This is a genomic window from Candidatus Chloroploca asiatica, from assembly GCF_002532075.1.
GTDB lineage: Bacteria > Chloroflexota > Chloroflexia > Chloroflexales > Chloroflexaceae > Chloroploca > Chloroploca asiatica.
This window is the reverse complement of record NZ_LYXE01000046.1, coordinates 1-91977: the sequence shown is the minus strand read 5'-3', so window position 1 is coordinate 91977 and position 91977 is coordinate 1. Positions and strand designations below refer to the sequence as shown.

At 59.1% G+C, this 91977-nt stretch carries 65 protein-coding genes; 29 read left to right on the top strand and 36 right to left on the bottom strand.

Features of this window, described 5'->3' with window-relative positions; all coding sequences use genetic code 11:
• Nucleotides 1-86: 86 nt before the first annotated feature.
• The 10 genes from A9Q02_RS04345 (at nucleotide 87) to A9Q02_RS04300 (ending at nucleotide 25015) form a co-directional block, all read left to right on the top strand.
• Nucleotides 87-5432, top strand: coding sequence for a choice-of-anchor C family protein (locus A9Q02_RS04345; protein ID WP_216361440.1), 5346 nt, complete (start codon nucleotides 87-89; stop codon nucleotides 5430-5432).
• A gap of 245 nt (nucleotides 5433-5677) precedes the next feature.
• A complete protein-coding gene (locus A9Q02_RS04340; RefSeq protein ID WP_097651133.1) occupies nucleotides 5678-8473 on the top strand; it encodes a 2-oxoglutarate dehydrogenase E1 component in 2796 nt (931 codons plus the stop codon).
• A 40-nt stretch (nucleotides 8474-8513) separates the two neighbouring features.
• Nucleotides 8514-9851, top strand: a complete 1338-nt coding sequence (gene odhB / locus A9Q02_RS04335; RefSeq protein ID WP_097651132.1) for a 2-oxoglutarate dehydrogenase complex dihydrolipoyllysine-residue succinyltransferase — start codon at nucleotides 8514-8516, stop codon at nucleotides 9849-9851.
• Between the two features lie 94 nt (nucleotides 9852-9945).
• Nucleotides 9946-11247: a diaminopimelate decarboxylase gene (gene lysA / locus A9Q02_RS04330; RefSeq protein ID WP_097651131.1), complete on the top strand. Its 1302-nt coding sequence runs from the start codon at nucleotides 9946-9948 to the stop codon at nucleotides 11245-11247.
• Nucleotides 11248-11258: 11 nt separating this feature from the next.
• A complete protein-coding gene (locus A9Q02_RS04325) occupies nucleotides 11259-12605 on the top strand; it encodes a winged helix-turn-helix domain-containing protein (protein WP_097651130.1) in 1347 nt (448 codons plus the stop codon).
• A gap of 265 nt (nucleotides 12606-12870) precedes the next feature.
• Nucleotides 12871-15054: a hypothetical protein gene (locus A9Q02_RS04320; RefSeq protein ID WP_097651129.1), complete on the top strand. Its 2184-nt coding sequence runs from the start codon at nucleotides 12871-12873 to the stop codon at nucleotides 15052-15054.
• A 124-nt stretch (nucleotides 15055-15178) separates the two neighbouring features.
• Nucleotides 15179-19345 (top strand): pre-peptidase C-terminal domain-containing protein, encoded by a 4167-nt coding sequence (locus A9Q02_RS04315; protein WP_097651128.1) that lies wholly within the window; start codon nucleotides 15179-15181, stop codon nucleotides 19343-19345.
• 29 nt (nucleotides 19346-19374) lie between these two features.
• The gene (locus A9Q02_RS04310) at nucleotides 19375-20904 is read left to right on the top strand and encodes an autotransporter outer membrane beta-barrel domain-containing protein (protein WP_097651127.1); all 1530 of its coding nucleotides are present in this window, start codon (nucleotides 19375-19377) and stop codon (nucleotides 20902-20904) included.
• Between the two features lie 19 nt (nucleotides 20905-20923).
• Nucleotides 20924-23143, top strand: a complete 2220-nt coding sequence (locus A9Q02_RS04305) for an IPT/TIG domain-containing protein (RefSeq protein ID WP_172450619.1) — start codon at nucleotides 20924-20926, stop codon at nucleotides 23141-23143.
• 99 nt (nucleotides 23144-23242) lie between these two features.
• Nucleotides 23243-25015: a putative ABC transporter permease subunit gene (locus A9Q02_RS04300; RefSeq protein ID WP_172450617.1), complete on the top strand. Its 1773-nt coding sequence runs from the start codon at nucleotides 23243-23245 to the stop codon at nucleotides 25013-25015.
• A 77-nt stretch (nucleotides 25016-25092) separates the two neighbouring features.
• Here A9Q02_RS04300 and A9Q02_RS04295 read toward each other — a convergent pair whose 3' ends face one another.
• Both A9Q02_RS04295 and A9Q02_RS04290 read right to left on the bottom strand, forming a co-directional pair.
• Nucleotides 25093-26559, bottom strand: coding sequence for a family 10 glycosylhydrolase (locus tag A9Q02_RS04295; protein ID WP_097651124.1), 1467 nt, complete (start codon nucleotides 26557-26559; stop codon nucleotides 25093-25095).
• 69 nt (nucleotides 26560-26628) lie between these two features.
• Nucleotides 26629-29373 (bottom strand): phosphoenolpyruvate carboxylase, encoded by a 2745-nt coding sequence (locus A9Q02_RS04290; protein WP_097651123.1) that lies wholly within the window; start codon nucleotides 29371-29373, stop codon nucleotides 26629-26631.
• Nucleotides 29374-29685: 312 nt separating this feature from the next.
• On the opposite strand from A9Q02_RS04290, the gene A9Q02_RS04285 reads away from it, so the two are divergent.
• The 4 genes from A9Q02_RS04285 to A9Q02_RS04270 all read left to right on the top strand — a co-directional run bounded on the left by A9Q02_RS04285 (nucleotide 29686) and on the right by A9Q02_RS04270 (nucleotide 34317).
• Nucleotides 29686-30135, top strand: coding sequence for an AAC(3)-I family aminoglycoside N-acetyltransferase (locus A9Q02_RS04285; protein ID WP_097651122.1), 450 nt, complete (start codon nucleotides 29686-29688; stop codon nucleotides 30133-30135).
• A 102-nt stretch (nucleotides 30136-30237) separates the two neighbouring features.
• Entirely contained in the window at nucleotides 30238-31209 is a 972-nt protein-coding gene (locus A9Q02_RS04280) for an Rpn family recombination-promoting nuclease/putative transposase (RefSeq protein ID WP_097651121.1), read from the top strand.
• Between the two features lie 144 nt (nucleotides 31210-31353).
• Nucleotides 31354-33513: a hypothetical protein gene (locus A9Q02_RS04275; RefSeq protein WP_097651120.1), complete on the top strand. Its 2160-nt coding sequence runs from the start codon at nucleotides 31354-31356 to the stop codon at nucleotides 33511-33513.
• Nucleotides 33514-33603: 90 nt separating this feature from the next.
• Entirely contained in the window at nucleotides 33604-34317 is a 714-nt protein-coding gene (locus A9Q02_RS04270; protein ID WP_216361439.1) for a hypothetical protein, read from the top strand.
• Between the two features lie 46 nt (nucleotides 34318-34363).
• On the opposite strand, the gene A9Q02_RS04265 is transcribed toward A9Q02_RS04270, so the two are convergent.
• Nucleotides 34364-34915: a hypothetical protein gene (locus A9Q02_RS04265; RefSeq protein ID WP_097651119.1), complete on the bottom strand. Its 552-nt coding sequence runs from the start codon at nucleotides 34913-34915 to the stop codon at nucleotides 34364-34366.
• Between the two features lie 211 nt (nucleotides 34916-35126).
• On the opposite strand from A9Q02_RS04265, the gene A9Q02_RS04260 reads away from it, so the two are divergent.
• Entirely contained in the window at nucleotides 35127-35864 is a 738-nt protein-coding gene (locus A9Q02_RS04260; protein ID WP_097651118.1) for a M50 family metallopeptidase, read from the top strand.
• A gap of 38 nt (nucleotides 35865-35902) precedes the next feature.
• A complete protein-coding gene (locus A9Q02_RS04255; RefSeq protein ID WP_097651117.1) occupies nucleotides 35903-36655 on the top strand; it encodes an SURF1 family protein in 753 nt (250 codons plus the stop codon).
• A gap of 146 nt (nucleotides 36656-36801) precedes the next feature.
• Here the strand turns inward: A9Q02_RS04255 and A9Q02_RS04250 are convergent, their stop codons facing one another.
• Nucleotides 36802-37569 carry an inositol monophosphatase family protein gene (locus tag A9Q02_RS04250; RefSeq protein WP_097651138.1) on the bottom strand — a complete coding sequence of 256 codons (768 nt, stop codon included), beginning with the start codon at nucleotides 37567-37569 and terminating at the stop codon, nucleotides 36802-36804.
• An 89-nt stretch (nucleotides 37570-37658) separates the two neighbouring features.
• Entirely contained in the window at nucleotides 37659-38486 is an 828-nt protein-coding gene (gene surE / locus A9Q02_RS04245; RefSeq protein WP_097651116.1) for a 5'/3'-nucleotidase SurE, read from the bottom strand.
• 277 nt (nucleotides 38487-38763) lie between these two features.
• On the opposite strand from surE, the gene A9Q02_RS04240 reads away from it, so the two are divergent.
• Nucleotides 38764-39540 (top strand): metal-dependent transcriptional regulator, encoded by a 777-nt coding sequence (locus A9Q02_RS04240; RefSeq protein ID WP_245860332.1) that lies wholly within the window; start codon nucleotides 38764-38766, stop codon nucleotides 39538-39540.
• A gap of 677 nt (nucleotides 39541-40217) precedes the next feature.
• Here A9Q02_RS04240 and A9Q02_RS04235 read toward each other — a convergent pair.
• From A9Q02_RS04235 to A9Q02_RS04215, 5 genes are all read right to left on the bottom strand, one after another.
• On the bottom strand, nucleotides 40218-40421 hold the full coding sequence (locus tag A9Q02_RS04235; protein WP_097651115.1) for a YgaP family membrane protein: 204 nt from the start codon (nucleotides 40419-40421) through the stop codon (nucleotides 40218-40220).
• Between the two features lie 130 nt (nucleotides 40422-40551).
• The gene (locus A9Q02_RS04230) at nucleotides 40552-41232 is read right to left on the bottom strand and encodes a Crp/Fnr family transcriptional regulator (RefSeq protein ID WP_097651114.1); all 681 of its coding nucleotides are present in this window, start codon (nucleotides 41230-41232) and stop codon (nucleotides 40552-40554) included.
• A 90-nt stretch (nucleotides 41233-41322) separates the two neighbouring features.
• Nucleotides 41323-42819 (bottom strand): sensor histidine kinase, encoded by a 1497-nt coding sequence (locus A9Q02_RS04225; protein ID WP_097651113.1) that lies wholly within the window; start codon nucleotides 42817-42819, stop codon nucleotides 41323-41325.
• Nucleotides 42816-43685, bottom strand: coding sequence for an ectoine/hydroxyectoine ABC transporter substrate-binding protein EhuB (ehuB, locus tag A9Q02_RS04220; protein WP_097651112.1), 870 nt, complete (start codon nucleotides 43683-43685; stop codon nucleotides 42816-42818). Before ehuB ends, A9Q02_RS04225 begins: the two co-directional genes overlap by 4 nt.
• Before the next feature lie 137 nt (nucleotides 43686-43822).
• Nucleotides 43823-45067, bottom strand: a complete 1245-nt coding sequence (locus tag A9Q02_RS04215; protein ID WP_097651111.1) for an ABC transporter permease — start codon at nucleotides 45065-45067, stop codon at nucleotides 43823-43825.
• 178 nt (nucleotides 45068-45245) lie between these two features.
• Here A9Q02_RS04215 and A9Q02_RS04210 point away from each other — a divergent pair, with 178 nt between their 5' ends.
• The 3 genes from A9Q02_RS04210 to A9Q02_RS04200 are packed head-to-tail and all read left to right on the top strand — an operon-like array spanning nucleotide 45246 to nucleotide 47555.
• Complete coding sequence (locus A9Q02_RS04210; protein WP_281256868.1) at nucleotides 45246-45764, top strand: acyltransferase; 519 nt, start codon at nucleotides 45246-45248, stop codon at nucleotides 45762-45764.
• Nucleotides 45765-45768: 4 nt separating this feature from the next.
• The gene (locus tag A9Q02_RS04205; protein ID WP_097651109.1) at nucleotides 45769-46386 is read left to right on the top strand and encodes a DUF1405 domain-containing protein; all 618 of its coding nucleotides are present in this window, start codon (nucleotides 45769-45771) and stop codon (nucleotides 46384-46386) included.
• Nucleotides 46383-47555 carry a hypothetical protein gene (locus A9Q02_RS04200; protein WP_097651108.1) on the top strand — a complete coding sequence of 391 codons (1173 nt, stop codon included), beginning with the start codon at nucleotides 46383-46385 and terminating at the stop codon, nucleotides 47553-47555. Before A9Q02_RS04205 ends, A9Q02_RS04200 begins: the two co-directional genes overlap by 4 nt.
• A 214-nt stretch (nucleotides 47556-47769) precedes the next feature.
• Here the strand turns inward: A9Q02_RS04200 and dhaM are convergent, their stop codons facing one another.
• From dhaM to A9Q02_RS04155, 9 genes are all read right to left on the bottom strand, one after another.
• Nucleotides 47770-48504 carry a dihydroxyacetone kinase phosphoryl donor subunit DhaM gene (gene dhaM, locus A9Q02_RS04195; protein ID WP_097651107.1) on the bottom strand — a complete coding sequence of 245 codons (735 nt, stop codon included), beginning with the start codon at nucleotides 48502-48504 and terminating at the stop codon, nucleotides 47770-47772.
• The gene (locus A9Q02_RS04190) at nucleotides 48501-49727 is read right to left on the bottom strand and encodes an anaerobic glycerol-3-phosphate dehydrogenase subunit C (protein ID WP_097651106.1); all 1227 of its coding nucleotides are present in this window, start codon (nucleotides 49725-49727) and stop codon (nucleotides 48501-48503) included. The genes dhaM and A9Q02_RS04190 overlap by 4 nt, the downstream gene beginning before the upstream one ends.
• A 100-nt stretch (nucleotides 49728-49827) precedes the next feature.
• Nucleotides 49828-51069 carry a glycerol-3-phosphate dehydrogenase subunit GlpB gene (glpB, locus tag A9Q02_RS04185; RefSeq protein ID WP_097651105.1) on the bottom strand — a complete coding sequence of 414 codons (1242 nt, stop codon included), beginning with the start codon at nucleotides 51067-51069 and terminating at the stop codon, nucleotides 49828-49830.
• Between the two features lie 4 nt (nucleotides 51070-51073).
• On the bottom strand, nucleotides 51074-52777 hold the full coding sequence (gene glpA / locus A9Q02_RS04180) for an anaerobic glycerol-3-phosphate dehydrogenase subunit GlpA (RefSeq protein WP_097651104.1): 1704 nt from the start codon (nucleotides 52775-52777) through the stop codon (nucleotides 51074-51076).
• 91 nt (nucleotides 52778-52868) lie between these two features.
• A complete protein-coding gene (gene glpK, locus A9Q02_RS04175; protein WP_097651103.1) occupies nucleotides 52869-54365 on the bottom strand; it encodes a glycerol kinase GlpK in 1497 nt (498 codons plus the stop codon).
• 121 nt (nucleotides 54366-54486) lie between these two features.
• On the bottom strand, nucleotides 54487-55125 hold the full coding sequence (dhaL, locus tag A9Q02_RS04170; protein ID WP_097651102.1) for a dihydroxyacetone kinase subunit DhaL: 639 nt from the start codon (nucleotides 55123-55125) through the stop codon (nucleotides 54487-54489).
• A gap of 45 nt (nucleotides 55126-55170) precedes the next feature.
• The gene (gene dhaK, locus A9Q02_RS04165) at nucleotides 55171-56172 is read right to left on the bottom strand and encodes a dihydroxyacetone kinase subunit DhaK (protein WP_097651101.1); all 1002 of its coding nucleotides are present in this window, start codon (nucleotides 56170-56172) and stop codon (nucleotides 55171-55173) included.
• Nucleotides 56173-56197: 25 nt separating this feature from the next.
• Nucleotides 56198-56932: an MIP/aquaporin family protein gene (locus A9Q02_RS04160; protein ID WP_097651100.1), complete on the bottom strand. Its 735-nt coding sequence runs from the start codon at nucleotides 56930-56932 to the stop codon at nucleotides 56198-56200.
• Between the two features lie 488 nt (nucleotides 56933-57420).
• Nucleotides 57421-59313 (bottom strand): sigma-54-dependent Fis family transcriptional regulator, encoded by a 1893-nt coding sequence (locus tag A9Q02_RS04155; RefSeq protein WP_097651099.1) that lies wholly within the window; start codon nucleotides 59311-59313, stop codon nucleotides 57421-57423.
• Nucleotides 59314-59642: 329 nt separating this feature from the next.
• On the opposite strand from A9Q02_RS04155, the gene A9Q02_RS04150 reads away from it, so the two are divergent.
• The 4 genes from A9Q02_RS04150 to A9Q02_RS04135 all read left to right on the top strand — a co-directional run bounded on the left by A9Q02_RS04150 (nucleotide 59643) and on the right by A9Q02_RS04135 (nucleotide 64042).
• On the top strand, nucleotides 59643-60806 hold the full coding sequence (locus tag A9Q02_RS04150; protein WP_097651098.1) for an amino acid ABC transporter substrate-binding protein: 1164 nt from the start codon (nucleotides 59643-59645) through the stop codon (nucleotides 60804-60806).
• 64 nt (nucleotides 60807-60870) lie between these two features.
• Nucleotides 60871-62067: an amino acid ABC transporter permease gene (locus A9Q02_RS04145; RefSeq protein ID WP_097651097.1), complete on the top strand. Its 1197-nt coding sequence runs from the start codon at nucleotides 60871-60873 to the stop codon at nucleotides 62065-62067.
• Nucleotides 62068-62075: 8 nt separating this feature from the next.
• Entirely contained in the window at nucleotides 62076-63302 is a 1227-nt protein-coding gene (locus A9Q02_RS04140) for an amino acid ABC transporter permease (RefSeq protein WP_097651096.1), read from the top strand.
• Complete coding sequence (locus tag A9Q02_RS04135) at nucleotides 63299-64042, top strand: amino acid ABC transporter ATP-binding protein (RefSeq protein ID WP_097651095.1); 744 nt, start codon at nucleotides 63299-63301, stop codon at nucleotides 64040-64042. The genes A9Q02_RS04140 and A9Q02_RS04135 overlap by 4 nt, the downstream gene beginning before the upstream one ends.
• A 60-nt stretch (nucleotides 64043-64102) precedes the next feature.
• On the opposite strand, the gene A9Q02_RS04130 is transcribed toward A9Q02_RS04135, so the two are convergent.
• The 10 genes from A9Q02_RS04130 to gatA all read right to left on the bottom strand — a co-directional run bounded on the left by A9Q02_RS04130 (nucleotide 64103) and on the right by gatA (nucleotide 73504).
• Nucleotides 64103-64513: a DUF3054 domain-containing protein gene (locus tag A9Q02_RS04130; protein ID WP_172450615.1), complete on the bottom strand. Its 411-nt coding sequence runs from the start codon at nucleotides 64511-64513 to the stop codon at nucleotides 64103-64105.
• 32 nt (nucleotides 64514-64545) lie between these two features.
• Nucleotides 64546-65916 carry an alpha/beta fold hydrolase gene (locus tag A9Q02_RS04125; RefSeq protein ID WP_097651093.1) on the bottom strand — a complete coding sequence of 457 codons (1371 nt, stop codon included), beginning with the start codon at nucleotides 65914-65916 and terminating at the stop codon, nucleotides 64546-64548.
• Between the two features lie 190 nt (nucleotides 65917-66106).
• Complete coding sequence (locus A9Q02_RS04120; protein ID WP_097651092.1) at nucleotides 66107-67057, bottom strand: metal ABC transporter solute-binding protein, Zn/Mn family; 951 nt, start codon at nucleotides 67055-67057, stop codon at nucleotides 66107-66109.
• 170 nt (nucleotides 67058-67227) lie between these two features.
• Nucleotides 67228-68094 (bottom strand): hypothetical protein, encoded by an 867-nt coding sequence (locus A9Q02_RS04115; protein WP_141508695.1) that lies wholly within the window; start codon nucleotides 68092-68094, stop codon nucleotides 67228-67230.
• 110 nt (nucleotides 68095-68204) lie between these two features.
• Nucleotides 68205-69122: a ketopantoate reductase family protein gene (locus A9Q02_RS04110; RefSeq protein ID WP_097651090.1), complete on the bottom strand. Its 918-nt coding sequence runs from the start codon at nucleotides 69120-69122 to the stop codon at nucleotides 68205-68207.
• Nucleotides 69123-69175: 53 nt separating this feature from the next.
• Nucleotides 69176-70444 (bottom strand): serine--tRNA ligase, encoded by a 1269-nt coding sequence (gene serS / locus A9Q02_RS04105; protein WP_097651089.1) that lies wholly within the window; start codon nucleotides 70442-70444, stop codon nucleotides 69176-69178.
• Nucleotides 70445-70456: 12 nt separating this feature from the next.
• A complete protein-coding gene (locus A9Q02_RS04100; RefSeq protein ID WP_141508693.1) occupies nucleotides 70457-70960 on the bottom strand; it encodes a hypothetical protein in 504 nt (167 codons plus the stop codon).
• A gap of 73 nt (nucleotides 70961-71033) precedes the next feature.
• Nucleotides 71034-71528 (bottom strand): NUDIX hydrolase, encoded by a 495-nt coding sequence (locus A9Q02_RS04095; RefSeq protein WP_097651087.1) that lies wholly within the window; start codon nucleotides 71526-71528, stop codon nucleotides 71034-71036.
• Nucleotides 71529-71537: 9 nt separating this feature from the next.
• Nucleotides 71538-72038 (bottom strand): NUDIX domain-containing protein, encoded by a 501-nt coding sequence (locus A9Q02_RS04090; RefSeq protein WP_097651086.1) that lies wholly within the window; start codon nucleotides 72036-72038, stop codon nucleotides 71538-71540.
• Nucleotides 72039-72046: 8 nt separating this feature from the next.
• The gene (gene gatA, locus A9Q02_RS04085; RefSeq protein ID WP_097651085.1) at nucleotides 72047-73504 is read right to left on the bottom strand and encodes an Asp-tRNA(Asn)/Glu-tRNA(Gln) amidotransferase subunit GatA; all 1458 of its coding nucleotides are present in this window, start codon (nucleotides 73502-73504) and stop codon (nucleotides 72047-72049) included.
• A gap of 137 nt (nucleotides 73505-73641) precedes the next feature.
• Here gatA and A9Q02_RS04080 point away from each other — a divergent pair, with 137 nt between their 5' ends.
• From A9Q02_RS04080 to A9Q02_RS04060, 5 genes are all read left to right on the top strand, one after another.
• Nucleotides 73642-76368, top strand: coding sequence for a clostripain-related cysteine peptidase (locus A9Q02_RS04080; RefSeq protein ID WP_172450612.1), 2727 nt, complete (start codon nucleotides 73642-73644; stop codon nucleotides 76366-76368).
• A gap of 21 nt (nucleotides 76369-76389) precedes the next feature.
• Nucleotides 76390-80127 carry a hypothetical protein gene (locus tag A9Q02_RS04075; protein WP_141508691.1) on the top strand — a complete coding sequence of 1246 codons (3738 nt, stop codon included), beginning with the start codon at nucleotides 76390-76392 and terminating at the stop codon, nucleotides 80125-80127.
• A gap of 202 nt (nucleotides 80128-80329) precedes the next feature.
• On the top strand, nucleotides 80330-80584 hold the full coding sequence (locus tag A9Q02_RS04070) for a type II toxin-antitoxin system prevent-host-death family antitoxin (RefSeq protein WP_097651082.1): 255 nt from the start codon (nucleotides 80330-80332) through the stop codon (nucleotides 80582-80584).
• Nucleotides 80585-80710: 126 nt separating this feature from the next.
• A complete protein-coding gene (locus tag A9Q02_RS04065) occupies nucleotides 80711-81832 on the top strand; it encodes a site-specific DNA-methyltransferase (RefSeq protein ID WP_097651081.1) in 1122 nt (373 codons plus the stop codon).
• A gap of 159 nt (nucleotides 81833-81991) precedes the next feature.
• The gene (locus A9Q02_RS04060; RefSeq protein ID WP_245860324.1) at nucleotides 81992-82882 is read left to right on the top strand and encodes an alpha/beta fold hydrolase; all 891 of its coding nucleotides are present in this window, start codon (nucleotides 81992-81994) and stop codon (nucleotides 82880-82882) included.
• A 97-nt stretch (nucleotides 82883-82979) separates the two neighbouring features.
• Here A9Q02_RS04060 and A9Q02_RS04055 read toward each other — a convergent pair whose 3' ends face one another.
• The 7 genes from A9Q02_RS04055 to A9Q02_RS04020 all read right to left on the bottom strand — a co-directional run bounded on the left by A9Q02_RS04055 (nucleotide 82980) and on the right by A9Q02_RS04020 (nucleotide 91575).
• Entirely contained in the window at nucleotides 82980-83453 is a 474-nt protein-coding gene (locus tag A9Q02_RS04055) for an NUDIX domain-containing protein (protein WP_097651080.1), read from the bottom strand.
• A gap of 12 nt (nucleotides 83454-83465) precedes the next feature.
• Nucleotides 83466-84242, bottom strand: coding sequence for a formylglycine-generating enzyme family protein (locus A9Q02_RS04050; RefSeq protein WP_097651079.1), 777 nt, complete (start codon nucleotides 84240-84242; stop codon nucleotides 83466-83468).
• The gene (locus A9Q02_RS04045; RefSeq protein WP_097651078.1) at nucleotides 84232-84840 is read right to left on the bottom strand and encodes an FFLEELY motif protein; all 609 of its coding nucleotides are present in this window, start codon (nucleotides 84838-84840) and stop codon (nucleotides 84232-84234) included. Before A9Q02_RS04045 ends, A9Q02_RS04050 begins: the two co-directional genes overlap by 11 nt.
• Entirely contained in the window at nucleotides 84840-88319 is a 3480-nt protein-coding gene (locus A9Q02_RS04040) for a tetratricopeptide repeat protein (protein ID WP_097651077.1), read from the bottom strand. Before A9Q02_RS04040 ends, A9Q02_RS04045 begins: the two co-directional genes overlap by 1 nt.
• A gap of 32 nt (nucleotides 88320-88351) precedes the next feature.
• A complete protein-coding gene (locus A9Q02_RS04035; RefSeq protein WP_097651076.1) occupies nucleotides 88352-89308 on the bottom strand; it encodes an MDR/zinc-dependent alcohol dehydrogenase-like family protein in 957 nt (318 codons plus the stop codon).
• Nucleotides 89309-89350: 42 nt separating this feature from the next.
• Nucleotides 89351-90442 carry a tyrosine-type recombinase/integrase gene (locus A9Q02_RS04030; protein ID WP_172450610.1) on the bottom strand — a complete coding sequence of 364 codons (1092 nt, stop codon included), beginning with the start codon at nucleotides 90440-90442 and terminating at the stop codon, nucleotides 89351-89353.
• A 527-nt stretch (nucleotides 90443-90969) separates the two neighbouring features.
• On the bottom strand, nucleotides 90970-91575 hold the full coding sequence (locus A9Q02_RS04020; protein WP_097651074.1) for a phage integrase N-terminal SAM-like domain-containing protein: 606 nt from the start codon (nucleotides 91573-91575) through the stop codon (nucleotides 90970-90972).
• Nucleotides 91576-91977: the final 402 nt, after the last annotated feature.

Below are 91977 nucleotides of genomic sequence, written 5' to 3'. Positions count from 1 at the left end.
GGGATGGCGACCAGAGCAGTCCGGCGCCGGGGAGTTGGCAACGCATCCGCTTCACCGCGCAAAGCCAGGGGAGCCGCTTGCGCCATGTGGAAGTGCGCTATGGCGGGAGTTCCTACGGACGCAGCCTGGAGGTCTTGACCAGTGACCTGCTGGTGGAGCAGAGCACGATTGGCTGGACGGGGGGCAGCAGCATCTACAACAACGGTGGCACCGTCACCGTGCGCAACAGTGCCCTCATCGATAGCAGCACTGGGGCGCAGGCCACCGGGGGCCAGTTGCTGATCGAAAATAGCTTGATCAGCGGCAACAGCACGGGGGTTGCCGTCAGTGGCTCGCCTGTGGTGACGATTACCAACAGTTCGCTGGCTGACAACAGCAGTTACGGGGTCAACAATAGCAGTACGACCGTGATAGTGCAGGCGGCGAACAACTGGTGGGGCGCGGCTTCGGGGCCGTACCACCCTACGCTCAACGCCGCTGGTCAGGGAAGCCGCGTGAGTGACCGGGTTGTCTTTAGCCCGTGGCTCGGTGCGCCGCCCGCTGGCGTCGAACGACGCTATACCGTTGGTGGGCGGGTGACCTTGGACGGCATTGGTCTGGCGGGCGTAACCATCTCGGACGGCACCCGCAGTACGACCAGCGATGCCTCCGGTTTCTACCTGCTGAATGCGGTGCCGGCGGGCACGTATACGCTGACCCCCGCCCGCGCCGGCTACAACTTTACCCCGGCAACCCGGGCGATCAGCGTAACGGATGACCTGAGTGGTCAGGACTTTAGCGCGACAGGTGGCCCGACGCCTACGCCGATCAGCGTGCCCACGGCGACGCCGACAGGCCAGCCAGCACCGACGGCAACTAACACCCCCACGGCGACCCGCACGCCGACTAATACGCCCACGGCGACCCGCACGCCTACAGCCACCCCTGCTCCAGGCAGTTCAATTGTAGCCAACGGCAGCTTTGAAGAGCCAGATGTAGGGTCTAGCTGGCAGACGCTCTCATCTGGGGCAACGATAGGTGCCTGGATAGTCGAAGCAGGCGATGTTGATCTCGTTGGGACATACTGGCAGGCCGCCGATGGCAATCAATCACTTGATCTGGCAGGCGGAGGGACGGGATCGGTCTACCAGGATCTGGTGACACAAGCGGGCTCGACCTATGTGCTTCGTTTCGCCATGTCGGGCAACCCGGATAGTGCCGGGCTTAAGCAGATGGAGGTCTACTGGGGTGGGACACTGCTTGACACCCTGACCTTTGATACAACCGGTAAATCACACGCTAATATGGGATGGGTTATCTATACGTATACGGTCACGACTAACGCACCGACGACCCGACTCCAATTTACGGGTTTGACCAGTAATCATGGCGCAGTGATTGATCACGTGCGCGTCGAGGGTTCAGCAAGTGAGGCCCCAAGCCCGACGCCAACGAGTGTCCCGCCGACGGCCACCTCCACCTCCACGACAACGCCGACATCTACGAGCGTGCCGCCCACGGCAAACCCGACCAATACGCCAAGCTCAACCGCGACTCCGCCTTCTACGCCTGGCTCTGGTACGTGGCAACTCACTGGCAGTATGCAGGTCAGTAGGGCATGGCACACTGCTACCCGTCTGGCTGACGGCAGGGTACTGGTGGCGGGTGGTACATCAGGGCAGTGGGGTTCTGGCCTCGCCAGTGCCGAACTCTATGATCCGGCGACGGGGATCTGGACGCCTACGGGTAATTTGAACCAGGCACGTCTGGCTCACACGGCAACTTTGTTACCTAACGGTAAGGTGCTGGTCGCCGGTGGTGAAGGTGCGGGTTGGCTTGCCAGCGCCGAGATCTATGATCCGGCGACAGGCACTTGGAGTAGAACCGGTAACTTGCAGCGTGGACGTTCAATGCATACGGCAACGCTGCTGCCCAATGGCAACGTGCTGGTTGCGGGTGGGTATGGTAGTGGTGATCTCACCAGCGCCGAGTTGTACGATCCAGCGACTGGACAGTGGACGACGACGGGAAGTATGAAGACTGCCCGGATGCGGTATCCGGCAGTACTCTTGCCCAATGGCACGGTGCTGGTCGCCGGTGGCTCACAGTTTGGCGGGGGTTCTTATCCAACAACGGCAAGCACGGAGATCTATAATCCGGCGACCGGGCAATGGAGTGATACGGGTAGTCTGAATACCTCTCGTCACCATCATCAGGCTGTATTGCTATCGAATGGCACGGTGCTGGTGGCCGGTGGCTACAATACCCTCGATGTTGTAAGTGCAGAGGTCTACGATCCGGCGACTGGTGTCTGGACTTTTACCGGTTCATTGCAAGAGCCGCATGTGACGATGGGAATCATGATGGTGCTGCTGCCGAATGGTCAGGTACTGGTCAATGGCGGCAGCGATAAGGCCCAACTCACATCACGCCCCATGAGCGAGTTGTACGATCCTGCACGCAACACATGGATCCGTACCGATGATCTGAATGTTGGGCGGAGTGCGCATGCGGTTGTGGTGCTATCAAATGGCACAGTATTGGCAACTGGCGGCTATCAGACCTTGCACACAAGCCTTGCTAGTGCGGAACTCTATCAGATGGAGAGTTCGCCGAATCCGACCGCAACGCCAACACCAACCCCGACTTCAACGACTGTCCTGCCAACGGCAACGGCAACCACCACGACGGTGCCACCGACGCCAACGGCAACCGCCACGACCGTCCCACCAACGCCAACGACCACCACCACCACCACCACCACGACGGTGCCACCAACACCGACGCCGACGAGTGCTCCGTTGACCTATTCAGTGCGGGGGCGAGTGACCAGTGCGGGGGCGGGGCTCGCCGAAGTGATCATTACTGATGGGACGCGGAGTGCGACGACAGGGAGTGATGGCACCTATCTGTTGACGGGGGTGCCACCGGGAACCTATACGCTCACGCCGTCGCGGAGTGGGTATGGCTTTGCCCCAGCCGCACGTGTGGTGACGGTCAATAGCAATCTAGCTGATCAGGACTTTACGGCAGTGGAAGTCAGCGCGAGCAACCTGGTTCTGAATGGCAGCTTTGAAGAGCCAGATGTGGGTGCGCGCTGGCAGCGCTTTAGCGCCGGGGCGACGATGGGCCAATGGCTTATCGGGGCGGGTGATGTTGATCTGGTGGGGCTGTATTGGCAGGCCGCCGATGGCAAGCAGTCACTCGAACTCGCTGGCGATCGGATCGGATCGGTTCATCAGGATCTCGCGACCCAACCCGGGACAACCTACTTGCTCAGTTTTGCCATGTCGGGCAATCCGGATCGGGCCGGGCTCAAGCAGATGGAAGTCTACTGGGGCGGTGCGCTTGTTGATACGCTGACCTTTGATACCCGTGGACAATCGCGCACCGCGATGGGTTGGGTCGTGCATGCCTATGCCGTCACGGCCAGCAGCGCAACGACCCGCCTGCAGTTTACGAGTCTCACCTCGGCGTATGGGCCAGTCATTGATCAGGTGCGTGTCGAAGCAACCGGGCTGCAACTCTTCACTGTTCAAGGACGGGTGAGCACTGGTGGCGTGGGCCTGGCAGGGGTGACCATTGCCAATGGCACGCATGTGACGATAACTGATGATGAAGGGCGTTATACGCTGAATGGGGTGCCTCCGGGTAGCTATACCTTGACCCCGGCGCGGAGTGGGTATACCTTCACGCCAGCTACGCGCATCATAACCCTGACCGGTGATCTGGTTGGCCAGGATTTTGTTGCCCTCCCCGAGGGGCCTGGCGAGGATCTGGTGCAGTCAGTGACGCCACGCGAAGGCCCCGCCGGTCAGACGACTCGCGTGACGGTGCAGGGCACTGGTTTTGCCACCACACCCCCGCCCGCGGCCCGGCTCGTTGGGGTGGCAGGCTCCTTCGGGTTGACTGAGGTTACTGCGCAGGGGGCGACCAGTTTTGCGGCAACGGTTCCGGCGACGGTGCCGCCCGGTACGTACGACCTGGTGGTGGACTCCAACGGGCGTACGGCAACCTTGCCCAACGCCTTTACCGTGCTGGCCGCCGCCCCGGCGGTGACAAGTGTCTTGCCACCGTCGGCGCTGAATGATGTTGAGACCGAGCTGCTGGTGCAGGGGCGCAACTTTGCGGCAGGGGCTGGCGTGCGCCTCGGCAGTACCAATCTTGAGACGACACGCCTTGATGGTACGACGCTGCTCGCGGTGGTGCCGGCGGGTCTTACGCCGGCACCCTACGACGTGGTCGTGACGAATCCCGGTGGCGGCGAGGCGCAACTTGCCAACGCCTTCACCGTGGTTGATGCGACTGATGCAACCTTCGACGATCTCTTTAGCAGCAGCGATCAGTTGTGGATCAACCCGGTCTTGCCACGAGCCAATGAGCCCTTCGAGGTGGGTCTGGTGGTGCAACGCAGTGGGGGCAAGACGACCCTGACTGATGTGCCGGTCACCTTCCGCCGTGACTCGGTGACTGGCCCGGTGCTGGGCAGCGCGACGGTGCCGTTCCTTGATCCACCGGCGAGCAGCGAGAGTACCACGCCGCTGAGCATTACCCTGCCCAGCGCTGGGATCGTGACGCTCTATGCGATCATTGATCCCGAGGGAACGCTCACCGAGAGCACGACGACCAACAATGTGATCAGTCGGACGATGCTGGTGGCTGTGGCCGCCCGTGATCAGACGCCACCCGTGGTAACGGGAATTACGATCAATGGTGGGGTTGCGACGACTGTGGTGACCCGCGGCATTACCGTTGATATCAGTGCGTTTGACCCGTCTCCAAATGCCAGCGGGGTGCGGTCAGTCCATGTGATCGAGTATGTTTATAACGAAGGCGCGCAGCGTTGGGTGCCGATGGCGAGTTCAGGGTGGTTGCCTTACAACCAGACGCCCGAAAGCTACCGCTGGACCCTGGCACCGCTGCCTGGCATGCACTATCTGCAGGTACGGGCACGAGACGGCGCGAATAACATCTCGATCGGCCAGGCACGTCGTCTGATCACCTACGAACCAGCAACTGACCAGATCAGGCGACGCCAGACGCGCATCTACCGCTATGAGGTCGGGGCAGGCCAGGAGTTCCGGGTCAACCTGGAAGTCCTCTCGGGTGATGCAGATCTCTATGTCTGGTCATCTGATCCGCAACAATCGGCCTGGGTGAGCAACCTGCCAGGGAGTGCGAACGAGCAGGTGATCATCCCGGCTAGCCAGGTCGTAGCGGGGATCTACCAGGTCGAGGTCTACGGCTACACGGCGGCAGAATACCGGCTGAGCACCTCGCTTGGCGGTGCTCCGGCGTCGGTGCAGGCGCTGGGTGGTGGGCTGGCGCAAGAGAAAGATCTGCCTGTTGCCCCGCTCGTACCGGTGAATGCTCTGCCGGATGCGCTGGTAGGTGATGTGCCACCGCTCGAAGCCGAGGTCTACCGGGTCTATCTGCCGTTGAGCTTGCGGTAAGGGTGCGTTTCTGTCGCGTCGCAGGCTTTATGCGGATGATGTCTGTGGCCCAGTGCTGAGCCTATAGTGAATGGGTGGACACCAGGGGCAGCGCCCCTCGTCTCCACCCATTCACTATGGGCTCATGGTACAATACGAGCCAGCAAGAATTGTGCAAGAAAGATCCACCGAAACGCGCCAGTGATCAGCATACGGGCAGGCCAGGTGAGCGCAACCGCGGTGGAACGTGAGAAACAGAGAAGCGTATGAGCGAATGGCTGCAGTTTCATGGCCCCAATGCGGGCTACTTGATGGAGTTGTACGAACGCTATCAGGCCGATCCTGACTCGGTTGATGCGGCAACCCGCGATTTTTTTGCGGCGTGGACGCCTCCTGGGGTTGAGGTGCGCGATAGCGAGCATGGGGCCGGACTTGATGTGACGCGCATTGTTGGTGCGGCACGCCTGATCCGGTATTTGCGTGAACTGGGTCACGTGGCGGCCCGGATCGATCCGCTGGGGAGTGACCCGCCCGGTGATCCTGGGTTGGAATTGATCTCGCACGGGGTGACCCAGGCTGACCTCGCGATGCTGCCCGCCCATATTATCCGTGGGCCTGTGGCGACCCATGTTCGCAATGCCGCTGAAGGGGTCGAGCGTTTGCGCCAGATCTATTCGGGGGCGATTGGCTATGAGACCGATCAGATCCAGAACTGGGAAGAGCGGAACTGGATCCGTGAGGCGGCAGAGAGTGGCCGCTTTGCCTTTGATCTCGATACCGATCGCCAGCGTGAGTTGCTCGACCGCCTGACTGAGGTCGAGACCTTCGAGCGCTTTTTGCATAAGACCTTCCCCGGGCAAAAGCGGTTTTCGATCGAGGGCACCGATATGCTGGTGCCCGTGATTGATGCGATTATTCGCAATGCCGCTGCTGGTGGTACCCGTGAGGTCGTGATCGGTATGGCTCACCGTGGGCGGATCAATGTGCTTGCCCATATTCTTGGGAAACCATACTCGTCAATTCTGAGTGAATTTCATACGCCAGATTATACGAAAGATACCTACCTGGGTTGGACGGGTGATGTCAAATATCACCTTGGCGCTCGCAAGGCCTATCGTGAGAGTGGTGTCTCTGAGATGCCGATTACCCTCTCGCCCAATCCGAGCCACCTGGAGTATGTGAATCCGGTGATTGTCGGGCGTGCCCGCGCTGCCCAGGAGAAACGTACGCGCCCTGGCTATCCCGAGGAGGACGAGAAGGAGTCACTCGCCATCTTGATCCACGGCGATGCGGCCTTCCCCGGGCAGGGGATCGTCGCCGAGACCCTCAATATGTCGCGGCTGGAAGGCTATCACGTTGGCGGAACGATCCATATTATTTTAAATAATCAGATCGGTTTTACCACCGATTATCAAGAATCACGCTCAACGCTCTATGCTTCTGATCTTGCCCGCGGCTTCGAGATGCCGGTTGTGCATGTCAATGCCGATAACCCCGAGGCGTGCATTTCGGTCGCTCGCATGGCCTGGGCGTACCGCGACAAGTTCCAGAAGGATATCTTGATTGACCTGGTCGGCTATCGGCGATGGGGCCACAACGAGGGTGATGAGCCGGAATTTACCCAACCCCGGATGTATGAGAAGATCCGCAATCATCCGACGGTACGTGAGATCTGGGCACGCGAGCTAGAGCGCCGTGGTGTGATTACCCACGAAGAAGCCCAGGCTCGGGTGGAGGGCGTCATGCAGCGGCTGCAACAGGCGTTTGATACGGTGCGTGAGCGTCAGCGCCTCGCGGCCAGCCTGCCACCGACCGAGGAGTTGCCGCCTGCCCCTCTCGCCAACCCCTTGCGCGAAACGATCTTTGCCAAGCCGATCTCGGCGCAGAAGTTGCTTGAGTTGAATGAGGCGCTGCTTGATCGCCCCGAAGAGTTTATTGCGCACCCCAAGCTGGAACGGATGTTGCAGCGCCGCCGCCAGACGATCCATGACCACGCTGGGATTGAGTGGGCGCATGCCGAGGCGCTCGCATTTGCGGCGATTCTGGCTGACGGTACGCCGATCCGTATGACTGGACAGGATAGCGAGCGCGGTACTTTTAGCCAGCGCCATCTGGTGCTGCACGATTCGCTGACGGGCGAACGCTTTGTTCCGTTGCACCATATGCCCCAGGCCCGCGCTGCGTTCGCTCTCTACAATAGTCCGCTCTCGGAGGCGGCTGTGCTTGCGTTTGAATATGGCTATAGCACCCACGCTCCCGGCACGATGGTGCTCTGGGAGGCGCAGTTTGGCGATTTTGCCAATGGGGCGCAGGTGATCATTGATCAGTTCATTGTCGCGGGGCGCTCGAAGTGGGCCGTTGATCCCGCCCTGGTGCTCTTGTTGCCGCATGGCTACGAGGGTCAGGGCCCCGAGCATTCGTCGGCGCGCCTCGAACGCTTTTTGCAACTCGCCGCCACCGATAATATCCGGGTGGCGAATCCGACCACGGCGGCTCAGTATTTCCACTTGTTGCGCTACCAAGCGTCGGCGCTGGCGCTGCATCCGCGCCCGCTGATTGTGATGACGCCCAAGAGCCTGTTGCGCAACCCGCGCTCGAATTCGTCGCTTAGCGATCTGACGGCTGGCCCCTTCAAGCCGGTGCTCGATCGCGGGGCCGATGCGCCGCCTCCCGAAGATGTGACCAGGCTCATTCTCTGTAGTGGCAAGGTCGCGATTGATCTGCTAGCCTCGGGTGAACTCGAACGAGCGGGCGGCAGCGTTGATCTCGTGCGTGTCGAGATGCTCTATCCGTTCCCCGAGCACGATCTGCGGGCGACGCTTGAGCGCTACCCCAATCTGCACGAGGTGATCTGGATGCAGGAAGAGCCACAAAATATGGGCGCATGGTCGTATATCGCCCCGCGGTTGCAGGCGATCCTTGATGATGGCCTGACGTTCCGTTATGTCGGGAGGGGTGAGTCGGCTTCAACGGCTGAGGGCATGCATAGTCTGCATGCCCGCGAGCAGCAGCGCATCTTGCGTGAAGCCGTCGCCGGGGTTGTGGTTAGTACCGTACGGTAAGCCTGGGGGTGTTTTGTGAGTGACTTTGCGGAGCAAGCATATGGCATATGAGATCAAAGTTCCAGCGCTCGGTGAGTCGATTGTGGAAGCGATTGTGGCGCGCTGGTTGAAGCAAGCGGGTGAGGCGGTTGCCGCTGGTGAGCCAGTCGTTGAACTTGAAACCGATAAGGTCAATCTTGAGGTTGCAGCTGACCATGCTGGGGTAATCGGTGCGCTGCTGGTGCAAGAGGGGGCGACGGTCGGCATTGGTGATGTGTTGACGACGATTGTTCCCGGTTCGGCGGTGACCGTCGTGGTTCCGCCACCGACTGCCACCGCAGTCCGGAGTGAGAATGGTGCCCATACCACGCAAGAGGAAGCGGTGAGTCTACCCGGTGGCGTCGTCGCTACCCCGACGGCCCAGAAAGTGGCCGCGCAGCATGGCATTGATCTGCGTACCCTCAGCGGAACTGGCCCTGATGGGCGCATTACGAAAGAGGATGTGCTGCGGAGCGTGGAGGCTCCTGCGACCAGTGCCGTTGCGGTACCTGCGGTACCTGCGGCACCTGCGCGTCCCCAACCAGTTGATCCCCCACGAGCGGCACCGGCAGCACCGGTTCGTCCCATTCCTGCCCCGGCCCCAACGCCTATCGAGTATGCACCAACGCCGGCCCCAGTGGTAGCTGCGGGGGGCGATGGTCGCCGTGAGGAACGGCAACGCCTGACGCGTCGCCGCCAGACGATCGCCCGTCGTCTGGTCGAAGCTCAGCAGACCGCCGCTATGCTCACAACCTTTAATGAGGTTGATATGAGCAGCGTGATGGAATTGCGCAAGCGCCATAAGGACGGTTTCAAAGAGCGTCACGGGGTTAACCTCGGTTTTATGTCGTTCTTTACCAAAGCCGCAGTCGGGGCACTCAAGGCCTTCCCGACGGTCAATGCCGAAATTCAGGGCGAAGAAGTGGTGATTAAGCACTACTACGATATCGGGATGGCGGTTGGCGTTGAAGAGGGCCTGGTGGTGCCGGTGGTGCGCGATGCTGACCGCAAGAGCTTTGCGCAGATCGAGCAGGAGATCGGCTTGCTAGCGGGCAAAGCCCGCAACGGTACCCTCAGCCTCGCTGAATTGATGGGGGGCACCTTTACGATTACGAATGGCGGTGTCTATGGCTCGTTGATGTCCACGCCCATCCTCAATGCGCCGCAAGTTGGCATCCTCGGTCTCCACAAGATCGAAGAGCGCCCGATTGTGCGTGATGGTCAGATTGTGATCCGCCCGATGATGTATCTGGCGCTCAGTTATGACCATCGCCTGATTGATGGGAGTACGGCAGTGCGCTTCCTGGTGCGGCTCAAAGAGTTGATGGAAGATCCTGAAGCGTTACTGCTTGAAGGGTGATCCGTTTGTGCGTCGTGCGCGGTGCCAGCATGCTGGCTCCCCGCACCGGCGCACAGGGTCGTCGAAGTGATCGGCTTATTGAGGAGCAGCACTGATGTATGTGTGGCCCGAGACGGTTGCGGTGTGTGATGGGCGGCTCACGCTTGGGGGATGCGATCTGGTTGCACTGACCGAGCAGCATGGGACGCCGCTCTATGTCTTTGATGAGGTGACGCTGCGCAGCGCGATGCGCACCTATCGGGCGGCATTTGCCGAAGTCTACCCGGCGCAGCATCGCGTCCACTATGCAAGCAAGGCGTTGCTTAATACCGCGCTCGCCCAGATCGTTGCCGAGGAAGGCCTCGGGTTGGATGTGGTGTCGGCGACTGAGTTGCGCGTGGCCCAGCGGGCCGGGGTGCCGATGGAGCACGTCCATCTGCATGGCAATGCCAAGAGTGCGTTCGAGCTTGAGCGGGCGCTGGCATGGGACGTTGGCGCGATTGTGGTGGATAATCTTGATGAGCTTGCCCACCTGTGCGCACTGACAGCACACCGCCCACAACCGCAGGGCGTTTTGTTGCGTCTCGCCCCGGATATTGCCGCACAGACGCATGCCCATATTGCCACCGGCAGCAGTGATGCGAAGTTTGGCCTGCCCCTTGCCGCACTTGATGCAGCTGTGGCCCAGATCCTGACGGCACCTGGACTCCACTTGTTGGGCCTGCATGCCCATATTGGCTCGCAACTCTTTCGGCTTGATCAGTTGCAGGCGACGCTGCAGGTACTGGTTGAAGCGGCGGTGCATGTGCGTGACCAGTACGGCCATATTGTGACCGAATTGAGCCCGGGTGGTGGTCTGGGGGTTCCGTATACGACCGAGCAACCACCGACTGATATTTGTGGCTACGCGACGACGCTTGCCGCGACCCTGACTGAGGCGTGTACGCGGGCGAACTTCCCCTTGCCTAGGCTGACGATCGAGCCGGGACGCTCCATTATTGCGCGGGCGGGCGTTGCGCTCTATCGGATCATCGGACGCAAATATGCGCCCGATGGACGGCTGCTCTACCTACACGTTGACGGCGGTATGGCCGACAATCTGCGCCCGGCGCTCTATGGGGCGCGGTATAGTGCGCTGCTAGCCAATCGTGCCGCCGAGCCAGCGGATACGGTCGTGGCGGTCGCAGGCCGGTACTGTGAATCTGGTGATATTCTGCTGCGTGAGATAGCCCTGCCATCCGGTGCACCTGGTGACATCGTAGCGGTCGCCACCGCAGGTGCGTATACGTTGAGCATGGCGAGCACCTACAACCTTGTTCCACGCCCCGCTGTGCTTTTGCTAGCAGGCGGCTCGGCTCGGCTGATCCAGCGCCGCGAGACCGAAGAAGAGTTACTTGCGCGTGACATCGCGCTGTAGCAGGGTGGGTGATGCAAAATCATTTCTTTTACCGTGGCCCGATCCGTGATCGGCGCTACCTCTATGGGCGCCAGCCGCTGCTCGAGCGTGCCCTCGCGTTTCTTGCCTCTGGGCAGAGTGTGGCGCTGATTGGCCCGCGGCGCATTGGCAAGACCTCACTGCTGCTGCAACTTGGCGATCCAGCGTTGCATGCCCAGATCGGGCGTGAGGTCAGCCTGCTCCGTTGCGTCTACCTCGACTGCCAGAGTCTCGTTCAGGCGAACCCTGAGATGATCTATGGGCGGCTACTTGCCGCGATCGGCGAAGTATCGGGGGCTGCTGCGTCGGGGTGTCGTGCGGATGGCATCGAAGGCGCAACATTCGCCCAGTTCGAAGCAGCCATTGAACGCGCCAGCAACAACGGCTACACATTGATTTTTTTGCTCGACGAGTTCGAGAGTTTGCTTGCGAATACGCAGCTTGATCAGATCTTCTACACGAGTCTGCGGGCACTGTCTACGACGCATCGGGTTGCCTATGTGCTTGCTTCGTCGTGCCCCTTGCTTGACCTCAACTATGCGCATCTTGAGGCGTGGAACGTTGCGTTGCTCAATGATTTTGCCGTTATTCGCCTTGGGTTGCTCTCGGTTGAAGCGAGTCGGCTGCTGTTGCAGGATTTGTCGGCACAGAGTGGTTTTGTGCTTGATCAACACTTGCTTGCTGTCTTGCTGGAACTCGCCGGTTGCCATCCTCTCTTTCTCCAGATCGCCGGTTACCATGCGATCGAGTTGCTGAAGATCGGTGAGTTGCAGCGCCCCTATGATGCGGCAACACTTGAGCATGCATTTCTGAGCGAAGCAGCCGCGCATTCGAGCGCCATGTGGCATCGGTTGAACCCTGAGAGCAAGCAGATGCTGGCGCTCTTTGCGCTGCTTGCTCCCGGGCATCCGGCTGCGGTGCGTCGCCTCGAAGAGAATGGTTTTGTGACCCGTGATGCCAATGGGCAGCCAACCCTGTTTTCGCCGGCCTTTCGCCGTTTTGTGGCTGAACAAGCCCTGCCCGGCTTGATCCAGGTGCCGCCGGTGACAATTGTGCCGTCACTCAAAACGGCCCTGTTGCGCGGTGAGCCGTTGCCCTTGCCACCGCAACAGTTTCAACTCTTGAGCTATCTGGTCGAGCATCGCCAGCGCATCGTCTCGCGTGAAGAATTGACCGAAGCGCTTTGGGCGCGCCACGACGCAGCGAGCCTTGAGAGTCTGCGTACCGCGTTGCGGAGTCTGCGCGAGGCGCTGGGCGAAGACCAGGGCTGTATCCAGATTCTCCGCGGCCACGGCTGCCAGTTTGTTGCGCTCGATCTTCCGGTTTTGCTCCCCCAATGATCCGCCAAACTTCCCTGTTTGTTCCCTCCACAAACTCAGCGTTGATGCGCTATGATGGGGTCAATCCCAACAAAACAATGCGTCAATCTCGCTCCTTGTTCGTGTTTTGGACGCTTATATGCTCATCGAGCCTCCCAGGTTGAGGTGCAACTGTAGCGCCTTCTGCCACTTCCCCTTTGCCCAGGTGCCCCCTGCATTGGCTTGCAGTTGCCCCACACGCCAGTTTTGAGGCCCTGATGAGTCCAGCACAAAGGAATTGGTCAACATGGGAAGGGAGCAACCCCGTCGGTTCTCTGGTCGTACGTCGGGTCGTTTGATTGGGTTATGGCTCGTTGTGGTGCTGCTTGGAGGGGCGTTGGCCTTGCCCTCGCTCTTGGCCGCAGCGTCACGTCAGGCGAGTCTTGCCAATTGTGCCCAGGTTCCCGTGGTCGAAGCGGGCACCGAGTTCGCGCAGTCTTTCGCCCAAACGTCCTCAGGGTCAGCCTGGGTTCGTTTGATGGTCAAACAGGATCAGCGTTATCGGCTCGAGGTGAGTGAGGCTGCCGCGCTGCAGTTGAGTCTCTATGACCATTGTAGCCGTGGCGGTGCGACATTTGCGCTGACTGATGGCACGCTTGAGTTTACCGCGCTGCGTGATGGGCCGCTCTTTTTGCTGGCCGAGCGCAATGGGCGTGCCGTCGCGAACGAGGCGAGTTTTGCTGTCAGTCTGGCCCCCGCCGCCCCGCATCGCCCAAATCTCACCCAGAGTCAAGAGGTGCCCGAGGCGGTGCAACGCCGGGCCATTGAGTTCCTCGAAGAGTTGCGCGGCAGCGACCTCGCCCCCGAATGGGCCGAGGCTCGCCTGAGCCGTGATGTGCGTATTATCTATCGCCCGGATCTGCAAACCCCAGCTTATTATGAATTTAGTGTTGAAAAGCCAGGGCCAAACGGCTATGAGCCAGCCGGCTTTATTCAGCTTGCCGCTGGCGAGCATGACTATCCTGTGTCGCACTGGGACGTTTCGGGTATGTCGCCGACCCAGGAACTGGCTGAAATTGCGCCGCTTGGGGCGAAGTTGACCGAGTTTTACAAGCTCGATGCACTCTCGTATGTCTCGGAGTATGAAGCATTCACGCCACTGGGCATCACGGTTGCAGTGGATGATGTCGTGAATCTTGGCGATCTGCCGCAACGCATTCCGGGTCTGAATGATCTGCCGCAGGAAGAAGCCGAACTGGTGACCGAAGGCGTCGACTCAGAGGGCAATGTCGAGCGTGAAGGCCCCGAAGAGTTGCCACTGAGCGAACAGGAAGAATGGCCTTCGTGGGAAGCCTTGAAGAAGGAGTATGAGTCAGCCTACGCACCGTTGCTTGCCGCCCAGACGCAACGGGTCGAAGAGACCTGGACACTGGATCAGAACCTGCGCACCAACGGTGAAACACTGATCCGCGGGGATCTCCGTGAGGTCTTTGGGCTGCCGAATCAGCCGATTACCGCGATCAGTGTGACGGGCGACGGAACCACAGCGCAGTATCTCCAGCAGGAACAATTGACTGCGGAGACACAGTTGCGTGGTGTCCGGTTGGTGGTACTTGATGAACCCGAAGATACCGCAACGCTGTTGCCGATCAATGTTGAAATCACCTATGGAAGCGGGGTCACCGAGACAGTCAAGTATGCGATTGCCAACAGTCAAGCGCTTGGCCTCACTGGTGCCAATGCGGTCTATCTGCCCGTCGTCAATCGGGGTGGCAGTGGCACGGCTGAGGTTGCGGTAAGCCGGGCGGGGGCAACGCTCAACTCGTGGGGGCCGTGGCAATACTGGTGGGCCGACGGCAATACGGGCGGCATTCGCTACGGCCAGTTTACCACGGGCGGTTGTGCCAGCGGCTGTGGCGCAACGGCCTGGTCGATCCTCTTTGCCTGGGTTGACCGACGTGCATCCGAGAATCACCCGCGCTGGCGCAATCACTGGGGGCTCTACCGCGAAAATGGCGGCCTCGGCAGCAATGTCGTTGCGCCAAAGAGCCAGGATACCGGCGTGCGCAATATGACAAGCGAGATCCGTGGGCATATTGGCACCTTCTGCATCGCCGGCAGTGGGGCGACCTGGCCGTGGCGGATGATTGATGCATCCAAGTATGTACAGCCACGGGCAAGCGCCGCGTGGCGGATGAATACCCGCTACGATCCGACCGGTCTTTGCTGGTTTGGGGCATGTGACCGCAACCGCAATCTTGCCCGCGATCAGATCGTCAACCGGCGTGCGCCAGCCGTGGTTGGTACCGGCTGGTTGCAACACTACCCGGTCGCCTATGGCTACGCCCAACGGAGCAAGCGTTCATGCTTCCTCTTTATCTGCAATACGAGCTATCAGCGTAGCTTCTATGTCAACAACGGCTGGTATGGCAACAATAACGGCTGGACGAGTGCCGATGTCTGGTTTGCCGGGGTCTATAATAATCCGTGATGCAAGGGGGCCGCAGGCCCCCAGGGATTTTCGCTTTGCTGGTCGAGAACCCCAGCTACGCTGGGGTTCTCGACCAGCAAAGCACCAAGAAACCCCGCCAGCCTAGCGCAGGAGAAAAAAGATCATGACAAGAGTTGCCTCGTATGCGCTTGGGATGACGATGGTGGGCCTGATTGCTTTGCTGGCAAGTCTGGGTACGTCGCTCGGGGCGGCACCGAGTCGTAGCGGGACTCAACCAACAGACCATGCCTTCGCCATGGCCTCCGGCATACGAGCGCCCCTTTCTCCTGCCACCATCGGAACGCCCATCGCTGCATCGCGTGGGGTGGCGAATACGACGTTGCCGGATCTGGTGATTACGGCGATTAATCTGACGCCGCCTGAACCTGGGGTGGGTGGCACTGCTGATATCGAAGTCGTCGTCAAAAATCAGGGTACCGCCGCAACGTCGGGCCGGTTCAATATCTATCTCTATGTTGAACCGACCGATGAACCGCCAAATGAGCAGACTGAGTATACGACGTTTGCCGGCTATGCGCTGATGTTGCCCCCCGGGGGGACGTTTAGCTTTACCCGGTTTAACCAGCAATTTACCCGCACGCCGCCGACGGTCTATGCCTGGGTTGATCCGCCATGGGAAAATTTCATTGCCGAGTTAGACGAAGAAAATAATCTCTTTCCGCGTGTGCCGAGCGGAGTTGATGCCTTTGAAGATGACGATACGTGTGTTCAGGCCAAGCCTATTCCAACGGATGGAACGCCGCAGAGTCGCAATTTCTTTCCAAATCCGGGGCGCGAACGTGATGTCGATTGGGTGACCTTCAATGCAGTCGGCGGGGTCACCTATGCGGTCGAAGCGAGTCCAACCGGGGTTGATGCTGATCCAATTATTGAACTCTACAGTACCTGCACAGGAGCGCCGAGTTTTAGTAACAAAGTCATTACCGAATTCACTGCCCCTGCCGATGGCCCGATCTTTCTACGGATTTTCAATAACAAGACTGACGCTGGACCTGATCATACCTACACGCTTCAGGTAACCAACGATAGCGCCTGCCCGAGTTATTTCGAGCCAAATAATAGTGCCGCTACCGCTGGCGATTTGCCGCTTGAGACCGTGCAAACCCACAGCTTTTGCAAGCCTGCCGATCATGACTGGGTACGTCTGGCGGTCGAGGCAGGGGCAAATTATCGTGTCGTGGCGACGAATGTCGGGCCACGGGCAAACGCAACCCTTGAGCTCTATCGTACACTCGACGCCCCAACCAGTGCGGCAAGTGGGGCCACCATCGAGTTTATTGCGGCAGAGACCGGCCATGTCTATCTCAAAGCGGCCCAGGTTGAGCCTGAGGTTGCCGGCAGTGGCACCGAATATACTCTACGCGCCGAGCGTCTAAGTGTCTCGGGGTGTACGCCGGATAGCTTTGAAGATGACGATACGCTTGAACAAGCAGGTTCAATTGCGGCTGATGGAACGACCCAGACGCGCAATTTTTGCCCTGAAGGCGACGTTGATTGGGTCAGTTTTACGGCCAATGCCGGAACGACCTATACCATCGAGACGCTGAATCTGGGTGAAGCAGCTGATACCGTGATGTGTCTGCATACCAGCACCGGTGAACAGATCGCCTGTGATGATGATGGCGGTACCGGCAAAGCCTCGCGCCTGAGCTTTGAACCGCCGGTCAATGGCAGCTATCTGTTGCAGATCAAGGATTTCTCGCCAACCGTTGCTGGCGATCTGACGAGCTATGATCTCAAGGTATCCCAACGCATCTGCCAGCCCGATGCCTTTGAGGATGATAATAGCCGTAATAGTGCGCGAGTCGTTGTCGTTGGAAGTGCTGCAACAAACCGCAACTTCTGTCCGGCAGGTGACGAAGACTGGATCGCCTTTGTCGCCGAAGCGGGCAAAAATTATCTGGTGGATGCCATCGCGCTCGGCGCCGAAGCCGATACGGTCGTTGAGTTGTACGATGCCAACCAGGTCTTGCTTGCACTCAATGACGATTTTACCCCTGGTACCAGTTCGCAGGTGAGCCTGACCGAGGCTCGTGCCGGTACCTATTTTGTGCGCGTTCGCCAGTATAATCCGAGCTACCAGGGCATCGGCACCGAATATTCGCTGCGTGTCCGCGAAGGGACAGCGACACCGCCGCCGACGCCTTCCCCTGGCCCAACCCAGGGTACCACCCCGTCTCCAGGACAGACCGAGGTACGGACGTTGATTCTCTTCAATCAGACGCGCTTTGGCCAGATTTATAGTGTCGCCGAGGCCACTGAGGTTTTGACGCGCCTTCAGGCATTGGCGCAGCATCCGCAGGTGAGCGGGGAGATTGTCTTGCTTGACGCTAATGCCCAGGTTCAGGCTGCCTATGCAGCCTGGACTGCCGATCTTGGCAATGTCGAAAAGGCCAATCAGGTGACAGCCGCGATTCGTACAGTTGTGCTCACCTATCAGCAGCAGCGAAGTGGGCTTGAATATCTGGTGCTGGTCGGCGATGATCGGGCGCTTCCGATGCGCCGGATCTTCGATACGACCCCGCGTTCGCCCGAACGAACCTATGCGCATGTCAGTACGAACCATCCTGCTGGGGTTGCGATCAAAGACAACCACTATTTCACTGATGACTATTTCTCGGATCGCGAGCCAGCCGAGGCCAATGGGCGCGAGCTCTTTATCCCCGATCTTGCGACGGGTCGCCTGATCGAAACGCCCACCGAGATCCTTGCGCAGCTTGACGCCTTCCTCGAACGCCAGCGCACCACGGTGAGCAATACCTTGATCACCGGCTACGACTTTGTGCAGGATCTTGCGTCAGCCGATTGTGACGACTGGCGGGCCGATCTGGGCATTCCCCGCATTGATTGCACGCTGATCGGCGATGCCTGGACGGGCGATCAACTACGTGCGTTGCAACCACGCACCACTTCGCCGTTTAATATCCAAATCTTCAATGGTCACGGAACGCACTATGCCCACGGGGTACCAGTAGGCAATGCGTTGCGCGCCATTGATATCGCCGAGGGTACCGCCGATTTACGCGGGGGCCTGATCTATTCGCCGGCCTGCCATGCCGGGCTCAATCTGCCCCCTGTGAATGAAACGAACCCGCTTGATCTCCCGCAGGCGTTTGTTGGCCGCGGGGCCAACTATATCGGCAATACCGGCTATGGTTGGGGGATGCGCAGTGCCATCGGCCTCTCAGAACGCATGATCCGGCTCTATACGCAAGAATTGCTCAAAGGGACGCGGGCGAGCATGGGCAAGGCGCTCGCGACGGCAAAAAGCCTCTATTTTCAGCAGGGCCAATCTTTCTCTAGTTATGACGAGAAGGTAATGCAGCAACTCGTTTTTTATGGCTTGCCGATGTATGAACTCGAGACTGGCGCCGTCCTCTCTGGCCCGGGCAATGAGTTCCCTGGAGTCGGCTTTACCCCCATCTTGCCGGGTGGCGGCGCTGCCCTGGTGAGCAATGGTTCAGTCTTGACCGGCTCGGTGACGATTGACTTTCGCAATGCCGAGAATCTTGCGCTGTCCGAGACCGATGATGGCGGTTACTATGCGTTGAATGGTTCGGTGCAGACGGTGCCGGGATTGCCGGTGCAGCCGTTGCACTTTGGCAATGTGACCGCCCCCAATCTGGAGGCGCGTGGTGTATTGTTGCTCGAGGCAACCTATCAGGAAGCCGAGCCGTTCGATCCGCTCATTGCCGCCCCCTTTAACGAATACCAACCCGATGATGAACCTGGCGAACTTGCCCAGGCCCGCGGGCTTTTGCCGCTTGTCCCAGTCTCAATCCAGCGCCATAATGAGACGTCGAGCCTGGTGACGCAACTTGGTCAGTATGATGCGGATCTGGGGGCCTTGCGCCTGCTCAATGAGGTCAACGCCGAAATCTACTACAGTCTTTCGGACGAACAGTTTTCACGCGAAACGACCGTCATTGATGGTATTACCCGTGTTGGCACTACTCAGGTCGAGATCAAAGTCGGTACCGTTGAGGTTGCCGGGATCGAGCGAGTCGTGCTGTCCTATATTCAAGACATCAACCAGACCGCACGCCAACTGCAATCAATGGATCTCGCCTATGATCCACGCTCACAAAAATGGGTTGGCTCGTTCACTGGTGATACGAACTCACGTTATCTTGTTCAGATTGTTGACAAGGCCGGCAAAATCACCGTTGCCGCCAACAAAGGCCAGTATTACACTCCGGGCCTCGTGACTGCCGCACCGGAGACGCCGTGTACGGGCCATTGTGTGTTTCTCCCGCTGGTAAGTCGTTGACATAAGCTTTGTGACAAAGGGTGACTGTTATGCGTACGTTATTCACGGCCGTGCTTGTCTTTATCGTCGTCGTGCTCGTTGCGACTACGCGCTATCCAGCCGAAGCGCAGGGAACCTTGAGCGCCAGTACGAGCTTCAACTACCAGGGTGTGCTGACGACTGACGGAGCACCGGCCAGCGGAAGCTTCGATCTGCGCTTCATTCTCTACACTGCCGCCACCGGTGGTTCGCAGGTTGGTGCGAGTCTGTTGCGCGAGGATGTCACGGTCAACCGTGGGCTCTTTGTGGTAGCCCTTGATTTCGGAGATATCTTTGATGGCGACGCACGGTTTCTCGAAATTGCGGTGCGTCAGGGTGGTTCTACCGGTGAGTTCACGATTCTTTCGCCTCGCCAGGAGCTTACCAGCGTGCCGATGGCGATCTTTAGCCAGAATAGTGTGAACAGTCAGAATAGTGTGAACAGCCAGAATAGTGTGAACAGCCAGAATAGCGTCAACAGCGAGAATAGTGTTACGAGCGAAAGCACGAATGCCCTGCGCGAGCAACCCATTGCTGAGACTGCCCCAACCAGCGGCCAGGTCTTGAAGTGGAACGGGACAGCCTGGACACCAGCGGCTGACAATGATACGACCTACAGTGCTGGTTCAGGGTTGTCGCGTTCAGGCACAACCTTTAGCGTCAACTTTAGTGCCAACGGCAGCTCGAGCTTGGTAGCGCGCTCAGATCACAACCATCTTGGCACGACGTGGCGCGGGGATGTCGGCTACACGGCGCTATGGGTCGAAAATCAGTCTACTGTGTCTGGTGCTTCGGGGGTGGTCGGCATCAGTGTCGCGGCGAATGGCTTGAGTGGGCGGAGCACATCGGGCAACGGGGTCAATGCGGTCAGCACGTCGGGGAACGGGGTCAATGCGAGCAGTTCCACAGGTACCGGGGTACGGGGTGTCAGTGGGGCTGACAATAGTGTCGGCGTCTGGGGCCGCAATGCTTCAGGGGGATGGGGTGGCTATTTCGAGGGTCGTGTCACCGTCGCGGGCACCTTGAGCAAATCGGGCGGCTCATTCTTGATTGATCATCCGCTTGACCCGGCCAATCGTTATTTGAGCCATTCGTTTGTCGAGTCGCCCGATATGATGAATGTCTACAATGGCAATGTCGTGCTTGATGCTAACGGACGCGCCGAGGTGATCCTGCCCGACTATTTCGAGGCGCTCAATATCGAGTATCGCTATCAGTTGACGCCCATTGGCGGCGCAGGCCCCAATCTGCATATCGCCGAAGAGATCGTAGACAATCGCTTTGCGATTGCCGGGGGCTCAGCGGGGCTCAAGGTCTCGTGGCAAGTGACGGGGATTCGCAATGACCCGTGGGCGCGTGACAACCGGATCATTGTTGAGCAGGAAAAAATTCCTGCCGAGCAGGGTACCTTCCTCTATCCAGGGGCGGATCCTGATGCTCCGCTGCGCCCGCAAACAACGCCTGCCGAGTCAGTGCCAATGGTGCCGGCCTCATCTGGGGCGACGGTAGATGTTCCTGCACCTGCTGATGCGACCCGCTAGCGATGGAAAGGCCAGCCTTATGCAACGCACATCGCTTTTCGGGGTGATTCTTGGTGGGTTGTTCCTCGTACTGACGATCACGATCGTGGCGGCCCAGGCCGGCTTTGGCCTGCCGTGGGCGGCGATCAGTGGTGGTGGTGGCACGAGTAGCAGCGGCTCGTTTGCGGTTCAGGGCTCGCTTGCGCACGACAGCGGTCCACCCTTGAGTGGTGGCATCTATACGCTGAACGGCGGATTCTGGAGCGGCCTCAATGACGAGGCCCCAACGTTGAGTGCCGTCGAACCAGCGTCAGCGCGTAGTGTGGTGCCGGTTGCGCTGGTGCTGACGGGCAACTATTTTCAAGTTGGGGCGACCGTGATGCTCGGCACGACGGCGCTGGAAAATGTGACGACCATCAGCGCCTCGCGCATCGAAGCGGTGATCCCCGCCGGGGTTACCGCCGGGGTCTACGCGATTGTGGTGCGCAACCCCGACGGGCAGAGTATCACCCTTGATGACGCCTTTACCGTCGAATTGCCCAACCTGCGCATTCTGCAAGTCCAACCAGATCAGGGCATCAATCAGCAAGCCGTCGAAATTGTCATTGCCGGTGAGGACTTCTCGCCAGCGGCTGAGGTTCGGCTTGGTGAAACCACGCTGACCGTCATTCACGATAGCACGACCCGCATGCGCGCAACCGTGCCAGCTGGCCTGAGCCCGCAGGCCTATCCGTTGACGGTCATCACGCCCGGTGTGGCTCAGGCAACCCTTGAGAATGCCTACACCGTTGTCGTGCAGGCTGCAGCGGGGTCCGACAATTTTGAGCCCGACAACACCTGTGCGACCGCACGAACGATTAGTGTCGACGGCGTCGCCCAGGCGCGCACGTTTCATCGTGCCGAGGATGTCGACTGGGTCGCCTTCAGTGCCGAAGCAGGACGGCGCTATCTGCTGGTAGCTCGCCCACCCGCAGGTTCCGCCGCCAGTCTCGCGGTCGAACTCTATGATCAGTGCGCGAGTGACCCAACAGGCGGACAGAATAACACCTTTAGCAACGGCGTCAGCATCTCGTTTGATGCTCCCGCCACAGGCACGATCTATCTGAAGGTGATCAACCGTGATCCGAGCATCTTCGGACCAGAGGTCACGTACGATCTCTCAGTGCGCGATCTAACGACAGTCACCACGGCGGAGGCGCGGGGCGCAGTGATCATTGTCGCCGGCAAGTTGCGCGATAATGACGATGTGCAACAGCAGATCCATGGGGTCGCCCGCAATGCGTATCAACTCTTCCGCAGCAGTGGGTATGACGACGATCACATCCAGGTACTGGCGACCGATCCAACCCTGGATGGGTACGATGCCCCAGCCACGCTGACCAACCTACGCAACGCGATCACCATCTGGGCGCGTGAACGGGTCGTCTCGAGTAGTCCCCTAACTATCTACATGGTTGGGCATGGCGACGAAAATCGTTTCTATCTTGACGAAACCGCCGGGCAGCAGCGGCTCGAACCCGAGCAACTCAACGAGTGGCTGAATCAACTCGAAACCGCCCGCCCCGGGCTCAAGGTCAATCTGATCATCGAAGCCTGTTTCGCCGGCAGCTTCATCCTCGATCCGGGTAGCCTCAGCAAAGTCGGACGGGTCGTCATCGCCTCATCGCCTGCCGACAATGTCGCCTATGCCTCCCCCGAGGGCGCCTATTTCTCGGATACATTCCTTGCCTCACTCGCCTCGTACAGTCTCTACGAGAGCTTCCTTGACGGCAAAGCGATTGCCCGGGCGACCTATCCCGACCAGATCGCCTGGCTGGACGATAATGGCAATGGCGTGCCAAACGAAGCCGCCGACGGGCAAGAAGCGCAGCAGCGCAGTTTTGCGCTTGCAACCCTGAGCGACGATCTCAACTTCCGCCCGCTCATTGTCGAGGCGACCTTTGTCCGCACCGAGGGCAGCAGTGGCACCATCAGTGCGGTGGTCCGCGACGATCATGGCGTCGAAGAGGTCTTTGCCCAGATCTTCCCGCCCTCGTACCAACCACCCGATCCGCAATCAGGGTTGGTCACCGTCGCCGTACCCTTTGTCACCCTGACCTCGCTGGGCAATGATCGGTACAGTGTGACCTACGACGGCTTCACCGAAGAAGGTGACTATCGCATTGTCATCCAGGCCCGCGACAATGACGGTTTCAATGCCTTGCCCGCTATTGCCACCACAGGCGGGCATCGGGTCTATTTGCCATTGACGCGCAGGTAGGGGCATGGCACCGCCATGACCCAACGGAAGAATTGGTATAATAGAGCCATGACGGTCGCACCCCTTACGGGGTATGGAAAAGGTGGTAGGCGCGTGCTCGTGGCTCTGCCACGAGCACGCACCTACCACCTTCACAATGATATGCTCTATGCGATTGGCGTGCTTGTTCGGGCACGTTTGCAGATCACACGCAATAATCTCATCCGAAGCTCGCTCGGCAACAAAATTGGCCTAGCCTTCCTCTTGGGGTTGGGCAGCTTGGCGATGCTGGGGCTCTATAGTTTCACCCGTTTTACGGTGAGCCTTTTACGCGATCCTGAGTTCGAGGCGCTTTTGCGTGAGGCCGCCGAGACGACCTCCGGGTTGCCCACGGCGATTGCGCCGTTGCTGACGGCTGTGCCGAGCATGATTATGCTCCTGGCGCTGACCCTGCTGATCTTTTCCAGTTTTACGAGTCTGCTCAATTCCCTCTATCTGGCGGGTGATCTTGATATGCTGCTGGTCGCGCCGGTGCCGATGCGGGCGGTCTTTGTGGTGAAGTTTTTCGGCGGTTTGCTCACGCAGTATCTCATCCTCTTTGTCATGCTCGCTCCTGTCCTCGTTGGCTATGGGCATGGGATGGCCTACGGGTTCTTCTATCTCGTCAGTGTCCTGGTAGCCTTGCTCGTGGTGCCCTTTTTGCCTGCGGGTCTGGGGGCTTTACTAGTGATGGCGGTGGTTCGCATCATCCCCGCCCGTCGCGCCCGTGAGTTGGTGAGCATTCTGGGCGGTCTCATCGGGGTGACGTTCTTTCTCTTGTCCCAGTTCAGTCGCCAATTCATCGCTTCAGTTGCTGGCCCAGACACGCTTGCCCTGCTGTTGCTCCTTGATCTGCCGCTGTTGCCCTCGACCTGGGCAGGCCGTGCGCTCGTGGCGTCCGGCGAAGGTCAGTGGCTGACCCTGCTCGGCTATGGTTCGCTCTTTTTGGGCATGTCACTGGCTATTTTTGCTGCCTGTCTCGTGCTGGCCGAACGACTCTACTATGATGGCTGGAGCAACCTTGCCAATCAGGGGGGCAAGGTACGGGTGCGCAAGGCGAACGAGCGGAACGCCTGGCTGCCAGGCAGCACCCTGGTCTCGTGGCTCCTCCCGCTTGAAGCCCGGGCGCTGCTCGCCAAAGATCTGCGGCTCTTTTTTCGCGATTTGCGCAATCTACAGGCGCTCATCTTTCCGCTTGCACTCGCCGGGATCTGGACGTTTCAGGCGCTGACTACGCCAAATACGATTGAGTCCCCCGCCGTCGCGTGGGCGCTCCCGTTTGTGCAACTGCTCAGCGCTGGCATTGCCTTTTTTATCTGTCTCAGCATTTCGAGTGTGCTGGCTGGCACCGGAATTAGCCGCGAAGGCAAGGCCTTCTGGCTCCTCAAACTTGCCCCAATCAGCGCCAGCAGGCTCTTGCTTGGCAAGATGACCCTGGCCTTCCTGCCCTTTCCCGTGATCGGGACGGCCTTTCTGCTGATTCTTGCGCTGGTCGGTCATCAATCGCCTGGCATTTTCGTCCAGCAGTGGGCCCTCTTAATGCTCGTCGGACTCGGGTGCGCCGCCTTTGGCATCGGCCTCGGCGCAGCGTTCCCCCGGCTCGATTGGGAAAATCCGCAGCAACAGGCGACCTGGCAAAGCGGGTGCCTCAGCACGATCTTCTACCCGCTCTACCTCGGCTTGATGCTGCTGCTCATCGCAGGCAGCGGGTCACTCGGTGTCGTGCTTGGCGGCGGCGTCGCCGGCTTTGGTATCCAACTCGCTGGCTGGTCGGTTGCCGCGATCGTTACGCTGGGCGTGATCTGGAGTGGTATGAAGATCGGGGTCAAAGGGTTAGAACGGATCGAGTTGTAAGGTAGTATTCGTTCGATGAAATTGCAAGGCCCGCACCACTGGCAAGCCAGGCTTGCCAGTGGTGCGGGCCTTGCAATTTAGAGACTCGTCACCAATCCAGGTCGTACGACAACATTATGCCAGGTATGCTGGCGCTCCTGGTGCGTTACGACGACCGTGTAGCTGCCTGGGGGGAGTTCGACGGCCCCAAACCAGCCATCGGCGCTGGCGGTAAGATCGCGCAGCCAGGCGCCCTCGTGGATGAGCGTCACCCGCGCATCGGGCGTGAGCACGCCGTCAATGGCGGCCATGCCTTGCAGGTGGCCGGCAGTCGGGGCGACGATCCAGGGCCAGTCGGGGGCGCGGGCGGGTTGGGCAAAGACGGTTGCCCGTAGTTGATCCATAAAAGCCCGGCGCGACGCGTCATTGCTGCCGGCAAAAGCCCCTGCATACGAAAAGAAGGCAACCCCCGAGAGCACGCGTCCCTGCTCATCAGGCGTCAAGGCACGGGCAACCTGGCTGATATTTTGCTCGGGCGTATTGAGCCACGAGCCGATCCCGGCGACAATCGTGCGCCGTCCGGTATTGGCCCGATCAAAGGCCAGCCAGCCATCGTACCACTCGCGTGAACGTGGCACACCTTCGGCAAAATAGTGCATCGGGATCGCCACATCAATAATGCCCTCGGCCAACCAGGCGGGCCAATCTTGAAAAACGGTGCTATAGGCCGACGAGCGCCCCCAGTTGCCGTCGTTGCCCAGGCTGCCCCAGGTAATCGCTGCCGCACTCACCTCGATCGAAGGCTTGATCGCCTTCGATCGAATGTAGAGCCGCCGCGCCAATTCGGTGACACGATCACGGCGCCACTGACTCCACGCCGGATCACCTGGCGCAGGGCGGCTGTTGAGCGGGCGACCCGTCGCCCGGTTGAAGCGCTCGACGCTCACCTGATTGTAGCCGTAGCTTTGCCCCCCAAAGCGAATATAGTCCCAGTGGATGCCATCGAGCGCTGGATACGCCCGCAACAGATGCTCGACCACCCGCTCGGTATGGATAATCGCCTCGGGATGCCCAAAATCAAAATCGCCAACCTGCTGCCCCGCATACGTCGCCGTCGTCCAGCGGGCCGTGCCCTGCGCCCGTGGACCGTGGGCGGTACAGACATGATCCGGGTGCCCCCAGAGCCGATCCGAGGTACGGCAGACAACCGAAACGACCAACCAAGCATGAACCCGCAACCCCTCCTCGTGGGCGCGGGCCAGCAAATAGCCGAGCGGATCAAACTCGGCGGCAGGAGCAAGGCGCGGATCGGCAGCCCGCGGCTCGATCGCATTGTTATACCAGGCGTCCCCGTGGCGACGCACCTGAACAATGATCGTATTCGCCCCGGCCCGCTTCACATTTGCTACCAACTCATCGACCTGCGGATGATTATGGAAACCGGGATTGAGACTATCAACCCAGAAGGCCCGCATCTGCTGCACCGGCGCTTGTGCCTGCACCGCCGGGGCGGGCAACGCCGTGAGCAGCAGCACGAGCACGAGCAACGAAAGAATGAATCGCATACGATAACCCTTTGCGCCTTTGCGCCTTTGCGTCAAATCATCACCAAATGTAGTTGACAGACCACGTGCCTACCCAGTTGAACCAAGGCCATCCGCGATGGCGTTGACCGTCAGCAACAGCCGGCTGAGCAAGGTGGCAGCGCCTTCAGTGCCTGCGGCCCGCTTGCTGCGCCACTCACCGAGCAAAGCGACTTGCTGTCGGTGCAACAGGCGTAGCCCCGGCGTACGAACCTGGATCATGGCATGGACGTTAGGCCGTCGCTCGTCCAGTGGTGCGCCATAGATCTCTTCCAGGAGCGTGGTGGTGCGCTCGTACTCGGTCAAAATGATCTTCCCCAATCGTTCGCGTAGTGCGTGCTCTTCGACAAGATCGCTGTACCAGCCCATCACTTCGGTATCGGCGGTAGCGACGCTGGTAGCTGCGTTGCTAAGGATGTAGTGCAGGGGTGCCCAGGTGATCAAGTGTTCGCTCAGCGCCGCAAAAGCTGCTTGATCTTCACCCTTCAGCCGTTCGAGGGCGCTTCCAACCCCATACCACCCAGGCAGAAAAAAGCGCGCCTGGCTCCAACTAAAGACCCACGGGATAGCGCGCAAGTCAGCCAAGGTAGCCTGACCGGAACGACGGGCCGGGCGCGAGCCAATCCGGCTCTCTTCCAGCACATCTACGGGCGTAGCCTGACGATAAAAGCGCAGGAACCCGTCACTGCTCAGAAGCGTCGTGTAGGCCTCACGGCTCCAGGCGGCAAGGCGATCCATCGCCGGTTCGAGTGGATGTGCCGTCGCAAGGCCAAGCCGCTCACGCATCGTGGAGCGGACAACACCCGCCTGGAACAATTCAAGGTTATAGCTTGCCGTGACGGGGTTGGCATATTTCTGCGCAATCGTCTCACCCTGTTCGGTAATGCGCACATCGCCGCCAACTGATCCCGCGGGCAGCGCCTTGAGGAAGCGGTGTGTCGGCCCGGCGCCTCGACTGATGGTGCCACCGCGCCCGTGGAAAAAGCGAATCCGGACGCCCCGCGCCTGGCCGACGGCGGCGAGCGCGGCCTGCGCACGATAGAGCGCCCACAAGCTTGCGATAAGGCCCCCATCTTTGTTACTGTCACTATAGCCAATCATCACCTGCTGGATCAGATCCGCCGCGCCTGTCTGGCGTCGTTGCTCTTCCAGACTGCGTCGGGTCATTGGATGATCCAGAAAGGCCGCAAGAATGCTCGGGCTGCGCTCGAGATCCTCAATGGTCTCGAAGAGGGGCACCACCGGCAGGGGGCAGGCCAGGCCATCTGGTGTGACCATGAGCAGGCCGGTCTCACGCGCAAAGAGATAGACCGTAAGCAAGTCAGCGATATTGCGGGTCATGCTAACGATAAGCCCACCCAGACCCGCCGAGCCATAGGTGTGCAACGCAATCCGGATCGCCCGATAACTGCTAAGGATCATATCGGCTTCGGTGCCGACGCCCGCTCGCGCACGGGTAAAGGGCCGTGGCGAGACGAGTTCGTGGGTCAGCAGATCCATCCGGCGTGCGAAATCCCAGGTTGTCACATCATGATCAGCAAAACCGGCGGCAGCGAGCAATTGACTAAGCGCACGGTCGTGAACCGCGCTATTCTGACGCATGTCAAGCCGCGCCAGATGAAAGCCAAAGGTATGGACACTACGGATGAGCGGGGTCACCAGATGCGTCACGAGGCTCCCTGCCCCGATCATCTCCAGGGACTGCGCGAGGATCTGCAGGTCACGCACCAGTTCCTCGGATCGCTGATAGGCGTGCATCGCCGCAGGAGCATCAGGGAGGCGTGCAAGCATCAGATTGATCCACTGGCGCCACGGCTCATTTGGATTACGGGCGAGCGCGTGCGCCCCTCGTTCGCCCAATTGGGAAGCAACGGTCGTCATCTGATCGAGCAAGGGCTGCGGCGCAGCCTGCAACTGATCGGACAGACTCAAGTAGCTCGCCAGTTCGCTCAACTGGTCATAGAGCAGACCAAGCGCCTGGCGGCGAAGTTCCGCAAGCGTTTCGGTTGTCACCTCGGCAGTCACCAGCGGATGCCCATCACGGTCGCCACCGACCCAGGTACCGAACTGGAGCGACGGAAGGGCCTCGGGAGACTGGAGCAGCGTCGGATTGAAACCAGCTGCTTGCCAAGCCTGGCGCACCCGTGCATCGAGCATAGGAAGGACGGAGGGAAAAACCGTCCGCAGATAATGAATAATATTGCGTCGCTCTGAGGCCACATCCGGCTTATCGAGAAAGATCTCACCGGTACGCCAAAGCGCAATCAAACGAGTCACCGCCTCGTCACGGATCGCCTGCTGCTCATAGGGGGTCCAGTGCGGATTAGCGCGCTTAAGCAAGAGCAGATAGAGGGCACGATGATGTTCAAGCACAGAAGCGCGCTTGGCCTCAGTCGGATGCGCCGTCAGCACAATTTCAACGCGCATCATGGGCAGCGCAGCGGCCAGCGCTGCCTCATCGAGGCCGTGGGCCTGTAACTGCGCCAACGCCTCCCCCCAGAGCGCAGGCACCGCTGGCAGACCAGCGCGGGTCTCGGTAGTACGGCGATAGTGCACAGCGGCGCGTTGCTCAACCATACTCAACAACTGAAACGCGATCGAAAGCGCCTGCACCAACCGTTCGGGCGGCAGATCGGCGCGAGGAGGATCAGCCTGTGGAGGTGTAATCCAGGGCAACACCCTAGCCAGATCCGGCTCACCAGAGTCAAGCAACGCCTCGCGCAGACAATCCATCAAAAAAGTAAGCTCGTCCGCAAACGTAGCTGGATCAACGGTCGACAAATTCACCAGGGTCATAGGCACATCCTCTCAATCGGGCAAACCGAGCGCAAAGGTAATCTCTCACGCTATGATGCCACATTCTGGTGGTTCATGCCAGGGGCATTTGCCTGGTGGGAGTGGCACTTCTTTTTTCGTACAACCATGCTATACTACTTCCACGCTTCACCAGTAAGGATGCGCCATGCATCGGATCATTCAACATCCTCACGATACCCTGTTTCGAGCGGTATTTGCCGACCTTGTCGAGGCGCAGCGCTTGCTTGAGCCGCCTCTGCCGCCGCCGACGGTTGACCCGTGTTGACGCAACGAGCGCAAGGATAAGATGCGATGAACATACATCACCTCACTGCGGAGGATCTCCCGCTGATGGATGGTCTGCTCACCATGTTTGGTGAGGCGTTCGATGATCTGGCAACCTATACCGCGAACCGTCCCGATGCAGTCTATCTGCAACGGTTGCTCAGCGACGACACGTTTATCGCCCTGGCTGCGGTGAAGAACGCGGCGGTGATCGGCGGGCTTGTCGCGTACGAATTGCGCAAGTTCGAGCAAGCGCGGAGCGAACTCTACATCTATGATCTCGCGGTTGCCGCTGCACATCGACGCGAAGGCGTTGCAACCGCCTTGATCCGCGCCTTGCAAGCGATCGCCGCAACGCGTGGCATCACCGTCATCTTCGTCCAGGCCAACACCACCCCCGATGACGAAGCGGCGCTTGCGCTCTATAGCAAACTCGGCACGCGGGAGGATGTCGTGCATTTTGATCTGGGGGTTTGACGCAGCGGCTCTGTGAGCTAAGCCCAGCGCCTCGTTCCACTACGCGCAACTACCGCACAACCATGCTATACTACCTCCACGACTCGCGAACGAGGACGCGCCATGCACCGGATCATTCAACATCCCCACGATACCCTGTTTCGCACCGTGTTTCGCGATCTTGGCGAGGCGCAGCGCTTGCTCGAGGCACATCTGCCGCCGACATTGGCTCAGGCGCTGGATTGGGCCACCCTGCGCTTGGAAGAGACGAGCTTTGTCGATCCGGCGTTGCAGGAGAGCGAGTCGGATCTGCTCTATACGGTACAGGTGCAAGCAACGGCAGAGCCATTGCATCTCTATCTCTTATTCGAGCATCAATCGACACCAGATCGCTGGATGCGCTTGCGCTTGCTGAACTACATGGGGCGGATCTGGGACGAATCGTTCAAGGCTGAGCCGAAACAACAGCAGTTACGCCCCATTATCCCGGTGGTCTTCTATCAAGGGCGCAGTGCCTGGACGTATTCGACCGACCTGGCGGATCTCTTTCCAACGGTGCCAGGGTGGGACGAGACGCTGACGCCGCACGTGCGCCACCTTCTGATTGACCAGTCGGGGATGCCGCCGACGGCGGTGGTGGGCGGGCTGAAGGGGCAGATTGCGCAACTCCTGCTCATGGCAGCGATGAGGGCGCAGGCCCAGGCGGTGCTGGCTCAGGCGGTGCCCTTGCTCGCCGAACTGGTGGCCGTAGGAGGCACCGACGCGCACAGTACCTTTTTTCTGTACCTCTTTGCGACCCAAGAGCGGGCGCTGGTGCTGGAGGTGCTGGAGGCGGTGGAAGAGCATCAGATGCAGGTAGGAGGTGATCTTGTGACCTATGCGGAAGAATTGATCGAGGAAGGCTTGCAAAAGGGCTTGCAAGAAGGCCGACAGGAGGGCAAGCTTGAGGTGATCGCGCAATTGTTAGCCGCAGGTACCCCGTGGCAGATCATCACCCAAGCAACGGGTATCACCCCGGAAACCTTTGCGGCCTTGAAGGCGGAAGTGAGCCGTCGCACAACGAATGACCCGACGGCGGGATCGGAGCAGGGGTGAGCTAAACCCGTGGGTGTGCTGGCAAAAACGGCCAGCATACCCACGGTTCTTGCCCTCGCCCCTCATCCCCACCCTCACCCCAAGGCAATGGTATACTCTAGCAGGTGCGTTGCCGAAGCGGGTGGTTGTTGATGAGGGTGGTACATGTTTCGTTTGCAGCCCGGTCAGTTTGAGGTGTCGCCGTCCCGGGATGCGGCGGTGGCCCGGCGGGTGCGCTGGGTGTTGCTCGGTAGCACGCTGGTGCTGGTCTTGTTGACGCTCTTTCTGGCGATCCGTTTTCTGGTGGTGCGGGCACAGTTGAGTGCCACTGCGCTTGAGACGGCACGCGCTGAGGCGCAGGCGGCGACGGCGACGATTGATGCGGCGCTGCTGGATGCGCAGGCGCTTGCGATCGCGCTTGGCGATGATCTTGCGTCGGGGGCGCTTGCCTATGCCGAGGTGCCTGAACGTCTCCAGGCTCTCCTCGCTGCTGAGCCCGAGCTTGATGGGGTTGCAGTGACCTGTGAGCCCTTTGCGTGCGATCCGGCCCTCCGTTTGACCCAGGTCTATGCGTTTCGCGATGCGAATCAGGGCATTGGTCTGCTCGAGGGCGCGACCTATGATTATACGCTGCCACCACAGGATGAGCCCGGTGCGCCGGCGACGGGTTGGTACTATTATCCGATCCGTGAGGGTGCGCAGTGGAGTGAGCCGTTTCTGGCAACGGGCGCGGCCAAGGTGTTGATTGAGTATGGGATGCCTTTTGCCCGGCTTGACCCCGCTGATGCTGCGCCCGCCGGGTTGGTGACGGTTGATTTTTCGACCCGGGGTATGCGCCAGTTGATGGCGCGTCTTGAGCTCGGGGGCCGTGGGTATGGGTTTATTTTGTCGGCTGACGGGATGTTTTTGAGCCATCCTGATGTGCGGTTTGTGGCCCGCCGTTCGATTTTTGACCCGACGAGTGGCTATGATGCAACGGTGCAGGCTGCGGTTCGCCGTGCGCTCGCCGGTGAGGTGGTTGAGCTCCAGCAACCTGATGCGATTACCGGGCACCAGGCCTGGTTTTTTCTGGTGCCACTCGAGGCAAATGGCGGAGTGGTCGGGGTGGTGATCGATGCCGCGGATATGGCCCCCCCCGCCGAGGCGACCCTCCGCAATCTTGTGGCGCTTGGGCTGACCTCGGGTGGTCTCATCGTGCTGCTGACCGCACTGGCGGTGCGGGTGGAACATGGCGGGCGGCGTGAACTCTGGCTTGTGGCGCTGGTCTTTACCGGGGTTTGTGTCGGGTTGATTGGGTTGACATGGTGGCTCAGTGCGCTGACACGTGACCAGGCGAGCCTTGCGCTGACAAGCCGTGCGACGGTTGAGCGGATCGTTGAGCGCTACCGCGAGGAACTGAATGGCGACCAGCAGCCGTTTGTGGTGCCGACGGGGATTGAGTTGACTGCATTGCAGTTTCCGACGCCGACGACGGTGACGCTGAATGCGATCATCTGGCAGTGGTATGCCGATACGATCCCTGAAGAGGTTGTACGCGGGTTTGCGTTGTACCAGACGATTGGTGAGTTGCTGCCAATTGAGGAGGCGGCACGGGTGCGCGATGGCGATGGCGAGTTGATCGTCTGGCGGGTTGGCATTGTGCTGCAGCAGCGCTTTGATCCGGTGCGCTTTCCGTTTGATACCCGCAAGGTTGAGGTCTCGTTGCAACCTGCCGAGCTCGATGAGAATGTTATGCTAACGCCTGATCTCGAAGCCTATCCATTGCTCCGGCCCTCGGCTCTGCCAGGGGTCGATGGGGCGATCTGGCTCAACCAGTGGCAGCTCGAAAACAGTTATTTTACGCTGCGTGAGCGGAAAGAAGGTGCGAGCCTGGGCCTCAGTCGGCGGGCTGACCGGCTTGCTCCGCCCGAACTCTTTTTCACGTTGACGATGCAGCGCCAAGTGGTTGGTCCCTTCATTGCCTATTTGCTCCCCGGGATGGTGACGCTGGTGCTCGTGTTTGCCTTTTTGATGTCGGATCGCCAGATCAGTGACCGCCAGGATCTTGTGGCGGCGCTCAGTTATGCGGCGGCCCTCTTCTTCGTTATTGCGATCGCGCATACTGCGTTGCGTGAAAATGTGGCCGCGATTGGCATCACCTATCTCGAACACCTCTATCTGCTGCTCTATCTGATCGTTGTTGCGGTGATCCTCGATGCTTTTTTGCTGGTGCGTGCGCCAAACCTGCCGCTGATCACCTATGGCGATCACCTGTTGCCCAAGTTGCTCTATTGGCCAGTCTGTGCGTTTGCGATGCTTGTTTCGACGCTGGCTGTCTTTGTTTAGGGCGAAGCCCTACGTACGAGTTCTTGTGGCGCGAGAAGCTAGCTTTGCTGGCTTCTTGCGCCACAAGAACCATCTGTATCGAGGAGGGTGATGAAACCTGAGTTGAGGAATAGTGATTGGCTGCTTTTGCGTTCGTACCTTGAGCGGATACCAGCGTATGAGAGTCCGTTGCTGATTTCGTATCTGACGCTGCGCAAGGCAGTGGGGGCGATCGGTGTGTTGCTGCCGTTTATCCTCGCGCTGGGCAATGTGTTTCTGCAGGGGCCTCAGTTGCAGGGGTCGATCAGTGCGTATTACCATACCCCCATGCGTGACGTGTTTGTGGGGAGCCTCTGTGCGATCGCGGTGTTTCTCTGGGCGTACCAGGGCTACGATTGGCGTGACAACGCTGCGGGCAATGTCGCGGGGTTTGCCGCTCTTGGCGTGGCGTTCTTCCCTACCACGCCCGAGGTTGCACCGACGATGACGGAGCAGGTACTCGGGGCGTTGCATCTAGGCGCGGCGGCGATCTTCTTCTTTACGCTGGCCTACTTTTGCCTGGGGCTCTTTCGCCAGACTGGTGCGGGCACACCTACGCAGGAAAAAGAGCGCCGTAACGAGGTCTATACGATCTGTGGCTATCTCATTATTGGTTGCCTTGTCGCGATCGCAGCGGTCAGCTTGCTCCCCGACGAGAGCCCGATCACGCCACTTGCGCCGGTCTTCTGGCTCGAAGCGTTGGCTATTGTGGCCTTCGGGGTTTCGTGGATGATCAAGGGAGAAGCGTTGCTAAAGGACGATCCCTATGCATCGTTGCCTCGTTGACCCACAACATCAAGCGTAACTGGTGTTGTGGGTCAACGAAACGATACTACGCCTCGATGGCTGCCGAAAGAACCCAGCGCCAGCGTTTGGTGTAGTAGACGAGCGCTTGTTGTCCGTCAAGGTTGCCGCGCTTCAGGCGTGTGTAGGTGGCGTGATCGATCGAAAACTCGTGGGCACCGACGTAGAAATAGTAGCTTGGTGTTTTGTGCTGGCGCATGACGAGACGCAGCGGGCCTCGGGTCTCGACAAGGTCGCCGTCGCGAAGCGTGCGCTCGAGTTGCCGTCGATCAAAGAAGATGACCGTCCAGACAAAGCCGTAGAGACAGAGGAAGCCGAAGCTGATCCATCGCCACATCTCGATCAGCGAAAGCCCCTCGGTGAGTGCGGCCAGACCACTGCCAAGGTAGCCGATGATCATAAAAAAGATAAAGAAACCCCGCGAGATGCGGATCGTATCCTGATGTTGCTCGCGCATGCGTCTTTCTTGTCGCTCGGTGATGCGCCCCTGCTGATTGGCCCGTAGATCAGCAGGGGTGAAGTTAAAACCGGCTTGGAGGGCCGCGTTGGCGGCACCAGGATCAGCTACTTCAGCTTGCATTGTCTGGGGAAGTGGTTGGTCAACAAAGTTTCCCGATGATTTGACGCAAAGGTGCAAAGGCGCAAAGGTTGTTGCGACCGCATCAGATGGGCATAGTCTACCTGATGGGCATACCTTTTGGCAAGGGAGAGAGGCTGCAACATCTGTTTGATGCGCGGCGTCTTTGTTATATCATGAAGGTGTGCCTACAGGTTCGCACGAGGAAGATACAATGCAAGCACCTGGTATTCAGCCATCGTCAGTCGCTCGTCCATCGAGCACGATCCCGCTGCTGGCTGCGGTCGGCGCGTTTGCCCTGAGTTGGCTTGGCCCGCTGGCGTTTCCATTTCGGTTGTTGACGACGATTATTCACGAGTTGGGTCACGGGTTGGCTGCGTTGCTCACCGGGGGGGCTTTTGTGCGCTTTGTGGTCTTTCCTGATGGCTCAGGCCTGGCGTATACCGCCGGCGGGATTCCGTGGTTGATCATTCCGGCGGGCTATCTGGGGACAGCCTTTGTTGGGGCAGTGCTGATCATGGTCGGGCGGAGTCCACGGGCAAGCCGGATCGCCCTCGGGATCATTGGCGCGGTGCTTGTCCTGCTGACCCTGCGCTACGCCTTGCCGTCAGTCTTTAGCGTCCATATACTGAGCGGGCTCCTAACATTGGGCGCAGGGCTGGCGTTGGGGGCGGTGCTGCTCTGGGTCGCCTGGAAAGCGACGCTTCCGTGGGCGCTTGGTCTCTTGAACCTGCTCGCCTTCTGGATCGGCCTGAGCGCCCTGAGTGACCTGCGCGTGCTCTTCCAGCTCAGCACCAGCACGGGTATGGGCAGCATGACGGACGCGCATGCGATGGCGCGCATCACCTTTTTGCCCGCCACCTTCTGGGCGATCCTCTGGGTTGTGATCGCGCTGGCAGCCCTGAGCAGCGCTTTCTGGTACACCTGGATCCGCCCCCGGGACCTTCCCTGACGCTGGAATGGTATTCTACTGCGCGGTATACTGTACCTATGCATATACATCCTTTGCTCCGTGGCGCATGGATCCCGAAACATCTCTTTGCGCTCACGATCTTTATCACCCTCGTAAGCCTCGGTATCTGGCAGTTGCTACGCCTCGAGGAACGCCGTAGTGCCAACGCCGAACGCATTGCCTTGCTCGATCAGGCTCCCCTGACCATCACCGGGACGGAACCCGATCTCGCAGCGCTGGTCGGCCACAAAGTACGGGTCACCGGAACCTATCGCAATGAAGAGAGTGTCGTCCTCAGAGGGCGGCGCTCAGATAGTGGGGTTGATGGAGTCCACTTGCTCACCCCATTCCAACTGAGCGGCAGCGAAGCGGCTATTCTTGTTGACCGGGGCTGGCTGCCGAGTAACCAGCGGAGGCCGAGTGACCTGGCGGGCTATGCGGTCGCTCGTGAAGTCACGCTCGAAGGATTCGCCTGGGCACCGCAGGTACGCCCCGACTCGCCGCTCGCCCCACGCGACTTGCCCTTGCCAGGTGAAACACGGATTGAGGCATGGGTACGCGTGGATGTTCCAGGCCTCCAGCAACAGGTCGGGATTCCACTGCTCCCACTCTACATCGAAGTCCTCCCCAATGCTGACGCAGCCTCCCTTCCGCGCCCCCCCGATCCCCGCCAACTCGACGACGGCCCCCACCTCGGCTACGCCCTCCAATGGTTCACCTTCGCCGGGATGATGATCGTCGTCTATACCATCTTGATCCGCCAGGAATTGCAGCGCTACGCTCCAACATAAACGCCTGCGGTCTCTGACACCGTCAGCGTGTGTGCGGGGCAGGGCCGATGAAGCCCGAGACACCCCTTCACCGTGTGTGAGCGGCTGGGCCGATGGAGCCCGACACCGTCACCGTGTGTGAGCGGCTGGGCCGTAGGCCTAGCCGCTCACACATATGCAATACACTCAAGGAGTTTGTCGATCAACTGAGGCGGGGCCATGACAATTGGCTCAGGCAGGCGCTGTTGCACCAAGAGTGCTGGCACATCGACTGGCGCACCACTGAGGCCTGTTACCACCGCACCTGCGGCACGCAGAATCGCAAAACCCGCCGCCAGATCCCAGAGGTTCGCACGCCCGATCAACGCGCCAACCGAGCTCCCACGGGCAACATAACAACAATCAGCAGCGACACTGCTCAATACTCGAGTCTTCCCAGGAAAACAGAGCCGAAATTGGTGATGCACATACGATGAAACGCTCATCCAGTCGTTCGGGTCAATCGAGGTCACCTGACTGACGGTGATCGGCAACTCGTTGCGAAATGCGGGGCCAGTGGCATCAGCCCAATAGCAATCACCAAGGATCGGCAACAAAATGACCCCGAGGTAGGGTTGACCATGGCGCAGCAGTCCGACCGAGACACACCAGGTCGGTAGGCCCGCCACAAACGCCCCCGTGCCATCAATCGGATCAAGGCACCAGACATACTCGCGATCAGTGTCCCCGCTCCCGTGCTCTTCGCCAATAATGCCATGATCAGGATACCGAGCCGTAATGCGCTCACGCAACATATGCTCAATCTCAAGATCCGCCTGGGTCACCAGGCTCAGGTCAGCTTTCCGCTGGGCCTGGACATTATTAAAGTAACTCATCGCAAGGATACCAGCTTCAGCCACCCACTCACGTACTGCATCGATGGCAATCTCACTCACAGTGCGCTCACTTTCAGGCATGCCTTTATGCGAAGGGAAGGTTCCAGGTTCCTTGATCGTTCAGGGCGCTGCACTGCGCCTTGATACGCTCAATCTGCACTCTGACGCCTGTCCCTTGTCTCAGATGTCAAGTCTTGCAGCGCAGCCGACAGATCGAAACAGGCTGCCGTTGTCGGGGTCAAGGGTGTGACCGAAATGTACCCCTCGCGAACCGCGCCATCGTCGCTCGAAGGGGCAAATGCAGGCATACGCTCACGCACAAATCGTATGCCAAGATGACGCTCTTCAGGAGTATCAATAGGCACGGCGACATCCAATTCAACCACATCGCCATAGAAAAAAGCCGACAACTCCGTCTGGCGAAAACCACGTATGTCAGCCAGATCATGTACGTGGGGCACATTGACATTCAGCACCAGTGGCCCCTGACCACGGACACGCTCAAGCAACGGAAAGGTCTGCACCGCCGCCCACGTCGCGGTTGCCCAGGGCATCGGTGCATCTCCGATAAACATCTGCGAAACCGCCAAAGCGGGCATGCCCCAGAAGGCCGCAAACATCGCCGCGCCAACTGTACCACTCAGCAAGACATTGGTACCTGTATTAAGCCCCCGGTTGATCCCCGAAACAACTATGTCAGGGCCACCACCAGGGAAGGCACGAACCCCAGCGAGCACACAACCGACGGGTGTGCTATTCACGGTATAAGCCTCAATCCCAGCATATTCAGGGGTAAGGGGTTGAGCAGCCTTCATCGTCAACTCGCGCTGCATCGGTAACGCCATACTCGTGCCACTCTGCTCAACCTCAGGGGCCACAATCGTGACGCTACCCAACCCGGCATCACGCAGGGCCGCAGCGAGCATCCACAGACCGACGCTCGCGATGCCATCATCATTCACCACCAGTATCTGCATTGCTCTCCGCTCCTTCTGGTGAAGAAAAAACAAAACGCACGCCAAAGGTAGCACCTCGGCGTGACCCTCTTCCTATAATACCGCGTTCTGCCTACAAGCGCTACTATTGCCTCAAAGAGATCGGCATGCTATACTAAAAGTAGTTTGAAACCGAAACACTACAGCGTGAGCGATCCCTCCGCTCTGGCTACGAACATCGATCCAGGCGGGCCTACGTGCAGGCTGTGGCACTCAGATGAGTCAGGTATTCGGCACGCACCGCTGGAAGGAAGCAATTATGGGAGATCCTGCGATGGCGAAACGTGTGCACCAGCGCACGCGCACGTTAGCCAGTTCTGGCGGGCCGACTGATAAAGAGCGTGACTATCTCGAGATTATTTATGCGCTCACCCAGAGTGATGAGCCAGTCATTGCTGCTTCACTCGGGCGTCGGCTTGGGGTGCAACCGCCCACGGTGAGTCACGCGCTCCAGCAATTGGTTGACAAGGGCTTCATTCTGCGTGACGAACGCAACCAGATCACCCTGACGAGCCAGGGGCAAAAACTGGCCGAAGAGATTGTCCAGCGCCAGCGCGTGCTTGAGCACTTTCTCGCCAGGGTGGTCGGTATACCCTGGCATCTGCTCTATGTTGAAGCCGCCCGCCTTGAGCGCGTGCTCTCGCCCATCCTGGCCGAGCGCGTCTTTAGCCTCGTTGGGCCCGTTACGAGCTGTCCCCACGGGAACCCCATCCCAGGGCGTAGCCAGACATACATTGGCGACGTACGGCTTGATACGGCCACCGTCGGCACGATGTTTACGATCCAGCGCATTGCCGAAGAAGCTGAAGCTCAGGTTGATCTGATGCGTTACCTCGAACTCAACAGCCTCACCCCCGGAACCCAGTGTTTCATCCCCGACACGTCGCCGGTCTATGGCGTCACCTTACGTCGCTGCAACCAGAATATCACCGTCTCCCCCGAGGTAGCTGCGGTCGTCTGGGGTGACAGTGCGTTGATTACGGAAGCTCGCCAGGTGTTCGGTTTTGGCGACGAGGCCGCCACAGGCGTCACCTAACGGCGTGGCACGGTGCAGCACCGTGGCGTGGCGTTTTGGCGGCGCAGCCGCCACAGGCGTCACCTAACGGCGCGGCACCGTATGGCACCGTGGGTGGCGTGGCGTTTTGGCAGCGCAGCCACCACAGGCGTCACCTGACGGCACGGCACCGTATGGCACCGTGGCGTGGCGTTTTGGCGGCGCAGCCGCCACAGGCGTCACCTGACGGCACGGCACCGTATGGCACCGTGGCGTGACGTTTTGGCGGCGCAGCCGCCACAGGCGTCACCTGACGGCACGGCACCGTATGGCACCGTGGTGTGGCGTTTTGGCAGCGCAGCCGCCACAGGCGTCACCTGACGGCGCGGCACGGTGCGGCACCGTGGCGTGGCGTTTTGGCGACGAGGCCGCCACAGGCGTCACCTGACGGCACGGCACCGTATGGCACCGTGGCGTGGCGTTTTGGCGGCGAGGCCGCCACAGGCGTCACCTAACGGCGTGGCACGGTGCTGCACCGTGGCGTGGCGTTTTGGCGACGAGGCCGCCACAGGCGTCACCTGACGGCGCGGCACGGTGCGGCACCGTGGCGTTGGGTTTTGGCGGCGCAGCCGCCACAGGCGTCACCTAACGGCACGGCACCGTATGGCACCGTGGCGTGGCGTTTTGGCGGCTGCGCCGCCAAAACGCAACACCAAAACTTATTTACGTGAGCCGGTGCGAATGCCGAAAGGCAAGTAGAGTGGGCAGAAACTGATTACACTCGTTGCGACAAAGACCACGGCCAGAATGCCGAGGATAATGGCCAGCCAACCGCTGATCTGACCAGTGGCAATTAACAGCCCAACAACAACCGCTAGCGCGACCCGAATCCCACGATCAATCGTTCCCATATTCTGCTGCATCAACGTGCTCCTTCTCTTTGTATGCTTGTGAGGATGAGTATACACGCACGCCTCCTCATCTGTCAGTGACAATGTCACCGAAGGAAGCCCCATGCCACAGATTCGTTGGCGTTGGGCCAAGTCTGTCTTTTCAACTCGCCTCAGCCCGTTCGACCAACGCCTGACGATCAAGGATCGTCACACTCCCTCGGGCCACCCGTACTAGCCGGTCATCAACAAAATCGGCCAGAATGCGACTAACGACCTCACGTGATGTGCCAAGTTCGACGGCAATCTGTTGATGGGTAAGGCTAAGCGTCGCCTGCAGCGGGTCACTTCCTCGCAATAAAAATTGGGCAATGCGCACATCAAGACGCCGAAAGGCAATCTCATCAACGACGGCCATCACGGTCGACAACCGTTGCGCAATCAGTTGAAAGATATAGGCCCGCCACGCGGGATACGTATCGATCCATCCCTGAAAACTCGTCTGCGGAATAACAAAAGCCTCGACCATCTGCTCAACGGTCGCAATGGCTGGAAACTGACGTTCACTGAGCAAGCAACTTGCCGTCAGAATGCAACTCTCACCACGGGCCAACCGATAAAGCGTCAGTTCGCGCCCGGTCTCCCCAATTTTAAAGACTCGCACCTGCCCACTCAGCAGGATCGAAAACGACGTACAGGCATCGCCTTCGCTAAAGATCGTGGCCCCCTCAGGCAAACGCATCAGCATCGCTTCATGACGAAACGCACGGGTGATCGCTGTATCTGGATGGGCCAGAAAGGGCAAAAGAGCAACCGCCTCAGTCCATTGAGCCTCAGTAAGCATGCGTCTAGTTTTCCTTCTTTTGACGAATCATGTGATCGGTTCGCGAGCGTTGGGGTGCAGCGTACTGTGTCCTTACCGGAAGACAGACGACTAACGCATCGAGCGTGTCTCGGCAAGATCCTGACACCAGGGCGCTCGTGCAATAGGGATGCGCACAACGAAGGTCGAGCCCTGTTCAAGCACACTCGTCACCTCGATCGTGCCCCTGTGCAGATCGACAAGTTGGCGCACAATCGCTAACCCGAGCCCGCTCCCATACTCATTCGCTGTGCCACGCCGATGAATCTGACGGAATTTATCAAAGAGATGCGGCAGCGCGTCAGCAGGAATGCCCAGGCCCGTATCACGAACCGAGAGCAAAACATATTGCGCCTCTGTTGCAATCCCTACTTCGATGATGCCCCCAGGTCGCGTAAATTTGATCGCATTTGAAAGCAGATTATTGATTAGTTGATAGAGCCGCATCCCATCACCACACACCATTGTTTCAATACCATCAATGTGGTAACGAAGATCGATCTGTTTGGCGATCGATGTATGTTGCAAAGTGTCAATTGATTGGGTAACGATCTGACTTAGATAAATAGGCTCGCATTCCAGTTCGATCTTGCCGGCTTCGAGACGTGAGAGGTCAAGTAACTTGCCAACCAGGTCGAGCAACTGACGTGCCGACAGTTCAATCTCTTCATTGAGCCGCCGCGCTCGCTCGGGAAGATCCTGCGTTGTACGCACCATGTCGGTCAGGTTAATAATCATCCCGAGGGGCGAACGAAGATCATGGGAAGTGACCGCAAGCAGATTATCTTTAAAGGCATTGAGCGCCTCGAGGCGCCGATTGGCATCGGCAAGTTCAGCGGTACGCAGCGCAACACGTTCTTCCAATTCGGCATTGAGGCGACGTACTTCCTCTTCGGCACGAATGCGCTCTTCAAGTTCAGCTTCAACCTGGGCGATCAAGGCCAGATTATGTTGCGCAAACGCCTCACGCTCACCTTCGGCCTGTTGACGCGCCCTGGTCATAACGATCAGGATCACACAGACACCCGTGAGCATGATCACTGCCACACCAAGCGTCCAGGTAAAAACGGTCTGTTGACTATCCGCCATCGCCCGTAGATTCTGGCGAAGGGCTTGATCAAGCACATCAGCTTCTTGCTCAACCTGATGAAAGGCGACCCGCAGCACCGTTTCAGCTTCGGGCGAGCGTGGATCACTCAACAGCCATACGGCAAGGTGCTGACGGAAAGTCGCGACTTCCTCCGCAATAGCCACGCCACCATTCATCTCGTCATGCGTTGCTTGAATCTGATTCAGTGCTTGCTCAAGCAGGGCCAGGCCACGTTCACGATCAAAAGACGTACGATCAGCTTGAGCGAGCGTAATATGCAAAAATCCATGCGCAAGATCGAGCCGTGCCTGCCGAATCGTATCAAGGGCCAGCAGGGTGCGCTGGGTTGTCTGACGTTGATGGATATACAACATTCCAAAGATGACACAGATCAAGACTGACAGACTAATAGCCGCCCAGATCCAGGCTTGAGGATCAAGCTTAAGAAGTTGGTTAATGTGTTTAGAGCGTTGTCTCATTGGCGTAAGACCTCAGCCGTAGTGATGGAGCCGGGCAACTCTGCAACGCCAAAGCCAAATGGAGCAATCAGGCGAAGATGTTCCGAGGTACCAATCAACTCTTTGAGCACATCATTCCAGGCACGCCGGAGCTGTTCGTCACCACGACGAAAGCCAAAAGCCCCATAGCCCAACCCTCGCGTCAGGGTCGCATCAGGGGGCTCAAAGGGTTCAGCGATCTCGGTGGTCTGAAATTGCCCACTTGCACGTATCCAACGCAACGTTGATGCGCTTAACGCAAGCGCATCGGCAAGCCCGGTCTCCACCGCCACTAGTCCAGTCCGGGCATCAGGCACCGCCAGCGTACGCTGCCGAGGCAAGGCCATCTCTTTGAGCAGGATGGCCTCAACCGAACCCGACAAGACCGCAATGACGGCATCAGGATGGGCAACGGCCTGCTGATACGATAACAAATGCTTGGGGTTGCCCTGGGCAACAAGCAAGGCCTGTTGGACATGAAATGTTGGTTCCGAAAATGCTACCCGTGTCGCCCGCTCGGGCGTAATAAACATGCCCGCGGCAATCACATCAAACCGCCCACGCTCGAGATCCGTGATCAAGGCATTGAAATCAGTCTGTACCCACTGGATCGAGTCAATGCCAAGCCGCGCCACGACATAACGTGCCAGATCGGGCGACTCGCCAGTAACCTGCCCCCCGGCGTGCGCATAGGCAAAAGGGGCTTCGACAGCATACCCGATACGAATCTTGCCATCGCGTTGCAGGCTGGTCAACGATTGATCACGGGGTACACAGGCAACCATAGCTGCTGAAAGCAGGATCAGCAGCAACAAGACAAACTTCCCAGCCTGTAGTTTCTGTCCCATCGCTGGTCACTATTTCTGGCTTGCCTGAGCCTGCGGGCGGCTTGCCCGCATCCCCGACGATAGCACACGAGCCACCTGTGCTCGCAGATGTAGACATATTGTACTGCATCTAGCCTAACGCTCGCATAACAATTTGATCATTGTTTATCGTAGGGTTTGCCGACCGCAGCCGGGCCAACTGCGCGGCCAATCAGACCAGCGAGCACAACCATCGTGACGAGGTACGGCAACAGTTGCAAGAATTGGGTTGGGACTGGGACATCGAATACCTCGACATTCAAAATCTGAAACCTGATCCCCAACGCCTCAGAAAAACCAAAAAGTGACGCCCCTCCAAAGGCCCCGAAGGGTGTCCATTTGCCAAAGATCATCGCGGCAAGCGCAATGAAGCCTTTGCCAGCCGTCATGCCATCATCAAAACTGCCGACCGTTTCAAGCGAAAACCAGGCTCCACCAAGCCCGGCAATGGCTCCACTGAGGGCCAGGTTGAGATAGCGCGTCCGGATCACGTTAATCCCCACCGTATCAGCAGCTTTCGGATTTTCCCCAACGGCACGCATGCGGAGGCCCCAGCGCGTATAAAAGAGGACTACATGCGTGAGGAGTACTAGCATAACCATTGTAAAGAAGATCGGCTTGCCCACAAAGAAGAGGGGGCCAATGATGGGGATCTCGCTGAGCAACGGAACCGAAATTTGCGGCAACGTGACCCGGCCGCCACTTGAATCAACAATGAACTGGCGTCGCAAATACCCGGTGACCCCAATCGCCAGGATATTGATGACGGTGCCACTGATAATCTGATCGGTGCGCAGACTGATCGATAGCACTCCATGGATCAGAGCCATGACCGAGCCGAGCATCACGGCAGTCGCCACGCCAAACCAGATGTTCCCCGTGAAGACAAATGCGGCAAAGCCAAAAGCCGCACCAGTCAACATCATCCCTTCGATCGCAATATTGATAATCCCCGAGCGCTCGGCATAAATCCCGGCCAGCGCACCAAGGGCAATCGGCGTCGCGAGGCGTAATGACTCACCAATCAGGCTTGCCGCATTGGTCTGCTTACCCGCCGCAGCCCAGATCAAAATCGCAGGCAAAATCAGGGCAACGCCGCTCCAGAGCCCCCAGTTGCCCAGGCGATCAAGGCGCGGCACAAGGGCGACAACCCCGGCAATAAGCCAGACCAACCCGATCAGGATCAGCGACAAGGCTGTCGGCAATTCGAGCACGAGATTGGGAATCCCAAAGGTGAGCCTCGTCGTAACTGTTGGCTCAACGCCGAGCTCAGCGAAGTTTCCAAGAATGATGAGCAGACCCAGAAGGGTAAACCCGACGGCGATAACTTGACGCCGTGTCACGCCCCGACGACGCTCTGGCATGACCTGTGATCCTTTCGGTGCAGAAGCGGTGCTGCTGTTATGATACCATGAGATCTGCAGCAAGCATGCGTGGGGGGTGAGACCTCACAGGTCTTGAAGACCTGTGAGGTCTCAGGCGGGGTTTTGTTGCTCACAAGTCCGTCCGCGCTCCCAGGAAAGCAAGAATGAGGAGTTGTGTGTGAGTGACCATAATGCAAACGATAAGCAATCAGGACGCAAGGCCCGCCTCAAAATTTCACCCTCGCCAGGTTTACATAATGCGCTCTGGTATTATCGGCAGGTAACAGGGGGCTATGCACGCGTCACGCGCAATGCGGTCTTGATCCAACTGGCCCGGTATCTCCCCTGGATGCCCGTAAAAAATATGCTCTACCGTCAAATCGGGATGCGTGTCGCCCCGCATGCTTCGGTAGGGTTGATGGTGATGTTCGATATCTTTTTTCCCGAGGATGTGACCCTCGGCGAGGATTGCATCATCGGCTATAATTCAACCATTCTCTGTCACGAGTTTACCCGCCATACCTGGCGCCGTGGGCCCGTGGTGATCGGTCGTGATGTCACGATCGGGGCCAACTGTACCATTTTGCCGGGGGTCGTCATCGGCGATGGAGCCACCGTGTCGGCGATGAGCCTGGTCAATCGCGATGTTCCGCCCGGTGCGTTTGTTGGTGGGATTCCCATTCGTCCTTTACATTAGCACTATGCAACACTTTTTACGCTTACTCCACTGGATTTTAGATCTTATTTTACGTCAGCCACTGCTCTTCTGGTCAGCGATGGGGGCCAACCTCATCGGGGTTGTCTGGGGGGGCTGGATCTGGTACGGTCCGCAACTGGCGGCGGCTCCCTGGTGGGCCTGGCTCTTTATTCCCGATTGTCCAGCGGCGGCACTCTGGGCTACCATTGCCTTTCTTGGGCTACGCTACGGGCGCGACTGGGGCTGGTTCAACGCCTTTGCTGCCTTTGCATGCATCAAATATGGCCTCTGGACGCTCGCCTTCTGGCTCCGCCACTGGTCAGTTGTCGGTACGTTTGAACCGCTTGAAATCATGCTCTTCGTCTCGCACATGGGGCTCACCGCCGAGGGCGTGCTGTTGGCCCTTCACATTGGTTCGCTGAGTCTGCCTGTCCGCCTGAGCATCATCGGTTGGTTTGCGCTCTCGATCTGGGTTGACTATGGCCTGGGGCACCACCCCCCGCTCACGTACGCTGTGCCAGTTGCGTTTGTCTTCTGGGTCGCAACCGGCCTGACCGCACTGCTCGGCCTGGCCCTGCTGCTCCTCCCTGCTCGTCTAGAGGTATTAGAGAAGAAGCTATGAGCGAATATCAGTACTATGAGTTCCAAGCCGTTGACCGCCCTCTCACCGCCGAACAGAAGGCTGCGATGCGCAAACTCTCCAGTCGCGTGGAACTGAGTGCAACGCAGGCGGTTTTCAACTACGCGTATAGCAACTTTCGTGGTGAGCCGTTGAAGGTGCTTGAGCAACACTTTGATGCGTTGCTCTATATTGCCAATTGGGGTTCCAAGCAATTGGCGTTTCGTTTTCCCAAAAACGCCCTTGATCCTGAACAACTTCAGCCCTATCTACTCGATGCCGAGGAGAGTTGTTCCGCACAGGTAGCGGTAACGGCGACCCACGTGCTGCTCAACCTGAAACTGAATGAGGAAGAGGGCTATGGTTGGATCGAAGGTGAAGGCTTGCTTGATCCCTTGATCCCGCTCCGTGAGGCGCTGCTGCAAGGTGATCTGCGCGCACTCTATCTCTACTGGCTCCGCGCTGCCAACGAGCGGGCCGGGTGGGTGATGGAGGAGGAAGAAGACGAAGAAGATGAAGACGACAATGTTGCCGAGCCTCTGGTTGAGCCGCCTGTCCCTGCGGGGCTAGGCCAACTCGATGAAGCGCTGCAGGCGTTGGTCGAGTTCTTCGAGATCGATCGCGATCTCATCGCCGCCGCCGCCGAGCAGAGTCCAGCGCTGACGGCCAACGAAGAACCCCTCGCCGCATGGATTCCGCTGTTACCCGAAGAGGAACGCAATGCCTTCCTGTTGCGCGTGGTGCAGGGCGAAGCTCATGTTGGGGTTGCCCTGTGCCGTCGCCTCCGCGAGGTGGGCCGTGCCTCCAGCATGGCGGTACGCATTGGGCCGCAACGCACCTTCGCTGAACTCCAAGCTATCGCTGAAGTCCAGCGCTCACGGCGCATTCAGCGCGAACGCGAAGCAGCAGCGCAGGCACGGCTCGCACGGCTCGACGCCCTCGCTCAGCGCGAGGATGCGCTCTGGGAACAGATTGCAATCTTGCTTGCCAAGCGTACGGCAAGCAGCTACGAAGAGAGTGTGGGGTACCTAGTCGAGCTTCGCGAGCTGGCGATCCATCAGCAGAAGCGGGCGGCATTTGACGCAAAACTGGCCGACGTCATTGCCCCGTATGCAAAGTCTACCGCGTTGCAGCGACGGCTCCAAGAGAAGCGCCTTCTGCCATCACCCTAAACGCATCGCCTCCTGGTTTGCGAAGCTTACCTGCGTGGCATGATTCTGTCGGCAAAGGCCGACTTCGCTCTCGGGAGCCGCACGCGGAGTGCCGACTTCAGTCGGCACTCCGATGAGTGTCGATGGTACAGTAGCCTGAAACCTTCTCTAAGGCGCAAAGATGCGTATAGCGCTCCATCAAACCTTTGCGCCTCTGCGCCTCTGCGCCTTTGCGTCAAGATTGCGACGCCTCGCCAAAATTCCCTTCAACCAGGCGGGTCAAGGCGGCAATCGCTTCGGCGGCGTCGTCGCCTTCGGCACGGATGTAGAGGCGCTGGTTGGTCGAGAGTCCAATCTTCATAATATCGAGCATCGCCTTGGCATTGCCTTCGGGACGCTCGGGGCGGTCGAGGTTGCGCACGCGCACAGTGCTGGTAAACTGAGTTGCCTGTTGCACAAAACTGGCTGCTGGACGCATGTGCAGGCCGTGCATATGGCGCACAATGAGGGTGGTCTCGGCGCTGTTCGTGGCCGGTTCAGGCTCTGCCACGGCTGCCTTTGCGGACACCAACGCAGGAGCATGCTCAGGGATATTCTTCGACTCGAGCGCCCGCATTGCGGCTGCGGCAACCTGTGCGAGATCGGCATGAGGATGCAACGCTTCCACTGCCGCCATCAGCGCTCCTTCAACAAGCGGCGCCCCACTCAAGAGAAAGGGTAGACCACTCAGTTCCAGGCTGATCTCGGCGCTCATCACGGCACTGCCCATATCTACCAGGGCAAGTACCCCGTCAGTGCCCTGAAGTGTTTCAAGCGCTGCGTTGATCAAATCAACCGATGTTCCAAGTTGACCGTCGTGCGTGCCGCCAGCGGCGGCAATCGGCACCTTGCCCTGCGCCATCTGCCCGGCAAGTTCTTTGACCCCCTGGGCGATCGCGGCACTGTGTGAGATAATAAGCAAGCCAATCATAGTTCAAGACCATATGCTTCGGCAAGAATTTCAATCGGGTGTTTGCTGGCAACCCCGGTCCCATGGGTAATCTGCCAGCGGCAGGTCTCACTGTCACACAGCGCCAGATCAGAGCCAGAGCGTTTGACCATCGCAAAAAGCTTGGCGCCTACGTCCATTCCAATCTGATACTTCTCTTGCTTCAAGCCGTAGGTTCCGGCAATCCCGCAGCACTCGGCATGACTCTCTTCGAGCACCAGACCAGGGATGAGGCTCAGGACATCCATCGCCGGGCTACCAAGGCGATGCGCCCGGTACTGACACGGCTGGTGGTAGGGCAGATGCCGTTCGATCGGGCGAAAGTCCGTCTTCAGTTCACCCCGTTCGGCCAGGCTGCGCAGGAACTCGAAGATGTCGTAGGTTCCCGCCGCGACGGCCTGGACATCTTCGCTGTGCAACGCCAGAATCTCGGGGGCCTCTTCTTTGAGGGTCAGCGTACAACTGGTGCTTGTGCCGACAATCGGGATGCCCTGGCGGGCATAGCTTACCAGGGCCTGAACATTGGCTTCGTGGGCGCTGGTGGCCGCTTTGAAGTCGCCATTCGAAATTAGGGGCAGGCCACAGCACTGCTGTTTCGGCAGGAGCACCTCGAAGCCGTTATGCTCGAGCACGGCGATGGCTGCTTTGCCTACATGCGGCTCATAGAAATTGGTGGCGCAACCGTGGAAGAAGGCAACCTGACGCCGCGCTGTTGTTGGGGCGCGATGCTTGCGGAACCACGCCCGGAAGGTGTAGGTACTCGACGCAGGCAGCGGGGCTTTGCGATGAATACCGATCACCTTCTCGACGGCCCAGCGTGCTGGTGCTAATCTGAGCCCAAAATTCAGCAGCGGCGCATGCGGCCCACAACTCATCCGTCCAACTAGGCCAGCCCGGGCAACCAGCCAGTTGCGGAAGGGCAAGCCCCTTTCAGCAACAATCTGTGCACGCGCCCGTGCATTCAATTCGGCAATCTTCACCCCTGTGGGGCAGACCTGATTGCACACGCGACAACCTGAACAGTAATCGACCGAAGCATCGGGCACCGGCTGCCCCTCGTGGCGAAACCGCTGCGCCTGCGGACCAACATACTTTGGCCCCGGAAAGGCATCCGTGACCGCAGCCACAGGACATGCCGAGGTGCAGATATTGCATTTGATGCAGTGATCGAGCGACTGCGTGAGCGAGAGTTCAATATGATCCATTGCGTACGCCTATCTATGAGCTTTCATTGCCATGCCGGGAAGGTGCGCCAATGACGCACGTGCCCCAGACAAATCCATCGTCCATTCAAACCTGGTCGTCTCACAGTTGCCCGGCGGCAAAACCAGTGGCAAGCGCAATGCCTTCAAGGCAGCCTTCCCGAATGGGGTCACAGTCAGCCAGCGCCGAACCCACCACGGCAACATTGGTATAGACAATCTGATCAGCCGCATCAAGCGGGCGCAATTGTGCATCAACGGCAATACCCGCACGGAAGACCGGGTGCCCTGCTTCATCGAGAAAACGGGCCTGAAACCAATCGCTACGTCCAGAGGGCGTCCGCACCGGCAACCCGAGGGCCGTTTCGTTAACCACCCCGGTATGTTCCGCCCGCAGACCGCCCCCCATGATGCCGCCGGTTGCCAGCACCCATCGACGCGCCATATGGCGCTGTTCACGCGACGCCGCTTCGCTGAAGACAGCGTGAAGATGCGAACCCGAACCTTCACCACGTAAAACCCAGCCACCGATCTGGATACGCCCACCGGCCTTCGTCAGCGCCTGCTCAAAGGCCTGGAAGAGCCGCATCCCCGGCACCGAGGTTGGCAAAGTTGGGATTTCAAAAATCAGCGCTCCAGTGAGCGCCTGCAATTCGCGTACTACCTCCACGGCGTTGTACAACCCGAGCACCGCCGGCAAGCCGACGCGGGCATAGCCACCCTTGCGCACCAGGACTGCCAGTTGCCGCCCGATCGCTGCCCGAAACGCCGGGCGCTCGAAGAGGCGCGCTACCACCACCGGGCTAAAGTCGTGCGAACGCTCCACCGGAGGTAGCTCAAGATAGACGCCCTCGGCGGGGTACCCCTGGGCACGCAGGTTTGCCGCAATCAAAGGCGGAAAAAAATCACGGAGCTCGTGTAGGCCGACAATCAAGGTTGGACGACCATCGCCGAGTTGACGCGCTTCACCATTGACCATGGTGGCGGGCACAAATGCGGTCGGACGCAATGCGCCCAGGGCCGTTGGCATCAAGAGGTTGCGTCCGGCATTGCCGACCAGCGGATACCCGGCAGCCTCGCCAACACCGCGTACCCGTGTGAGGGCCTGCTCGAGCGCAGCGACCCCCGCCAGGGCATAGGGGTGTGCAGGTTTGGCTTGCACCAATTGATTGATGGCCCCGAGCGGATCCTCAGCCTCGGCGAGCAGATCAAGGCATCCCGCCGCCCAGTGGGTACTGCCATGCCCTTTGGCAAGTACCATTACTCGCTCGCCGCGTTCGGCCCGCCCCAGGGCCGCCATCATCCCAGAGAGGCCCGCCCCAATTACGATCGTCTCATAGTTCATGCTACTACGCCTTCACATACTCGGTTGCGACTGCGGGATTATCGGTCACCAGGCCACCGCCCTGTTCGGCAATTGAGCGCAGCCGATCTGCCCCGAGGACGCCAACATAGATCAACTCATCGAGGCGCGCCTGCCGCAACTGATCCCCCCAGAGCACCGGCACCAGGCCCTTCCACCGCGCCTGCAAGAAGTGCAACAGGGCATCATTGCTATTGGCCTGACTGAGCCCATCCTCACCACGACGCTCAAAGAGCAACGCCGTCGTACGATAGATGCACCAGCCACCCTGGCACGGCCCCATGCCCATCCGCACATCGCGGCGAATATCATCAAGGTTCTTGGCTCCGGCATCAATTGCCGCCAGCACCCGCGACCGCGAGGCCATTTCGCATTCGCAGATCAGGTCGGCAAAACTCTGCTCGCGCTCAACCTCAGAGAGATGCTTGCCAAGCCAGTAGAGCGGGGCGCGCTGCAGCGCCTCAACCTCAGCGGCAACCCTTGCCCCTGGGCCAGTCGTGCGAATCGGTGGGCGAAAGGTCGTCTGATGTTCGGTCGGCGGAAGCGGCAGCGGCTCCTCGGCGGTACGACAGGGTCGCGTATTGCCCAGGCGCTTCGCAAGCGCATCAACCGACTCTTCCGCCATCAGGCGATACGTTGTCCATTTACCACCAACAATCGAGAGCATCCCCTCGACGCCGTCGCGCTCGGCGTGATCGAGCAATTTGAAGGTGCGCGGAATATCACGATCGTTGACAACATCACGATCCTTGTAGAGGGGGCGCACGCCGGCCCAGGCGCGCAACGCACGGTACTGGCTAAAACCGGGGAGCAGTTTGTCACCCTCTGCAAGCATAAACTGGATCTCATCAGGCTCGATCCCATAGACATCGGGATCAGGCACATGCACATCGGTCGTCCCGATGACTGCTACTGTGTGGATCGGCACAATGATGTCGCCATCATCGGGCAATTTGCAACGGTTGACCACCGTATTGACCATGCGATGGTTCATCGCCACCATCGTGCCTTTGCCCGGCAGCACCGTCACCGTCACCCCGGCCATCGCGGCAATCTTGCCAGCCCATGCCCCGGCTGCGTTAAGCACATATGCGCACAGGATGCCGATGCGTTCGCCATTGCGCAGATCCTCCACGACCGCCCCGGTCACGCGATCACCCTCGCGTACCAAATCAACGACATGGTGATAGGTCCAGATCTGAGCGCCATACTCCTCTGCCGACAATGCCGTCGAGCGAGTGGCAAGAAACGAGTCAGCCGAACCATCCATCACCTCAAAGACACGCGAGATCTGTGGATTGAGCATCGGCTCACGGCGCAACATCTCTTGCACCGAAAGCTCTTGCACGGGGACACCGGTGAGGCGGCAATTTTTCACAAAGACATCGCCATACGCCGGGTCATCCCATGGGGTCGTCACAAAAAAGCCAGAGGTATCCTCAAGACAATGGGGCATAATTTTGCGCAACACCACATTTTCACGGGCACACTCAGTCGCTGACTGGGGATCTTTGGTGACATAGCGCCCCCCTGAATGGAGCAAGCCGTGATAACGTCCGGTCGTACCGTGGGTCAGATCGCCCTTCTCGACCAGGATCGCCCTGATGCCACGCATCGCCAGGTCACGCGCACACCCCGTTCCTGTCGCCCCGCCACCAATTACCAGTACATCAGTCTCAATCGTTCGCATAAGCTTTTCCCGGCGTTAAACAAGGTTTTAGTTGTCGATGCGATCAGCGTGTGCTGAGCCAGACAAGCCTGGCTCAGCACATGCACCGGCTTTATTCAATCCAATCGAAGGTACGCGTCACCGCCTTCTTCCACTGCGCAAAGAGCGTATCACGCTGATCGGCGCTCATCTGCGGCTCCCACCGCTTATCCATGCCCCAGTTCGAGCGCATTTCGTCGGTATTCTTCCAATAACCCGTCGCGAGCCCGGCTGCATAGGCCGCCCCGAGCGCCGTCGTTTCGGCGACCATCGGGCGTACGACCGGCACGCCGAGGATGTCGGCCTGGAACTGCATCAGCAGGTTGTTGTAGACCATGCCACCATCAACCTTGAGTTCCTTGAGCGTCACGCCTGAGTCTTTCTCCATCGCATCAAGGACTTCGCGGGTCTGATAGGCGGTCGACTCGAGCACAGCCCGCGCAATATGGCCCTTGTTGATAAAGCGGGTCAGACCGACCATGACGCCACGGGCATCCGAGCGCCAGTAGGGGGCAAACAGCCCCGAGAAGGCCGGCACAATATACATGCCGCCGTTGTCTTTGACCGTACGGGCCAGATTTTCGACATCGGGGGCAGTATTGATCATGCCGAGGTTATCGCGCATCCACTGCACCAGCGAACCAGTCACCGCAATCGAGCCTTCAAGCGCCCAGACAGCGGGATCATTGCCAAACTTATAGGCTGGGGTCGTCAACAGACCACTCTTGGAATGCACAAGACTCGTACCGGTATTGAGCAACATAAAGTTGCCGGTACCATACGTGTTCTTCGCCTCGCCGGGGCTATAGCAAGCCTGGCCCACCGTTGCCGCCTGCTGGTCACCGAGAATACCCGCCAGTGGCACCCCACTGAGCACCCCTCGGCACGCGCCATAGACCTCGCTCGATGAACGAATCTGCGGGAGCATCGAGCGCGGAATGCCCATAATGCCCAGGATCTCATCGTCCCAATCGAGGGTCTCCATGTTCATCAACATGGTTCGCGACGCATTCGAGACATCGGTAATATGGAGACCGCCCTCGACCCCGCCGGTGAGATTCCAGGCCACCCAGGCATCCATATTGCCAAAGACAAGCTCACCAGCTTCGGCAGCCGCACGGGCACCCTCAACATTGTCGAGGATCCAGCGGATCTTCGGGCCCGAGAAATAGGTTGCCAGCGGTAGACCAACCTTCGCCCGGAAGCGATTCTGGCCACCATCCTTCGCAAACAGATTGACCAGCTGATCGGTGCGGGTATCCTGCCAGACAATCGCATTGTAGACCGGCTTGCCCGTCTTGCGATTCCAGACGAGTGTTGTCTCGCGCTGATTGGTAATGCCAACCGCCGCAAGATCGCTCGCCGCCAGTGAGGCCTTCTCAAGCACCCCGATGATCACACCCTGCGTGCGCTGCCAGATCTCATCAGCATCATGCTCAACCCAACCGGGCTGCGGAAAGATCTGCGTATGCTCACGCTGATCGACATTCACAACCTTGCCGTCGTACGTAAAAATCATACACCGCGTACTTGTCGTACCCTGGTCAATTGCAGCGACATACTTTGCCATACGAAAAGACTCCTTTGTCTATAGTTTGGCCACATAAAGCCAGACTAGTTTGGGATTAGGGAGGGCAGCAAGTGCCTTCAGTCATAGCGACGACGACTGCATACCCTCCTTCCTCCGCATCCTATTGTGAAGCTTCCAGCACCTCAAGGAGCGCCTGGGCCATCAGAAAAGCCGAGGTTGCCCCGGGATCCTGATGACCAATCGAACGCTCGCCGAGGTACGACGCACGGCCCTTGGTGGCGAGCATCGGAATGGTCGCCTCCATCCCGGCCTGACAGGCCGCGACAGCCTTGCGCAACGACGTCAGCAGATCATCACCCGCAGCGTGCGCCGCTTTCAACGCATCAACTGCTGGCCCAATCGCGTCAATCATCGTCTTTTCACCCCGTGTCGACTTGCCACGGGCTTGAATACCCTCAAGCGCCGCCTCCACGACGACCGTGAGATCATCTACGCTCAACTCAAAGCGATCAGCCGATGCCATCCCTGCACGCAGAAACGCCGTACCATAGAGTGGGCCACTCGCCCCTCCCACCGTCGAGACCAGTGTCGTGCCAACAGTTTTCAGGATCGTCCCAATATCCTTATCCGCGACACTCGGCAGCTTCGTCACCACGGTCGTAAAACCGCGATCAAGGTTCACCCCATGATCGGCATCACCGATCGCCGAGTCAAGCTGAGTGAGATAGTCCCGCTGTTCTTTGACTCGCATGGTGATCGTTTCGATGAATTTGATGACGTGATCGGCTGTGATCTGCATAGCTACCTCTACCTTACCGTTGTTGTCACCCGACATACTCTGACATTAATAGCCCCAACGGAGTGCAGGCGTCAGCACGGGCGCATCCCAAAACTTCGTCAACTCATCATCCAGCTTGAGCAAGGTGAACGAGCACCCAGCCATCTCAAGCGAGGTGATATAGCTCCCGATCAGCCGGCGACTAATCGTGATCCCCTGGCCTGCCAGGATCTTATTCAGCTCGTTGTACATCAGATAGAGCTCGATCAACGGTGTGCCACCCATGCCATTGACAAACGCCAGCACATGGTCGCCCTGCTTGAACGGCAGATCCTCAAGGATTGGCGCAGCCAGCATCGCGGCGATATCGGCGGCATGGCCCACCTTCACCCGCGTACGACCTGGCTCACCGTGAATGCCAATGCCGATCTCCATCTCATCGTCGGGCAGATCGAAGGTTGGCTTGCCCGCATGGGGCACCACACAACTGGTGAGCGCCATGCCCATGCTACGTCCGTGGGCATTCACCTTCTCGGCCAGGCGTTTGACCTCAGCGAGATCAGCCCCTGCTTCGGCAGCGCCCCCGACAATCTTCTCCATCAGCACCGTCACGCCAACCCCACGCCGTCCTGCGGTATAGAGGCTATCTTTGACCGCCACGTCATCGTTCGTCACCACACTCGCAACTTCAATACCCTCGGCAGCCGCCAGTTCAGCGGCCATCTCGAAGTTCATCACGTCGCCGGTATAGTTCTTGACAATGTGCAAAACACCCTTGCCCGCACTGACCGCCTTGGTTGCCGCGAGCATCTGATCGGGCACCGGCGAGGTAAAGACCGCCCCGGGGCAGGCGGCATCAAGCATGCCCTTGCCCACAAAACCACCGTGCATTGGCTCGTGGCCCGAACCTCCACCCGACACCAGACCAACTTTATTCGCAATTGGCGCATCAGCGCGCACGATGAAATCGGGGTCGTAATGCACCGTCAGCAGATCGGCATGGGCATCAGCCATGCCCGCGAGCGCTTCTTTGACGACCTGCTCGGGTGCATTGATCAACTTCTTCATTGAAGATCTCCTCTTGCAACGTCGTTTACATTCCCAACGCTATCGCCAGCACCGCGGCAATCACCCCACCAATCAGCGGGCCAACCACAGGCACCCACGAGTAAGACCAATCCGAGTCGCCCTTGCCCGCAATCGGTAGAATCGCATGGGCAATGCGCGGGCCAAGGTCACGCGCCGGGTTAATCGCATACCCCGTTGGACCACCAAGCGAGAGGCCAATGCCCCACACCAGGCTTGCCACCAGATACGGGCCAACACCCGAAGCCGGCGATCCAGCCGTTGCGCCGTTAGCGCTAAAGATCGCAAAAATCACAAAGACGAGGACAAACGTACCGATGACCTCAGTGATAACATTCGAGGTTGGATTACGAATCGCTGGCCCTGTGCTAAAACAAGCCAACTTCGCCCCAGGATCTTTGGTCACCGGCCAGTGTGGCAGATAGGCCAACCAGACCAGCGTCGCCCCAAGAATTGCCCCTATAACCTGTGCGACCATGTGCAGCAGGCCAGTCATTACATCGTACCCACCACGCACCATCACAGCAATCGTGACAGCAGGGTTCAGATCTGCCCCGGGGCTACCAAGCGCAGCAGCGGTAAAGACACCGGACATAACCGCAAAAGCCCAACCGGTGGTAATCACAATCCAGCCAGCACTATTGCCTTTGGTTTGATTCAAGACCACGTTCGCAACCACACCATTGCCGAGCAAAACTAGGATCATTGTCCCAAAGAGTTCACCCACAAACGAGGAGGGCATAGGTTCTGTCCTTCTTCTGTGAAACACGAAAACCAGCGACTGTGCGAATCATCATTGATACAAGACCGCGCCGAGCAAAACAAGGCGTTGCTCTGGTAAGGCCGACACGCCACATGGTGACCATCAAGGTCAACCTACGACCAATTGATTTTCACCCCCTCTCGGACATGCAGTGGAAAGCTTTTTGGACATCGCAAAGCCAGCTCCGATCACACTGATCGGTCACGGAGAAAAAGTGATCCACGCGTTCGTGCAACAAGACAAGCAGATGGAAAATCACTGCAACTGTCCCCTCTGATCCAGAGAGGTATTGCTAAGAAGAAGTAGAAGGTGCCGCTCGTCGTTGAGTTGCAAGAGATAGCCAGCTTTGATATACCAGGATGTGCCTGACACAGCCAAGCATAGCAGATTGGCACTAGCAACGTCAAGCATTTGCACAGTGGAGTTATCCTGAAAATTGTTTCATTATTGCAACAACATGTTGCATTTTATTTCACAAAGCCTGTCCAGAAATCATCACGAGCGAGGCCATAGCGGGTCATTTTGCGCCAGAGCGTTGCCCGACTGATGCCAAGCAGCGCCGCCGTCCGTCCAAGGTGCCCACTCGCCTGGCGCCCGGCCCGCAGAATAGCATCACGCTCGCTAAAGCGGTTATGTTCCTCAAGCCGTGCGATCGGCGGAACATCGAGTGGCATGGCCCCCCGCGCAATGCCTGGCGGAAGATCATCGAGGGTCAGCACACTCTTCTCGCTACTCGACAGCGCCCGTTCAAGCACCAATTCAAGCTCGCGCACATTGCCAGGCCACGGATAGACCTGTAACGCATGCAACGCCTCGGGAGCCAGGGCAACCTGTCGCCCCAGACGCTCGCCAAGCAGGCTCAGCAGATGGGTTACCAGTAACAACAGATCGTCGCCGCGCTCGCGCAGTGGAGGAATCACCACTTCTAAGGTTGACAGGCGCGCCAGCAGATCCGCACGAAAGCGTCCTTCATAGACATGGCGTTCGAGATCGCTGCTAGCCGTTGCAATAATCCGCACATCAATTGGCACCACCCGGACACTGCCGCTGCGCATCATCCGTCGCATCTCAATCGCCCGCAGCAGGCCCGTCTGCAACTCCATCGGCAAGGCATCAACATCTTCGAGATAGAGCACGCCCCCCTGGGCGAGTTCAATCTTCCCGGGGCGGCCATGATGACGGGCATCAAGTGGATTGCCCTCGACGCCAAATAATTCACCAGCAAGCAGTGGTCGGGGCACCGCTGCACAATTCAAGCCCACAAAGGGACCCTCGGCACGCGCACTTGCATTATGGATTGCCTGCGCAAGTACCTCTTTGCCGACGCCCGCCTCACCACGCAGCAAAATGCTCCCCGCGCCATTCGCCGCCAAGTGGGCCTGATGCAATGCCGCCAGCATCACGGGACTCTGCCCAATGATATCGCGGAAGGTGAACCGCGCTTCGGCCCCAACGACCCGCTGCACCAGACGGTGGAGGCTCTGCGTGGGGCGCAGTGTCACCAGGGCACCGAGGTAACGCCCGCCATAATCATGCACCGGACGCAACGCGCAGACCAGACCGTTGACTCCTTTACGCACTGGCCAGAGAACTTCTTGCTCGACAAGTTCACTACCTTCCTGCAACGCCTGATACACGAGCGGTGGTGGATTGAGCACCAGGACAAACGGACGCCCGGCGACACTCCGGACACTCACCCCCAGCAGACCGGCAGCGTGGCTATTGATGCGCCGGATCTCTTCATTGGGACCAACAAAGATCACCCCCTCGCTCATCGCCTCCAGCACCGCATAGAGTTCAGCCAGTTGATCATTGGCCTCGGCGAGCAACTGTTCAGCACGCAACTGACTCTGCAAGGCCTGGGCAGCGGCAATCGCCATGCCGAGCGCATAGGGATGGGCATCCGGGGCGGCCATCAGGAGCGCGATCACTCCCATCGGATCGCCCTCGGCACGAAAGAAAGGTGCGGCAGCGAGCGCAAGGGGGCGCAAACGCAGATGATAATGCTCCTCGCCCACCGTCCAGAGCGGTTGCGCCTCACGCAGTGCAAGATCGACCGCATTTGTGCCAGCCACCGTCTCTTCTAACTGGACAAGTGGGCGCACGCCACACTGCAACGCCAGTTCAAGCAACGTGGGATCACCAGCAAGCTCAACAACACAAGCTGACGCATCAGCGAGCAACACCGCAAACCCGGGGCGCTCGATCAACTGGTACAAATCCTCAATCGACGAGCGTGCCAGGGCGAGCAATTGCTGTTGGTGCGCCTCCAGCGCCGCTTGCCCAGTCAGGGGTTGATCCACGGCCTGCCCACGGGCAAGGCACCGTTGCCACGCATGACGAAGAAGAGGGGTCATCATTTTTCATTCCTTATCAATCGCCAGGCCCTTAAATCTATTCTACTGCATTGGGGTTGCAGCGCCAGGTATTTTGCTCGCGCTGGTCGGTTGAGCGCCATAGGCGCTCAACCGACCAGCAGCATTTGTACTGTTGCAACATTGCCCCGGTTTATGGTACAATTGGGTTCAATTCCAGTGTGACAAATTCACAAAACACCCCGGCCGTGAGTGCCACTTTTCAGCTTGCTACGCTGAAGTCATCCCATTGGGTTCGTTGTGGTGACGTGGCATTGATACCGTTTCAATGCCGAGTCACTGCGTAGAGCATATGTTAAGGGACAGGAGACCAAATGAAACGACAGCTTCTGATCGTTCTCGTCGGAGCGCTTGCCATGATTCTGGCAGCGTGTGGTGGACAAACTCCCCAGGCCCCGGCCTCGCCCGCTCCCGCCGATACGTCGGCACCGGCAGCCCCCGCTGATACGGCGGCGCCGACAGCTACCGAGGCCCCGCCCGCGACCACGGCCCCGCCCGCTGGCGGTGAGACCCAGCAGCCAACCGCTGGTGGGCGCATCCAGACCATTCTTACCCGTGGTGAGTTGATCTGTGGTGTCAACCAGGTATTGCCTGGCTTTGGCAACGTTGATAGCGCTGGCGAGTTCAGCGGTTTCGATGTTGACTTCTGCCGCGCTGTTGCCGCCGCTCTCTTCGATGATCCCACCGCCGTTCAGTTCCGCCCGCTGACCGCCCAGGAGCGGTTCACTGCGGTGCAGACGGGTGAGGTCGACGTGCTGATCCGCAACACGACCTGGACGCTGACCCGCGATGGGTCGGTCGGCCTTGACTTTGGCCCCGTGACCTTCTACGACGGCCAGGGCATGATGGTACGTATCGACAGCGGCATCGAAACCCTGGAGGACATGGAGGGTGCCACCATCTGTGTGCAGAGTGGGACGACCACCGAGTTGAACCTGGCTGACAACTTCCGCGCCATCGGTGTGAACTTCACCCCGCAGGTGTTTGAGGATGCCGACCAGACGGCTGCCGCCTACGATGCCGGTCAGTGTGACGGCTTCACCACCGACAAGTCGGGCTTGGTGAGCTATCAGACCAAGCTGGCTGTGCCGGCCGACCACAAGATCCTCGACGTGACCATGTCGAAGGAGCCGCTTGCACCTTCCGTGTTGCAGGGCGATGCGCAGTGGGCCGATGCAATCAACTGGATCGTGCTCGCGACCATTCAGGCTGAGGAATTCGGCATCACTTCCGAGAACATTGGCGACTTCCTGAGCAGTGACAACCCCGACATTCGCCGCTTCCTTGGCGTCGAGGGTGAGCTTGGTCAGGGCATTGGTCTGCCCAATGACTTCGCTGCCCGCATCATTAGCAATGTTGGCAACTACGAAGAGATCTATAACCAGAACCTTGGCCCCGAGACGCCGTTCAACCTGCCCCGCGGCCAGAACGCGCTCTACACCGATGGTGGGTTGCTCTACTCACCGCCCTTCCGCTAGAAAGCCCCTCGGCCCGTCTGCGTTGGCAGACGGGCCACTCTTTATGATGTGAGAGGAGCAATCGATGGCAACTGCTGCGCCACCAGTGCAAAAGACAACCATCCCCTTCTGGCGCGACACGCGCATTCTGGCTATTTTGTTTCAGGTACTCTTTGTCGTCCTTGTCGTAGGTGTGCTCTGGTTTTTCTACACGACGATGATGGCCGGGCTTCGCCAGGCAAATCTCCTCCCAAGTTTTGCTTTTCTCTCGCAACCAGCAAGTTTCTCGATTGGTGAAAGTGTTATTGCCTACGACCCAAGCAATACGTATGGCTATGCGTTGCTTATTGGGGTACTCAACACGATCCGGGTCGCCATCGCAGGGGTCATCCTCGCCACCATTATCGGAATCATTCTGGGCATCAGCCGCCTTTCCGAAAACTGGCTGTTGCGCAATGTTGCCACGGTCTATGTCGAAATTGTGCGCAACGTACCGCTCTTGCTGCAACTCTTTATGTGGCTTGCCCTGACCCAGACCTTTCCGCGGCAGCAAGATAGTATCAGTATTTTTGGGCTGATTTATTTACATAACCGCGGGGTCACGATGGCATGGCCCGAAACAGGCAGTGACTTTGGCGCCTGGGTTCCGTGGCTCTGGCTTGGTCTGCTGGCAGGCATTGCCTTTTATGTGGTGCGCCGCATCCAGTTTGCCCGCCGCGACCGCCCCGGTGTCGCAATGCCGCAGGCTTTTTTGCTTGCCGGTGCCATCGTTACCATTGGCTATCTCTTTGTCGGCCTCACCAATGGCGAGTGGCCCCTGAGCCTCTCGATCCCTGAGCTACAGCGCTTTAATTTCGTCGGTGGCATCGGGCTTACACCTGGCTTTGCCGCCCTCCTGGCGGGCCTGGTCATTTACACCTCGGTTTTTATCGGTGAAATTGTGCGTAGCGGCATTCAGGCAGTGAATAAGGGGCAACGTGAAGCCGCACGTGCCCTGGGTCTTACCCCTGGGCAGACGCTGCGTCTGGTCATTTTCCCCCAGGCCCTGCGCATTATGATCCCGCCGATGACCAGTCAGTACTTGAATCTGACCAAAAATAGTAGCCTCGCTGTCGCCGTTGGCTATCCTGACCTCTTCTCGATTGCCGGCACAACCCTCAACCAGACCGGCCAGACCGTGCCGGTGATTATGATGGTGATGGCGGCGTATCTCACGGTCAGCCTGGTGACGTCGTTGTTTATGAACTGGTATAACAAGCGCATTCAGCTCGTCGAGCGTTAGGGAGTAGCATGGCAACTGAGGTTTCCCAGAGTCAGACCCGTGCGCCCCAACCAGGGATTGATGTTCCTGGCTGGCTGCGTAAAAATCTCTTCAGTACCTGGTACAACTCGCTGATTTCGATCGTCTTGCTGGTGATCGTCTTTCAGGTTGTCACCGGTTTCTTCCAGTGGGCCTTTACCACCGAGGGCTGGATCGCGGCCGCTTCCAATGGACGTCTGATCCTGGTTGGTCGTTATCCTGCGGCTGAGTTGTGGCGCCCGCAATTGGCCCTCGCCCTCGTAGGGCTCCTCCTCGGCCTCAGCGGTGGCGTCTGGCGCGGGATTGCACAGGCGCTGACAATCGGCTTTGCTGGGATGATGCTTGTGCTGACGGCCCTGTGGACGCAGTTGCCCCCGGCAAATCCGCCCGCCCCACTGACGACTGAACTCGTGCTCGTGGGTATTGCGGTGCTGGTCGGTGGGGCTTATGCGGCGGGACGCGCAGGCGGTGAGCGGTTGCGCTGGCCGATTATTGCCGGTTGGTTTTTGGCCTACCCCACGATTATCCTGATCCTCCAGGGCTTTGGCGGTACCACCGTGCCAACCAACCTCTGGGGTGGCTTGATGCTCACCATGTTGCTGGCAGTCAGCGGCATTGTGCTCTCGTTCCCCCTTGGAGTCTTGCTCGCCCTCGGTCGACGTAGCAATCTGCCCGTGGTGAAGTTCTTCTGTGTGGTCTATATTGAACTGATCCGTGGTGTCCCGCTCATTACCGTGCTCTTTATGGCCCAGTTGATGCTGCCCCTCTTTTTGCCCTCGGAAGTACGCATTGATGCGGTCGTGCGTGCGGTGGTCGCGGTGACGCTCTTTAGTGCCGCTTACCTCGCCGAAAATGTGCGCGGTGGCCTCCAGTCGATCCCCAAAGGTCAGGTTGAAGCCGCTCGTGCGCTCGGCCTCAATGTGGTGAAGACAACGCTGCTGATCACCCTGCCGCAGGCCCTCAAAGCGGTTATTCCGGTGCTCGTTGGGCAGTTCATCTCGCTCTTTAAGGACACCTCACTCGTGGCGATCATTGGTCTGCTCGATCTGCTTGGCGTTGCCCGTGCGATCAATACGCAACCTGAATGGCTCGGCTTCCCCGGTGGCGTCTGGCGCGAGACCTTCTTTGTCGTCGCGGTGATCTACTGGATCTTTAGCTTTACGATGTCACGTAGCTCTCGCCAGATCGAGGCGAATCTGAATAGAGGTGCAAGATGAGTGATAGCAGTGAAGATATTATCGTTTGCGAGAATGTAAGTAAATGGTTTGGTGATTTTCGTGCACTCCACGATGTTTCGATCCGGGTGAAGAAAGGTGAAGTCGTGGTTGTCTGCGGTCCTTCGGGTAGCGGCAAGAGTACCTTCATTCGCACGATCAATCGTCTGGAAGAACATCAGCAGGGTCGGATTATTGTTGATGGGATCGAGATGAGTAACGATATTCGCAATATCGATGCCATTCGCCGCGAAGTCGGGATGGTCTTTCAACAGTTCAATCTCTTTCCTCACCTGACGGTGCTGCAAAATGTGACCCTCGCCCCAGTCTGGGTGCGCAAAAAGACGCGCAAAGAGAGTGAGCAGCGGGCGCTCGAACTGCTCGAACGCGTCGGCATCGTCGAACAGGCCCTGAAATTCCCTGGACAGCTTTCGGGTGGGCAGCAGCAGCGCGTTGCCATCGCCCGCGTGCTCGCCATGGATCCGCGCATTATCCTCTTTGATGAGCCAACTTCGGCGCTAGATCCCGAGATGGTCAAAGAGGTGCTCGATGTGATGAAGACGCTCGCAAGTGAGGGCATCACGATGATCTGTGTCACCCACGAAATGGGCTTTGCCCGCGAAGTGGCCGACCGCGTTGTCTTTATGGATCGCGGCCAGATTGTCGAAGAGGGTACCCCCGAACACTTCTTCACTAACCCGCGCCACGAACGCACCAAGCTCTTCTTGAGCCAGATCCTGTAAAAGAGACGGCTCGCACAAACAGGCCAGCTTTGCTGGCCTGTTTGTGCGAGCCAAAAGACTCTAACGGCGTTCGATCAGGGCAAAGATCGTTCGCCAGCCACCGACAAGGATTAGCGCGGCAAGAAAGGTGACGACATAGAATGAGAGCGGGCTAAAACGCCCGATCATCGCCGCACGCACCAGTGAACCGATGATAATGCCGCCACTCCAACCGAGCAGGGTCGTACGGAGCATCCCACCAACATCCGAGGTGGAAGCACGGCTATAGGCACCAACCAGCGGTGCCACCACGAGCCAGCCAGCCAGAAAGGGCGCGGCGGTACGCGCAACCTCAATCAGCGCTTCCGGGCCATTTGCGAGACCGTGGCTCCCCCGCCCAAGCGCCGCAAAAACTAGAAAAGCCACTACGTCTCCGGTCACCAGGCCCGCTGTGCGTACAGAAGCGATCCGCTCTGTCATCCCGATCTTCATGCACTCTTCCTCGGCTGAGCTAGCCCTACACTTCATACTGTCTCGCCAACCACACCACCTTGCAGTTGTGTGGCCAGCATTTGCATCTGGAAATTCGCGAGGCGCAAACGCAACGCCAGCGACGAGGCTAGGTTCCAGACAACGGCATTGCCGAGGGCCGGATCATCTTCGACCAGCGCACGCAACTGTTCACGCTGCAACACCAGCACCACGGCCCCATCTGACCCAGCCCGCAGCGCTGCACTCCGGCGCCCCCCATCAATCAGGGCCATTTCACCGGTGAGTTGGCCGCGCAAGACCGTCGCAAGCTGGCGCGGTGGGCTATGTTCATCAACGGCACTTGTCCAGACTTCGACCGAGCCATCCTGGATCAGATAGAGATCGGTGCAGGCTTCATCAGCTTCAGCCACCATTACCCCGGCTTGATGGACGCGTCGGCGCATCAGACCAGCCAGACGCGTACGCTGCGCGAGACTCAAACCAGTGCCAAGATCCGAGTTGGCGAGAAAAGCAGCCACTTCGCTCGTAATGACCGCCGAGGTCGTCGAGTCCTCCAGGCGCGTCGTAATGAGGGGCAACGCCAGGTAGGAGGCCAGCATGCGCCAGGTGAACTCAGGCGTCTCGAACTGTGGCCAATGACCGGCCTTGGGCACAATACGCAAATCAGCGCCAACCCACTCATCGGCGACAACCCCGGCATCACGCAGGGGAACAGTATTATCCTCGGCCCCCCAGATGACCAGGGCCGGCGTTTCCAAGTTGCGCAAGCGGCCACGGAGATCATTGTCGCGCATCGCAGTATAACACTCGGCGCGCACACGACCCTGCCCCGGACGGCGCGCATCGGCCCGCAACCGAAGATAATCAGCCTCGCTAATCGCACTCCGTTCGGCAAACGAGGCAGGGCGCATCAAACGATCCGTAATGCGCAACAACGACGGCTCCAGCGCCGAAACCAGGCGATCGGCAATCGTATGGCGCTCGAGCATCGTAATTGGCGCAATCGCATAGGTAATCCACGCCGAGAGTTGCCCACTGATCGTTGGGGCAAGCAGCACCATGCGATCGATCAGCTGAGGATAGCGCAGCGCCATAGTGATGCTGATCATCCCCCCCATCGAATGGCCCACGAGGGTAACTGGGCTATCGGTAAATTCCTGAACGAGTTTCGCCAACAGATCGACATAACGCATGATCGTGGTACGCGTCGGGAGACGTTCGGAATTGCCATAACCAGGCAGATCAACGGCAAGACAATGAAAACGCCGGCTGAGAATAGGCAACAGCGGCGACATCGCATACCACGAACTTGACCAGCCGTGGATCAGTAGGCAGATCTGGCCTGTTCGCGGCCCCTCTTCGCGCGCATAGATGCGCGTACCATCAATCGTCAAGGTAGGCATAGGCGTATTATACCAAAATGCATCGCGGATAGGGGCTTGTAGGCCCAGAATTGCCGTAACATTCTGTCTAGATAAACGTTGTTGCCCCCCACGTTTCACGCACAGGGGCGCAGGTTGCCGCCTCAGCGTTGGTGCATTGAAAAAAGCCAGCTACGCTGGCTTTTTTCAATGCACCAACAGAGAACAGCGCTTACTGGGCAAGTGCGGCCACAATCGTATCCATATTGTGACGCATCATGCCAATGTATGTCCCGGTAGGCGTGCCTGGTTCGCCCATCGCATCAGAGTAGAGCTCGCCGCCAATGGCAACTTCACGGCCCTGGGCACGCACGGCCTGCTGCACGGCTTCGATGGTACGCGGTGAAATCGTTGACTCAACGAAAATCGCCGGGACGTTGCGCTCCACGATGAGCGTAGCCAGCGCCTGGATGTCACCAACGCTCGCTTCGCTGGTGGTGCTGATCCCCTGCACCGCCTCAACCGCCAGCCCGTAGGCATGACCAAGGTAGCCGAAGGCATCATGCGCTGTCACCAGGATGCGCTGGGTCTCGGGAATGCGCTCGACCTCGGCCAGCAAGTAGGTATGGAGCGCTTCGAGTTCAGTGACATACGCAGCGGTATTTGCTGCATACAACGCTGCATTGTCAGGATCAAGTTCACTCAGGGTATCCCGAACGATGTCGGTCACCTTGATCCAGAGCTGGACATCATTCCAGATATGAGGATCATACGGCTTGCCCTCTTCTGGCTCCCACTGTAGCAGGAGCTGGGCATCAAGTTGCTCGGCCACAGCGACGGTACGCACCTGCCCCCGTTCACCGATCTGCTTCAGCACCCGCTCGAGCTGTGCTTCGAGTTGCAGACCGTTGTAAAGGATCAGATCGGCCTGTTGAAAGGTCTGCAAATCACCCTCGGTGGCAACATACGAGTGCGGATCAAGGCCTGGCCCGAGCAACGTCGTAAGTTCAACCCGATCCTGGGCGATATTCTGAACCATATCGGCAATTTGCTGGGTCGTTGCGACCACCCTGAGGGGCGAAGCCGCCCCATCGGTCGCGGGTGGCGCAACGTCAGCGGCAGGCCCACAGGCAGCAAGGAAAATAATAGCAACAACGATCAGACTAAGCATACGCATCAACATAGGGTTACGCTCCACCTCATCTTTTCAAATTTTGGCTTACCTAAAATTTAGTTTAGCATATATCAAAAATACTTGTCAAGCCTGACTGAGGGGTCTCGGGAGACTTGGTTCCCAGACTACGAATCAGTTGCCGACGTGTGGTGCCGAAAACTGAGGTATGCCCAGCGCGACTATTTGCGGATGGTAGGTAAAAAGACACCATGCGCCCGCTTCCACGTCCAAGACCAATCCTTAACCTGGGCTTGATGCATCGCACGTAATCCAGTCGGTTCAGGATAAATGCTGATGATTTCCACCTGAAATCGTGCAGCAATCTCGGTGCCCCACGTGTCGGGCTTCGGAATACTGGTGAACTGCGTGCCATAGTGTTTGTTGTCAACCCACAGCGCAGTTGTCTGCCCTGGATAATTGACGACCATTTTCACTTCATGCCATTCGGTGTCGGGAGTGAGGTGGCCCACAGCTCTCCACGTACCATCATCATCATGCGTAGTAGTCCAAGAACTCATGACGCCAAAGGCCCCCACATGCTCACCTTCAATCCAAGGATTCAGCCCCCACTGGAAGGCCATCCCATAGTCTAACCGTGTTTGACTTCCATCCCACACAAAAATTCCACCTTCGAACGTCTGAGCATTCAGATCGGCATTAACATCGGTAGTGGGCAAGTACGGAAGACGAAATTTAAAGATACATGTGTGAATAAAATGCATGGCTTCGTTGTTGATCATCTGTTTGAACGTAATGTTATGCACCAAGATGATGCGACGCTGAAGATTGGCCCGAAGTTCACTATGAGCAGGTTCATGCACCGTCTCAATGTCGCGCAGAGTTACAGGGCATTCTCCAGGGCGTACATACAGAGCATCACCCAGAGTGACTTCCCATCCTGACAAGTTTGTCCCTTGATAGTGTCTGGCGATACGAGGAGAATGTGTTGAAGTAGCACGGAGAGGAACAGGCGGCTGATTCACAAGCAAACTACTGGCTATTGCAGCGGGTAATAGCTTTATGAGGCTGCGCCTGTTGATAGACACAAGGTCTCTCCTTGATTCTGCCACCTATACCTACTCCACCGCGATTATACCATTTACACCCACGTTCCCCTGTGCTGCGCCGCGCATCTGCTGTCGTCGTGAACGACTCGTCAACCCCCCTCGCCTTGCGAGGTCTCTAGGGCGGTGATCAGCGCCACCAGCGTGGCATTGTATGGCGTTGGGATGCCGAGCTTTGCGCCGAGGGCGACGATGGCGCCGTTGATCGTGGCGATTTCGGTGGGGGCACCGCGCAGCCGATCTTGTAGCATCGACGATTGGTTCGCGGCGGTGGCGCGGGCGACCTGGAGGACATGCGCAACCGTGTCGGTGTAGGGCAGCGTGATGCCCTGGGCCGCGGCGACGCCCACCGCTTCGGTGACGACGGCCCCGAGCAGGCTGCGGGCCGCGCTGTTTTCAGCGAGTACGCCGTTGCGGACGCGCAGCAGCGCCGTGATGGCGTTGATACCGACGTTGACGATCAGTTTGCCCCAGATCAGGGTGTCAAGGTCCCCCGTGATGCTCGTGGGCAACCCCGCCTGGTTGAGCAGATCGGCGAGCGCGTTGGCCTGCGCCGAGTTTGGCGTGAGGCTCAAGGTTGTCGCGCCCATCCCGGCGTGCCGGACGCGCCCCGGCCCCAGCAGGGTGCCGCCTAGCGTGGTGACACCCTGCCCCACCCGTGTTGCACCAAGTTCGGCGGCAAGCACTTCGTGGTTGCCCAGACCATTCTGGAGCGTGTAAGCAAGGCCATCGGGAGCCAGCGCTGCGGCACACGCCTCGGCGGCCCAGGTTGTCTGGTGCGCTTTGACAAGCACCAGGGCAAGTTGGGCGGGAAAAGCCAGGGCGGGGTCGCTCACGGCGCGTACGCGTCGCGCCTTGGTGACCCCGTCGCGCTCGCAGTGCAAACCGTCGCGGTTCAGCGCTGCCACATGGTCGGCCCATTGATCAACAATGACTAGATCGCAGTGCGGCGCGAGGTACCATGCAAAAACGCCGCCGATCGCGCCGGCCCCAATGATCGCAATCCGCATAGGGTAGACCCATTCCCGTTGACCAGCACCCCAATCTAATATCCGCAACGGCCTTATTTAATGACCTCGCAGCCACCCATATAGGGCCGCAGCACCTCGGGCACGACGATGCTGCCGTCTTCTTGCTGGTAATTTTCCATGATCGCGATAATCGTCCGCGGCAGACCCAGGCCCGAGCCATTCAGCGTATGCAGGTACTCGGGTTTGGCCCCTGGTTCGGGCCGATAGCGCAGATTGGCACGGCGGGCCTGGAACGCCTCGACATTCGAGCAGGAACTGACTTCTAGCCATTCGCCCTGACCGGGTGCCCAAACTTCGATATCGTAGGTTTTGGCCGCCCCAAAGCCAATATCGCCGGTGCAGAGAATCTTGGTGCGGAAGGGCAGGCCCAGCAACCGACAGCATTCTTCGGCATCGCTGCGCAACTTCTCGAGGGCAGCGTAGCTCTGGTCGGGGAAGGTAAACATATACATTTCGACCTTATCAAACTGGTGCCCCCGTTTCATCCCGCGCACATCGCGCCCGGCGCTCAACTGTTCTTTACGGAAGCAGGGCGTGTAGGCGACGTGATAGATCGGCAACCTCGAAGCATCCAGAATCTCATCGGCATAGAGGCTTGTTATGGGCACCTCGGCGGTCGGCACGAGCCATAGGCCCGATTCTTCATCGCGATAGAGATTATCGCGGAACTTGGGCAATTGCCCCGCCGCCCAGAGTGCCGCCTCTTTGACGACAAAGGGGGTGTAGACCTCTTCGTAGCCCTGGCCCAGGTGGAGATCGAGCAACCACTGGATCGTCGCCCGCTGCAACCTGGCCCCGAGGCCGCGCATGACATAGAACCGCGAACCAGCGAGTTTGACACCCTGCTCGAAATTGACGATCCCCAGGGCCTCGACCAGTTCCCAATGGGGCTTGGCCGCAAAACCTAACTGACGCTCTTCGCCCTCCTGTGCGATGACCGGATTGGCGGTATCATCAGCCCCATCGGGCACATCGGGATGCGGCAGATTGCGGATCTCGAGCATGGCCGCTTGCTGCTCTTGTTCGACCTGGGCGACTTCTTTATCGAGCAGACTGATGCGGTCACCGACCGTGCGCATCTCGCGAATTTTGGTTTCACGGGAGTCGGCATCCTTCAACGTGCTGATCTCTTTCGAGACACTATTGCGCAGCGCTTTCAGATCCTCGACTTCGCGCAAGAGCGTACGGCGCCGCTCGTCATAGCCGAGCACCTGGTCAACAATGGCCGCATCCACTTGAAAACGGGCCAGTTGTTCTTTGACATAAGCGGGTTGTTCACGGATAACCTTGATATCAAGCATGCTAGCTCCTTGCTACTGTCCGGGTCGCAGATGACGGAGGGTCTCCATCAGCGAAAAGGCGTTGAGGCGCCCCTCATTAAGCCCCTCGACCACACGCTGAGCAGTGGCACGCTGGGCGGGATCGTGAATGCGGTACAGGGCCAGATAGACCTTATCGGCATCCTGGACAAAAAAGGTCGCATACGGACTGCCTCCCCGTTCGAGTGACGTCACGATTGCCTGGCGCACTGCCGTATGGGTAATCTCAACCATCTCGCTGGTCGGACTTCCAGCGGGTCCCTGGGTCTGCTCATCGTCGTCGTCAGCCCACCACGAACTCAGGTCATCATCGTGCGGGGCAGGCTTGATTTGGGGGCGATGGCTCGTCGTCACCTGATACTGGTCAAGCAACTCGGAGGGGAGTGTCCCGCCAGAGCCGGGGAAATTCTCGCCCCAGGCCCGATTGAGCATCCAGACCGTGAGGGCAAGCAGACTCAAGGCGCCAACCACAAGGATAAACACGACCATTCCATCCAAAAAAGCTTCTCCTTCAAGCAACGTTGCTGGTAAAAAACCAGCTATGCTGGCCTTTATTACCAGCAAAAGAAATTTATATCAAGGTGTAGTCCCAGCGTACCGGTTGGCCTTGATCATAAGGCATGACGCCGTGAAACTGGCGGGGATCGGAACTAAAGACGAGGGGGAGAAAGAAATGATCCCCGGGCCAGAGCGGGAGATCCAGGGCGAGCAGGCGCGTGAGCGGAACCCACTCGAGCGCACCTTCCACATTACTGGCTGGCGGTTCGCCGGTAAAGCGGGTGATGAGGAAGATAAAGCCGAGCCAGTCCTCGCCGTTTTTGCCAAAGCCCGGCCAACTGATCGTACCGCGCAGGGTAAGCTCGAGCGCCTCGATGCTCGCCTCTTCGCGCAATTCGCGGCGCATCCCGGCGACAACATCCTCGTGGGGATCAAGTTTGCCCCCAAGTCCATTATACTTGCCGAGGTGCAGATCGTCAGGGCGCGCATTGCGATGCACCAGCAAGACCTGCTGCTGGTCAGGCGAAAGGACATAGCCCAGGGTTCCGACAATAGGTGTATACGGCATAGATTCTTCCTACCAGTCTCGGTACATACCCCGTTCGCCTCGGCGATATTCGGCGATCCGTTCGCGACTGCCAGGATCAAGGTTGGTGGGCAGATCACGATAGAGAAAGAAGCGAGCCTCAACAATCTCGAGATCGCCGGCAGGCGGGTGGGGCACCTCGTTGGTGTGACAGACAAAGACAGCAATCAAGTTGTTCATGCCTTCGCTAAAATTATGAAAGAGACCGTGGAGGTAGGCTACCTCGCCGTGACATCCAGCCTCTTCGCGCAATTCACGGCGAGCGGTGTGTTCAAGGCTCTCGCCGGCGTCGGCCCCACCACCAGGCAGCGCCCACGGCCAGCGCCCACCGCGATGGCGCACCAGCAGGACCCGGTCGCCCTGGGGCACGAGCACGCGCACCCCGATCTGGGTCGGGCGGGTGACAACACGGCTGGCCGTGCGGGCAACCAGAAAGAGATTGTAGGTCAGGGTGAGCGCCGCTTCGCGCAGACCACCGAGGGTTGGATGCATAGAAACGCCTACGAGACGAGCGACGGGCGACGGGTATGCCAGGTTGTGACCTGTTGATAGGCATCACCGGCACGCAGCAGCGTTGCTTCTTCAAAGGGGCGGCCAATCAATTGCAGCCCCACCGGCAGATCCTCGCTGAAGCCACAGGGCACCACGAGACCAGGCACGCCGGCAAGGTTAATCGGCAGGGTACAGACATCGCTCAGGTACATCGTCAGCGGATCATCGAGCTTCTGGCCGACTTTGAAGGCCACGGTTGGTGAGGTCGGTGTTGCCAGCAGATCAACCTGGGCAAAGGCCTGCTCAAAATCGCGTTTGATCAACGTGCGCACCTGTTGCGCCCGTTTATAGTAGGCATCATAGTAGCCCGCCGAAAGTGCATAGGTGCCAAGCATAATGCGTCGGCGTACCTCGGCCCCAAAGCGACGCCCGCGGGTCAGTTCGATCTCTTCCCACATCGAGGTGCCTGCCTCGCGGGGGCCGTAGCGGACACCGTCATAGCGGGCAAGATTGGCACTTGCTTCGGCGGGGGCAACGATATAATATGTTGGCAAGGCATATTTTGTATGCGGCAATGACAATTCAATAACCTCAGCCCCCTGGTCGCGCAACACGGCAATTGCTTCACGGGTAGCCTGTTCAACCCCAGGTTCCATTCCCTCGACAAAATACTCACGTGGCACACCCACCCGCAGCCCACGCAGATCACCGGTCAACCCTGCTTGATAGTCGGGGACGGGGACTGTGGCGCTCGTCCCGTCACGCGGGTCGTGACCGGCGATCGCCTGCAAGACCAGCGCGATGTCGGCGGCAGTCCAGGCAAAGGGTCCGATCTGGTCAAGCGAAGAGCCATAGGCGATCAAGCCAAAGCGACTCACCCGGCCATAGGTTGGTTTCAAGCCACTGACCCCACAGAGGGCAGCGGGTTGGCGAATCGAACCGCCGGTATCAGTGCCCAGGCTCGCCAGGGCCATGCCCGCAGCAACGGCGGCAGCGCTCCCACCACTGCTGCCACCCGGTACCCGCTCGGTATCCCAGGGGTTGCGGGTCACCTGAAAGGCGCTATTCTCGGTACTCGATCCCATCGCAAATTCATCACAGTTGACCTTGCCAAGACTGACGGTGCCAGCAGCCTGGAGGCGTTCAATGACCGTAGCGTTGTAGGGTGGCACGAAGTTTTCGAGGATCGCCGAGCCGCAGGTCGTACGGACGCCAGCGGTACAGATAACATCTTTGATCGCGAGAGGAATGCCGTGCAATGGCCCACTCGTAGCAGTCCGTGTGGCGTCGGCAGTTTGGGCGGCGGCGAGCGCCTGCTCGCCTGTCGTCGTTAGAAAGACCTGTAACGCTGGTTCGAGGGCAGTGATCCGCTTCAGAAGAGCCTCGGTTAAGGCCACCGATGTAAGTTCGCCCGTCGCAAAGGCTTGCTGGGCTTCACGAATAGTCAGGTTATAGAGCTCGCTCATGGGGCCTCTCTCAACCGATGCGTTGCCGATGGGGCAGGCATCACAAAAGGGTAGCTATGTTTTGCTCTTCTTCTATTATAGCGCACCAGGGCCAATCCTTTGCCAGGCGTATACGCTATGGGTTGCCCTGGCTGGTCATGTGTTTGGTGCTCGTGGCGAGTCTTGGGCACGCTGGGCCGGGTCAGGCGCAGCAGAGCGTTGATCGCTTCGTGCCGGAGGCGCGTCCTCCCCGGTTTTTTTCCGCCCTTCAGATCCTTGAGGGTGAACTGAAGCCCGAGTCGTCGGTCGTGACGTGTCGCCAGGTGCTGGCTGATTCGCAGGTGAATCTGGCGGCTGAGGTGTCGCCGTGGAAGGAGTATCGACCTCAGCGGAGCTTTTCCGGCGATGAACCTTTCTCGGGCGCCCAGGCACTGTTGCTCTCCCCGACCGAGGCGGTGGCGGCGACGGGGCAGGTGGTGACCTTGCCTGCCGGGGTAACTGAACTCTATGGGGCGCTGCAGTACCGTTATGGGCGTGGTTCAACCAGCCCTGGTGATCAGTTGCAGATCGCCTTGTTTGCGTCGGAGGATGGTGTGGCGAGCGAGCCGCCCCTGGTGACGGTGAAAACGCGTGAGGTGGCGCAGGATGATGATGCGACCTGGCGTTTGTTCGAGTGGGAGGTGCTTGATGCCGATGTGCTGGCCGAACTGCGGAGCCGTGGTCGCTTTGTCTTTGTGGTGCAGACCATCCGCACCAATCAGACGCTGGCGCAGCAACTCTGGCTTGACGATCTGCGGGCCAATGTCTGTTTTCCCGCCACGAGCCTGTCCGGGCAAGTGCGCACGAGTGAGGGTGGCGTCGCGAGCGCCCTGCTGCTCTTGATCCGGTCGAATGCGACGGGATCCGCGGTGCTTGCCAGTACGCGGAGTGATGCGAATGGGAGCTATCGCTTTGTTGGGGTGCCGCCGCTGGTTACGGGTAGTCGGTATCAGATCTGGTACCGTGATCTGCCTGTGGCACCGCCGCGCCTGCCGGGGCGAACCGGCTTCTGGGCCGGGCCACAACTGACGAGCCTGGCCGAAGGGGGTAGCGTAACCGGGCTTGATCTAGATGTCACCGGGGTGACCCTGCTTGAGCCGGCCTCGTATACGACAACAGTGGCGACTGATGCCGCACCAGTCGTGCTACGCTGGCAAGGACGGGCGACCGCAGGCACCTTTCACCAACTGTGTGTCTATGATCCGGCGCGTGGTGATCCTGCAACCGGTTTACCGGTGCAGGTCTGTGGGTCAGTGCGTGCTGCAGATCGTGAACCCCTGAGCTTTGCGTTGAGTCCGGCCAGTTTTGCTGACGTTCCGGCCTTTGCTTTTACCTATAGGCGCAGTTACCGCTGGTATGTGGTGATCTATGCGGGCGATCCGCGGCTGAACCCGACGGTTGAGTATGGCTATAGCCAGGCTGAGCGGGCAATTACCTTGTTGCCTGCTCCAGCGGCCCCATTCGATCCGCCTCCTCTGGCTGAGCCAGGTGAGCCTGATAGTGCAGCGAGCGACGCAGCCTGGACCTTGCTGATCTATTTGGCGGGCGACAACATGCTCGGTGACCGAACGCGGTTGCCCTGGGGAGTGTTGCCCGCGCAGCAACTTGCCTGGTTACCAGCACTGGCAACGGCCTACCCACAGGTCAACCTGATCAGCCTGGCTGACTATTATGGCCCCCGGGGGGCCGAACTCTGCGTGTACGCAGCGCAGACGCCACCAGATTGTCGTGCGCGTGGTGCGATCAACAGTGCCGATCCTGCGACGCTCGCTGCTTTCATTGCCGCTGGACGAGCGCGGTATCCTGAGACGCGCACAGCGCTGTTGCTGATCACCCCAGCCCAGGCGGCGGGGTGGCTAGCGCTTGACGAACATCCGGGGGAGCGTGAAGCCCCAACCGCCCTCAATCTCGACGATCTCCAGACGGCCTATCGCGCAGCGGGGCTGGGCGACGCTAACCAGCTTGACCTGGTGATCTATCAGGCCCCAGTGATGGGCAGCATCGATGTGCTCACCGCAACGGCCCCGTATGCGCGGGCGATGGTTGGTTCATCGGACCAGATGTGGCAGATAACCCCGTGGCAAGCGTTGCTGAGCATCCTGGAAGGGGCTGGGAGTGACGAGCTACCAGTTGTTGCGACAGGTGTGGTCGAGGCGTACGCAGCGGCGGCAGGACCGGAACGAGCATTTAGCCTCGTGGCGTATGATCTGCGTCGCAGCGAAGCCTTGCTTGCCCAGCTTGAGACCTTTGCCCTCGCAGTGCGTACTGAACTAACGACGACGGGTGCAGCGACGCGCCCTGCGTTGCGTGAGGCCCTAACCAAAACACAGCGCTATGACTCATCGGGAAATGGGCTGATTCATGCGTTGAATCTAGGGAATGCGCAAATTGCGGCGCAAGAAGATGCGCTGATCGATCTCTACAGCCTGGCGGTTGAGGTCGCGGCGATCGAGACGGCTTCGGATACGGTGCGAACAGCCGCTGAGACACTCGTTGTCTGGCTTGAGGATGAGACCAAAACACCAGTGCTTGTACATCGAGCTAGTGCAGGAGAGAGCATAACGGGCTTTCCCATCAGTTTCCCGAAGGCGCGAGGTCTCGCGATCTTTTTCCCTTCGGGCGAGCGACTTGGTCAACAACAGGCCCTGTTTGAACAGTATGTCTTTGATCGGCCTGCCAGTCAAACGAGTCAGAGCGAATGGGCGCGGTTGCTGACCACCTATCTCGAACCGGTCCCCGGGCGTGGGCCGGGAGGCATTACCGAGGGCACAGGGGGCATCCGTGTCTTGCCGATGCCCGGAGGGTTGCAGCGTCCATTCATTTATGTGCCAGTGGTGCGACGGTAAGTGGTATGAGATGAGATGGGCATGATGAGAGGGTTTTCATTTGGCCAAAGCTGGTTGCGCATGTGTCGCACCAGGATCGAGACGCGGCTGTCTAGTGAGCCGGCGTTGCGTTTGATGGAGTCGTTGCTACGCCTTCCCCTGGGCTTTGATGTCGCGACAGAGTACGCCGCGCTCATCGAGACCCCGACGACGCTGGGGTTGGTCGGGCCACCAGCCTCGGGGCGCTCGCTGGGCTTGATGCAACTTGCAGCACACTGGGTGGCGCATCCGAGTGATCTGCCCTTGCTCTATCTTGCGCTGGGCGACGATGATTTGCTTAATCTTCCCCCACGGGCGGTACTCGCGCGGGCAGCATATCAGGCTAGCTTACCCGAGCAGTTTGTATCGCATCAGCGCCCCGGCGTGCTTTTGCTTGATGACTGGGAAGTGCTGCCCCTCGCTCGTCGGGCTATCTGGCAACAGTTTCTTGTTTCGGCACAGCGAACGTGGCCTACTTTGCGGATCGCCGTAACCCTGCCCCTGGGCGGAGCCTGGGACGAGGTGCGCATCCGTCCGCTTGCTTTGCCCACCGACACAACCATTGAGCAGTGGCTTGCGCACCTCTTGCCAACCTACGATCTTGCCCCACTGCTCGCGGCGCTCCATCTTGCGCCGCTTGCCCCGGTGCGCGAGAGTCTGGCGGATCTGGCGTTACTAGCCCTGATCTACCCGATCGGTGGCATTCCGTCCTCGCGGGCCGCGTTATATGCGCAGGCCTATGCGCTAGCCGAGCCATTGCTTGCCAAGTATTCCGTCATTGAAGTGGTAGGCACAGGGCCGTTTAGGAATGGCCGGATGCTGCATACGGGTGTCGCGGTAGGCCGTCTTCACTTGCGCTCGTATGAACAGGCACGGGTGTTGGCAGATGACGATCCCCATGCGCTCACCGATCTGCCGGTCGAAGAGCGCACGGCTGTCGCAGCCCTGAGCGCTGGCTTGCGCGTTGATCCTGTGCCCCTGTTCGAGATGCTTGCGAGTGAAACGGACGACTTTGATAATCTGCGGGCCCTGGTAGCGTGTGTGCGTGAGATGCCCACCTATGCACCGGTGTTATATCTGCGTCTGGTAGAATACCTGACGGCTTCCGAGGTTGATCAAGAGCGACAAACCCTGCTGGCCGAACTAGCCCCTGTCTTGCCGGTGCTCTTTGCGGCAGCGGCGGTGCAGGACGAAGCCCGGACGCTGGCGGCGATGCGGTCGACGGCCCCGTTGCTGGCCGCACTGCCGACGATCTGGCTGGAGCTTGGGGAACGACCGGGGGTGCCGATCGCCCTGCGCAGGCTCGCGGCTGACCTCTTGATTGACCTGGCCCCAACGCCCGAACTGCTTGCGGATGGCACGTCTGATGCTCCAGGCGCAGCCTCTGCCTTTCGGGCGTATATCGCGGCCTGTGTTGATGGAGCAACGCGGCAATTGCTTGCGCTCTCACCCTTGCGTGAAGGGTGTGTCGCCCTTTTGACCGACGAGACAATGGGCACGCAGCGCACCCGTGCGGCGCTGGCGCTCCTCGATGATCCTACTGTGCCTGAAGAACTGCGGGCGCTGGCCCTCGCCTGCGCCAACCGGCACGATCTTGTTGAAGAGGCTGCGGTTGCCGACGCTCCCCTCTTGCGACGGGCGGCTCTGCACAGTCTTGCGAACGAGACCCCATCGGTGGCTTTGTTTGCCTTGACGCGGGTCTTGCTGCGACCAGAGGCCACCCGCATTGCACGACGCGAGGTGCTTGACGCGCTGGCAACGGTTCCGCATCCTGGGAAGCCAACGCTCCTCGCTCGCATCTGTGTAAGTGCGGCCTTGCCAGTGACGAACCGGCTTGATGCGCTTGACGTGCTTGCCCGACAGAGCGCTCCTCGCGTTGTGCTGTTGCGTCGCCTGCTCGCACGACCAGGGTTGCCCCTCGTGCTACAGGTACGTGCCGCCGAACATCTCGCGTCACGCGGCCTACCGGAACTTGAGCCAACGTGGGCGGCCCTGCTTACGGGTAATGCGCCAGTGCTGGTGAAACGGGTGGCTGCATTGGCGCTTGGCGATGTGGGAGCGCATCCTGCTTGTGGTGCAACTGTGGCAGGCGCCTTGCGAAGGGGGTTGCAGCAAGCGATCCTTGATCCACCGCTTGCCTCGGTCATCGTTGAGGCTTTGGGCAAAACCGGCGACCGGACAGCGTTGTCGATCTTCACTGCCCTGCTGGCCCCTTCGTTCATCACTGTACTTGAAGCGCACTGGCGACGGATTGCCCCGGAACTCACCCAGACCCCAGCCCTGGCTTGGCCTGACCTGCCCTTACCGGCCCCAGTACAGCGTATCCTGGCCGAAGCGCTGGCCGACAACCCCCGCTTGGTACACCCGGCGACGTGGTTTGCGGCGATGGTGGAGGCGCAAGCGGGACATCTGGCGCTGGCGGCAATCAGCGGGATGGCGCACCTGGCCCATACGGTGGGGATGCGCGAGCAAGTTGTGACCGCACTGCGTCGTGCGCTCTGGGCTGAACAACGATGTGACGTTGCACGGTTCATGCTCGTAACGCTGGCTCGGCTCAGTCATCCCGTCGAAGAACTGGCAGCATTGTTGCAGGCGACCGAGCTCGATCTGCGGTTACGCTTGATGGCGTTGGAGAGAATCGACCGCGATCCCGCTGTACAACGCATGCTCGGTGAACGACTCGTCCTGCAGCGCGACGAACCGGCGATCCGTGCGGCTATGCTCGAACAGCTTGATCATCCAGCGATCCCAACCACTGTTGTTGGCGCACTTGCGCGTGATCCTGGCGAAGACCCTCTGGTTCGTTATGCCGCTATTGCCGCGCTTGGCCGTAGTCTCCAGTATGAAGCCCAGACGAGCCTGCTTGCGCTTGTCTGCGATCCTGCTGAAGCCGACGAGATCCGTCTCGCTGCGGTTGAAGCGTTGCCCGCCACGCTGATCGAGGCCAGCCTGAGTCAGTTGAGGCAACTGTTTCATCAGCATCAAGAAGGAGCGTTGGCACTCGCAATGGCACGTGTCCTGGCGCGCAATCGTGATGCAACCGGGCTCGCCTACTTGCTGGAAGCAGTGCAATCGGCCAGTGGCCCCGCGATGCTTGCCGTCCTTGATGGGTTGGGGCCACTCGATGACCCACAGATAACCCCTCTGTTGACCCGGCTCAGCCAACATTCAGCCGTGGCACCGGCTCTACGTCTGGCTGCGCTTGCAACCCTCTTGCGGCGTGGCGAACAGGACGTGCTGCCGTTGTTGCAGCGCTACCTGACTGACCCATCGCCCCCCGTGCGGGTGCAGGCCTATACGCTGCTCGAAGAGTTTGCGCCCACGAATCTGCGCCTCGAAGACCCCCTGGATGATCCTGATGCGCCTCTGGTGCTTCGCCTGAAAGCCCTGACCCACCGTGCCGAGCGTACCTTCGATCCTGACTGGCTCTGTGCGTTGACTGTGAAGAGTGATCAACCACTCGCGCTGCGCCTGGCAGCGGTCACGGCACTGGCTCGTGCGACCGAGCCAATCGTTGTTGTGAGGCTCGAAGCGCTCTTGCACATACCTCAGGGCTTGCCCGACCATCCGTTGCCCATCATACGGCGGCAGTGCCTGGCAACCTTGGGTTGTCTGGCCCAGGGTGAAGGTGCGTGTGCCGAAGCAGCCCTGGCAGCACTTGCCCGGCTAAGTTGTGAAGACGGGCCGGTCGTTGGGCAACGCTCATGGGCAAGTGCGGTCTTGCTAGAGGCAATGGGCTAGGGGTTCTGTAGCGCTGCCTTCACCGAGGGCAATCTGGTGAAGCCGATCGTCACGCCTTCTTTTTTGCATCCTCTTGTGAATCTATTGATTACAAGGTATACTGATCATCATTCATTTTGTTCATGAACAGCGTTCGACAAAATAACCAGCCTGGGGAAGGCTACAGGTTCGAATATCGAATGCGAAGAAAGGATCGCGGAGTATGTCCAATCAGAACCCGGTGTTATCGCTGGATGTCGATCTGCAACGGGGCATGGTGCCCATTTCGAAGGCAGCAAGTTCGCTTGCAATGCTGATGAAGCGAGCGCGTGAGCAGAATCAGCCGATTGTGATTACCCAGAAAGGCTACCCGAGTGGTGTCTTGCTGTCGATTGAACTCTTTACCGCCTTGCGCACGATGGCCGAGGCAGCCGAGGCAGCGAAGGGTAAAACTACGGCTGGAGAGACTGACGGCTAACGGTAGCCGGGAGGCCTTCTCACGGAAGATATGTTGGCGCACATAGATGAGTTTTTTAAGACCTCACAGGTCTTCAAGACCTGTGAGGTCTCAGAATGTATACATGCGCGAAGTTGGGAGAAACCAATGCGACGGCGTGGAGATCTTGACGCAGTGGAGGACGCTAGGCTTCCCCTGAATCAGATTGTAGAGGGGAATTGTCTTGAGGTGCTCACCCGCTTGCCTGCGCAATCGGTTGACCTCATTTTTGCCGATCCGCCCTACCATCTGCAGCTTGAACAAGCATTATTGCGACCCGATCAAACCGTCGTGGCGGGAGTTGATGACGGTTGGGATCAGTTTGTTGACAGTGCAGCGTACGACCAGTTTACCGAGCAGTGGCTGAGCGCGTGTCGGCGCGTTTTGAAAGCTGATGGCACCATCTGGGTCATCGGGTCGTACCACAATATCTTTCGCGTCGGCAAAATCATGATGGATTTGGGCTACTGGATCCTGAATGACATCATCTGGCACAAAACGAATCCGATGCCCAATTTTCACGGCACACGTTTCCAGAACGCGACTGAGACCTTGATCTGGGCCAAAAAGTCAAAAGAACAGAAACGCTATACTTTTCATTACCAGGCGATGAAGCATTTCAACGACGAAAAACAGATGCAAAACGTCTGGTACCTCCCGTTGTGTACCGGGGCCGAGCGGTTGAAGATCGATGGCAAGAAAGCTCATTCGACGCAAAAGCCCGAGGCGCTGCTGTACCGGGTGTTGCTGGCTTCAACGAACCCTGGCGATCTTGTGCTTGATCCCTTTTTTGGTTCGGGGACAACGGGTGCCGTCGCAAAGAAGTTGCAGCGTAATTACATTGGTATCGAAATTGCACCGGCGTATATTGAGCTTGCCCGTCGGAGGATCGATAGCATCTCTGTGTCGGCGCTGAGCGAGCGTGAGTTGGTGACCCCCTCGCGGCGTCACCAACCACGCATTAGTCTGGGTCAACTGATTGAAGCGCACTACCTTGCGGTGGGTCAGCGCCTCTTTTCACGCGATCGGCGCGAAGAGGCCACGATCAAGGCCGATGGGCATCTCGTCTGGCGCGATCAGCATGGCTCGATGCATCGGCTTGCTGCGCTGGCCCAGCAACGCCCTGCCTCGAATGGCTGGGAATATTGGTACTGCGAAGACACCGAGGGCAACCTCGTGAGCATTGACGACCTGCGCGAACGCTATCGCCGTGAGCAAGGCCTAGCATAACCGACGCAGAAGAAAGGCTCTCGGCCTAGCGGACCTTCTTTCTGTTGCACCGGTTATGTCTGCAAAGCCTGTGCAAAAAGTTTGCAATTGTGGTATGCTATAGCTACACAACAAAGAAACGAGCTTCCCGAAGTTCTAGAAAAAAGGAAAAGCAAAGATATGGTTGCGATGCAGGTTGAAACAAGCGCTCGGCACGAAGAGCGGCGTTATAGTGTTACTGAGCATTATCTGGATGGCCCGCTTGGGCCGACCCGGTACTGGGCTTCGACGCCTGTGCAGGGGCTGCCGGTCGTCTTTATTCATGGGTATGGGGCCCTGATTGACCATTGGCGCAAGATTGTGCGCTCGGTGGCCCGCGAGCACACCTTTTACGCGCTTGATCTGTATGGATTTGGCTACTCGGCGCGACCTGAAGGCCAGCCCAGCAAAGTTCGTTGGGCCGAGCAAATCGCTCATTTTGTGCAAAACGTTGTTGGTGGACCGGCGGTCATCGTCGGCCACTCGATGGGTGGCGTGGCGGCAACTGAATTTACCCGGCGTTTCCCTGAATTGACCAGAGCGCTCATTCTCGTCAACAGCTCGGGCATGCAACTCTACGAGCGCCCGTTGACCCCGACCGATCAGGTCTTGTTGTCGCTGATCGGGGCACCAGTGATCGGCGAGACGGTCGCCGGCATCTTTGGCAACGAATGGGGGGTGCGTCAGAGTTTGCTCGCCTCGTATCACCGGAAAGAAGCGGTCACACCTGAGTTGGTCGAGACCTTCAGTGGTCCGTTGCGCCGCTTCGGCGCCAATTCATACCTTGCGGTCACGCGCTCATCGGTACGCTTTGGCATTGATATGCAACCAGGTGAATACAACGGGCCAACGTTGCTCATCTGGGGGGCCGAAGACCGCTCGATCCCGCCCTCGGATGCCGAGGCAATCAAGCAGCGGATCTTGCCCCAGGCCGAAATCGCCATTCTGCCCGACACCGGCCACTGCCCCTTCGACGAAACCCCCGAACTGTTCACCGACGCCTTGCTCCCGTGGCTGGCGAAACTTGGGTAGGGGAGTCTTCGCGCTGCGATGACGTTCTGCCGCCTAAACGGGCCAACGAAGTTGGCCCGTTTAGGCGGCAGAACAGTGCGCAACAATGCTCGCTCCCTTACCGATCAAAACTCGCTTCAAGCCGATCGTCCAGGGCGTCAGCCAGCATGCGCCTCGTTCGGGGCAAGAGCGGTGGCAGTTGGTCGGGCAGAAAGAAGCCCGTACCGACATTTTCGTGCCCCGTTGGGGTGAGCGTACCACTCGCGATGCGCGCCCGAAAGAAGATCGTGAGGATCTGAGCCTGATCGCCGTTGGGATAGGTCCACTGAAAATCGTGGCCGCCATAGACACCGATCAGGCGTTCGGCTTCGAGTTGCAGCCCAGTCTCTTCCGCGACCTCGCGCGCCATGCCATGCGCCGGAACTTCATCAAGCGCAATCGTGCCACCCGGCACATCCCACAACATCACGTCTGCGCGCCGACACAACAGGATCCCGCCTTCTTCGTTGCGCACAAACGCGCACGCCCGCACCTGCAAGATCCGTTGGTGTCCGACGTAACTTCGTAACCAGCGTGTATATTTAATGGTCATTCGTGGATCCTTCTAGATCGCCAGGCGAAAACCCGTAAACTCGTTGCGCACGGTCGGCGCGAGCCGAAAGCGACACGCACACCGGGCATAGCCCTGTGGATTGACATAACATCCGCCACGCATAATGCGCCGCCCCTCACGAGTTGGATCTTCGCGTCCGTCGTTGCGCTGATACGGATACAATGCATCAAGGCTCGCGGTCCATTCCCAGACATTGCCCGCCATATCGTGTGCGCCGATCGGGCTGATGCCTTCGGGCCGACTGCCGACAACGCTGCTGCTCCCAAGGTTGCTTTCGCGCGTGTTCGCCAGCTCAGCCCGAAATTCGTCGCCCCACGGAAACTGTCGTCCATCGGTGCCTCGTGCCGAACGCTCCCATTCTGCTTCGCTGGGCAGCCGGAAGCGGTATGGTGGCGCAAGGCCTGGCACGACCACCGACGTTTGTTGCAGCGACGCGGTGAGCCATTGGCAGAAGGCGACGGCCTCGTGCCAGTTGGTATCAACCACCGGGTGATCCTGCAAGGCCGTAGGGGGGAGCGGGCCACGCCAATGGAGCGGTGGTGTCATGCCGGTGGCCTGTACAAAGGTGGCATAGAGCGCATTTGTCACGGGCGTTGCCGCCAGGGCAAAAGCCGGTAGCGCGACCTCGTGTTGCGGCGCCTCTTCACGATAGCTCTCACGGGTGCCACCATAGCGTCGTGCGAGCGCTGACAGATCGCGCTCGGACGTGCCCATACGGAAGACGCCGGCAGGCACTTGCAGAAAGATGGGCAGCAGATCAGCGTTCATAAATCCGATCCAGACGGGCCAGTTCCCGTGTATAGACGGTCTGCGCAAAATGGTCAATATCGGTTACGTTGCGCACCGCGTCGTAGCCTTTGACGAGAAAATCGTGCGCGACCTCGATCCCAGCCAATTTGGCTACCAGGCGGGAACGGTGCAGGCCGATCCCAAGCAACTGGGAACGTGAGAGCCGAAAGACATTGTAGAGGCTTGTGTCAACGAGCTTCAACTGGGTCAGGCGGTCATCATAGTTGTCAGCGAGCCGATAAAAATAGTCGTACGTAGCTTCGTCAAAATCAGTCCCTGTGTTGTGACGAAACATCAGACGGGCCAAGCCCCCGTCAAGCCTGTTGGTGAGATCGAGCAGTTCGAGGACGACCTCAACATCACGTACATGAACTCCCGGCAGCATTTGCAAAATATGCTGCAGCCGACGGGCACCCGCATCCCGCGCGGTAAAATCCCGCGGGCCGTACATTTCCGAAAAAAAGAACTCACCGACCAGATCGTACTGTGGGATCTCGGCCAGGTCACTATAGTCGCGCCGGAGGCGGTTGGATTGAAAGATCTGCAGCGCGATGCGGTATTGTGTCAGAGTAGTCATCAGGTCAAACGGTCAAGCTGCACACGAGCGCGGGCGGCAAAGTCGCTCGATGCGTCGAGCTGGATAACCGTGCGGTAGGCACGGATTGCTTCTGCGGTATTGCCCATCGCCTCGGCGACGAGCCCACGATAAAACATGGCTTCGACAAAATCAGGCCGGTAGGTAAGCGCCTGATCAAAGGCGTTCGCGGCGTCGGCATAACGTCCCTGAGCATAATAGGCTCGCCCGAGCCAGTAGGCAGCATCAGGAAAGTTGGCCTCGAGCTGAATAGCCCGGTTGAGATCACTCATCGCTTGTTCTTCATCGTTCTGTTGAAGGGCAAGCACCCCTCGCCAGTAGAAGGTCTCAGCAATGGTACTATTTGCGGCAATTGATTGATTATATGCGTTCATCGCCTCCTTGTGACGCTGTTGTTCCTGTAAAAGTTTCCCTTTGAAGAGCAGGGCTTCGGCATAGGTAGGCCGTTGGGCAAGCCCCTGATTGACGATCTCCAGGGCAAGGTTGCTCTCGCCCTGGGCATGACGGGTCTGCGCCAGCCCGAGATAGGCTTCAGCAAAGCCTGGATCGAGGGCGAGGGCCCGGTTGTAGCGTTCGGCGGCCCCATAGAAGTCGCCCCGGCGCAAGAGGCTCTCGCCCACCCAGAACTGGGCATGCGCACTGGTTGGGCCATCAGGCAGCGCCGCTGCTGCTTCGAAATAGCTCTGTGCAAAGCCCCAGTTGTCTTGCGCCACGGCAATCAGGCCGAGGCCAAGCTGGGCGTTGACGCGATTTGGGGCGAGGCGGGTCGCCTGTGTGTAGAATTCACTTGCCAGACTCAGGTTATTGCTGCGTCGGTGAAGATCGCCAAGCGCGATCATGGCCTGCACGCGCAGATCGACCAGGGTGAGTTCGGGGCTGCCTGCGGTCAATTCGAGCACGCGCTCTTGTTCACCAATCGCTGCCTCAAGTCGCCCACGAGCGGCATAGGCTTCCCCCAGTTTGAAGTGTACCTGAGCGACGCCAGGTTGTGCGGCAAGGGTTTCGCGATAGGCGGTGATCGCCTGATCATAGGTGCCATGAGCCATAAAAGCGTCACCAATGCGTTCCAGCGCTGCGGGATCACGCAAGCCCTGTTCGAGAATGGCCTCGTATTCACGATCAGCCCTCGCCGGATCATTCAGTGGCCCATGGTAAAGATCGGCAAGCACAAGCCGTGCATCAAGGTTGGTGCTGTCAAAGCGAAGGGCGTCGCGGAGGGCACGTTCGGCTCCTTCATAATCGCCCAGGCGCATGAGCGTTTCGCCGAGCTCAAAGGCTGCTGTGCTATTACTTCGCTCAAGCCGTAACGCATCACGGTAGATATCGCGGGCACGTTCAGGATGACCAGCATCGTTGTATAAACGCGCCAGTTCAATCGCCGCCAAGGCGTTCGTGGTGCTCAAGCCGAGCAACTGAGCTTCGGCCTTGGCCCAGCCATCCGGCCCGCTGAGTCGTAACAGGCGCGCATAGCTGATCGTCGTCAGCGATCCGGGCCGGAGCTCTTGCAACGCGGCGTAATGGGTGAGAGCGGTAGCCCAATCGCCCTGTGCCTCGGCAATTCGTGCCAGGGCGACATGACTCGGAAAGAAGGTGCTGTTGCGTGCGAGCGCTTCGTTGAAGAAACGGGTTGCATCACCCTCCTCACCTCGCTCAAAAGCGACCATGCCCTGTCCAAAATAGCCTTCTGGTTGCTGCGGGGCCAACTGGATCGCTTGATCATACCGCTCACCGGCTCGCTCGCGCTGGCCCTGCAGGCGGTACATGCGCCCCAGTGCATTGACGACGGCAGGGATATTGAGATTCCGCTGATCGAGTTCATCAAGCACGGCTAGACCTGTCGAACGGGGGGCCCCGGTGCCAAAGAGGGCCGCCAGAAAGCCGGGGCGTTCACTCAGGGTGGTGCGCTCGATCTCACCATGCACCAGGGCATAATAGTAGCGCTGACGGTCGCGGTTGCGTTCCGCGCCGACAGCCTGGGCACTCGCGAGCAGACCAGTTCCGGGGAATGCCGCAGCTTCGGTGACGGCGTGTCGTCGCCACTGAATGCTCTCTGCTTCGCTTGCCTCGAACGCACGCTGCAGATCAGCGAGGACGGGGCGGAGCGAACGGACTGGTTGCACCGGGGCGATTTCGAGTTCCCAGATCAGTTGTCCTCTGGTTTCGAGTTGGCGGGCCAGTGCGAGCAGGGCTTGCTCTTCATACAGACGGGCTTCGTGCCGCTGATTGAACATCACGCGCAATGGCGTCGGGACGAGCCGTGTATCGCGGCGCATCTGGCGTTCTGCCTCCTCCAGCGCGGTGTTCGCCGCCTGCAATTGTCCGGTCTCACGATAGCCAGTCGTCAATTGTAGCAAGAGCGGGGCGTTGTCTGGCAACAGATTCCGGGCCTGTTCGAGTTCAACCAGGGCATCGGCAGGCCGTTGCTCACGGAAGGCGAGCAGCGCCAGGTTGAACCGTAGCTCGCCGAGATCGCGTCCATCGAGTCGGCGCACGGCTTCGGCATAGGCAGCCAGCGCTTCGGGGTTGCTGCCATCAAAGAGGATCGCCCCAAGATTATTGGCGAGCAGCGCCTGCTCATGCCCGGGCAGCGCAAGCGCCTGGCGGTACTGGCTTGCTGCTGCGTCGGCAAGGCCACGCGCCCAGAAGATATTGCCCCGCAGTGCATAGATCAAAGGATTTTCGAGCGCCGCATAGTCTTTTTGCAACTGATCAAGGCGGTTCAAGGCACGATCAGGTTCACCCATGGCATAATCGTAGAGCGCCACCACAAGGGGGACAAGCACGGCTTGACCGTTGATTGCTTCCGTCGTCAGGACATAGCTTCGGGGCAACGTAAACCGACTGAGATAGCCATCCCAGGCGTTCGGGCCATAGATGCCCGTCGGGGTATAAATAAGGAACGGTCGCAGGGCCGCCTGATCCAGCAGGCTGCCCGCTTCGACCTGACCCCAAATCAACAGATCTGCCTCGGCATCAACGGCCATGGCGAGCGCCTCGACCGGATCAGCGGGTCGTCGTCGTGCGACACTCGCCACAATCGCTCGCTGACCGGCGCCTTGCAACACCCGCACCAGTTCGGTCGCAACACTCTGCCCGGTCGTCCCATCCCCTCCATCATCAAACGGGGCCACTACCACAATGAAGCGATCCGCCCGACTGACAAACTGATCCTGCATGAGCAGATAGCCAGCACTGACGATGATCAACCCAACGATCAACGCCAGAACCAGCGCCTGGCGGCGACTCAGGGTTCGCAGATACGTACGAAGACGCGCCATGCGCTTGCCACGACGGGCACCACGAGCTTCGTGCTCGGGAGCGTCAGCCTTTCCTGGTTCAGCATGTGGCGTCGAAGGCAGCACATCATCGGTACGTCGCCGTCGCACAATCAGCAACGTGGTAACAACTGCCCCCACCACTGTGAGTAGTCCAAGCAGGACTAACAGCACAAGTGTATCCATACAATTAGGATCCCTCGTATGCCCCGCGTGGCTCAGTTACTGCTGCCCATCTGCAGCAGGATCTTGAGGTTACCGCGGGCGGCAGCAAACGCTTCAAGCGCCCTGGTCAGCGGATACGTCGCCGTGATGAGTGGTGCGGTTTCGATCAGGCCGCGCTCGAGCAGACGCAGGGCCGGGGCAAAGGGGCCACAACGTGAGCCAAGCAGTTGCACTTCGTCAACAACCAGCATCGTCAAATTGATCTCCGACGCCGCTTCAAACGTACTTTTGAGCACCAACCGTCCCCGTGGGCGAACAAGCCGACGCGTTGTTGCGAGGCCAGCCGGTTGCCCCGTACAATCAACGACAACGTCAAACGATCCCGCTGCCAGATGATCTTCGGTGGTGCAAGTGATGCCCTGGCGCTGATAAACGCCCCAGCGCTCAGGGTGACGCCCAACCAGAGTCAGAGCGCATCCAGTGAGCCGTAAGACCTGGACAATCATCGCCCCAAGCTTGCCGTCACCAACTACGGCAACCCGCTCGGTGGGCCGGATATGGCTCTGTTCAACAATCTCAAGCGCTGCCGCCAGCGGCTCGACAAAAACGGCCGCCGTGTCGGGCACGGTTGGGGGGACGACATGCAGACAACTCACCGGGAGGCTAAAACACTCGGCCATGACGCCATCGCGTCGGTCGATGCCGAGCGTTGTGCGCTGCAGACAATGGGGTGCATCGCCGCGACGACAGGTCGCACAGACACCACAGGCAGCATTGATTTCACCGACAACGCGTTGTCCAACCCAGGCTTGATCTTCGCACGCAATGACAGTACCAACAAATTCATGTCCGAGAACACCTTGAAATCCCATATACCCACGTGTGATTTCAAGATCGGTATTGCAGATACCAGCCAGATGCGGACGAATCAAAGCCTCGCCGGGGCGCAACGTGGGGTCGGCATACGTTGTCACCAGATTGAGTGAACCATCAAAAACCAGGGCTAGCATAGCGCCTCAAGGGGACAGAGCACATCCTTCTTCTATGCTTGATTATACTACATTCTCATCTTGCTCATCGAGCCGAATGCGTTCATTGGCCGTCTGGCTTGACTCGACATAACGACCAGGCATCATCAGACTCGTCCAACCGCCGGCGTCACGCAGGGCAAAGGGGTCGCTCTTGCCACGGGCGGCGCGGGTTGCCCAGGTATGGCGCAAGTCGTGCGGCGCAAGCCCGGTGACACCAATCCGTTCGCCGAGCAGCGCAACCCGGTCGCGGATGGCCCTGGTTGACATAAAACCCCAGAGTTCACCATTCTTGCGTGAGCCGCGCAGCAGCGGGCCAGTGGCGAGCGCATCGTTGGCAAGGTAGGCGCGTGCGGCGGCGAGGCTCTCAGCAGGCAAATGGTGCGTCTGGGTTGTATGCACCTTCTCACGGTAGAACGTCAGCGTCCCATCACGGAGATCAATGCTCGCAACGGTCAGCGCCGCGAGTTCGCCGACACGCAGGCCAAGATCGAGCAACAGACAGACGAGCAACGCATCGCGGCGGCCCTGGGGCGTAGCAGGCTGCTCCTTCAAGGCCTGCACCTGGGGTGTCGTCAAGACAATCGCCTGGGCCTTCTTGCTCCCCACCCGAGTTGGCGTAGAAGTGCGCCGTCGCTGGGTATCCATCGCCCGCGCCTGCCGCCCGCTATACCCGCGCACCGTCCGGATCAGCGCAAGATCATCTGCGGACAGCACCCCAGCTTCATAGGCGAGCAGGCAATAGCGGCGCACCGTTGCCAAACGCACATTAATCGAGCCGATGGCATAGCCCTGCTGCAACTGCCACTGCACAAACCCGCTGACGAGGCCGTGGGTCACATTCTCCCACGCTTCAGGCTGGGTCGGCAAACGCGCCCCGAATGCCGCAACCTCAGCCTCAGGGATCGCCTTGATCGACCCAAGGAAAAAGGCAAAGAGCGCCAGATCTGCCTCTTGGCGGCGCAACGTATCATCATCAATGCGCCCACGATACTCCACGAACGTCGTCGCCAGCGCCGCAACATTCGCCGCCGCCGCCGCACTCGGATCGATCCTTGGACGCACGATCCGGCCCGGGGCGGGAAGGGCCTCGTTTTCCTTGCTTATGTCAACCATATTAAGGCTTTTTCCATATAACTTCCGATTACCCATACTAATCGGAAGTTATTATAACCCCGGCGGGTACCCCTGTCAACTGGCTGCACGTGAACTGTTGCACTTTTTTGGGAACTGCTGCGGCAAGATTGATCCGTGTTGACGCAAAGACGCAACGGCGCAAAGATCTGCTCCATCTCGCCACGCAGCAACGTGTTATTGTCAACTTGGTGCAGAGTGCATCGTGTTTGCGATTTGGGTCTGCTTATTTGGTATAATCCTCTTCAGAAGCATTTGAAGAGTAGGAAACAATGGATAGCGAACCCCAGGGGCTATTCCACAAACGGAGGCGTAGGAAACAATGGATAGCGAACCTCAGGGGCTATTCCACAAACGGAGGCAGAGAATGAAAGCAGAATTCACAGCAATTATCGAACCAGCTCCGGAAGGGGGATACTGGGCAATGTGCCCTGAAGTCCCTGGGGCGAACGGACAGGGAGAAACCGTAGCTGAAGCAAAGGAGAATTTGCGCCAGGCTATTGAATTGATTATGCATGACCGAAGAGAAGACATGTTGCGTGGTTTGCCCGATGATGCCATTCAAGAAACAATTGTGTTGACATGAAGCGTAAGGATAAGGTAGCCCGATCTTTTGCCCCTTTACCTTGGCGCACGATGAGCTGGCGCTGATCGAAATCAAGATCTTTCACGCGGAGACGAAGGCACTCCAGCAGGCGCAGGCCACTGCCATACCGCAGATTCGCCATCAGTTGATGCGTTCCAGAGAGGGCGGCGAGTACGGCACGAACCTCCTCGCGGCTCAACACCGTGGGGAGATACGCGGGACGTTTCGCAGACGTGATCGCCAGATCCTCGGCGAGCGACTGCACGAGCACCTCACGGGAGAGGAAGAGCAAGGCACTCAGCGCCTGGTTCTGGGTCGAAGCGGCAACTTCGTCCTCAACCGCACGGTGCGTCAGGAAGGCGCTTCCCTCAGACGCTCCCATCTCGCGGGGGTGGCGCACCTGGTGAAAGCGGACGAAGCGACGCACCCAACCGACAGAGGCCTCTTCGGTGCGGAGTGAAGAGTGTTTCCGGCGGATAGCGACGCGTACCTGATCGAGCAGCCGGGGCGGGTTCGGTGGCAACGTCATAGGGACTGATCTCCTAAGGATGAAGCAAGGTTACAATAGCTCCTATGATTGATACCGTTCGATCAGCTTGGATGATACGGTATGTTGGGGAACAAACTCCTGGATAATGGAGAAGAACGATGCGTGGCGTCATAGAGTACGCATGGTGAATAGACAGCACATGAAGCACCGTAGCACCATAGAGGGCAGATTTAGGTGGTATAATCGCGGCCTAGCACCATATAGGGCCGATTTAGGCGGCAAACGTGCGGCGTAGCACCATAGAGGGCAGATTTAGGTGGTACAATCGCGGCCTAGCACGGATAAGGCTGATCTAGGCCGTCGAATCGCCGTCTAATTCATGTTGAACGAAGCGCTTCGCGCAGGGGCTGATGGCGACGTAATCGTCTTTTCCTGCTTGCT

Bases quoted from the DNA above. Each gene is read 5' to 3' on its own strand.
- A9Q02_RS04145 (WP_097651097.1), top strand. From the start codon at position 60,871: ATGGCAACTGCTGCGCCACCAGTGCAAAAGACAACCATCCCCTTCTGG.
- A9Q02_RS04020 (WP_097651074.1), bottom strand. From the start codon at position 91,575: ATGACGTTGCCACCGAACCCGCCCCGGCTGCTCGATCAGGTACGCGTC.
- A9Q02_RS04140 (WP_097651096.1), top strand. From the start codon at position 62,076: ATGGCAACTGAGGTTTCCCAGAGTCAGACCCGTGCGCCCCAACCAGGG.
- A9Q02_RS04120 (WP_097651092.1), bottom strand. From the start codon at position 67,057: ATGTTGATGCGTATGCTTAGTCTGATCGTTGTTGCTATTATTTTCCTT.
- A9Q02_RS04270 (WP_216361439.1), top strand. From the start codon at position 33,604: ATGAAACCTGAGTTGAGGAATAGTGATTGGCTGCTTTTGCGTTCGTAC.
- surE (WP_097651116.1), bottom strand. From the start codon at position 38,486: ATGCAGATACTGGTGGTGAATGATGATGGCATCGCGAGCGTCGGTCTG.
- glpA (WP_097651104.1), bottom strand. From the start codon at position 52,777: ATGCGAACGATTGAGACTGATGTACTGGTAATTGGTGGCGGGGCGACA.
- lysA (WP_097651131.1), top strand. From the start codon at position 9,946: ATGTATGTGTGGCCCGAGACGGTTGCGGTGTGTGATGGGCGGCTCACG.
- A9Q02_RS04030 (WP_172450610.1), bottom strand. From the start codon at position 90,442: ATGGTTGACATAAGCAAGGAAAACGAGGCCCTTCCCGCCCCGGGCCGG.
- A9Q02_RS04320 (WP_097651129.1), top strand. From the start codon at position 12,871: ATGGGAAGGGAGCAACCCCGTCGGTTCTCTGGTCGTACGTCGGGTCGT.
- A9Q02_RS04280 (WP_097651121.1), top strand. From the start codon at position 30,238: ATGCACCGGATCATTCAACATCCCCACGATACCCTGTTTCGCACCGTG.
- A9Q02_RS04255 (WP_097651117.1), top strand. From the start codon at position 35,903: ATGCATATACATCCTTTGCTCCGTGGCGCATGGATCCCGAAACATCTC.
- A9Q02_RS04040 (WP_097651077.1), bottom strand. From the start codon at position 88,319: ATGGATACACTTGTGCTGTTAGTCCTGCTTGGACTACTCACAGTGGTG.
- dhaL (WP_097651102.1), bottom strand. From the start codon at position 55,125: ATGCAGATCACAGCCGATCACGTCATCAAATTCATCGAAACGATCACC.
- A9Q02_RS04275 (WP_097651120.1), top strand. From the start codon at position 31,354: ATGTTTCGTTTGCAGCCCGGTCAGTTTGAGGTGTCGCCGTCCCGGGAT.
- dhaK (WP_097651101.1), bottom strand. From the start codon at position 56,172: ATGAAGAAGTTGATCAATGCACCCGAGCAGGTCGTCAAAGAAGCGCTC.
- A9Q02_RS04240 (WP_245860332.1), top strand. From the start codon at position 38,764: ATGGGAGATCCTGCGATGGCGAAACGTGTGCACCAGCGCACGCGCACG.
- A9Q02_RS04305 (WP_172450619.1), top strand. From the start codon at position 20,924: ATGCAACGCACATCGCTTTTCGGGGTGATTCTTGGTGGGTTGTTCCTC.
- A9Q02_RS04090 (WP_097651086.1), bottom strand. From the start codon at position 72,038: ATGCATCCAACCCTCGGTGGTCTGCGCGAAGCGGCGCTCACCCTGACC.
- A9Q02_RS04065 (WP_097651081.1), top strand. From the start codon at position 80,711: ATGCGACGGCGTGGAGATCTTGACGCAGTGGAGGACGCTAGGCTTCCC.
- A9Q02_RS04340 (WP_097651133.1), top strand. From the start codon at position 5,678: ATGAGCGAATGGCTGCAGTTTCATGGCCCCAATGCGGGCTACTTGATG.
- A9Q02_RS04060 (WP_245860324.1), top strand. From the start codon at position 81,992: ATGGTTGCGATGCAGGTTGAAACAAGCGCTCGGCACGAAGAGCGGCGT.
- A9Q02_RS04225 (WP_097651113.1), bottom strand. From the start codon at position 42,819: ATGAGACAACGCTCTAAACACATTAACCAACTTCTTAAGCTTGATCCT.
- glpK (WP_097651103.1), bottom strand. From the start codon at position 54,365: ATGGCAAAGTATGTCGCTGCAATTGACCAGGGTACGACAAGTACGCGG.
- A9Q02_RS04055 (WP_097651080.1), bottom strand. From the start codon at position 83,453: ATGACCATTAAATATACACGCTGGTTACGAAGTTACGTCGGACACCAA.
- A9Q02_RS04190 (WP_097651106.1), bottom strand. From the start codon at position 49,727: ATGGATCATATTGAACTCTCGCTCACGCAGTCGCTCGATCACTGCATC.
- ehuB (WP_097651112.1), bottom strand. From the start codon at position 43,685: ATGGGACAGAAACTACAGGCTGGGAAGTTTGTCTTGTTGCTGCTGATC.
- A9Q02_RS04285 (WP_097651122.1), top strand. From the start codon at position 29,686: ATGAACATACATCACCTCACTGCGGAGGATCTCCCGCTGATGGATGGT.
- A9Q02_RS04200 (WP_097651108.1), top strand. From the start codon at position 46,383: ATGAGCGAATATCAGTACTATGAGTTCCAAGCCGTTGACCGCCCTCTC.
- A9Q02_RS04230 (WP_097651114.1), bottom strand. From the start codon at position 41,232: ATGCTTACTGAGGCTCAATGGACTGAGGCGGTTGCTCTTTTGCCCTTT.
- serS (WP_097651089.1), bottom strand. From the start codon at position 70,444: ATGCTTGATATCAAGGTTATCCGTGAACAACCCGCTTATGTCAAAGAA.
- odhB (WP_097651132.1), top strand. From the start codon at position 8,514: ATGGCATATGAGATCAAAGTTCCAGCGCTCGGTGAGTCGATTGTGGAA.
- A9Q02_RS04215 (WP_097651111.1), bottom strand. From the start codon at position 45,067: ATGCCAGAGCGTCGTCGGGGCGTGACACGGCGTCAAGTTATCGCCGTC.
- A9Q02_RS04260 (WP_097651118.1), top strand. From the start codon at position 35,127: ATGCAAGCACCTGGTATTCAGCCATCGTCAGTCGCTCGTCCATCGAGC.
- A9Q02_RS04075 (WP_141508691.1), top strand. From the start codon at position 76,390: ATGATGAGAGGGTTTTCATTTGGCCAAAGCTGGTTGCGCATGTGTCGC.
- A9Q02_RS04050 (WP_097651079.1), bottom strand. From the start codon at position 84,242: ATGAACGCTGATCTGCTGCCCATCTTTCTGCAAGTGCCTGCCGGCGTC.
- A9Q02_RS04315 (WP_097651128.1), top strand. From the start codon at position 15,179: ATGACAAGAGTTGCCTCGTATGCGCTTGGGATGACGATGGTGGGCCTG.
- A9Q02_RS04095 (WP_097651087.1), bottom strand. From the start codon at position 71,528: ATGCCGTATACACCTATTGTCGGAACCCTGGGCTATGTCCTTTCGCCT.
- gatA (WP_097651085.1), bottom strand. From the start codon at position 73,504: ATGAGCGAGCTCTATAACCTGACTATTCGTGAAGCCCAGCAAGCCTTT.
- A9Q02_RS04130 (WP_172450615.1), bottom strand. From the start codon at position 64,513: ATGAAGATCGGGATGACAGAGCGGATCGCTTCTGTACGCACAGCGGGC.
- A9Q02_RS04110 (WP_097651090.1), bottom strand. From the start codon at position 69,122: ATGCGGATTGCGATCATTGGGGCCGGCGCGATCGGCGGCGTTTTTGCA.
- A9Q02_RS04295 (WP_097651124.1), bottom strand. From the start codon at position 26,559: ATGCGATTCATTCTTTCGTTGCTCGTGCTCGTGCTGCTGCTCACGGCG.
- A9Q02_RS04150 (WP_097651098.1), top strand. From the start codon at position 59,643: ATGAAACGACAGCTTCTGATCGTTCTCGTCGGAGCGCTTGCCATGATT.
- A9Q02_RS04070 (WP_097651082.1), top strand. From the start codon at position 80,330: ATGTCCAATCAGAACCCGGTGTTATCGCTGGATGTCGATCTGCAACGG.
- A9Q02_RS04205 (WP_097651109.1), top strand. From the start codon at position 45,769: ATGCAACACTTTTTACGCTTACTCCACTGGATTTTAGATCTTATTTTA.
- A9Q02_RS04035 (WP_097651076.1), bottom strand. From the start codon at position 89,308: ATGCTAGCCCTGGTTTTTGATGGTTCACTCAATCTGGTGACAACGTAT.
- A9Q02_RS04235 (WP_097651115.1), bottom strand. From the start codon at position 40,421: ATGCAGCAGAATATGGGAACGATTGATCGTGGGATTCGGGTCGCGCTA.
- A9Q02_RS04290 (WP_097651123.1), bottom strand. From the start codon at position 29,373: ATGACCCTGGTGAATTTGTCGACCGTTGATCCAGCTACGTTTGCGGAC.
- A9Q02_RS04160 (WP_097651100.1), bottom strand. From the start codon at position 56,932: ATGCCCTCCTCGTTTGTGGGTGAACTCTTTGGGACAATGATCCTAGTT.
- A9Q02_RS04325 (WP_097651130.1), top strand. From the start codon at position 11,259: ATGCAAAATCATTTCTTTTACCGTGGCCCGATCCGTGATCGGCGCTAC.
- dhaM (WP_097651107.1), bottom strand. From the start codon at position 48,504: ATGATTGGCTTGCTTATTATCTCACACAGTGCCGCGATCGCCCAGGGG.
- A9Q02_RS04265 (WP_097651119.1), bottom strand. From the start codon at position 34,915: ATGCAAGCTGAAGTAGCTGATCCTGGTGCCGCCAACGCGGCCCTCCAA.
- glpB (WP_097651105.1), bottom strand. From the start codon at position 51,069: ATGAACTATGAGACGATCGTAATTGGGGCGGGCCTCTCTGGGATGATG.
- A9Q02_RS04135 (WP_097651095.1), top strand. From the start codon at position 63,299: ATGAGTGATAGCAGTGAAGATATTATCGTTTGCGAGAATGTAAGTAAA.
- A9Q02_RS04125 (WP_097651093.1), bottom strand. From the start codon at position 65,916: ATGCCTACCTTGACGATTGATGGTACGCGCATCTATGCGCGCGAAGAG.
- A9Q02_RS04045 (WP_097651078.1), bottom strand. From the start codon at position 84,840: ATGACTACTCTGACACAATACCGCATCGCGCTGCAGATCTTTCAATCC.
- A9Q02_RS04310 (WP_097651127.1), top strand. From the start codon at position 19,375: ATGCGTACGTTATTCACGGCCGTGCTTGTCTTTATCGTCGTCGTGCTC.
- A9Q02_RS04155 (WP_097651099.1), bottom strand. From the start codon at position 59,313: ATGATGACCCCTCTTCTTCGTCATGCGTGGCAACGGTGCCTTGCCCGT.
- A9Q02_RS04080 (WP_172450612.1), top strand. From the start codon at position 73,642: ATGTGTTTGGTGCTCGTGGCGAGTCTTGGGCACGCTGGGCCGGGTCAG.